Origin of the sequence: Hydrocarboniphaga effusa AP103, assembly GCF_000271305.1 — a bacterium.
Classification (GTDB): Bacteria; Pseudomonadota; Gammaproteobacteria; order Nevskiales; family Nevskiaceae; genus Hydrocarboniphaga; species Hydrocarboniphaga effusa.
The window spans coordinates 627,738-743,080 of sequence record NZ_AKGD01000002.1; the positions used below are offsets into that span (position 1 = coordinate 627,738).

Sequence of the window (115,343 nt, forward strand, 5' to 3'; positions counted from 1 at the left end):
CGCGGCGTGCTGCTGCACGTCGACGCGGCGCAGGCCTCGGGGCGCATCGACATCAATCTAAAGCAGACGCCGGTCGATCTGCTGAGCGTCTCGGCGCACAAGGCCTACGGGCCCAAGGGCATCGGCGCGCTGTTCGTGCGCCGCAAGCCGCGCGCCCGGCTGGCGCCGCAGATGCACGGCGGCGGGCACGAGCAGGGCATGCGCTCGGGCACGCTGGCGACGCACCAGATCGTCGGCATGGGCGCGGCTTTCGAGATCCTGCGCCGCGAGGGCGCGGCCGAAGCCGAGCGCATCGCCGCGCTGCGCGAGCGCTTCTGGCAGGGCTTGCAGGGCCTAGACAGAATTCATCGCAACGGCGCGGGGCCGAGTGCACCGCATGTCCTCAACGTGAGCTTCGAGGGCGTGGAAGGCGAATCGCTGCGCGCGAGCCTGGCCGACCTTGCGGTGTCGAGCGGATCGGCCTGCTCGTCCGCGACCGCCGAGCCGTCCTACGTGCTGCGCGCGCTGGGCCGCGACGACGAACTCGCCAACGCCTCGCTGCGGTTTTCGTTCGGGCGGTTCACGACGGCCGGGGAAGTCGACGCCGCGGCCGAGCGCGTGTGCCTGCAGGTGAAGCGCCTGCGCTCGATCTCCGCGCTTTGGAACTGAAGCCATGAGCATCGAACACGGGATCGACCCGGCCAACCCCTTCGACTATCCGCAGCCGATCTGGAGCCGCTTCGAACGTTGTGTCGGCGAAGCAGCCGAGCGTGCGGGTCGCTTCGCCGACGGAACACCCGGCGTTGCCGAAGGCCGGGCCGGCACGCCGGCCGCCCGGTCGGTGCTCGAACTGCAACTGCGCTTCGACGGCGAGCGCGTCGCCGATGCGCGTTTCCGCGCCTACGGCTGCCCGAGCAGCATCGCGGTCGGCAGCTGGATCGCCGACTGGAGCATCGGCCGCAGTGCGTCCGAACTCGCCGGCCTGAACGCGCGCCAGCTGCGCGAGGTTCTTGAAATTCCCGAGGACCGGGCCCACTGTGCCCTCATGGGCGAGGACGCAATCAAGGCGCTGCTCGCCCGCCGCAGCCAATCGAGTACCCAGACATGAGCATTCAACTGACCGAGTCCGCAGCCCGCCGCATCGACGCCCAGATCGCCAAGCGCGGCAAGGGCCTGGGCCTGCGCGTCGGGGTCAAGAAGTCGGGCTGCTCGGGTTACGCGTACACGATGGACTACGCCGACGAGATCGGTGCCGAAGACCAGGTCTTCGAAGCCCACGGCGCCAGGCTCGTGGTCAAGGCCGAACATCTGCCGGTGCTCGAGGGCCTGACCCTGGACTGGCAGAAGCAGGGCCTCAACGAGTCGTTCAAGTTCCTGAATCCGAATGTGAAAGCCCAGTGCGGTTGCGGCGAGAGCTTCGCCGTTTGAGGCCTTAGACGCTGCCGCAGCCGCCGTCGATCGCCATCGAATGGCCGGTGATGTAGGCCGCCTCGTCCGAGCATAGATAGGCGACCGCGGAGGCCACGTCGTCGACGGTTCCGGGGCGGCCCATCGGCACGCGCCCGACCACGCCGCTGACGAATTCGGGCGCCTGGCTCAGCACCTTGAGCCCGAGCCCGCCGTCGATGAGCCCCGGGCAGACCGCGTTGATGCGGATGTTCTTGCCCGCGTATGAAAGGGCGGCCGACTTGGTGAGACCGACGATGCCGTGCTTGCTCGCCGTGTAGGTCGCCGACGGGCCGCCGTGCAGACCCCACAGCGATGAGTTGTTGACGATCACACCGCCGCCCTGGGCGAGCATGAGCTTGATCTCCTGCTTCATGCAGTAGTACGTGCCGGTCAGGTTGACGCGGATGCAATCGTCCCAGAGCGCGTCGTCGGATTCGTCGAGCGGTGTGCGTCCGCCGCCACGCCCGGCGTTGTTGAAGGCCGCGTCGAGCCGCCCGTAATCGCGCTTGAGCCGTTCGAACAGCTCGGCCACCGAGGCCGAATCGCCGACATCGGCGGCGTAGGCGTCGGCGAGTCCGCCGGCAGCGCGGATCGTCTCGGTGGTCTCGTTGGCGGCCGATTCGCGCACGTCGCAGACCGCGACCCGATACCCCTTGCCGGCGAAGCGCAGGGCGGTGGCGCGTCCGATATCGCCGGCCGCGCCCGTGATCAGAATGCTCGGCCGTGTGGCCATGTGGTGTTCCCTGAGTTCGGTGCGCGTCGCCTTTCTCCTTGGCCCGCACATCTCGTTGCAAACATGATGTCCCGTTCATGGCGGCAATCCCACGGGTAGCTTTGACCCAATCATTGCCGGGGGACGCAAGGCCGGCAGACCCGGCGGACGCTGCGATACCATGGCGCCATGCGCCAATACCTCGATCTCATGCGCCACGTGCTCGACCACGGGGCTACAAAATCCGACCGCACCGGCACCGGCACGCTGTCGGTCTTCGGTCACCAGATGCGCTTCGATCTGGCCGAAGGTTTTCCGGTTCTGACGACCAAAAAGCTGCATCTGCGTTCGATCATCGTCGAGCTGCTGTGGTTTCTGCGTGGCGAGACCAACATCGGCTGGCTCAAGGAAAACAAGGTCTCGATCTGGGACGAATGGGCTGACGAGGCCGGCGAGCTCGGGCCGGTCTACGGCAAGCAGTGGCGCAGCTGGCCGGCACCGGACGGCCGGCAGATCGACCAGATCCAGCTGCTGCTCGACCAGATCAAGGGCAACCCGGATTCGCGCCGGCTGATCGTCTCGGCCTGGAACGTCGGCGAGATCGACAAGATGGCGCTGATGCCCTGCCACGCGCTGTTCCAGTTCTACGTGGCCGACGGCAAGCTGAGCTGCCAGCTGTACCAGCGCTCGGCCGATATCTTTCTGGGCGTGCCGTTCAACATCGCATCCTATGCCCTGCTGACGATGATGATCGCGCAGGTCTGCGGCCTGAAACCTGGCGAATTCATCTGGACCGGCGGCGACTGCCACCTCTACAGCAACCATCTCGAACAGACCCGCCTGCAGCTCTCGCGCGAGCCCAGGAAGCTACCGACGATGACGATCAACCCCGAGGTGCGCGACCTGTTCGCGTTCAGGCTAGAAGACTTCGTGCTGTCGGATTACGACCCGCATCCGCACATCAAGGCGCCGGTCGCGGTCTGATGCCGAAGCTCGAACTGATCGCCGCGCTCGACGAGAACAATCTGATCGGCAAGAACGGCGACCTGCCGTGGCGGCTGCCGGCGGACTTGCAGCACTTCAAGCGGCTCACGCTCGGCAAGATCGTGCTGATGGGCCGCAAGACCTGGCAATCGCTCGGCCGTCCGCTGCCGCAGCGCGAGAACTGGGTCATCACGCGCGATGCGGGTTTCGAAGCGCCCGGCGCGACGGTGTTTTCGAGCCTCGATGCGGCGCTGGCAGCGGGCGACGGGCTCGACACGATCATGGTCATCGGTGGTGCCGAGCTGTATCGGCAGACCCTCGATCGCGCCGACGTGCTGCACCTGACCCGCGTACATGCGCATGTCGAAGGCGGCGATACCTGGTTTCCGCCGATTCCGCCCGGCTTCGTCGAAACCACGCGCGAGCCGCATGCGGCCGACGAGCGCCACGCCCACGCGTACAGCTTCATCACGCTCGAGCGCCGCGGCTGAGCCGACGCCTCGCCGCTGTCCGCACTGCCGTTGTGAGCGCTTCAGCTGCGCTGCTATAAGCTCGGCCATCCCACAACGACGCGCAGCATTCCACCATCCAAGGAGACGACGATGTCCGACCTCAAGGCACAGTTCGAACAGGCGCAGAAGGACGTCCGCAAGCTGACCAAGAAGCCGAGCGACAACGATCTGCTCGCGCTCTACTCGCTGTTCAAGCAGGCTACCGAAGGCGACGTCAGCGGCCCGCGCCCGGGCATGCTCAACGTCGTCGCGCGCGCCAAGTACGACGCCTGGGCCAAGCTCAAGGGAACCAAGAACGATGCGGCGATGAAGCAGTACATCGCCAAGGTGGAAGAGCTGCAGAAGAAGCTCGGCTGATCAGGCCGCGCCAACGAAAAAGCCCGGCGAAAGCCGGGCTTTTTCGTTGCGGCGAGAGTATGTTTCAGAGTTGCTGCAAGCCCTGCTGGCCCGCGTAATCGCGGGCGAACTGCTTGGCCACGCGGCCCGAACGCGAGGCGCGCGACAGGGCCCAGCGCAGCGCGAGTCTTTCGCCCTCGGGGCTCAGCACTTCGACGCCGAGCATGCGCAGGTGCGCACGCACCAGATCGAGATACTGCGCCTGGTTGAACGGCTGGAACGACAGCCACAGGCCGAAGCGTTCGGACAGCGAAATCTTCTCCTCCGCGGATTCGCCCGGATGCAGTTCCTCGCCTTCCCAGCGATATTCCTCGTTCTCTTTGGTGAACTCCGGCATCAGATGGCGGCGGTTCGACGTCGCGTAGATCAGCACGTTCTCGGGGGCTTCCTCGACGTCGCCGTCGAGCGCGGTCTTGAGCGCGGCGAGCGAGCGATCGTTCGAGGCGACCGAGAAATCGTCGACGTAGAGAATGAAGCGCTCGGGCCGCTTGCGCAGCGGGGCGACGATGTCGGGCATCTCGATCAGATCGTGCGGCGGCACTTCGACCAGGCGCAGGCCGCGGTTGCCGAACTCGTTCAGCAGCGCCTTGACGAGCGACGACTTGCCGGTGCCGCGCGAGCCCGTGAGCAGCGCGTGATTGGCCGGCAGGCCTTCTACGAACTGGCGCGTGTTGCGCACGAGCAACTCCTTCTGCCGGTCGATGCCGAGCAGCGAATCGAGCCGCAGGTTCTGCGGAAAGGAAACCGGCTGCAGCGCTCGGGAGCGCCAGCGGTAGGCGAGGGCGTCGTTCATGGCGCGCATCATAGGCCCGAAGCGGCGGACGATGTTGCGCCCACGAGCGCCCCGTCACGCGGCGAGCGTGCCCGTGTGTTTTATGCTTGCGCCATGATCGATTCATCCGCATACGACCGGGCGCTGGCCGAGCTCGGTTACTCCGCGTTTCGCGCCGGCCAGCGCGAGACCGTCGAAACGCTGCTGCAGACTCGCCGCGCCCTGCTTGTCGCTCCGACCGGCGGCGGCAAGAGCCTGTGCTATCAGCTGCCCGCGCTGCTGCTGCCGGGCACCACGCTGGTGATCTCGCCGCTGATCGCGCTCATGCAGGACCAGGTGTCGGCCTTGCAGGCGCGTGGCGTGGCAGCGACGTTCTTCGCGTCGACGCTCGACGCCGCCGAATCGCGCGCCCGGCTCGATGCGCTCTCGCGCGGTGAATACAAGCTCGCCTACATCGCGCCCGAACGGCTTGCGCTGCCGGGCTTTCGCGAGCGGCTCAAGCGTCTCGGCTGCCCGCTCGTCGCGGTCGACGAGGCGCATTGCATCAGCGAATGGGGCCACGATTTTCGTCCGGAATACGGACAGATCGGCGAGCTGCTCGCCGAGCTCGCGCCGCCGCACGTGCTCGCCTGCACCGCAACGGCGACGCCGATCGTGCGCGACGAAATCATCGTGCGGCTTGGCCTGCCCGCGGATACGCCGCAGCTCGTGCGCGGCTTCGCGCGGCCGAATCTCGCACTGCGCGCGGCCGAAGTCGGCGGCTCGCGCGAGCGCGCCGCGCGCGTCGACGCGCTGCTGTCCGAGGCGCTGTTCGCGCCCGGCGCCGGACGCGGTGCGGCGATCATCTATTCGCCGACGCGTCGCATGGCCGAGGAAGAATCCGAGCGCCTCGCCAGCGCGGGCTGGAAGGCCACGGTGTATCACGCCGGCTTGCCGGCCGATGCGCGCGCTCGTGCGCAGGCCGCGTTCACGCGCGGCGAGGCCGAGATCGTCTGCGCGACGAACGCCTTCGGCATGGGCATCGATCGCGGCGACGTGCGCGCGGTCGTGCATCTCGGACCGCCGGGTTCGATCGAGGCCTACTACCAGGAAGTCGGGCGCGCGGGCCGTAACGGCGGCGATGCGCTGGGCTTGCTGTGCTGGCAGCAGAACGATCTGCCGCTGCGCCGTCGCCTGCTCGAAGCGCCGGGCGGCGATGCGCAGAGCGACCCCGAAATCGTCGAGCACCGCTGGAATCTGTTTCTCGAACTGATCCGCTGGGCCGACGGCGCCGCCTGCCGCCACGACGCGATCCTGCGCTACTTCGGCGACGAGGCCGAAACCCTGCATGGCTGCGGCCGTTGCGACGTCTGCGTCGCCATCGACGCGGTCGACGAAGTGTCGGTCGAAGAAGCCACGCAGCTCGCGCGCAAGCTGCTGTCGGGCGTCGCGCGCTTGCAGAATCGCTTCGGCCTCAAGCAGGTCGTGCGCCTGCTGCATGGCGAATCCGAAGACCGGCTCGAACGCATGGGACTCACGCAGGTCGCCACCTTCGGCATCCTGCGTGAGCGCAGTGCGGACTGGATACAGCGTGCGCTTTCGCGCTGCGTGACCGCCGGCTGGATCGGCTTCTCGGGCGACCTGCATCCGGTGGTTCGGCTCACCGACGACGGTGTCGCGATCATGCGCGGACAGCGTGCGGCGCGCTGGTTGCCGCCGAGCGATGCGGCCAGCAAGAAGCCCAAGGAATCGCGCAGTGCGCGCGCGGCCCGCGTGGCGCCGGACGAGGAGCCCTTGGATGCGATCGAGCAGCTGCTGTTCGAATCGCTGCGCGAGGTTCGGCTCGAACTCGCCAAGTCCGAAGGCGTGCCGGCCTACGTGATCGCGCACGATCGAACCTTGCGCGAGATTGCGCGAATGCAGCCGCGCAGTCTCGACGAACTCGGCGCGGTTCCGGGCTTCGGCTCGCGCAAGCTCGAGCGCTACGGCGAGGCGTTTCTCGAAGTGCTCGAGAAATGATGCGGAGCAGCGAGCCATGAAAAATCCCGCCGATATCATCGAAACCGAGCGTCTCGCGCTGCGCCGTTTCACGCGCGACGATCTGCTTTGGCTCACCGAGCTCAACGCCGATCCCGAGGTGATGCGCTACATCGATGGCCCGATGAGTCCCGAGGCGACGAAGGACATGCTCGAAGGCCGCATCCTGCGCTACTACGACGAGCATCCCGGCCTCGGCATGTGGGTAACGGTCGAACGCGGCAGCGGCCGGATCGTCGGCTCGCATCTGCTCAATCACATTCGCGGCGAGGCGCCGATCCAGGTCGGGTATCGGCTGTTCAAATCGGCTTGGGGAAAGGGTTATGCGACCGAGATGTCGGTGGCCTTGCTCGAATACGGCTTCACGCAATTGAAGCTGCCGACGATCGTCGCGATCACCGATCTCGACAACACCCGCTCGCAGCAGGTGCTGCTCAAATCCGGCCTGCATCGCAACGGCGAGCGCCGCTTTGCGGCCTACAGCAACGGCGCGCCGCTGGCCTGGTTCGAGCGCGCTGCCGCCGACTGGCTCGCGGAGCGTCGTCCGTAGCGCGGGTTGATACCTGCCCTTTCATGCTGGTCGCGATCTCGATGGCGGGTTTCCAAGCCGCCCTGCCGAGAGGGCGCCTTTCGTCGAATTGGCAGCCGATGACCAAGGATTAAGATGCGGCGCATGAACAAAGCTCCCGCACTCTCCGTCCTCGATCTCGTCCCGGTGTCCGAAGGCACGGCGCCTTCCGATGCGATCCGCCGCGTCGGCGATCTCGCCCGGCTTGCCGAAAAGCTCGATTACGCGCGCATCTGGTACGCCGAGCATCACGCCTTGCCGTCGGTGGCGTGCTCGGCCCCGGAGCTGCTGATCGGGCACGCGGCCTCGGTGACGCAGCGCATTCGCGTCGGCTCGGGCGGCATCATGCTGCCGAATCATCCATCGCTGCGGGTAGCCGAGAACTTCCACACGCTGCGGGCGCTGTATCCGAACCGCATCGACCTCGGCGTCGGCCGCGCACCGGGCGGCGTGCCGAACGTTCCGCGTGCGCTGCGTGCCGCGCCGGGCGAGATGTTCGGCCAGCAGCTCGCCGAGCTTTACGCGTACTCGGCGCCAGACTGGAGTCAGGTGATGGACCCGTCGACCGAGGTTCACGCGGTTCCGGCCGATGCGGGCCTGCCGCCGATGTGGCTGCTCGGATCGAGCGGCGCTTCGGCGCGCATGGCCGGCGCGGCCGGCCTGGGCTACGCGTTCGCGACGCACTTCAGCCCGACGCCGGCCGCTCCGGCCATGCGCACGTATCGCGAGAGCTTCCAGCCATCCGACGAGCATTTCCCCGCGCCGCACGCGATCCTGTGCGTCGCGGTGATCTGCGCGCCGACCGATGAAGAAGCGCGCTATCTGGCCGGCAGCATGGAGCTGGCCTGGGTGCGTATGCAGTCCAACCAGTTTCCGCCGCTGCCGAGCCCCGAAGCCGCGGCGGCTTATCAGTACGGCTACGAGAGCGAGGCGCTCGAACGCTTTCGCAAGCTCGCGGTGATCGGCTCGCCGACCACGGTGCGCGAGCGCCTGCTCGACCTTGCACGCGACAACCAGGCCGACGAACTCATGCTGATCACCAACGTCTGGGATCACGTGCTGCGGCTGCGCTCCTACGAACTCGTCGCCGAGGCGATGAGGGCCTGATCGACGCGTTGTGCTTACGCCAGTTTCTTGTGCCGGTTGCGGCGGTTCACGCCGGGCTCGGCGCCGTAGCGGCGGCGGAAGTCGTCTTCGTACTCGCGGTAATTGCCTTCGAGGAACACGATCTCGCCGGAGTCTTCGAAAGCGAGGATGTGCGTGGCGACGCGATCGAGGAACCAGCGATCGTGCGAGATCACGAGTGCGCAGCCCGGGAAATCGAGCAGCGCGTCCTCTAGTGCGCGCAGGGTTTCGACGTCGAGATCGTTGGTCGGTTCGTCGAGCAGCAGGGTGTTGCCGCCGGACAGCAGCAGCTTGGCCAGATGCACGCGATTGCGCTCACCGCCCGACAGGTCGCCGATGCGCTTGCCCTGGCTCTCGCCCTTGAAGTTGAAGCGGCCGATGTAGGCGCGGCTCGGCATTTCGAAGCTGCCGGCGCGGATGATGTCGTTGCCGCCCGAGATTTCCTGGAACACGGTCTTGCTGCCGTCGAGCGCGTCGCGGCTCTGGTCGACGTAGGCGAGTTTCACGGTCTCGCCGATCGTGATCGTGCCTTCGTCGGGCTGCTCCTGGTTCAGCAGCATGCGGAACAGCGTGGTCTTGCCGCGGCCGTTGGCGCCGATGATGCCGACGATGGCGCCGCGCGGCACGGTGAAGTTGAGGCCCCTGTAGAGCCAGCGGTCGCCGTACTTCTTGCCGACGTTGTTGACCTGAATGACGTTGTCGCCGAGGCGCGGTCCGGGCGGAATGTAAAGCTCCTTGGTTTCGGAGCGCTTCTGGAACTCCTGGCTTGCCAGTTCCTCGTACGCGGCGACGCGCGCCTTGCTCTTGGACTGGCGGCCCTTGGGGTTCTTGCGCACCCACTCGAGCTCTTCCTTCATCGCCTTGGCGTGAGCGTCTTCCTGCTTCTGCTCGGTGGCCAGGCGCTTTTCCTTGGTCTCGAGCCAGGTCGTGTAGTTGCCCTGGTACGGAATGCCGTGGCCGCGGTCGAGCTCGAGAATCCAGCCGGCGACGTTGTCGAGGAAGTAGCGATCGTGGGTGACCGCGATGATCGTGCCCGGGAAGTCCTTGAGGAACTTCTCGAGCCAGGCCACCGATTCCGCATCGAGATGGTTGGTCGGCTCGTCGAGCAGGATCATGTCCGGCTTGCTCAGCAGCAGCCGGCACAGCGCCACGCGACGGCGTTCGCCACCCGAGAGCTTGGTGACGTCGGCATCCCAGGGCGGCAGGTTCAGCGCCTCGGCGGCCTTGTCGAGGATCACGTCGATGTTCTCGGCGTCGGCGGCCGCAATCCTGGCTTCGAGGTCGGCCTGCTTGGCGGCCAGCTTGTCGAAATCCGCGTTCTCTTCGCCGTAGGCGGCGTAGACCGCGTCGAGATCGCTCTTGAGCTTGAGGATGTCGGCCAGCGCCTCTTCGACGTTCTCGCGGACGTTCTTGGACGGATCGAGCTGCGGCTCCTGCTGCAGGTAGCCGACCTTGAGGCCCGGCATCGGCCGCGCCTCGCCGTGAAACTCCTTGTCGACGCCGGCCATGATGCGCAGCAGGGTCGATTTGCCCGCGCCGTTGTAGCCGAGCACGCCGATCTTGGCGCCCGGGAAGAACGACAGCGAAATATCGCGCAGGATCTCCTTCTTCGGCGGGACGGTCTTGCCCACCTTGTTCATCGTATAAACGTATTGGCTCATGGGATCTTCGAATCGCTGGAATCGCAGAAAAACGTGGGAATGCTGGGAGATGGCGGACCGGAGGTCGCCCGATGCGTCGCTCGGACGTGCATTATCGGTTACCGCGTCGGGAGCCGGCTAGGGGCGGGGCAAGGGCCGCTCTCGGCTTGAAGGTTTGCGCTTCCGTGCGCGGACGAACGCCGGGCCGCGAAATGCTGGATTCGATGTGCTGGGCGAGGCGCTGAAAAGGGCCTCGCCGCCGCATTTTTTTGCGATTCATGAGAAAAGTACTGCCCAAGCGGGGACGGTTCGGACGAAAATTCACGCACCCGGTGTCCGGCTCAGCCGTTGGCTTGAAAAAAAACCGCGCGCCTTTCCTGCGAATCCGACCATGACCGCTACCGCCTCGAACCTGAGCCCGCCGCCCGGCGTGCATGCCTTTGTCATCAGCATGCTGCGCAGTGCGGACCGGCGCCTGGCCATGCAGCAGAAATTGCAGCGCAGTGGCCTGCAGTTCGAATTCTTTGACGCCGTGGAGGGCGCGAAGATCGACCGCACGCAGTTTCCGGCCGGCCGGGCGCTGTCGAACGCCGAACTGGGCTGCTACCTGAGCCACGTCGGCGTCTGGCGCCGGGTCGCCGAGTCGCAGTTCGACGGCGTGCTGGTGCTCGAGGACGACGTCAGCGTCATCGACGATATCGAGGCCCTGTGCGGTGAACTCGGACGCCTGCCGGTGCAGCCCGACATGGTGCGCGTTTCCAGCCTCAAGCCTCCCCGCGGCCCGAAAATCTTCGGCCTGAGCGCAGGGCGGAACCTGCTGCTGGCGCGGATCAACCCGAGCGGCTCCCAGGGCTACTGGCTCACGCGAGCGGGCGCGCGGCGGCTGCTCGATTGCTGGGCGACGCCGACGCGGCCTTTCGACAAGGCGCTGGACCGCTATTGGCAGCACGGCCTCAAGGTCTTGCTGCTCGACCGGCCGGCCGTGTGGGAAACCCCGGGTTTCGCAAGCACCATCGCCCAGCGCAGCAGCAAGCCGCAGGCCTACCTGCCGCGCAAGCTCGAGAACGCCCGGCGGGCCTGGGCGGTGCGCCGCATTCGCCTGAAGCTGGAGCGCGAACTGCGGGCAGCGGCCGTGATTGCCGAGCCGGCCGCCGCTCCGGCGACCGCGCCCACCTAGGCCACCGCGGGCTGCGCGGCCTGCAGGCGCCCGCCACTGAGCCGGATCACCTGGTCGGAAACGCCGAGCCAGGCCGGGTGGTGGGTCACCGAGATCACCGTCAGGCCCTGCTCGCGCACCAGCCGCAGGACGTTGGCGATGATCATCTCCTCGGTCTGCGGATCGAGCGCGCTGGTGGCCTCGTCGAGAATCAGCAGCTTGGGCTGGTGCAGCAGCGCACGCGCCAGGGCGATGCGCTGGCGCTGGCCGCCCGACAGCGCCGAGCCGCGCTCTCCGACGACGGTGTTCGCGCCCTCGGCCAGCTGATCGACGAAATCCGCCCCGGCCGCGCGCAGCGCGCGTTCGATGTCGGCTTCGGTGAAGCGCGGCTCGCCGAGCGTCATATTGGCCGCGATGGTCTCGTGGAACAGGATCAGCTCCTGCGGCACGTAGCCGATCAGCGAGCGCCACTGGATCAGGTCGATCTCGGACAGCGGCTGGCCGTCGACCAGAATCCGCCCCGATTGCGGCTGGTGGAAGCCCAGCAGCACGTCCACCAGCGTGGTCTTGCCGGCGCCCGACGAACCGGTCACCGATACCAGCGTGCCGGTCTCGATCTGCAGGTCGATCGACTGCAGGATCGGCTTGCCGTCGTAGCTGAAGCCCACGCCCTCGAATGCGATCTGGCGGTCGAGCGTCGGCGTCAGGCGGCCGCGCTGCGATTCGGCCTGCTCGCGGGCTTCGGCGATCGCGTCCTCCACCGTGATCAGGCCGTTCTGGTTGGCGTAGAAGTTCTGCAGTTCCTGCTGGCTCTTGCCGATCACCATCACCGTCTTGATCAGCAGCAGGCACATCACGATGACCTCCGCGACGGGCATCTTGAGCACCGTCAGCGAGACGAAGATGCCGGCCGCCAGGCACAGCGCGAGGATCGGCTCCTGCAGCGCCTTGTTGACGTTCTTGGCGAAAGCCTGGCGCCGGTAGGTGCGCTTGATCTCCTTGAGGTCGCGGTCGAACAGCTGCGCGAAGCGGGCCTGGCGCGACATCGCCTTCATCGGCTTGATGCCGATCAGCACGTCGGTGAGCCGGCCGAGGATCACGCGCAGCAGCGCCGACTGGTTGCGCGCCATGGCCTTGGAGATCGTCAGGAAGCGGGCCAGCGTGCTGAGCATGATCGCGCTGACCAGCAGCGTGAACACCGCGAGCTGCCAGGACACCAGCGCCGCCACGCTGAGGTAGACCACCGCCTGCACCGACTGCGAGAGCATCTGCATCGAGGCCATGTAAGCCTCGCCGGCGCCGGTCGCCTCGGCCCCGAGCGCGGCCGAGAAGCGGCCCACCGGCTGGTGCACGTAATAGCTCCAGCGCGCATTGATCAGCGCGTCGACGAGCCAGAGGCGCAGCTTGGCGGAGACCTCGGCCACCGTCGTGCTGACCATGCGCGTGGTCAGCACCATCAGCACGCCCTTGAGGATGGTGCCGCCGACGACCAGGCCGAGCAGCACGACCGGATCGTGCGGAATATGGACCGAATCGAGCGCCCCGAGAATGATCTTGCTCATGCCGCTGGCCTTGGCCGCATCGTCTCCGAGCACCGACATGAGCGGCAGCAGGCTGGCGATGCCGAAGCCGTCGGCCAGGCTCGCGACGATCACGCAGAGCGCCACCAGAGCGGCGCGCCGCGTCGGGATCAGGCCCGAAAAGCGCAGGAACGGGATGCGGCCGAGCAGCGATCGGTCGGCTGCGCGAGCGGGCTGGGAAGCGGGTCGAGGCGAGGTCATGAGCGTACGCGCGAAGGGGCGTCACGATAGCGTAAAAAGACTGCCCGGTTGGGTGCGACCGCCGGGAAGCGGCGAGGCGGCGCGCTGCCGATTTGGCGGAATCAGAACCGACAGGGGTGGCCGAGGTCGTTATGCTAGCGCCCCGTCATCGCCTCCCGACCGCCGATGTTCCCCATCCCGATCCGCGTTTCGCCGCCTGCTCGCCGCGGGCCCCGCTGAGCATGCGCCGCTTCGCCGTCGTCACCACCTGCCATGCGGCGGGCTACGAAACCTACGGGCGCCTGATGGCGCAGACCTTCCTGCAGTACTGGCCGGCCGAGGTGACGCTCGACTTCTATACCGAAGGCTTCGACTGCGAACTGCGCGACGGGCGCCTGCGTACGCATGATCTGCTCGCGAGCAGCCCGGGCCTGGTCGCGTTCAAGCAGCGCCATGCCGACAACCCGGTCGCGCACGGCAAGAAGCCGCCGTTTCGCCGGCTGACGCTGCCGGGCGGCATCGCGATTCCGCTTCCGCTGCGCAGTCGCAAGAAGTCTTACCGCTACAACGCGGTGCGCTTCGCCCACAAGACTTTCGCCATCTTCGACGCCGCCCGCCGCGTCGATGCCGACGTGCTGATCTGGGTCGACGCGGACACGCGCTTCTTCGCCCCGGTGACGCTCGAGATGCTCGACAGCTTCATGCCGCCGGACTGCTTCGTCGGCTGCCTGCGCCGGCCCAAGTTCACCGAGGCGGGTTTCGTCACCTACAACCTGCGGCACCCGCAGACCGCGCAGTTCCTCGACGATTTCGAGCGTCTCTACACGCAAGACCTGCTGTTCGCCGAGCGCGAATACCACGACGCCTTCCTGTTCGACGTGGTCCGCGAGCGCGCCGAAGCGCGCGGGGCCCGCAGCTACGACATCGCCGAGGGCGTCGGCGCCAAGGCCAGCCACGTGCTGATCAATTCCCGGCTCGGCTGCTTCATGGATCACATGAAGGGCAATCGCAAGGAAAGCGGGCAGAGCCGGGCCGGCGATCTGGTGGTAGCGCGCGACGAAACCTACTGGCAAGAGTGCGGCTCGGCGCCCACGAAGCCGGGCAAGCCCTAGTCAGGGCGCCCGCAGCTCGCGCCGGATCGAAATCGGATTCGAGAAGCGCAGGAATGAAATGCGGGTGAAGAAGGGGGCGGTAGCGGATTCGGTCGCGGCGGGAACCGTGCAAGGCAGCGCAGCCTTAGCCGATTGAGGCAGCGATTGAGCCGACGGCCGAGTCGGGCGGTTTTCGCGTACGGCGCGGCCCGGTCGCAGCCAGTAAACTCGCCCGCTTGGCAATCCCGTGGCGGCGAAGCCCTGACGATTCATGCTGATCGACCGAAACCTGAGGCAGTACACCACCCGCGACACCGCTTCGATCCAGGAGGTCGCGCAGCTGATCGCGCAGAAAAAGGGTCGCATCGCGCTGGTGGTGGATCAGAACGGCGTGCTGCTCGGCACCATCTCCAACGGTGACCTGATTCGCTGGCTCGGAGCCGGCAGTCCCCGGGGTTCGCAGACCACCGCCTTGTCCATCGCCAACCGGGTATTCAAATCGGTCGGGCCGGACGATTCGCGCGACCGCATCGCCGCCCTGCTCGAAGATGTGCTGTACGTGCCGATCCTCGATGCGCGCGGTCGCCTGGAGGCCGTCGCCCGGCATCGGGTGGCGGCCGAAGGCGTGGTGCTCGACAACCGCCGGATCGCGCGCGACGCCCCGGTGTTCACGATCGCGGAGATCGGCAACAACCATAACGGCAGCCTCGAACTGGCCCTGCGCCTGATCGACGCCGCGGCCGATGCCGGCGCCGATTGCGCCAAGTTCCAGATGCGCGACATGGAGACACTCTATGGCGGCGCCAGTGATGGTCGCGGCGCGAGCGAGAACCTCGGCACCGAATACGTGCTCGACCTGCTGGCGCGCTACCAGCTGTCGACCGACGACCTGTTCCGCTGCTTCGATCATTCCCGTAAGCGCGGCCTGGTTCCGCTGTGCACGCCCTGGGACGAGTCGAGCATGGAGAAACTCGATCGCTACGGCCTGCCGGCCTTCAAGATCGCCTCGGCGGATTTCACCAATCACGGCTTCCTGAAATCGCTCGGCAGTCTCGGCAAGCCGCTGATCTGCTCCACCGGCATGACCACAGAGCAGGAAATCCGCCAGAGCGCCGATCTGCTGCAGCGCTGCGGGGCGCCGTACGTGCTGCTGCATTGCAATTCCACCTATCCGGCACCGTTCCGCGATGTGAACCTGAGCTACCTGCGGCGGCTCGAGCAGATCGGACAATGCACGGTCGGCTACTCCGGCCACGAGCGCGACATCTTCGTCTCGATCGCGGCGGTTTCGCTGGGCGCCCGGGTGATCGAGAAGCACCTGACCTTCGATCGCGGCATGGAAGGCAACGACCATCGCATCAGCCTGCTGCCGGACGAATTCGCACGCATGGTCGAAGGCATTCGCCAGGTGGAAGACGCCGTCGGCAGCGATGCCCCGCGACGCATTTCGCAAGGCGAGATGATGAACCGCGTCACCCTGGCCAAATCGGTGTTCGCCAACGTCGACATCAAGGCCGGCCAGGTGATCGAGGAAAGCATGCTCGAGGTGCGCAGCCCCGGTCGCGGGCTGCAACCCAACCGCAAGCTGGAGCTGATCGGCAAGCGGCTGACGCGGACCGTGCGCTCGGGCACGCCGTTCTTCGCTTCCGACCTCGATGGCCGCGCGACGCGCCAGGGCGATGGCAAGCGGAGCTATCGTTTCCACCGGCCCTGGGGCCTGCCGGTCCGGCATCACGACTACGCCAAGCTGCTCGACGCCAGCGCGCCGGATTTCGTGGAATTCCATCTGAGCTATCGCGACCTCGAACTCGAAGACGAACACTTCTTCTCGGGTCGACAGCCGCTGAACCTGGTGGTGCATGCGCCGGAGCTGTTCGCGGGCGATCACGTGCTGGACCTGTGCTCGCCGGACGAGGCCTACCGCCAGCATTCGGTGCGCGAAATGCGGCGTGTGATCGCCAAGACGCATTCGCTGCGGCGATATTTCGAGACGTCGGGCCCGACCGGCATCGTCACCAACGTCGGTGGTTTTTCGCTCGACCGGCCGCTGACACCGTCCGAGCGCCAGCAGCGGCGCGAGACGCTCAAGCGCAGCCTCGCCGAGCTGGACACCGCCGACGTCGAGATCTGGCCGCAGACCATGCCGCCCTATCCCTGGCATTTCGGCGGCCAGCGCTTCCACAACCTGTTCGTGGAGGCCGAGGAAATCGATGTGCTGTGCAGCGAGCTCAAGCTCGGCCTGTGCTTCGACATTTCGCACTCCAAGCTCGCCTGCAACCTGCTCAAGCATTCATTCGAGGATTTCACCACGATCGTCGGCCGCCACACGCGGCATCTGCACGTGGCCGATGCGGCGGGCATGGACGGCGAGGGCCTGCAGATCGGCGAGGGCGAGATCGACTTCAAGTCCTTCTATCGCCGCCTGGACCAGATCGCGCCGCAGGCATCGTTCCTGCCCGAAATCTGGCAGGGGCACGAGAACGACGGCGAAGGCTTCTGGATCGCGCTGGATCGCTTGCAGCAGAGCGTGACACCGCCGACTTAGGCGGGCCGGCCAGTACGCGCGAGCGCGTAACCATCGTCACGTTCAGGCCGGGCGCGACTTCTCGATCAAACGCTCGATGGTGGTCCAGTCTTCCGGTTCGTCGATTTCGGCCGCGCTGTCGGCGGCCATTTCGTGCACCACGATCTTGCCGCCCAGCCGGCAGCGCCCACTTTCGAGCACCGCGCGGCTCGAAAAGTAGAACGCCCCGTTTTCCATCAGCGTGCCGGCCCAGTCCTGGCGACGCGGCCGCTTGAGCGGGTCGTAGTTCAGCGCCCGGCCGTCGTCGGTCCAGAAGAAACGATGCGTGCGCACCGCGGTCACCAGCGAATCGGCCCGCTGTTCATCAAAACGCTGCTGCGCGCGCCGGAAATCTTCGACACGGGTCAGCGGCGAAGTCGCCTGGATCGTGCACAGCACGTCGAAGTCCACGGCGGTGGCGAATTCCAGCAACGCGCTTTCGGTGGAGGCGGCGTCGGTGCAGGTCTGCGCGCCGCGACGGAACAGCTTCACCTTCGGCCCGAATTCCTGCTCCACCGAGCGCCGGATGTCGTCGCTGTCGGTGCCGACCCAGATTTCATCGAAACAGCCGCTGTCGATCGCCGCGCCGAGCGACCAGGCGAACAGCGGCCGGCCGGCCAGCGGGCGGATGTTCTTGCCCGGGATCGATTTGGAGCCGCCGCGCAGCGGCATGTAGGCCAGCCAGCGCATTTCAGGCTCCTGCCGTAGCCGGCTCGAGCCGCGCTTCGAGCTTGGCCAGGAAGGCGAGGGCGTCATCGTGCCATTTCTCGTCGACCGCGAGATCGGACAGGGCGCCGGATTGCAGCGCCCGGTCCCAGCGCACCGGGCTCGGCAGCAGGCACAGGGTCGCGGTCAGCCGTGAGCCTCGAGTCGGGCTGATGCCCCGATGCAGTGCCCGCGAGGGCTGGAACAGCACCGCTTCGCCGGCTTCGCGCTCACGCAGTTCGGTGACCAGCGGACGGCCGGCGAGACGCGCGAGCTGCCCGGTATTGCCGGTGCGGGTTCGGGTCTTGTTGAAGACGTAGCCGCGCTCGGCGACCGCCAGGGTGCTGGCGATGTCCATGAACTCGGTATTGCCGCCGTGCTGCGCGGTCGGGTTCAGATAGACGATCAGCTTGAGGTGCCGGCTCGGGCCCTTGTCGCAATGCCAGCGAAACGAGACCGACTCCTGCTCGGGCGCCGCGCGCGTCAGCGAGAACGCGGCCCAGTGAACCAGGTATTCGCTGCTGAAAAAGCCTGCGACGGCCTGATCGACCGGGCCCCGCAGAATCTGGTCGAGCAGGGCTTTCAACCGGGCGTCGCTGAGCTTGAAGCCCTCCAGATGTCGGCTGTTCTTTTTGAGCAGCTGCGGGTGGCCGGCCTCGAGTTCGGCGATGCAGGCGGCAGCCGCGTCGGCGCTCAGGGCCCGCAGATACCGGAAGCCACACTGTTCGAGTTCGGCATCGGCCACCGGGACTGGCGAGCGGCCGAAGGCGGCGCGGCAGCGGGCGAGGTAGGCGTCGTAGTGGCGCTGCTCGTCGAAGGCGCGCCAGGTGTCGGTCGCTCGCCGGGCATCCTGCGCGCGCCTGTAGGACGGGCTCAGCAGCGCCAGCAGGCGGGACGGAAGGCTCGACGGAAAATTCATTGTCCGGCGCGAGATGTGGCGAACACCTCGAACAGATGCTCGCTGCGTGTGCGCACGCCGACCGAGCCGAAGCGGCCCAGTGTGCGGCCGAGCTTTTCGATCCGTCGCGCGACGTCGTCGGTGGACAGTCGCGGGAAGCGGTGATCGTGATAGTTGCCGGGTTTTTCGTGCTTGCGCCGCTTCGCCAGCGAGCGCAAACGCGTGTGCAGCCAGGCGCGCAGGCGCACCGGCAGCGGCGGTAGCGGCAGGCTGCCTTCACGACGATAAATGGCATCGAGCTGATCGAGGATGCGCTCGCAGGCGAGCCGGCCCGAGCGCGCGGTGATGTAGTGTCCGATCAGCTCGTCGCGCTCGGCGCTCGTCCTCGCTGCCTCCTGGTTTTCGATGATGCCCTTGAGGCTCGCGATCAATTCGTCGAGCGTGCGGCATTGCACACTCAGGCGGTTCGGCAGGCCCTGGAAATCGAGGTCGTACTCGGTATTGAAGGTCTTGAGATAGGTCACCGACGGCACGCCCATGGCGTAGCTCTCGATCGCCGTGGTGCAGCCGTTGTGCACCAGGGCGCGGCAGGCCAGCAGCCAGGGCAGCACGTTGCCCTGGTGCGAAACGACGATGCGGCTGCAGCGGCGGGCGAGTTCCTGGTAGACGGCGTGGTTTTCACTCGGATGCGGCCGCAGCACCAGTGTCACGCCCGGCAGCGCCTGCTCCAGCGCCGGCATCATGGCGAGGAAGTCGTCGAGGATGGATTGCTTGTGCGCGAGCAGGCCCTCGGCGAACGCGCGCGGCATGCCCTTGCCGGCCTGGCCCATCGGCGGCGGCTTGGTCGGGTCCGTCGACGGTGCGAACAGACCCAGGCCGGGCTGGAACGGGTTGACGTCCGTGAAGTTTGTGTTGATCAGCAGAAAGTCGCCGTACTGCTGCTTCAGCGCACGGACGTCGTCGTCGAAGTAGGCCCGCAGTTCGGGGCGCAGCATGTCGCCGCGCGGATTGCCGGTCAGGTGCATCGGCATGCCCTTGGGCAGATGCGGATAGCCTGCCAGCAGCTCACGGTTCTCCTCGCCCCACGCGAAAATGTGCGAGACGTAGGGCAGGGTGCCGGGCGACAGACGAAGTGGATAGAACACTTCCGGTGGCGGATGCACCAGCGCCTCTTCCTCCCAGGCGATGATGTCGTGGCCAAGCTCGCGGATCAGCCGGAACATCAGCTTGCTGAGGCCACGCATGCTCTTGGCGGCGTAGACGCCGCGCGGCAGCTCTGCCATCGCGAAATGCACGTAGGCGCGCGAGCCGATGACGACCCGATACCCGCGTTCCACCGCGCAACTGGCGAGCAGCAGCTTGGCGTCCATTTCGCGCACCTGGCTTTCCACCGGAATGATCAACAGCGGAGCGTCAGGCATGTAAGGGCTCGCGAAGCGGGAAGGGGAGGCGCGGTTCCGTGAAACCAGCCTGGACGCCGCGCGGAGCAGCGTCGGGCCAAGACAAGGAGCCGCCGCGCAGGCTCGGTGAACTGCTCTGCGACATGACTACGGCTGGCCCCTTTCAGGAGACGGTTGCCGCAGTGTGGTCCAGTGCCGGTCGAGTGCTTCGAAAACGTCGTCGTCTCGTGTGATGACGGCGAGTTCGTGATTCAGCCAATACGCCTGCGCCGTCCAGTTGAAGCTACCGAACACGGCATGACGTCCCTCTGAGTTCTCCAGCAATACGAACTTCAGATGCATGGGCACATTGGCATCGGCGCCAAGCCGCGTGAAGGCGATGCCCTCGCGGGCGAGCTGCAGTTCCACGGCCCGCGGTACGCGCCGTTCGGTATGTTCGGCGGCGATTTCGATGTTCGCGCCGCGCCGCGCGAGGCGCCTCAGGCAGGCAACCGAAGCCCGATTGCTGATATGCGAGGCCGCGATTCTCACCCGGCTGCCGGCGCCATAGCGCTTCAGCAGTCGCTCGACCGGGTGAGCGCCGAAACGAGGCCAGAAATGCAGCTGCGTATCCCCGATGTCGCAGTCCCGCACCGCCCGAGGCCCAAGGCCCAAGGGAAGCCACGGACCGTTGCGATGCAGCGAGCGCGCATGTTCGAGGAGGCAGTGCACGAGCCGTGGATCGCGGATTTCCACCAGCAGGTTGTGAGCGACGCGGTGGTCGCCGATCTCCGAGACGATGTCCGGAAATTCTTCGGGGCTGTCCGCCGACGGATTGAACGAGCCGACGAAAGCCGTCGGCACCGGATGGGAGAAGCAATAGATTTTCTCGTGCAGCCGCTGCTTGAACATCTGCAAGGGTCGCAGTCCGGCGCCAAGAGCTTCGGGGGGGGAGAGACGGTCGATCACCGCCCGATTGGCTTGTGTCGCGCGCGGGCGGGCTTCCATCGTCACTGCCACCTGCACGCCGCGCGCCCGAGCGCTCGCCAGGTCGCCTGCCAACGGGCGATCACGAAAATAGTAGGTGACCCAGTCGATACTTCCGGAGACAGGTGTGGCGGCCACCCGCGCGGATAGCAGATCACGTAGTGCGCCTGGGCGGTCTGGTCCGCCGAAATGAACTTTGAAGGAAGGCAGAGGCATCGCGTAGGGCTTCGGCCGGATCGTGCTCCGGAGTTGAATATTAACGATAGTCGTTCGGCCGATGGCGAGTGATTGCTGCATCCGGAGGCAGCATCCGCAAGAAGGGTCGCCCGGGACATCCCGGTGATCGGCTATTTTTGCGCCTGCGCACGGCTTCCACACCGGCTAAAATCGCGCCGAACCTACCCTGTCTGCGGCCGTTGGCCGTCATGCCTGACGATCCGAACTTCATGACCACGCCCGCGCAGGCTTTGGGAGCCTCACTACCTGACTACGGCGCCGAAGGCGACAATCTGGTCCATGCGCTGCACCGCGCGGCCACTGCCGCGACGGGTTTTTACTTCTATTCCGGGCGCGGCGAGCTCACCGAAGCGCTGCCGTACTCGCGCCTGCTCGAACAGTCGCGCTGCCTGGCCGGGCGGCTGCTGTCGACCGGATTGAAGCATGGCGACCGCGTCGGCCTGCTGGCCGACACCGATGGCGATTTCGTGCGCGCCTTCTTCGCCTGCCAGATGGCCGGGCTGGTGCCGGCGCCGCTGCCGCTGCCAGTCGCGCTCGGCGGCAAGCAGACCTACCTCGAGCACATCCGCCGCATGCTTGAAAGCATCGGCGCCACTGCGGTCATCACGCCGGATTCCTTCGAAAGCTGGATGAGCGAAGCGTCCACGGACATGGAGCTGGCCTTCCTCGGTGGCGTCAGCAAGCTCATGCGCATCGAGGCCCCGGAGATCGAGCTGCCGGCGCCGTCGGGAGACGATCTGGCCTACCTGCAGTTCTCGTCCGGCAGCACGCGCTTCCCGCATGCGATCGCGGTGACGCACCGGGCGGTGATGGCCAACCTGCGCGCGATCGGTCAGCACGGCCTGAAAGTCACCGAGCGCGATCGTTTCGCCGCCTGGCTGCCGTTCTATCACGACATGGGACTGGTCGGCTTCGTGCTGACGCCGATGGCCTGCGGAGTCTCGGTCGATCTCATGGCGACGCGCGATTTCGCCCGCCGCCCGCTGACCTGGCTGCAGCTGATTTCGAGCCATGGGGCGACGATTTCGTACAGCCCGAGCTTCGGCTACGAGCTCTGCGCGCGCCGGGTCGAAAACGGCGTGCCGAACGGGCTCGACCTGTCGCGCTGGCGCGCGGCCGGCATCGGCGGCGACATGGTGCGTCCGGGGCCGTTGCGCCGCTTTGCCGAGGCCTTCGCGGGCTCGGGCTTCAGGGCGCAGGCCTTCGTACCGAGCTACGGCATGGCCGAGGCCGCGCTGGCGCTGTCGTTCACCCCGCTCGACCGCGGCCTGCGCCTCGATGCGCTCGACTGCGATGCGCTCGAAAGCCGGCATCAGGCGGTCACGGCGTCGGCGCGGACCTCGCGCCAGCGCGAATTCGTGCGCTGCGGGCCGATCCTGCCCGAGCATGCGGTCGAGGTGCGCGACGAGCAGGGCCAGGTGTTGCCCGAAGGCGGCGTCGGCCTGATCTTCGTCAGCGGCCCGAGCCTCATGAAGGCCTATTTCAACGAACCCGAGGCCACCGCGCGCACCATCAGCGACGACGGCTGGCTCGATACCGGCGACATCGGCTATCTGGTCGACGGCGAGATCGTCATCACCGGCCGGGCCAAGGATCTGATCATCGTCAACGGCCGCAACATCCGCCCGCAGGATCTCGAATGGAGCGCCGAGGGCGAGGTCGACGGCCTGCGCAGCGGCGACGTCGCCGCGTTCGCGGTCGACGATGCCGAGGGCGAGAGCGTGGTGGTGCTGGTCGAATCGCGGCTGGCCGATCCGGCTGCCCGCGAGGCGCTCTGCAATGCCGTCGCCGGCGTGCTGCGCACGCGCCACGGCGTCGAGACGCGCGTGGTGATCGTGCCGCCGCGCTCGCTGCCGCAGACCTCCTCGGGCAAGCTCAGCCGGGCCAAGGCCAAGGCCTTGTTCCTTTCCGCCCAGTTCGAAGCGGGCTCCAACGTCGTCGCCGAGTCCGCCAGTGCCGGCTGATCGCGGCGTCGTCGCAATCACCGGCTCCACCGGCTTCATCGGTCGCCACCTGGTTCCGCTGCTCGCGGCCGAGGGCTGGCGTCCGCGCCTGCTGATCCGCCGCGACCCGGCCGACGTGCAATGGGGAGGGCTCACCGTCGAGGTGGTGCAGGGCGATCTGGCCGATGCGCAGGCGCTCGCCCGGCTCACGAGCGGGGCCAGCGCGGTCGTCCATCTCGCTGGGCTCATCAAGGCCACCAGCGAAGCCGAATTCATGCGCGCCAATCGCGAGGGCACGCGCAAGCTGGCCGAAGCGATGCTCGCGCACGCGCCGCGGGCGCATTGCCTGCTGGTCTCGAGCCTCGCGGCGCGGCATCCGCAGCTTTCGCACTACGCCGCGAGCAAGCGAGCCGCCGAAGAAGTGGCACGGGAACTGCTCGGCGATCGCCTGAGCATCGTGCGTCCGCCCGCCGTATTCGGGCCGGGCGACCGTGAGACGCTGGCCTTCTTCAAGATGGTGTCCTCAGGCTTCATCCCGTTGGTCGGCGGGCCGGCAGCGCGCTCCGCGGTGGTTCATGTAGAGGACTTGTGCAAGGCTTTCGTCTTCTTGCTCGCGGGGGAACCGACCCAGGCCGTAGGGGTCATTACCGACGAGCGTCCCCAGGGTTACAGCTGGGAAGAGATTCTGAGTACCGCGGCGCTGGCTCAAGGCATCCGGCCGCGCGCCACGCTGCAACTGCCCAAAATGCTGCTGTGCGCGGTGGCAGGGCTGGGCGATCTGAAAGCCCGCTTCGGCGATGCTTCGATGCTCACTTCCGAGAAGCTGCGGGAGCTGCTGCACGAGGATTGGGCAGTGCCGCCGGAGCAGCGCCTGAGTCCGCCAGGATGGGCGCCGGCCTACGATTTGCAGGCTGGATTCGACAGTGCCGTACGCTTTTACCGGCAAAGCGGATGGTTGCCGTAGAGGTGACGTAAGCGTTCCCCCTTACGTTAGTATTTGTTGCCACCACGTTACAGCGCTAAAGTGCGCTGTCCGGCTGGGATGCCGGATCACCACAACCCGAATCGAATGACTTCATCTTCCATCGACGTACGAGCCCAGGTGTTGGAGGCGCTACGCGTCGCAGTCAACCGCCCGGTCGAGATCGACGGCCACACCCAGATCGTGCAAGACCTCGGTCTGGATTCGCTGGCCGTCATGAACCTCATGCTGGCGATCGAGGACAGCTTCGATATTTCCATTCCGCTCAATCGGGTAGCGGAAATCGTGACGGTGGACGATCTCGTCCATGCGGTCGAGACTTTGGCCTGATCGGCCGTCGTGAAAGCGAGTAAACAGCGGGCATGAGCATTCTCTCCAAGTTTGATGCGTTGGCGCGGACCTTTGAAAAGCTGGGGCCGCCGGACGCCAATCCACTTCGAGTCACCTTCGACAAGATCAATTCTTCGACCGAAGGCGTAATCAACGGCAAGACGACGATCCTGCTGGGCACCAACAACTACCTGGGGCTGACCTTCGATGCCGATTGCATCGAGGAGTCCGTCAGCGCGGTGCGCCGTTTCGGCACCGGCACCACCGGCTCGCGCGTGGCCAACGGCAGCTATGCCGGCCATCGCGATCTCGAGAAGAACCTCGCCGAATATTTCGGCCGCAAGCACGGCATGGTGTTCAGCACCGGCTACCAGGCCAACCTGAGCATGCTGTCGACGCTCGCCGGCCACGGCGACTACCTGATCCTCGACTCCGACAGCCACGCGAGCATCTACGACGGTGCGCGCCTGGGCCACGCCGAAGTCATCCGCTTCCGCCACAACGATCCGGCCGACCTGCGCAAGCGCCTGAGCCGCATCAAGGATGCCCCGGGCAGCAAGCTGGTTGTCGTCGAAGGCATCTACTCGATGCTCGGCGATTCGTCGCCGCTCGCCGACATCGCGGCGGTCAAGCGCGAGATGGGCGCTTATCTGCTGGTCGACGAAGCGCATTCGATGGGCGTGCTCGGTGCCAAGGGCCGCGGCCTGGCCGAACATGCGGGTGTCGAAGCTGACGTTGATTTCATCGTCGGCACCTTCTCGAAGAGCCTCGGCAGCGTCGGCGGCTTCTGCGTTTCCGATATCGACGGCTTCGACGTGCTGCGCCTGGCCTGCCGTCCGTACGTGTTCACCGCAAGCCTGCCGCCGGCGGTGATCGCCTCGACCACGCAGGCCCTGCGTCGCCTCTCCGAAGACCAGACGCTGCGCGTGCGGCTGGGCGAAAACGCGCGCCGCCTCTATGACGGCCTGCGTGGCCTCGGCTTCCATGTCGGCCCCGAAGCGAGCCCGATCGTGTCGGTCGAAGTCGACAATGCCGAGATCGCGGTGAAGGCCTGGAACGCGCTGCTGGCGGGCGGGCTCTACGTGAACCTCGCGCTGCCGCCGGCGACGCCGACGAGCCGTCCGCTGCTGCGCGCGAGCATCAGCGCCGCGCACACGCCGCGCCAGATCGACACGGCCGTCGCGCTGTTCGCGCAGGTCGGCGTCGAGCTCGGCATCATCTCGCCGTCGTCGGTTCCGGTCGCGATGGTCGCCTGATCGGTCGCATCGCACAGCGGCAATGAAAGAAAAAGGGGCAGGTGAAAACCTGCCCCTTTTCATTGCGCTGTCACCCGACGAGTGCTTTTCTTTTTCGCCTCACGCCTCACGCCTCACGCCTCACGCCTCACGCCTCACGCCTCACGCCTCACGCCTCACGCCTCACGCCTCACGCCTCACGCCTCACGCCTCACGCCTCACGCCTCACGCCTCACGCCTCACGCCTCACGCCTCACGCCTCACGCCTCACGCCTCACGCCTCACGCCTCAGAGCACTTTCGCGCGTTTGAGCTTGACGAGCACGAGCGGTGCGGCGAGCAGCGGATGCCGGCGCTGCCAGTCGCTGAGTTCGAGCTTGTAGCCCGAATGTCGCTCCACCTTCCAGGCGATGTAATCGGCGCCGTTGTGAAAGGTGAAACTGGCCTTGAGGATGCGCGCCATGTTGAGCGGCTTGCCAAGCCGCTTGCGCAGGTTCCAGGCGCGCTGGCCTTGCTCGCGCTGCTGCGTGCTCAGGCGCGGGCTTAACTCGTCTGAGTGCACGCCAGCACGAACCCCGGCACGAACCCCGACACGAACCGTGTAGTCGATGCCGACGCTGCGCCAGGCCAACGGCAACAAGGCTTCGTAACGCGCCCGCTCGTGCTCGATGATGCTCTTCGAACGTCCGGCCGCACCTTCGACGCGCAGCTCGGCGGAGTAGGTGTGGCGAAACAGCGCGCTCCAGAATGCCGCGGGCTCGGCTTGCTCGGGGCCGAGCAGCGCAGCCCAGTGCGCGGCAGTGCCGATCGCATCGGCGATGATGGATTCGATGCGCCGCTTCGATGCTTCGTCACGAGTCCACGGCAGCCCGATTGGCTGCGCGAAGCGAGCCCACAGCGTGGTGTCGATCGAAGCCGTCTGCATGCCGCGCTCGAATTGATCGCGGCTCAGCACCGCCACTTTCGCGCGCAGGGTGCGGCCTTCGTGATCGAAGGTCTCGAACGAGACGTTCGGCGGCAGCCAGCCGTTGGCGATCGCAGCGATGCGCTGGCCGTGCCAGGCGGTGAGATCGTCGACGATCACGTAGTAGTCGAGCAGGCTCTCGAGATCGCCGGTACGCAGCGTGGAGCCGTAGAACAGCACCGCGCAGGCAGCGGATTTTCCGGCGACCAGATGCGCGGCGAATGCATCGATCGCGGTCGGCAGCGAGCGCTGCAGCTCCACATGCACGCGCTCGATCAGCGTTTCGCGTGCGGCTTTGCGGGTATCGACGCTCATGGTGAAACGAAGTGCACCATGGGGCCGGCTTCGACGTCCACGCGGCCCTCGCGATCCGGGGCGAAGGCTTCGCCGTCGACGATCAGCGGGCTGTCGAGTTTCAGGCGCATGCGCGTCGCGGCTCCGCTGCGATAACCCGAGCCGGCGCTGCGCATCCACTTGGTCGGCCGGCCGAACAGCAGCGGCAACAGCGAGCGCCCGAGCCTGCGCGGATGCGCATCGATCTCGACATAGCGCAGCGGCCCGGCCGCGTCGTTCCAGAACGGCCAGATGTGCAGCATGATCGTGTGCAGGCTGGTAGCGACGAACAGGAAGCGCCGGCCTTCGAGTGCGGGCCGATCGTCGAAGGCGATGCTCATCTTCGAACCGTCGAGCCAGTCGCTGCCGCCGAAGATGCAGCGATAGAACGTTGCGATCAGCGTGGTGATGACCGACCAGCGGCCGCCGGTTTCGACGTTTTCGCGTGCGTACTGTGTCGCCCGCGTGAGCGCCGCAGCGCCCATGAAGAAGCCGAACACCGGCTCGCGCGATCCGTCGGGCCAGCGCAGCGTGATCGCCGGGCGCCGAATCTCGCGCGACCAGCGGTCGTTCTTCGCGGCGGTGAGCACGCGCTGCAAGGCTTTCGATCCGGGCGAAGTCGAGCCGACGTCGATCGCGACCGAGTTGGAGTTGCCTGCCGCGATCAGCGCGATGCGCGGCCAGTTCGCGCCGAAGGTTTCGGGCAGCAGCCCGAGAATATCGCGCAGCGTGCCGTCGCCACCGCTGACGATCAGCAAGCGGGTTCCGCGTTCGGCGAAACCGGCGAGCGCGGCGCGCAGTTCATCGGTGGTGGCCGGCACCGCCGAAGGCAGCTCGGGCGGAATCGACAGCTGGATGCTGCGATTGCGATGGCTGCGTGGGTTGTGGATCAGCGCTGCGCCCAGCGCTGCGGCTGTCAGCGACTCAGCCACGACGTGATCGGCCCGTGACGGCGCGCGATGAACGCTTGCACGATCTGCAGTGCATGCACGATGAAACCGACGACGGTCCACCACGCGACCCATTCCATGCCGAGATCCGGGCGGCCGACGATCACCGCGAACGTCAGCAGCAGCAGGTTCGGGTTGCGGCGCGCGGTGATCAGGCGGAAGAAGCTGTCGAACGGGCGCCAGATGTGCGGCTGGATGCCGAACAGCTTCTGGAACAGGCCTTCCTCGATGCGCTGCGCGACGTAGCCGCCGATGACGATCCACAGCATCAGCGCGGTGTTCTCGATCGGCAGCCCGACGACACCGAGGCCTACGACCCAGGCCCAGTACCAGAACGGCGGATGGATCAGGTCGATGCCGTGATCGAAGATGTCGCCGAACTTCGACGAGTTGAGCGTCACGCGCGCGAGCTTGCCGTCGACGGTATCGAGAAACGTCATGAACCAGGCCGCGAGCAGGCCCCAGGCGAAATGCCCGTGCCAGAACGCGTAGAACGCGGCGATCACCGCGAGCAGGCTCGTCGTCGTCACCTGGTTCGGCGTGATGCCGGCGATGCTGCAGGCCTTGGTCACGTGGCGCGCGGGCGTCGGCCAGACGTACTTGGTGACGATGTCGGTGACGCCTTTGTACGAGCCCGAGAACATGCGCTTCTCGATGCCGGTGAGCGTCTCGGCCGACAGCGGCAGCAGATACGGAATTTCGCGCTTGCGCAGCTTGTTGTTGTAGTGGTTCGCGAGCGTCGCCGGCGTGCGCGTGGCGAGCGTGGACAGATCACCACCGCCAGCGAGCGCCTCGGCGGTGGACTGCGCGGCGGCGGTCCGCACCTTGGCCGCCACCGGTTTGCCGCTGGCCTCGTCGAGCAGCAGCGTGTCGATCGGGCCGTCGCGCAGCGCGGCGACCAGCGGTTCGTCGAACACCCAGCCCGCATGCAGCACGAGCACTTCCTTGCCGCTGGCGCCTTCGGTGATGCCGAGGCGCTGGAACTGGCGCTGCAGGCGCTGGCGGGACGTGAGACCCCAGAGACGAACCGGAGCGTCGCCGACGATGAGCGCGCTCGGCGTCGAGGAAGGAGAGGACTGCGCTTGTGTCATGATCGGCAGGGCGAAAATAAAGTCCGCCATTATCCGCTATCCGCGACCCCGACTGTGACCGCGATCCGCCTCGCCCATTTTTCCGACCCGCATCTGAGCTTCACGCCGCGGCTGTCGCCGGCGCAGCGCTTCTCCAAGCGCCAGCTCAGCGTCTGGTCCTGGGCCAAGAACCGTGGCAAGGCCCAGCAGGGAGCTTTGCTCTCGGCCCTGGTCGCCGACGTCCAGGCGCATGCGCCGGACGGCGTGCTGATCAGCGGGGACCTCGTCAATTTCTCGCTGCCCGGCGAATTCCCGGCCGCCGCCGGCTGGCTCGCGAGCCTGGGGCCCGAGCACTCCGTCAGCGTAGTGCCCGGCAATCACGATGCGCTCGTCGCGGTGCCGGAGGAGCAGGGCCTGGGCCTGTGGCGGCGCTGGATGTCGAACGATGACGGCCGCATGGGCTGGCCCTACGTGCGCGAGCGCGCCGACATCGCGCTGATCGGCGTGAACTCCGCACTGCCGACGCCGCCGCTGCTCGCGAGCGGACGCATCGGCGAGGCCCAGCTCGCGGCGCTCGAAGCACGCCTGCGCGAGCTCGGCGAGCGCGGGCTCTGCCGCGTGGTGATGCTGCATCACCCGCCGGCCGACGGCGCGATCGGCAGGCGCAAGGCACTCGTCGATGCCGAGGCGTTTCGCGCCGTGATCGAGCGCGCCGGGGCCGAGCTCGTGCTGCACGGCCACTCGCGCGATCCGCGCTTCGACCGGCTGCGCGGGCCCAAGGGCCATCTGCCCTGCCTGGGCCTGCCTTCGGCCTCGGCCGAGCCGAGCGCGCACGACGCCGGAGCACGCTGGCAGCTGCTGAGCCTGCAGCGCGCGGGCGACGGCTGGCGCCTGCACCAGGCCGTGCGCCTGTGGCTGCCGCAACAGGCCGCGTTCGTGAGCGCTGGAACCTATGTCTTCGCGCTCGATCGGCAAGTCGCCTGAGCGGCGACGGGCCAGGGTCGGCAAAGCGACGGTGAGCGCGAAGTTTCCTTAAACTTTCGCCATCGTCCGGACCGAGCTCATGCCCAACGCCACCGCCCGCAAATTCGGCTATCCCGAAACGCTCGTCGCAGAACACGGCCCCTGGCTCGTGCTGCTGCGGCCCAAGCAGCCGACGCTCGGTTCGCTGGTGCTGGTCTGCAGCGAGCCGGTGCAGGCCTTCGGCGAGCTGAGCGCGCAAGCCTTCGCCTCGCTGCAGCCGGTCATCGCCGAGGTCGAGCGCGTGCTCAAGGCCGAGGTGCAGTACGAGCGCATCAACTACCTCATGCTGATGATGGTGGACCCGGACGTGCACTTCCACGTGATTCCGCGCAGCGGCAGTGCGCGCGAATTCGATGGCCTGAGCTTCGTCGACGCCGGCTGGCCCGGCGCGCCCAGGCTCGATGCGGCGGTCGATCTGAGCGCCGCGCAACAGCAGGCGCTGACCGCGCGCCTGCGCGAGCGCTGGTCGCTTTGAGCACGCGGGCTCATTGATGTCGGGCATCGTCGAACGTTATCTGCTCGGCCTGCTCGTGCGTCCGCTCACGGTGTCGCTCGGCACCGTGCTGATCGCGCTGCTGCTCGAGCGCCTGCTGCGCCTGTTCGACATCGTCGCCGCGAGCGGATCGGCCTTCGAGCCGGTGCTGCTGATGGTCGCCAACCTGCTGCCGCATTACCTCGGGCTCGCGTTGCCGGCCGCGTTCTTCGCGAGCATCTTCATGGTCGTCGCCAAGCTCGGCGAGGACAACGAGCTCGACGCGCTGCTCGCATCGGGACGCTCGATCTTCGAGATCACGCTGCCGTTCCTGGTCGTCTCGGTGCTGCTGTCGGTGTTCTGCCTCTACCTGTTCGGCTTTCTGCAGCCGCACAGCCGCTATCGCTATCACGTGGTGCGCTACGACGCCTTGAACGCGGGCTGGAACGCGAAGGTGCAGGAGAACGTGTTCGCCGACGCCGGCCGCGGCTTCGTGCTGACCGCCGATGGCGTCGACGGCACCGGGCGCAAGCTGACGCGCGTCTTCATCCGCCACAGCGCGGATGGACTCGACGAAATCACTACGGCCGAGACCGGCGAACTGGTGCCGAGCGCGGGTGGCAAGGAGCTCGTGCTGCTGCTGCAGAAAGGCCACATCGTGCGTGAAGACGGCAACGGCGTGATCGAGAACATCGCCTTCGAGAACGGCGTCGCGCACGAGAACTTCGCCATCGACACGCCGCCGTTCCGTCCGCGCGGGGACAGCGAGCGCGAGCTCACCTTGCCCGAGCTGTGGGCCGACCTGCATTCGGCGCAGCCGGCGCTGGAACCCTCCGAACTCGCGGGTGAAATGCATGCGCGCCTCGTGCGCTCGCTGTCGCTGCCGCTGCTGCCCCTGCTCGCAGTGCCGCTCGGCATGGCGTCCAAGCGCGGGCGCCGTGCGCCGGGCGTGGTCATCGCCTGCCTGATGCTGCTGCTGTTGCAGCAGGGCGTGCAGATCGGCGAGAGCCTCGCCGAGTCCGGCAAGGTCGCGGCGATTCCGGCGGTATGGGGCCCGCTGGCGCTGTTCTCGGCGTTCTCGATCTGGCTGTTCCGCGCGAGCCTTGGCAGCCCCGGCGAAAATCCGGTGACGCGCGCGGTGGGCACGGTGGAAGGGCTCATCGGCGGCATCAACCTCCGGCGCAAGAAGCCGGCCGCGAAGGCGGCCTCGCGATGAGCTTCGGCGGACCGCTCGCCGGCTATCTGCGGCGCCTGCTGCTCGCGCAGGTGATCGGCATCGCGATCGCGCTGACCGCCCTGCTGCAGATGCTCGAGCTGCTCGACGTCACTACCGACATCCTCAAGCGCAAGCTCGGCGTCGTCGGCGTGCTGCATTACGCGGCCTTGCGACTGCCGACCGAGTTCACGCTCGCGCTGCCGCTGGCGATGCTCGTCGGCAGCCTGTTCACGTATTACACGCTCGCGCGCAATCACGAGCTCGTCGCGATTCGCGCGTCGGGCCTGCGCCTGCGCTGGGTGGTCGGCACGCTGTTGCCGGTCGCGGTCGGGCTCGCGGCGATTCAGTTCGTGGTCTCCGATCGCGTGGTGCCGGTGACGGAAGCCTCGCTCGCCAACTGGTGGGCCGCATCCGAGCTGCCCGACGAGGACGACGAGCGCAAAGAGTCGAATCGCCTGTGGTTTCGCACGCAGGACGGGCTCACCGCGGTCGAGCGCACGAGTTCGAACGGGCGCATGCTGCAAGGCGTCACGATTTACCTGCGCGACGAGCAGGGCCAATACGCGGGCCGCAAGACCGCGCGCGAGGCGCAGTGGAGCGATCGCAGCTGGCGCCTGCGCGATGTCAGCTCGCTGCGGCTGTTCGACGATCACGCGGAGCGCGCGGCGAACGCAGAGGAAAACTGGCAGACCAATCTGCGTCCGTCGGATCTCGGCCAGGACAGCGCGCAGCTGCCGCTGTCGAGCACCGCGCTGCTCGGCGTGCTCGCGGGCAGGCGCGTCGGCGATCGTCCGGCGAGCTATTACCGCACCGTGCTCTACAAGGCTTATCTCGCGCCGTTCACGCTGGCCATCATGCTGCTGCTCGCCTTGCCGGCGACGCGTTCGGTGCAGCGCGGAGGCGAGGGCGGCGGCATGCTGCTGCTCGCGCTCGGCACCGGCCTCGGTTTCACGCTCACCGTCGGTCTGCTCGGCTCGCTCGGCCAGGGCGGACGCCTTCCTCCTTTCTTCGCCGCGATCGTCCCGCTGCTGCTGTTCGGCGGCCTCGGACTGTCTTGGCTCCATCGATACGACAAGCTATGACCACCGCATCCGCTTCATCCGCATTGCAGATCGTGCCGGTGAATTCGCCGGCCGAATTCAAGCGCTTCATTCGCTTGCCCGCGCAGCTGCACAAGCACGATCCGCTCTACGTCGCGCCGCTCGAGATGGAGCGCGCCGAATCGCTTTCGCCGAAGACCAATCCGTACTTCGAGCACGCGGAGGTGCAGTTCTGGCTCGCGGTGCAGGGCGGTCGCGACGTCGGCCGCATCAGCGCGCAGGTCGACAAGCTCGCCGCGCCGGGCACCGGGCATTTCGGCCTGATCGATGCGATCGACGATGCGGAGGTGTTCTCCGCGCTGTTCGAGACCGCCGAGAACTGGCTCAAGGCCCGCGGCTGCACGGTGGCGATCGGCCCGTTCAATCTCTCGATCAACGAGGAGACCGGCCTGCTCGTGCAAGGCTTCGACACGCCGCCCGCGGTGATGATGAGCCACGATTTTCCGTACGTGGGCACGCGTGTCGAAGGTGCCGGCTACGTCAAGGCCAAGGATCTCATCGCCTACAACTACGACGTCACCGCCCCGCTGCCCGCGGTGGCCCAGCGCATGGTCGATCGCAAACCGGCGAACATCAAGGTGCGCACGCTCGATGCGAAGCGCTATCTCGAGGACATCCAGACCGTCACCCACATCTTCAACGACGCCTGGGCCGACAACTGGGGCTTCGTGCCGTACACGCCGGCCGAGATCGATCACCTCGCGCGTGCGCTCAAGCCGCTGATCGATCCCAAGCTCGCCCCGATCGCCGAGATCGATGGCCGTCCGGTGGCCTTCGGCATCCTGCTGCCGAATCTCAACGAGGCGATTCGTGAATTCAACGGCAAGCTGCTGCCGTTCAACTGGGCCAAGCTGCTCTGGCGCCTGAAAGTCAGCGGCGTGAAGTCGGGACGCCTGCCGCTGATGGGCGTTCGTCGCGACATCGGCTCGCCGTATGCGGCCGCGCTCGCGCCGTTTCTCGTCATCGAGGCGATTCGTTCGCGCACTGCGGCGCTCGGCTACAAGACCGCCGAACTGTCGTGGATTCTCGAAAACAACCTGCCGATGCGGCGCATGATCGAAGCCGTCGGTGGCAAGCCGTACAAGACCTATCGCGTCTATCAGAAATCGCTCGTGCAGGCGCCCGCTTGAGCGCTGCGCCAGCATCGACTGCGGGGCTCACCGCGCTGATCCTCGCGGGTTCGCGCGGCCCCGGCGATCCGCTCGCGGTCTACGCGGGCGTCGAGCACAAGGCGCTCATCGAGATCGGCGGACGCAGCATGCTCGAGCGCGTGATCGCGGCGCTTGCGGCGGTCGAGGAGATCGGGCGCATCGTCGTGCAGATCGAGCGGCCCGATCTGCTCGATGCGCATCCGGCGCTGCGCGCGGCGGCCGGCGACAAGACGCTCGAGGTGATCGCAGCCGCGCACAGCCCGAGTTCGAGCGTGCTCGCCGCGCTCGAACGGTTGGGTACTCCGCTGCTCGTGACCACGGCCGATCACGCGCTGCTGTTGCCGGAGTGGGTGCGTTACTTCGTCGAGCATCGCGAGCGCGGCGCCGATGTCTGCGCCGCGCTCGCACCGAGCGAAGCGGTGCTCGGCGAACTGCCGCAGACGCGCCGCACCTGGCTGCGCTTCCGTGGCCGGCGCTACTCGGGCTGCAACCTGTTCTATTTCGCCACGCCCGCATCGGCCGGTGTCGCGCGCATCTGGCTCGAGATCGAAAACCAGCGCAAGCGGCCGGTCAAGATGATTCGCCGGCTCGGCTGGATGACCGCGCTGCTGTACCTGCTCGACAAGCTCAGCCTCGATGGCGCGCTGAGGCGGCTCGGCAGGCTCGCGGGCGCGCAGCTCGCAGTCGTCGAGATGCCGTTCGGGCTCGCGGCGGTGGATGTCGACAAGCCGGCGGATCTGGATCTGGTGCGTCAGATCGTCGCACGCTGACTAATGCGGTCCCCTCTCCCGCGTGCGGGAGAGGGTGGCGCGTCAGCGCCGGGTGAGGGAACACGCTGCGACGGAACACCTATTCCAAACGGCGCCTATTCCAATCATCCCGCGCGCGGGAGAGAGGAGCAACGAGCTCAGCCCTTGAGCCAGCGCTGCACCCAGCCCGCCGTGAGCGCGCGCGCGCGATCGACGTCCGGGTGGAAGTCCACTTCACCCCATTCGAGCCCTTCGATCGAGACGACGCGCACTTCGCAGCCGGATTGGGTCAGGCCGTTGATGGCCGACAGATACCAGAGCTTCACGCCTTCGGGCAGGCGCATGACGCGCTCGATCTCGGCGACGAAGCGGGCCGCGCCCTCGGCCGAGAAGCGCAGAAAGCCGATCGACTCGCCGTTGGTCACGTCGGCGGTCAGCGTCTTGCCGATCGCCTGCAGCTGGCTGCCTTCGGTGTGCACCTTCATGTCGTCGCTGTCGTAGGACGGCTTGCGGTCGATCGTCACCGTGATCGGCGCATCCGGCGCGGCCAGCAGGCGGCGCGCGATCTCGGGCTCGATCAGCGTGTCGCCGTTGAGGATCAGGCAGGGCCCCTGCATCTCGGCGCGCACCAGCCAGCAGGTCGCGAGGTTGTCGGCGAGCTTGTAGAACGGGTTGTAGAGCGTGCGCACGCGCAGCCCGGCCGGGGCGCGCTTGGCGACTTCGGCTTCGACCTGGTCCATCGAAAAGCCGGTGACGACGACGACTTCGGTGACGCCGGCCGCCGCCAGGGCCTGCAGCTGCCACTCCAGCAGGCTCAGGCCCGAGAGTTCGATGAGACATTTGGGACGGCTGACGGTGAGCGGCAGCAGGCGGCTGCCCTGCCCGGCGCTGAGAATGAGGGCCTTCATGTACGCGTACGGAAATCCAGCTCGAAAGTGAGAGCTATTTTACGGTGCGACGGCACCATCCCGCACAGACTTCTTCGGTCGGTGACCAATCGGGGAGAGCGCGCATGCGTGGCGAGACGAAGCGGTGGCTGGGGTTTGCGATGATGGCCGGTGTCTTGAGCCTGCGGGCAGAGGCGGCGGTCTACCGCTGCGAGCAGGCTGGCCGTACGGTCTACACCGATACGCCTTGCGCGGCCGGCAGCGAGCCAATGGCCGAGCGCCGCCCGCCGACGATCGCCGCAGGCGGCGAAGCCGATCTGGCCGCCGCCCACGACGAACGCCGAGAACGCGAGCTCGATTCGCGCGGCGATGCCGACGCGCAGTGGCTGCGACTCCACGAGGAGCGCAAGGCGGAGGCGGCAAGGGTGCGCCAGGGGCTCGTCGAAGGGCGCGTGGTGGCCGGCATGAGCGCAGCCGACGTACGCCACGTTCGCGGGGCGCCGGATTCGATCGAGCCCGGCGCGGGTGCGGGCGGCGAGCGCTGGGTTTATCGTCGGGACCGCAAGCGCGAGGTGGTGCAGTTCGAGAACGGCCGCGTGAAGGGGGCCGCGGCCCGCCCCGCCCCCAAGCCCCGGAAATCTCCTCAAGCGCCCGACAGGCCCAGAGACCGACAATAGAGCGATGAACGCATCCGCCACTCCCGCAGTCAGCTTCAACGACGTCAAGCGCGCCGCCGAGGTGCTCAAAGGCCAGGTCATCGAGACCCCGTGCCGGCGCTCGCGCGTGCTGTCGCGCATCACCGGGGCCGAGGTCTGGCTCAAGTTCGAGAACTTCCAGTTCACCGCCTCGTTCAAGGAGCGCGGCGCGCTCAACAAGCTCGAAAGCCTGACCGAGGCCGAGCGCGCCGCCGGCGTCGCCGCGATGTCGGCCGGCAATCACGCCCAGGGCGTGGCGTATCACGCGACCCGGCTCGGCATCAAAAGCGTCATCGTGATGCCCACCAACACGCCGTTCACCAAGGTCCGCAACACGCGCGAGCTCGGTGGCGAGGTGATCCTGCACGGCGAATCGCTGGCCGAGTCGCAGGCCTTCCTCGAGGAAGAGCTCATCGGCCGTCGCGGCATGACGCTCGTGCATCCCTACGATGACCCGAAGGTCGTCGCCGGGCAGGGCACCATCGCGCTCGAAATGCTCGCCGCGGCTCCCGAACTCGACACGCTGGTGATTCCGATCGGCGGCGGCGGGCTCATCGGCGGCATGGCGATCGCGGCGCACGGCATCAAGCCGGAGCTGCGCGTGGTCGGTGTCGAATCGGCCGGCTATCCGTCGGCCTATGCGGCGCTGCAGGGCGATCTGAATCTGGTCAAGGGCGGCCAGACGATCGCCGAGGGCATCGCCGTCCGCAACATCGGCAAGCTCACGATCGAGATCATCCGCAACGAGGTCGCCGAACTCATGCGCGTCGAGGAGGCCGCCATCGAACGCGCGGTCGGCCTGCTCGCGAATATCGAGAAGGTGATCGCCGAAGGCGCCGGCGCGGTCGGCCTGGCCGCATTGCTGAGCGATCCGGCCCGTTTCGCGGGACGCAAGGTCGGCCTGGTGATCTGCGGAGGCAACATCGATTCACGCCTGCTCGCCTCGGTGCTGCTGCGCCAGCTCGTGCACGAATCGCGGCTCGTGAGCCTGACCATCGACATCGAAGATCGTCCGGGCTTTCTGGCCCGCGTCGCCGGCCGCGTCGGCGAGAGCGGAGGCAACATCGTGCAGGTGCATCACGAGCGCCTGCACGCCGGCACGCACGCCAAGAACGCGAGCCTGGAGCTGCTGATCGAAGCGCAGGACGAGGCGCATGCCGAGCAGATCATCGGCGATCTGCAGGCGGCCGGGTTCACGGTCAGGCGGGGGGTGGGTGGCATGGAGTTCGACTAGGGGCGTCTCTCCGTAGCGCGCTGCATGCCTTTCCCCTCTCCCGCGTGCGGGAGAGGGTGGCGCGTCGGCGCCGGGTGAGGGAGCACCCCCGCATCGAGCGCCTTGTCCAAGCGAGGCTTCCTCACTTCCCTCGCTGGCGCGGGACTCTCTCGCGCACGCGGGAGAGAGGACGGAATGCAGCGCGCAAAGCGCCTTGCCACCGTTACAAACCCGCTTGTCACAAAAGCCCAGCCGCCCCGCAGCCTTAAACGAAACTGCAACACAGTTGCCATATTTTTGCGCGGCTCATGGCGGCCCATCCTCGCCGCGGATTCTTCTGTGTACAACGAACGCCCCCAGTTTTCCCGGCCGCAGCCATCGGGATTCGGATCGCCATCGGATGGCGACCAGATCAGCCTGCGCGAAATCTTCGACTTGCTGCGCGCGGGGCGATGGACGATCGCGATCGTGGCCTCGGTGGTGCTGCTGCTCGGGTTGTGCATCGCGTTCCTGGTGCCGCCGTCGTTCGTCGCCACCGGTGTCGTGCAGATCGACGATCCGGGCAAGACGGCCACTGCCGCCGCCAGTGCGGAGTTCCAGGCCCTGCCCACGTTTCTGTCCGGCGCGCTGCTGCAGACCGAGGGCGAGCTGCAGATTCTCATGACGCGCCTGGTGCTCGATCCGGTGATCGAGCGCATGAACCTCGAGGTGGTGGCGTATCCGCGCCACTTTCCGATCATCGGCTCGGCCTATTCGCGCATGATCAACGGCGGCAGCGCCGAGCCCGTGAAGGTCTGGAGCCCGTTCCGGCGCTGGGCCTGGGGCGGCGAAGACATCGGCATCGAATCGATGGAGGTGCCGCGCGGTCTGCTCAACGACGAGTTCGAGCTGCGCGCCACCGAAGACGGTTACTCGCTGTCGATCCCGTGGGGCGAAGAAGTGCTGCGCGGCAAGGTCGGCGTGCCGGCCGCGAGCGCCGACGGCAGCATCAGGCTGCTCGTGAGCCAGCTCAGGGCGCAGCCCGGAACGCTGTTTTCGGTCACCAAGTTCTCGCACGACGACACCGTCAAGAATCTGCTCGGGCGCATGACGATCGCCGAGCTCGGAACCGCATCGGGTGTCATCGCGATCAGTTTCTCGGGCCCCAAGCGGGCGATGGTGAAGGACTTCGTCAACGCGCTCGAAGCCTCTTACCTGCAGCAGAACATCGATCGCCGCTCGCTCGATGCGCAGCGCTCGCTCGAGTTCCTCGAAAGCCAGCTGCCGAAGCTGCGCTCGCAGATGCTGGCAGCGCAGGAGCAGCTCGCGCAGTACCAGCAAAAGCACGGCTCCACCGATCTCGGTGCCGAAACCCAGGTGCTGCTCGAAAGCTCGGCCAACCTCGAAACGCGTCGCCTGGGCCTCATCCAGCAGCTCGACCAGATCAAGCAGCAATTCACCGCGCAGCATCCGGCGGTGCAATCGATCGTCCAGCAGCTGCGGTCGGTCGAGCAGGACCAGAACCGGCTCAAGGGCCGCCTCGGCGCATTGCCGCCGACGCAGCAGGAGATCCTCAACCTGAGCCGCGACGTGCAGGCCTACACGCAGCTCTACAACACCATGCTGGCCTCGATCCAGAACTACCAGGTGGCCAAGGCCGGCACCGTCGGCAACGTGCGCATCGTCGATACCGCCAACGAGCCGTTCAAGCCGAGCTTTCCCAAGCTCATGACGATCGCGCCGATCTCGCTGGCGCTGGGACTGCTGCTCGGCGTGGTCTGGGTGTTCGTGCAGCGCGGCATGATCGGTGGCGTCGAAGACCCGTCCGAGCTCGAGCGCCGCACGCGCCTGCAGACGCTCGCGATGCTGCCTTACTCGCGCAAGCAGCGGCGCATCGCGCGCGCGATTAAGAGCGGTGACAGCGGCGGCGCGCGCGTGCTCGCGCAGCTCGAAGCCGAAGAGCCCGCCATCGAAGCACTGCGCAGCCTGCGCACCACGCTCGAGCTCACGCTGCGCCAGGCCAGCAACAACGTGGTGATGATGTGCGGCCCGGCGCCCGAGCTCGGCAAGACCTTCATCACCGTCAACTTCGCCGCCGTGCTCGCGCAGTCCGGGCGCCGCGTGCTGGTGATCGACGCCGATCTGCGTCGCGGCCGCCTGCACACGTATTTCAGCAACGAAGTGGGCCAGGGCGTGACCGACGTGGTGCGCCGCGAAACGCCTTACGACAGCGTGGTGCGCAGCACCGACATCGTCGGGCTCGATTACGTTTCACGCGGCGCGCATGCGCCCAATTCGGCCGAAACGCTGCTGCATTCGCGCTTCACCGAACTGGTGGAACAGTTGTCCAAGCGCTACGACTGCGTGCTCATCGATACGCCGCCGATCCTCGCGGTGACCGATGCGGCCATCGTCGGGCGTCATGCGGGCACCTCGCTGTTCGTCATCAAGAGCGCGACGCATCGCATGAGCGAGATCGAAGATGCGGTGCGCCGCATGGCCGCGGCCGATATCGAATTGCACGGCGTGCTGTTCAATCAGGTCGGCGCGCGCGCCGGCAGCTATGGCTACGGCGACTACGGATATCGCTACTACGAATACCAGGCCTGAGCGCCCGGCTTTTGGCTTATTCGCGTCGCTTCCCTCGACGAGTTCATTCGTGACCAGACCCAACACCTTCATCATCGGCGCGCCGAAGTCCGGCACGACCTCGCTCGTGCATTACCTGGGCCGGCATCCGGGCGCGTTCTTCTGCAATCCGAAGGAGCCGGGCTTCTTCGCCACCGATTTTCCGTGGCTCGCGCGGCGCAACGCGCTGCCGACGCAGGACAGCTACTTGCACCTGTTCCGCAACGCGGGCGAGGCGAGCGTGGTGGGCGAGGCCTCCACCATGTATCTGAGTTCGGAGGCCGCGGCCTCGAACATCCTCGGCTTCAACTCCGATGCGCGCTTCATCGTCATGCTGCGCAATCCGGTCGAAGTGGCGCGCGCGTATCACATGCAGAAGTTGCTGGTGTTCCAAGAGGACGTGCCGGATTTCGAAACCGCCTGGAAGCTGCAGGCCGCGCGTCGTCGCGGCGAGCACATTCCGGCCAATTGCCCCGATCCGTTCATGCTGCAATACGGCAGCATTCCGCGCTTCGGGCCGCAGGTGGAGCGCCTGCTGCGAACGGTGCCGCGCGAGGCCATCCTGTTCGTGCGCTACGACGACTTCAAGCGCGACCCGGGCGAAATCTATCGCCAGGCCCTGCAATTTCTGCGGATGCCCGACGATGGTCGCGCCGAGTTTCCGGTGATGGGGCCGTCGCGCATGCATCGCTTTCCGCTGCTCGCCAAGCTCTTCCACAGCCCGCCCGCGCCGATTCGCATTCCGGTCACGCAACTGCGCCGCCACCTCGTGCGCAAGCGCTATCCGGTGATCGAAAAGCTCAAGCGCCGCATGTACCGACAGCAGCAGCGGCAGATGCCGAGCCCGGAATTGCAGCAGGAGATGCTCGAACATTTCCGCCCCGACGTGCTCGCGCTGGAGCGCCTGCTCGGCTGGAACCTGCAGGACTGGCTCACGCCGCCCGTCGCGGGCCGCTGAGCGCCGCATGCACAGGCCCAACACCTTCATCGTCGGCGCGCCCAAGTGCGGCACCACCGCGCTCGCGCAATACCTTGCGGAGCATCCGCAGGTTTTCTTCAGCGACCCGAAGGAGCCTTTTTTCTGGTCCGCCGATTACAAAGGGCTTGCGGACCAGCACGCGCTCGGCACTCTCGACGACTATCTCGCGCTGTTCCAAAAAGCCGGCGAGCAGCATCGCGTGGTCGCCGAAGGCTCCACCAACACGCTGCGCTCCGATTGCGCGGTCGAGCGCATCGTCGCTTTCGACCCTCGGGCCCGCTTCGTCGCCATGCTGCGCGACCCGGTCGACGTCGCGCATGCGTTTCATATGGAGCAGGTCTACGTTCTCAACGAAGACGAGCCCGATTTCGAAACCGCCTGGCGCATGCAGGATCGCCGTGCGCAAGGCCATGCTATTCCACGTGCCTGCCGGGCACCGCAGTTTTTGCAGTACGGCGCCATCGGCCGTTATGGCGAGCAAGTCGAGAACCTATTGCGTCACGTGAGCCGCGACGCGGTGCTGTTCATCCGCTTCGAAGATTTTCGCGACGACCCGGCGCGCATCTATCGTCAGACGCTGGCGTTCCTCGGGCTGGACGACGATAGACGGAGCGAATTCCCGGTGGTCAATGCCTCGCATCGGCATCGCTCCAGGCTCGTCGCGAGCATGGTGCTCGATCCGCCGGCGTTGCTGAAAGTGCCGGTCTGGAGACTGCGCACGCATCTGCGCCGCGCGCGGTATCCGCTGATCGAAAAAATCAAATCGCATCTGCGCCAGCCGTCGCGGCGCGCCGCGCTCACGCCTGAGCTGCGCGCCGAGATGCGCGCCTACTTTCACGACGATCTGCTCAAGCTCGAACGCCTGCTCGGCTGGGATTTGCGTAGCTGGCGCGAGGGCGACGAAGCCACTGACTCGCTCGCACCATCAGCGAGGCGCTTCGCATGAGAGGCCAGGCAAACGAGTCGCCGCAGGTGTGGCTTGCGCCCGAGACCTTGTGGCCGAGCGCGGCGGGACTGCTGCGCTTCGATCACGTGACCCAGCGCTCCTTGATCTACCTGTGCCTGCTCGCCATCCCGGTGTTCGTGATCTCGCTGCCGATGCAGAACAGCGGCGCGCACGGCGTCACCGGCGACTCGCATGCGGGCTTTGTCGACCTGATCGGCTTTCCGCTCATGCTGCTGCTGATGCTGCGATTGCCGCGTTCGGCGATCTTCTTCGCGCTGTTCGTGTTCCTGGGGACGGCGCTGATCTCGGTGCTCAGCGCGCAGACCTCCAAGATCAAGACGCTGGCTTCGGTCTATCGGCTCATCGCCATCTACACGCCGTTCGCGATTGCGCTGAGCTTGAGCTGGACACCGCAGGCTGCGGAGCGCGCCGTGCGCTGGTTCTGGTGGAGCGGACTGGCCGGCGTGCTGCTCGGCATGTTCGTGTACTGGATATTCGGAGCGGTGCGCGAGCATCAGCAGGCGCTGCATCTGGGTGAATCGGGAGGCGTGGTGTATCGCGCTGGCGGCATGCTTGGAAACTCGGGCGGCTTCTCGCACCTCATCACCGGCTGGGCGATGTCAGCGCTATGCCTGCGCTGGCTGGGCTTCGGTCGTCTGCCGCGCTGGCAGTTGCTCGTCACGCTGGGGCTGTTGATCTACGGGATCATCGTCACCGCCTCGCGCGCCGCGGTGCTGCAGGTGGCCGCCGGCATGTTCTTCGCCCTGCTGTTCATGCTGCGTGCCGGCCGATCGAATGCGGGCCGCATCGTGCCGGTGGTGGGTGTATTCGCGATCGCCCTGCTGCTGTTGTTGCCGCTGGCCGCGATGCTGGTGGACGACAACTTCCTGCGCGGCGTGATGATGCGCTTCGGCCTCACCGACAGCCGCTCGCTCATGCAGACCTCGCGCTGGGACAACTGGGCGCAGCTCGTCAACTTGTTGGGCTGGACGCCGATCGGCATCGGCTACAAGACCACCACGGCGCTGACTTCGATCAACGTCGACAATTCGTATCTGCGCATCTTTTTCGAGATGGGTGTATTGGGCCTGCTCTCGTTCATCGCATTTTGGGGGCTGGTGCTGTTCAACCTGCTGGTCGGCGATTCGGACCCGAACGTTCGCCGCGTCAAAGCGGTGGCGGCCGGCATGCTGATGGGCGAACTCGCACGCATGTTTTTCTCGGATACGTTCACGATGTATCTGAGCATGCCGACGATGGCGCTGCTGATGGGCATCATGCTCAGGTTGCGCGAGCCCGACGACAAGGTCGGTGCTGCGGATGACACGATGGGCGATGCCCCGCTGCCAGCGCCTCGATCGAGGCCGGGTCCCCGGCTGTAACTCAATTGCCAATCTCTCGAAACCTGGCAGCGCTAATGTCAGTGTCAAGGGGATTTTCAAGGGGGATTGATCATGCCGCATATGGTCTGGGGGCGCGTCTCGAAGACGCCACTACTGCATAAATCGCTTCTCACGCTTTTCATCGGAGCTTTGCTTCCGCTGAGCGCGCAATCTGCCGAAGCTCAGCTCAGCATCGAAAAAGCTTCAGTTACTGAGGCCAACGTTGGCGCGTCGAGCCTCGACTTCTCCGTCGTTCGCAGTGGCGACACGGCAAGCAGTATCGTCGTTCCGTATTCGATCTCGCCCGACACGGCAACGCCCGATGTCGATTACGACTCAAAGCCCGGATTCGTGCGGATTCCTGCAGGTTTGATCCAGGGCGTCATCCGCGTTCCGGTGCTCGGAGATACGACCGAGGAGCCCGATGAAAGACTCAAGGTCAAGCTAGGAAAGCCGGCAGCGTTCAACCCGGCCATCGAGTTCAACTCCGCACCTGCGTATGCGGCCGGCGGCAGGCCGACTGCTGTGACCAGTGGCGATTTCAACGGTGACGGCCGAGAGGACATTGCCGTCTCGATATCTATCGACGGCAACATCGCGGTTTTGTTGGCCGATAGTGACGGCGGCTTCGCTGCGCCTGCTCTCTATCCGGCCGGCATCGATCTTCGAGGTATCACGCGAGCCGATTTCAACGGCGACGGAAAAGTCGATCTCGCGGTGGCAAATCAGATTCAGGACACCGTGTCGGTACTGATCAACGATGGGAGCGGTCACTTCGGTGCGCCGGTGGCATATCCAGTGGGATCTCGGCCGAGTTGGGTCAGTTCCTCCGACCTCAATGGAGATGGAAAGTCGGACCTTGTCGTCGCAAACATACTTTCAAATTCCATCTCCGTTCTTTGGGGAAATGGCGTCGGTGGGTTCTCGGCACCGCTCAATCTTTCCGGAGGATTCGCGCCGTACTTTGTCACCGCTGCGGATCTGAACGGTGACGGCAAGCTTGATCTGTTGGCTTCGGGTAGTGGAATCACAGCCTTACTCGGAGACGGAGTCGGCGGATTTTCCCCTGCCGTGTCGTCGATCGGTGATGCAAGGCGCGCTGCCCTGGCTGATTTCAACGGCGACGGTATTCCCGATATAGCGACCAGCGCGCCTGATGGGGATCGCATCACTATTCGTTTGGGCTCCGGGAGCGGCAGCTTCGTCGAATCGTCACAACTCCTGTTCGTGAATTCGGTGAGCTCCATTCAAGCAGCCGACTTCGATGGCGACGGTGATATCGATTTGGCCGCGAGCGTCGGAGGCGTTATCGCGCTATTCATCGGCGACAACACAGGCGGATTTTCCGTCGGCGACCGTTACCTGGCGGGTGCTGCCGTCTCTGGCATGACGCTCGCCAACTTCGATAGTGACGGCAACTTGGACATCGTTGCTTCAGACACGAAGAGCAGAGCTGTATCGGTGCTTCGTGGCAATGATGAAGGTCGCTTCAGCGCGGCTCTGGATTTTCGCGTAGGTCGCGGTGTCGCCGCAGGTGATTTCGACCGGGACGGCAAGCAGGATATTGCAGTGATCAGGGGCGGCAACGTCGAAATTCGAATGGGCGAGGGCCAAGGCCGGTTCGGAAATCCGACTTCGTTCCTGGGCGGCCGGCCGGAAAACCCATCACCGAACTCCATACGTTCGGTCGATCTCGACGCGGACGGCAAGCTCGACTTGGTGCTCACGAACAATGTCGGAAACTACGTTTCCATTTTGTTCGGAAAAGCCAACGGGACTTTCCAGAAAGCGATCACCTATTCCGTAGGCGAAACACCTATCGATAGTGCTACTGCGGATTTCAATGATGACGGATTTCAAGACTTGATCGTTGCCAATGTGGACAGCAACTTCGTTTCGATTCTGTACGGTAATGGCAATCGTGGTTTCGATGCCGCAGTGGATCAGCGCGTTGGTAGCAGCCCTCTATCTGTCGTCACAGCTGATTTCAATCGCGATGGCAAGATGGATTTTGCGGTTGCCAATACCAATGTAGATCGAGTTTCGGTGTTTCTCGGCGATGGTAATGGCGGATTTGGCACTGCCAAACGCTATGCGATGACGTTCCCCGGATCGATCGCGGTTTCGGATATCGAAAACGACGGCAATCTCGATCTCGTCGTGGGCGGTGTCGATAATCTGGCTGTTCTTTTCGGCGATGGTGTTGGCAACTTCAGTGCCCCCGTCAGTGTTCCCGTTGGGCTGGCTGCTGAAGCTGGGCGCTATTCCATCGGCAATATTGCCGTCTCTGATTTCAATGGGGATGGCAACGATGATATTGCGGCGACACTGGTGCTTGTCAGCGACGATAGTGCTGTCGTCGTCGCGATGATGAGCGGCGACGGAAAAGGTGGCTTTTCTCCCGAGGCCAACATTGCTGCGGGCACTGGATTTGGCCTGATAGCTGTTGCTGATTTCGACGGCAACGGCTCGCCCGACATCACCGTCAGCGGCGGAGCCTTGCTGCTCAACTCTCCACAATTTACCGCTTCGCTGCTCAAGACCACTGCAGTCGGAACGATCGTTGATAACGACGAAGCACCGGACTCGAGTCCTGATGATTTCAGCTTCGAGTCCAAGACGGGCGTTGCTCTCAAGAAGTGGATCGTCGCGCGCAATCAAACCCTGACCGGCTTCAATTCACCGGCCGCGATTAGTGTCAGCGGCGGTGAATATCGTCTCTCGACCAACGGCGTCTGGAGCGAATGGACCAGCGCGTCCGGTGTCATGCAGCCCGTGCAGAAAGTTCAGGTGCGCGTGCGCGCTGCGACCACGCCGGAAACGACGACTCAAACCACGCTCACCGTCGGCGGGGTTTCAGGCAACTTCAGCGTTACGACAGCGCCTTGAGCGGCATCCACTCCTTTTCATGCTGGGAGATAACGATGAGCAATATCGAGCGTAGACATTTGTTGCGTACAGGCGCGATCGGCGCGGTGGGAGTGGCGGCATTGGGATTGACCTCGACGCCGGCACTTGCGCAGACGACTTCAACTTTCGGTTACTTGATCACCAACGACGGAACAACGACGGACTATTCCTTGATCTTCGCTACTGCGATTGCAGCGGTGAAGCCGACCGGCGGCTACATTCTCGTAGCTCGCGGAACTTATCGCTTTCTGTCGCCTATCGTTCTTCCGAGCGGCGTCAGCCTGATCGGCGAGGCTTCACGCACCGAATCCGGTAAAGGCACCGTGCTCGCTAAGCGCGCTGGCTTTGTCGGTGATGCGCTCGTCAAGATCGTGCCGACGCAAGATCCGCTAACTCTGGCTTGGGATTTGCCGCGCGGCATTACGATCGATGGCATCGCGATCCAGGACCCGGGCGCTTCGTCCAACAAGCAACAGGGTGGCGGTCTTCTGATTCAGAAAGCCAGCCATGTTGTGCTGAACAACGTTCTGGTCAGCGGGCATGCGGGGTGGGGCGTTGTCGTGGAGGGGGGTTGCCTGTGCTCAATGTCAGGGCTAGTGTGCATTTCGAACGGAACGATCGATCCGAACACCGGCGGCCTCAAAATGGATGGCAGCAGCAATCTTGTCGAGCCGACCGGCCCCACCGGCGTGGGCGATTGCCGCATTTACGACAGCCTGATTAGCAAAAACATGGGCTCGCAGATCGTTTTGACTGGATCGGGTGGAAACTACCGTGTTTTCGGTTTGACCGTGGTCGGCACTCAGATTGAAACTGGTGGGTTGACGGGGCTTTCGAGTCCCTTGCTCAAGGCCGATTGCGCCGATCGCGTCGCGTTCATCAGCTGCAACTTCGCAGCCGCGCAGCAAAGCATTCGCTGCGTCAGTCTCGGAGGCGGTAATTCGACTCAAATCGTCGAAGACGTGACCTTCAGCTCTTGCCACTTCGGGTTCAATAGCAGCGCCAATCCGGCGGTTCTGTTGCTCTCTTACACCAACTCCGCCAACTTCATCGACATGCGCCACGGCGGTACCGGCACCAAGCTGATCGATGCGAGTGCGCTGTCGCTTGGAAGCCCGGCGCAATACAAAGTGCTCGCGAGCGCCATGCCGCCGATCAAGGCGGCCGATGTCACTGACCCTCAAGGTGTGATTCGAGTGCCGACCTTGCAGGCTCCGGTTTGATGATTTGAGGATGCTGCAGAGATAGCAAAGGGGCCGGCGATGCCGGCCCCTTTGCATTGCTTGGACTCCAGCGTTGTCGCAAAAAAGTCACGTGATTTTCACGCTCCGCCTTTAGCCTCCCATGTCATTTGTCGGTCGCCCGCAATGGGCGCGACATCGGGTTTCATCGGGATATGGGCTAAGGGGAGATACACATGTCGTACTGGCGAGTGGGTCGTCGCGCGATTGCGTGCGTGTCGGGTTTGAGCGTGATGTCGTTGGCGATTGCGGCCAGCTTCGACATCAGTGGCAACAACAACACGGCGCAGGCCTTGAATCCGGCTGCGGGCACGACGCAGACCGGCAATGTGACGGCAGCGGGCGATCTCAATGTGTCGTCCGCCGTTGCGGTGAACATCACCGGGACCGGTACGTCCAACCTCGTCAATAGCGGCAAGATTCGCCAGACCGGCACTGCACGCACGATCGACAACAGTGGCGGCAGCAACATCGCGACGATCAACATTGTCAACAACGAAGGCGCGGTGATCAGCTCGGCGGATGGCGACACCATTCGCGTCAACGTCGCGGGTAGCAAGATCGCACTCGACAACTCGGGTAGCGTGCTGTCGGCCAATCCATCCAAGGGCGGTAGCCAGGCGCTTGATTGGAACGCGATCACGGCCGTGGGCTCGAACCTGCTCAACAACTACGCCACGGGCTTGATTCAAGCGAATGCGGCGGACGCGGTGCGTCCAGGCATCAACGGCGTGATCTACAACGCCGGTCGCATCGAAGCGATTCCGACTGCGGAAACTTCCAGCGCTGTGACCAGCGCGAGCAGCAGCGACGGCATCGATGCGCAGAACAACACGGGCGTGCAGATCACCAATGAAGAAGGCGGCAGCGTTTCAGGCCGTCATGGCATCACGGGTGGAGCGAGTAACAGCACGTTCACCATCAACGTCGTCAATGAAGAAGGCGCGACGATCACCGGCCTGAATGGCTCGGGCATCAACATCGACAGCAACGGCAGCGTGATGGGCAATGCGACCGTCACCAATCACGGCACCATCATCGGCCAGTTCGATTCGGAGCGTTACAACACCGGCGACGGTGATGGCGTTGATGTGGACGGTATCGTCACGCTCGACAATTACGGTGTGATTCGTGGCGTCGGTGCTAGCGGTAACGGGTCCGATGGCTTGGGCAACAATCCCGAGGGCGTGTCGATTGGCGGCGGCGGCATCAACAACTACGAAGGCGCGGAAATTACCGGACAGAACACCAGCGCCAGCGGCACCAAGGGCCACGGCATTCTGGTCGATAACTCCAGTGGTGGTAATGCGTTTGCGGCGACCACGATCTATAACGAAGGCCTGATTCGCGGCTACGACAGCTATGCGATCCGCCTCACCGGCGATCGCGCGGATAGCATCGTCAATACTGCGGCCGGCCGTATCCACGGTGCGGGTAATGCGGCTGAAGGTGCCGTGATCCAGATGGGCGCTGGCAAAGACACGCTCACGAACTCCGGCGAGATCGCCGCTTTTGACAACGATCTCGCGATCGATATGGGCGACGGCGACGATACCGTCACTCTGCTGGGCGGCAGTATCGGCGGCGCAATCACCGGTGGTGCAGGTAGCAACAGCTTGGTGTTCGATGGCGATGTCGATTGTCGCTGCGCGCTTTCCGGTTTCGAAAGCGTGGAAGTGCGTAGCGGTCGAGTGCGTCTTGAGCGTGCAGGTAGCTACTCGGGTACGACCGTGGTCAGCGCTGGTGCGCAGCTGTATGCCAACGCAGCGCATGGAAGGACGAACGGCACGGGGGCACTGAGCATCGCCGATGGTGCGACCTTGGGAGGCAACGGCTTCGTCGGCAGCGCTACCGTTGCTTCCGGCGGCACGATTTCGCCGGGTGATTCCGCTGTCGAGGGTGGCATCGGTACGCTGAGCATCGAAAACACGCTGACGCTCAGCGGTGGTGCGCATCTGCGACTGGATGTCAGCAACCATCTGCCTTCAGATCGCCTGGTGGCGGATTCGCTGCAGATCGTCGGCAGTGGACCGGTGGTGGTTGACCTGCACAGCGCCGGAATCGAGCTCGCTGCGAAAAAGGACAGCGTTGTGCTGGCCAGTTTCGGCAGCGCTTCCGCTGTAGGAACGGCCAACTTCGTTCTCGGTGGCGCACCGACCGCATACAAGTTCAGGCTCGAATTCATCGGCACCGAACTTCTTGCTCATATCACCAATGCTCCACCGAGCAAGCTGCGTTTGACCTCTGACACTGTGCAGGCCAAGGAAAAGAAGGGCAGTGCGGTGTTCAAGGTTAATCGCAGCGGTGGCGTTGCGGGTACCGTGAGCGTGCGCTATCAGACCTCGGACGGCACCGCGATCGCAGGGCAGGATTACGAGGCCACTAGCGGCACGCTCGAATGGGCTGACGGTGACAATAGCCAGAAGCAGATCATGGTGCCGATTATCGACGACGCGCTCGTTGAAGATGTGGAGACGTTCACGATGACGCTGAGCGATGTGACTGGTGATGCCACCATCGAACGTGCTCAGAGCGTCGCGTCGATCACCAGCGACGATGTCGCCGGCGGCAGCTTGCAGTTTGCGGTCGTCAGGGCGCCTGTCGATGAAAATGCAGGTACCGTCAGCGTCATCGTGAGCCGCGGCAAGAGCAGCATCGGTGCGATCGGCGTGCACTACAGCACGGCGAACGATACGGCGATTGCGGGTGAAGACTACACGGCCGCGTCGGGTGATTTGAACTGGGCTGATGGCGACAGCGCCGACAAGATCATCACGGTTCCGATCACTTGGGACAGCGTCAAGGAAAAGAACGAGCAGTTCACGATCTCCTTGTCGAGCCCGAGCGGCGGCTCCGAAATCGGCAGGAAGCCCCTGCACACGGTGGTGATCCGCAACGTCAACCGCTGAGCGTGATGACTTGTCCCCCTCCCGCATGCGGGAGGGGGACATCAACTGCAAAAGCGATCGGCTCGTTTCGAGCCGTTTTCCAAAGTCCCAATAAAAAAGGACCGGCAATGCCGGCCCTTTCCGTTACGGCCTTGCGCTGGTTACTGGAACGTCACGTTCACCGTGCGCTCCACCGAGCCCGCATCGTTGCTGCAGGTCAGCGTGTAGGCGTAGACACCGGCCTTGGCGCGCTTGATCGAGGTGCTGTTGCCCTTGGCGTTCTTCTCGCCGCTCCAGGTGCCCGACGCCACACAGCTCTTGGCGTTGGTCGGCGCCCAGGTCAGCGTGGAGCTTGAGCCGGCGGGCAGCGTCATCGGATCGGCAGTGAGCGTCAACGTCGGTGCCGGTGCGACCACGTGCAAGGTGGTCGAGGCGGATACCTCGCCGTCCGGGCCCGTGCAAGTCATCGAATACATGGTATCGCCACCGCTGGTGTTCTTGTCGGTGATCAGGCGCGAGCCGCTGGTGGCGAAGCTGCCCTTGGTGAAGCTGGTCGGCTCGGTGCCGGCGCAGCGGGTGGCTTGAGTCGAAGTCCAGCTCAGCGTGGTGCTGCCACCGGCGTTGATGGTGTCCGACGAGAAGCTCAGTGTCAGGCTCGGCGGCTGGCCGTTCGACACGCCGTTGATGCGGAAGATTTCGAACGCGGTGGCGCCGTAGAGCATGTTGTCCGGAGCCGAGACCAGCCCGGTCACCGGATGCTTGAAGGTGCTGGTGATGTCGAGAATCTTCGTGAACACGCCGGCCGGCGTGATACGGAACACCGAGCCCAGGTTGGCGCTGCCGCCATCCTTGGCGGTGCCGTAGAAATTGCGGTCTGCGCCCACGGTGAGCTTGCTCGGCACTTCGCCTTCGGCCGAAGTCATGCTGTGCACCAAGGTGAACTGTCCCGTGGAGGTGAGCTTGAAGATGGTGCCGACACCATTGGCACCACCGAGCGCGGTGGTGCCCCAGAGCGTGTTGTCCGGGGCCAGCATCAGTGCCGATTGCGGGGCTGCGCCATTGCTGCCGTTGAAATCGTGCAGTTTGAGAAAGTCGCTGCCATCGCTGGCAACCGAGAACAGCGTGCCCTTGCCGAACTGGCCGCCGCTGTGCGTGCTGCCATACAGGCGACCGTCCGGGCCTTCGATCAGATCGGCCAGCGGGTTGGCTCCGCCTTCGCCGTCGGCGAAGCGATGCGTGAGCGTGACGAGCTGGCCGGTCGGAGCGGTGCTGTCGGCGGCGACGCGGAAGATGCTGCCGTTGTCGCGCGCGTTGGGCGAGTAGCCCGAGGTGGTGCCGATGAAGGCGCCATCGGGACGTACCACCAAGCCGCTGTAAGGGGCGCAACCGTATGCGGCGCGGCCGTCGAACAGAGCGTGGAGCGTGACGGCTCCGTTCTGCGTCACCGTGAACACCGAGCCGCAGGTATTCTGGAAGCGATTGCCGGTAGCGGTGGTGCCCGACAGCGAGCCATTGCCGTTGAGTACCAGCGAACCCAAAGGCCTGTAGCCATCGTTATCGCTGCCCGGAAAATCGTAGATGGTTTCGGGGTCGCCACCTGCAACGGGCAGGCGAAACAGCTTGCCGTAGCCGGTTTCACCGACCGTAGCGGTGCCGTAGAGCTTGCCATCGCTGCCGAGGATCAACGACTGGAATTCCCAGGATTCCGCAGGAGGAATGCGCGCGACACGCTCGATGGCGTAGGGCTCGGCATGTGCCGTGGCGACGGCACACAAGCCGATAGACGCCATCGACAGGTAGATGGCGTTGAGTGAGTTGCACGACATTTGAGACCCCCCGAGGGACAACGAATTGATCAACTCGTGGAGGGTGTGCGAAGAATGTGACCGCAGCGTGTAAACAGGGCGGCGTGGGGCTATTGGCCCACAGATATCGACCACTCCCACAAACAGTTCACGGCTGTCGCTCTCGAAGCTCAACGCTGAACCGCGCCGACATCGATGCCGATGCTGGTTTCACTTCATCCGGATCAGATCACACGCAAAGCCCATCTGCTTCTCGCAGGCGCGCGACACGATCACCGCACACAGGATCATGCCGAGCGAGTAGGCGCAGGCCGCGCCCCAGCCGCCGATCAGCGGAATGGTGGTGGCGCCGATCAGCGCTGCGGCGAGTACGCCCCATACATGAGCGCGCAGGTTGTCGTGCTCGTGTCCGGCTGCGCCGAGGATGGGCCCGCCATTGCCGAACAGCAGTCGCACCACCTGGCCCACGCCAAGCGCGACGAAGATCCAGCGGCTGTCGTCCGCATGCGCGCCTGCCACGGCCTGTAGCCAGCTGGCAGGCACCAGCGCGGCCCCGAGCACCAGTGCCACCACGCCGAGCCAGGAGCGCAGCGCAGCGCGCCGGAATGCGCGTTCGAGTTCGCGGCTGACGCGGCCGTGGCTCAGGTATTCGTCCACCGCGCGCTTTTTGGCTGACAGCGCCACCAAGCCGGTCGGTGCGACGAGCCACAGTGCGAAGCGCTTGCCCAGACCGTAGACACCGAGCATCGCGGGGCTGCCGAGCGCACCGAGCAACCACAGATCGATGTTGGCTTGAGCGATCTGCAAGCCTTGCGTGAGCGAGATCAGCGGGCCGCGATGCCAGAACTCGCGAAGCGTCTGCATCATGCTTGGCTCGCTTTGGCTGATCGCAGCGAGTCTCGGCAGCAGCAAGCCCAGCGCGAGCAGCACGCCGATCCATTGGCCCGCGGCCATCAGCATGAGCAAATCGGCCGGCGTCGCCGGCGGATGTCCGCCGATGAAGCTCGCACCGAGCAGCAGCGAGAACGCGGCGCTCGAAGCAAAACCATTGCCGCGACCGCTGAAATAATTCGCAAGGCCGACGCCCACTTCGATGCGCAGCAACTCGCTCAGAAAGCGATAGAAGCTCATGCCGAGCACGGAGGCGAGAGCGGGCAGAACCCAGGGGCGCAGCGCCTGCATCGATTCGGGTGCGAAATGCGACAGCGGCTTCAGCGAAATCGCCAGCAGTATCAGCATGCTCAGCGTCAGTGCGGCGATCAGCACTGCGCCGGCTTTGAGCCCCGTTCTCACGCTGGCCCCGCGACGCTCGCCGAGCAGGCCGAAAGCGGAGACATGCGTGCCCGACAAGGCCACGATGCTCAGTGCGAGCACGATGGACTCCGCCAGCACGAATTCGCCGTAATGCCTGGCGCCGAACAAGCGAATGGCGAGCAGGTGAGCGCTGGCTCCGCTCAGTGCCGAGCCCGCACGCGCGACGGTGGCGTGTGCGACCGCCCGATGCAGGTCACGCGCCACTGGCGGGTCCGGCGAGCGCGGGGTAGCTCATCGCTTTGGCGCCGCTGCCGCGCATGTCCTCGGGCTGCCGGTCGAAGTAGATCGAGCCGCGCGCCAGCGAGTTGTCGAAATCGAAAAGCCTGCCCTTGCCGTAGTTGCGCAGGCCTTGAAACGAAGCGCTCTGCACGCCCGGCAAGGCCTTGATCGCCGCGAGCTTGCCGTTGTACTGCACGCAGCAGGAGACGAAGGCCACGTCGCGCACGCTGCTCTTGCCTTGCGAGCCGCCCAGTTGCAGACAGGGGCCGTGTTTTTCCTTGGGCTGCACGAAATTGCAGCCGAAGAACGTGGTGCGATCGGTGGCTTCGATGCCGACCACCGGAACACGCTCGTCGTTGTGATCGGCCCGCTCGATCTGGCAGGCCCAGACGGTCAGGCCGACGACGCGATCCTTGCGCTCGTCGCCCGCGGCCAGGCGCAATTGCCAGCCGCGATTCTTGTTGGCGTAGCTGTCGAAGATGCGGCAGTCCGCGCATTCGCGCGTCTCGGCCGACAGTTGAATGCCGCCGCCGCTCGCGGTCTTGCCGTCGAAGCGGCCGTTGCGGATCGCCACCACGCCACGCAGCGAACACAGAAAACCACCATCGATCGCGATGCCCCAATCGCTGTTGCCGTCGACGATCACGGTGTCGAGCACCGCGTTGCCGACGCGCCGCAGGCTGATGCCCGAACCCGCGCGACCGCGTCCATCGACGGTGATGCCGGTGATCGACAGGCCGCTGAGCCGATCGCCTTGCGCGCCGCTGGCCTCGATCAGCGCGGAGCCGGAGAAGCCCTCGTCCTTGAACAGGATGCTGCCGGTTCCGGTTTCGCCGCGGCTGCTTTCGCCGACGATGACCAGGCCGGAGTCTTGAATCGTGATCGGCCGGCTCACGCGGTAGCGGCCCTTGGGAATCAGCAGCACGCCGCCGATGGCGCGCTCACAAGCGGCCTGCAAGGCTTGGGTCGAATCACGCGAGCCGCTCGGGTCCGCGCCGAAGTCGAGCGCCGAGAGGCCGAAGCCATCGCCACGAACGGCTGGCGGACGTCGCTGTTGTGCCTGGTCTTCTGCATAAGCCTGCGCAGCGAGTGCGCCGGTAGCGGCGAACGCGCCCGATTGCAGCAGAAAGCGGCGCCGATCGAAGCTCATGCGATGGCGCTCGCTGCAGGCACATCGGACCTGCGCTCGATGAGACGCGTATAGCAGGCGTCGACGGAATCGAGCATGGAACGCTGTCCGTAGTGCTGATGTACGAGTTGCCGGGCCTGCGTCCCGATGCGCTCGCGCAATGGCGCGTCGTCGATCAGCCGGGCAAGCCGCTGCGCGGCCTGCTTCGCATCGCCGATGTCGAAACCCATATCGGAGTCCTGGGTATCGAAGCCCTGGCGCAGCAGCTCCTGGTGTCCCGGCACGCGGCTCAACACGGCGGGCAGGCCGCTGCCCATGGCTTCGAGCACCGCGATCGGCAGGCCTTCCCAGTGCGAGCAGGACAGCAGCAGGTCGTAGTCGGGCATGCGTTCGAACAGCTTCGGCACGATGCCGCAGGCTTTCACGCAGTGAGCAAGATCGAGCTCGGCGATGCGCTGCTCGAAGCGTGCACGGTCCGGGCCGTCGCCGTAGACATCGAGCTGCGGCATGCGCTGTGCTGCTTCGGCTCCGTAGTGAGCGCGCAGGGCATCGAAGATGTCGAGCAGGCCGAATGCGTTCTTGCATTCGTTGAACTGGTTCGCGTTGACGATGCGCAGGCGCCGTGGCGCAGCGGGTGATTCGTGCGATCGCATCTTGAGCCGGCCCAGGTCGATGCCGTTCGGAATCACCAGCGCGCCGTGCGGCGAAAGCCCCGCCGCGCGGACCGCCTGCAGCTCGTCGTTGGAAACGAAAATGGTGGCGCTGGCCCGGCGTGCGAGCCCTCTTTCGACGAGCCGCTTGACGGCCGAAACCGCGTTGCGCTGCCAGAGGAAATGCACGCCGTGATGCGTGTGCACCGTGGGCACGTCGCGCAAGCCGCACAGCAGCCGGGCCAGCAGGCCGGCGCCGTAGCCGTGCGAGTGCACGATCTGGATGTTGCGCTCCTTGATGTAGCGGTGCAGTCCGAACAGCGTCACCGGATCGATCGATCGGCTCGGAATGCACAGCATGCGCTCACGCCCGACCGCGATGCGAAAGCGGCTCCAGTACGGCTCCTGCTGTGGGCAGGCGACATGGAATTCGTAGCGCTCGCCGAGCGACTTGAGCAGCTGGTGCATGTGCTCCGGCGCGCCGCCCATGTCGGCGCGCGAAGTGAGCATGAGCAGCCTGGGTTTTGCGGATGCCCAGCCGAGGCGTTTGTTTGCAGTCATGCGATTCGAAAAACTCAGCGCGCGTCGTCAGGCCGATTCAAGCTCAACAGGCCGCGCACCACGCCGCCCGAGAACTCCGCATACGGATCGTATTCGGGCTCGTCGACGCTGGCTTGCGGAATGTCGAGGCCGGGGTTGGCGTTGGTCGGAACGAGGTTGACGACGACGTCGACCGCCGTGCCGGGCATCGGATTGGTGCCGCTGCTCTGGGCGAGCGCGCCGGTGCTGGCGGCGAGCAGTGCGAAAGCGAAGGACAGGCGAATCATCTCGAGAACTCCTCGCGGACTCAGTAGCTCAGTGGCTCAGTAGCCGAAGCCCAGGCCCACGCTGAGCGCGAACTCGGTATCCAGGCCGAGGCGCTGGCCGAGGTTGGTCACGCCCATGGTGATCGTGGCCGGCCAGTGCGATACCGGCGCCACCGACAGGCCGGCATTGGTGAAGCGGCCGGTGTGCTCGACGAGCAGCGAAAATCGCGTGGTGTAGTAGAACGCGAGCGAGCCGATGGCCTGCACGCCGTTCTTGCCCGGATCGGCGTAGGCCTCGTTGCCGGCACCGAGATTGACGACCACGCCGTAAGGTCCGCCGAGGTTCAGGAAGCGGCTGAGCACGGCGTAATAGCTCTCGTCACTGTTGTCCTTGAGCTTGCCCCAGCGGCCGAAACCGTTCGCGCCGATCGCCACGCTCGTATACCAGGGCAGGTTGCGATGCAGCTTGATGCCGAACGAGCCGGAATCGCCGAAGCCGTCGCTGCCGCCTTCGCTGCGTGACAGCGAAGCCGAGCTCACCGCGAGATCGGCTCCGACGAGTTGATCCGGATCACCGAGCCCGAGCGCGAAGCCGAGCCCGCCGTCGACGTCGCTGTTGCCGGCCGGCGATTGCGCGGTCTGCCCATAGAAGCCGAAGCCGGCGGTGCGCCAGCGCGCGCGGTAGGCAACCGGCGTCTGGATCGACGAAGCGGCGATGCCGCGTACCGCGGCCGACACACTGCCTTGCTCGCTCTGCGCCTGCGCCAGCTGCGCGCATCCGCACAGCAGGCAGGCGCACAACGCTTTCATCAACCGACTCGAATCCGCTTGCATTCCGATCCCCCGTTGGAGCGGTGATGATGCTCAGGCCGCATGACAATGAATCGGCGCACTCGGGATCGGCGTATTCGATGCGCCGTACCAGCGTTGCCAGAGTTCGGTGCCGAGCGCGGCGTCGAGCGCCCGCGCTTCGGGCTCGGCGACACTGCGGATGCGCGCCGCGAGGTCGGCCGGCATGTCGGGCTTGTCGCGATCGGCCAGCGTCGAATAAAGCAGACGCTGCACGATCGGCATGCGCTTGACGAGCGCCACCGGCGAAGGCTGGCCGTTGCGCTTGAGCATCTTCGATGTGCGATTCACCCAGCGCGCGAGCCAGCTCATGCGCGGTCGCGCGGCCGCGTTGATCTTGGCTTGCAGATCATCCGGCAGCTTCTGCTCGCTGACTTGCAGGAAGCGGCACAGCCGCGCGTAGAAGCCTTGCGGATCGGACTGCAGGTCATCGAAGCAGGCCACCAGGATGCGCTCGCGATCGAAGCGCTGCAGATACGGTTGCAGCATCGTGTGATAGCTCACCGAGCGCGGATCGAAGCGGCGCTCCACCCAATCACGAATGCTGCCCGCGAAGCGGCCGTTGCGGCGGGCGAACAGGTAGTTGGACATCACGAACTGTTCGGGCCGGCGATAGAACACGATCAGGCGAACCTCGGGCCCCAGCGTGTCGAGGATGCGCTGTGCGCAATTGGGGTTGCGCAGGTAGCGATGGGCGATTTCGCCGATGCGTTGCTGCGGTCCGGCGCGCTCGAAGAAACGCTCGTACCAGGCCAGGCCGCGATGGAAATTCAGATCGAAGAAAGTCGTCTCCTTGACCGGCGAGACGTGGATCTGCGGATGCCGTTCGAGTGCCTGGAACAGCCAGGTGGAGCCGGCTTTTCCGGTGCCGATGTAGAGAAAGTCTGGAATCATGCGACGGAGCGTCGAAGGGCACCGATAGCGCGGGCCGGATGCCCGAAAACGCCGAAGGATAGAGGCGAATTGTGATGATCTCGTGATGCCCCTGCCGGCAGCGGAAAGCGAGCCCACGGCTGTCTCCAAGCTGCCATGTTCTAACCATAGAGTGCTTCGCTATCGAGTGTTGCAGCCATGGATTGGCGAGCACGCCAGGAAGCATCGACTAAAGCCGCCAATCCAGCAGCCGCGATCGGTGCTTCTCCATCCATGACCAATGGGGCGGGGAATGCGGGTAGCCATCATCCATTACTGGTTCACGACCTGGCGCGGCGGTGAGCGCGTCTTCGAAGAGCTGCTGCGCCTGTTCCCGGATGCGGACGTGTATGCGCACGTCGCCGACCAGAAGCTGATCGACAGCCGCGTGCCGGGCCTGCAGGTCCGCGAGACCTGGATCGCGAAGCTGCCGCTGGGCCGCAAGCTGTTTCGCCTGTACCTGCCGCTGATGCCGATGGCGCTCGAGAGCCTCGACCTGCAAGCCTACGATCTCATCATCAGCAGCGAATCCGGCCCGACCAAGGGCGTCATCAAGCGCCCGGACGCCTTGCACATCTGCTACTGCCATTCGCCCATGCGCTATATCTGGGACATGTCGGCGCAGTACCGTCGCAACGCCGGCCTGCTCAAGGGCCTGTTCCTGTCGCTGATCTCGACCTGGATGCGCGTCTGGGATGTGACCACCTCGATGCGGGTGGATGCCTTCATCGCCAACTCGCTGTTCGTCTCGCGCCGCATCTCCTCTTATTACGGACGCGGCAGCACGGTGATTCATCCGCCGGTGCGCATGCAGAGCGTGCGCGGGCTTTGCCAGCGTGATCGCAGCGCCCGCAATGGCCCAGGCGAAGAGCCGTATTACGTCGTGGCCAGCGAGCTCGTCGCCTACAAGCGCGTGGAGCTGGCGATCGAGGCGGCTCAGCAGCTCGGCCGCAAGCTCGTGGTCGTCGGCGAGGGCGAGCAGTTCAAGGCGCTCAAGGCGATGGCCGGTCCGAACGTGCACTTCGCCGGCCGCGTCAACGACGACGAGTTCGCCGGCTGGCTCGCCAATGCGCGCGCCCTGCTGTTCCCGGGGCTCGAAGACTTCGGCATCGTGCCCGTCGAGGCCATGGCCAATGGCACGCCGGTGATCGCCTATGCCCGCGGCGGCGCGCTCGAGTACCTGATGGACGGCGTCAATGGCGTGGGCTTCTCGACGCAGAGCGTCGATGCGCTGGCGGCTGCGATAAAGCGCTTCGAAAGCATCGAATCGAAACTGCGTCCGGAAGCGGTGCGGGCGAGCGTGCTGCGCTTTGGTCCGGAGCGCTTCCAGCAACAGTTCCTGCAGGTGCTCGACAGCCTGCTCGACCAGCGCGCCGACCTGCCACGCCCGAGCGCGGCGCCCTCGCATCCGCGCGTGTTTCCGATCAGCGCCGCGCTGCGCGATGCCGATATCGAACGGCTTCCGCGTCCGGTGCTGAGCTCGGTTCCCTGAGCCGGCCGGGCGGCTCGCGGGTTCACCGACACGTTCATGAAGTCTTCACGTGATTGCAACTTGCGGCCACCAGACTATCGAGAAGGCTGCCGTCGATCGCGCTGACGAACGACCGGGCAGCAACACACACGGGGATTCTTCTTTCGACACGGATATCAGGCGCTCCGAGCGAGTCTCGGGGCCGATGATGCGCGTGTCGCTTGCACGACTCGTCTATCCGAGAGGGGCACGCGCTTTGGGCTTGCAGGTCGTTACGCATCGCATCGCAGTGGCACTGCTGTGCACGGCTGTCCTGAGCGTCGAGGCAGCGGACCCTGCGCCGGCTCAGGCCCAGGAGAAAGCGGCGCCGGGCGCGCTCGATATCTGGGAGTTCGCGGTCGACGGCAACACGGTGCTCGACGAAGACACGATCGCCGCCGTCCTGCAGCCGTTCATGGGCGAAGGCCGCACACCGGAAGACGTCGACGCCGCGCGCGCCGATCTCGAAAAGGCCTACCGCGAACGCGGCTACAAGACCGTGTCGGTCTCCATTCCGCGGCAGACCGTCGCCGAAGGCGTGGTCACGCTGCAAGTCACCGAAGGCCGCATCGGCCATTTGAACGTCATCGGCAGCCGCTACCACTCGATCGACCGCATTCGCGAGCAGGCGCCTGCGCTGGCCGAAGGCACGGTGCCCAACTTCAACGATCTGCGCGACGACATCGTGCGCCTCAACAGCCAGGCCGATCGCCGCGTGACACCCGCGCTGAAGGCCGGCGCGCGTCCGGGCACCATCGATGTCGATCTGGCCGTCAGCGACGATCTGCCGCTGCATGGCTCGCTGGAACTCAACAACCGCCAGAGCCAGGACACCAGCGAGCTGCGCTCGCTTGCCACGCTTTCGTACGGCAACCTCTGGCAGCGTGGGCACAGCCTGTCGCTGTCGTACCAGACCGCGCCGCGCAATACCGACGACGCGAAGGTGTTCTTCGGCTCCTACCTCGCACCGTTCAGCGATGACTTCAGCCTGCTGTTCAATGGCCTGAAGTCCGACAGCAACGTCGCCACCGTCGGCGGCGTCGGCGTGGTCGGTGCGGGCAAGAGCTTCGGCGTGCGCGGCGTGTGGACGCTGCCGAGCCCGGATGACCTGTATCAGTCGTTCACCGCGGGCATCGACTACAAGCGCTTCCGCAACACCGTGAGCCTGTCGACCGCGAGCTTCGATACGCCCGCCACGTACTACCCGATATCGGGCGCGTATACGGCGGTGCTGCGCCAGGGCATCAGCACCACGCAGGTGGACTTGTCGCTCAACTTCGCATCGCAGGCCTTCGGCAGCGATACGCAGGAGCTGCAGCTCAACCGTGCATACGCACGCGGCCAGATGTTCTACGTGCGCGGCAGCCTCGAGCACAACGCGCCGCTGCCGGCTTCGTTCGAAGTCTCGATGCGGCTCGCCGGGCAGTGGACCGACCAGCCGCTGATCACCAACGAGCAGCTCAACGGCGGTGGCCTGGATACCGGGCGCGGCTATCTCGAGGCCGAATCGCTCGGCGATTACGGCTTCATGGAAAAGCTCGAAGTGCTGACGCCCGAGCTCGCCGACACCTTTCGCGTGGTCGACAGCCTGCGCTTCTTCGCGTTCTTCGACGGTTCGCTGCTGAGGCTGCGCCGCAACCTGCCCGAGACGCCGCCCGAAAGCGCGCTGCTGAGCACGGGTGTCGGCTTGAACCTGCAGTTGCTGAAGGTCTTGAACGGTTCGGTGGTCTGGGCGATGCCGCTCGACGACGGGCCCGCTACGCAATCCGGCGACAGCCGCTGGCTGTTCCGTGTCTGGGGAAGTTTCTAAGAGACGTTTATGATCATTCGCACGCTCCATCACTTCACTGCTTCGACGCGGCGCTTCGGCGCGCTCGCGCTTTCCGTGGTCCTTTGCGCCCTGGCGCTGGCGCCGTCCAGCGCGCAGGCCTGGTGGAACGGCGACTGGGCGTACCGCAAGGCGATCACCCTCGATCCGGTCGCCGCTGGCGTCACGGGCGAAGTCGGCACCGTGCCGGTGCTCGTGCGCCTGCACGAAGGCGTGTTCCGCTTCGCCGACGCGGCGCCCGAAGGCGCCGACCTGCGGTTTGTCGCAGGCGACGACAAGACCCCGCTCAAGTTCCACATCGAGCGCTACGACGAGGTGTTCAACCTCGCCTTCGTCTGGGTGCAGGTGCCGGTGACGGCCGGCAAGCCGACGCCGATCTGGCTCTACTACGGCAACCCGAAAACCACCGGCGAATCCGATTCGCGCGCCACTTACGACGCCGACCAGATGCTGGTCTATCACTTCTCGGAGCGTGGACAGCCGGCGATCGATGCGAGCGGCAACGGCAACTCGGCAACGGTTCCGTTCGCATCGGTGGACAGCGGCCTGATCGGCGGCGCGGCGCGCATCGGCCAGACCGCGCTCGCACTGCCGCTCGAACTCTCCGCTGCGCTGGCGCAGCGTCCGGCGACCACCTGGTCGATGTGGGTGAAGCCGGCGACGGCCGAGAGCGACGGCGTGGTCTATTCGCAGCGCGAAGGCGAGGCGAGCCTGCGCATCGCGCTGGCGCGTGGCGTTCCTTACGTGGCCATCACCGGCAATGCCGGCGAGGCCTGGCGCATCGACGGCGTCGCGGCGACCACGCCGGATCGCTGGACGCACCTGGCCGTGGTGTCGGGCCCCAACAACAAGGTCACGCTCTACGTCGATGGCAAGCCCGTCGGCAGCGCCGACGCGCGCGTGGTGCAGATGAAGACCGCTGCGGTGCTCGGCGGTGAAGACGCCGCGACGCTGGCCGCGACGTTCTCGGGCGAGATCGACGAGCTGCAGGTCTCGCGCACCGAACGCAGCGCCGCCTGGCTGCAGCTGGCGGCGTCGAACCAGGGCACCGAAGACAAGCTCGTCGGCTTCGCCGGCGACGAAGCGAAATCGACCTTCAGCACCGGCTACGTCGGCATCATCATGCACTCGGTCACGCTCGACGGCTGGGTGATCATCGGCGTGCTGATCGTGATGATGTTCATCAGCTTCGCGGTGATGGCGGCCAAGGGCTCGCAGATCAGCGCGGTGGCCAAGGCCAATGCCGCCTTCCTCGAGCTGTTCCGGCTTTCGCGCGGCGATTTCCTCGCCCTGCATCACAAGCTCGATGGCGACAGCCAGGAGATTCCGCGCGAGCAGCGACTGCTTTCGCGCAAGGCGCCGCTGATGCAGATGTTCCGCACCGGCGTCGAAGAGCTGCGCGACCGCCTGCACGGCGAAGCGCGCGGCGGCATGCGCAACGGCGTGATCTCGTCGCAGTCGATCGAAGCGATTCGCGCGGCGATCGACAGCAAGATGATTCGCGAGGTGCAGTCGCTCAACAAGCGCATGGTGTTGCTGACGATCGCGATCTCGGGCGGCCCGTTCATCGGCCTGCTCGGCACCGTGGTGGGCGTGATGATCACCTTCGCCGCGGTGGCGCAGGCCGGCGACGTCAACGTCAACGCGATCGCGCCGGGTATCGCCGCTGCGCTCGCGGCGACGGTGGCGGGTCTGTTCGTCGCGATCCCGGCGCTGTTCGGCTACAACTACCTGCTGATCCGCATCAAGGAAATCAACGCCGAGATGCAGGTGTTCGTCGATGCCTTCATCACCCGCATGGCCGAGAACTACAACTCGCCCGACGGTCTGCACGCGCTCGCGAACGACCGATAGGAGCCCGCCATGCAGCTCCAGGAAGACAAGCCCTACGACGACATCAACATCACGCCGATGCTGGATCTGGCGTACGTGCTGCTCGTCATCTTCATCATCATGACCACGGCGGCGGTGCAGGGCGTCAAGGTCAACCTGCCCAAGGCCAGCAACCAGCCGAGCCTCGCCAAGCCCAAGACCGTGGCGATCACCATCGCCGGCGACGGCAAGGTGTTCATGGATGCGGTGCCGGTAACGATGGCCGAGCTGTCCGAACGCCTGCGCCAGAAGAAGGCGCAGATTCCGGATCTGCCGGTGGTGGTGCGCGGTGACACCACCGCGCAATACGGCAACGTCGTGCAGGTGCTCGCGCTGTTGTCCGAGCTGGGCATCACCCAGCTCGGACTGGTCACTCAGCGCCTGGTGCAATAAGCGCAGATGAGCCGTCCATGAGCGACTTCGATCGCGATTCCGACCAGGCCAAGCCGAGCGCCTGGCGCAAGCCGCTGCTGGGCCTGGCCGCGCTCGCGCTGCTGGCCCTGGTCTTTTATGGAATCTATCGCTTCGTCACGAGCGATCCGGGCCCGCAGCGCAAGCCGGTTCCCGAAGTGGTGAAGCTGCAGCTGATTCCACCGCCTCCGCCCCCACCGCCGCCTCCGCCGCCGCAGCCCAAGCAGGAAGTCGAGCCGCCGAAGGAAGCGTTCAAGGCGGTGGTGCCGCAGAACGAGCCGCCGTCGCCGACGCCGAAATCCGATGCGCCTCCGGGCCCGCCGGCGCTCGATGCGCAGGGCGAAGGCCCCGGCGACGGCTTCGGCCTGGCCGGGCGCCCGGGTGGCGGCGACTGGCTCGGCGGTGGTGGCGGAGGCGGTGGCGGCAGCGCCATCGGCTGGTACGCCACGCTGCTGCAGCAGAAGGCGCAGGAAGCGGTGCAGAAGCAGCCTCGCCTGATCGGGCGCCGCTATCGCGTCGGCGTGCGCATCTGGTTCGAGTATCCGCAGGGCGTGACGCGAGTGGAGCTGCGCGAGAGCACTGGCGATCCGAAGCTCGACGAGCTGCTGCGCAGCACCTTGCGGTCGATGTCGCTGCCATCCGAAGCGCCGCCGCAAGGCGTGGTCCAGCCGATGGTGCTGCAGGTGACGGCGACGTGATTCCCTTTTTCTCCTTTCGATCTGCCGCGCCGTGCAAGGCCGCGGAAACCGTATCTGGCGTGGAGCTTGTTCCCATGATGGCATCCGAACGCAGTGGCGCTGGCCGCATGCGCGCACACAAGATGTTTTCGCTGACGCTGCTCGCGAGCGCGGCGTCCCTGTTCGGAGTGCAGGCGCAGGCGCAGGACGCCGCGCCGCAGCCGCCGGCCGAAGCGGCGGCGGCCCCGAGCGTGACCGAAGAGCTGATCCGCATGCTCGCCGAGCACAACGCGATCAAGAAGGAAGACGCCGAGAAGCTCATCGAGCGCCTGCGCGTGGAGCAGGGCGGTGCGCCTGCGGCTGCGGCCACCGCGGCGACGCCCGAGCCCAAGGGCCGCGTGCGCGTGTATTACCTGCCCGAATCGCAGAAGCAGAAAATGCGCGAGGAGCTCAAGCAGGAAGTGATGGAGACCGCCAAGGCCGAGAACTGGGCCGCGCCGAACCGCTTCCCCGAATGGGTCGATCGCATCAAGTTTGAAGGCGACGTGCGCGTGCGCGAAGAATTCGACCTGATGGATTCGAGCAACGATCCGTTCGTCATCAACTATCAGGATCTCAACAGCGGCGCGCCGTACAACGTCGGCCTGGCGGATACCAACCAGCCGCTGCCGCCGCTCATGAACACCACCGAGGACCGCAACCTGATGCGCCTGCGCGCGCGCTTGGGGCTGGCCGCGCAGATCAACGACGACATGACGGTGAACCTGCGCCTGGCCACCGGCAACACGGTGAACCCGGTCTCGACCAACCAGACGCTCGGCAACAACTTCAACCGCCTCACCTTCCAGCTCGAACGCGCTTACATCGCCTACAAGCCGATCGACGGCCTGTCGCTCTACGCCGGCCGCATGCCGAGCATCTTCCGCACCAGCGAGCTGGTGTGGGACGAAGATCTCAACTTCGACGGCTTCGGCGCGACGTACCAGGAGAAGTCCGGCGTGGTGCGCCCGTTCGTGAGCGTCGGCGCGTACTCGGTGCAGAACACCGCCTTCGATTTCCCGTCGACGCGCTCGGTCAAGAGCAGCAGCCGCGATCGCTGGTTGCTCGCGCTGCAGGTCGGTGAGGACGCCAAGATCACCGACGACGTATCGCTGAGCGCGGCCGCGGCCTACTACCACTTCACCAACATGCGCGGCGAGCCGTCTGCGCCCTGCTTCGCCCCGACCGCCGATTTCGCCTGCGACACCGACGATTCGCGTCCCGCGTTCATGCAATACGGCAATACGCTGTTCGGCCTGCGCAATCTCGAGCTCGAGAACGCCGACGATCCGCAGTTCCAGTATTTCGGGCTGGCCTCGCGCTTCCGTATCGCCAGCGTGAACTCGCGCCTCGACTGGGCCATGCCGAACGCGATGCACCTGCTGTGGGACTTCGAGTACGCCTACAACTTCGGCTTCGACAAGAACGACGTGCGTCGCCTCGGGCCGGTCAACAACTACGGCTACACCAGCGACCCGGGCGCCGCATCGCCTTACCAGGGCGGCAACAAGGCCTGGCTCACGCAGCTGCAGGTCGGCCATCTCGATGTCGCCGAATACGGCAAGTGGCATCTGCGCGGCGGCTACCGCCGCCTCGAATCCGATGCGCTCGTCGACGCCTACACCGATTCGGACTTCCATCTCGGCGGCACCAACGCCAAGGGCTTCTTCCTTGCCGGTGCGCTCGGCTTCACGCACAACGCCTGGCTCAGCGCGCAGTACTTCGGCGCCACCGAAGTGTCCGGACAATCGTTCGCGGTCGACGTGCTGCAGTTCGATCTGCATGCGCGCTTCTAGTTTCGGAGCCGAACATGAAACGCGAACTCAGGCCCTGCGTAGTTGAATTTTTCACCGGTCCCTCTTCGGAGTTCCCTCTCCCGCCTGCGGGAGAGGGTGGTCCGAAGGACCGGGAGAGGGGCGGCCCAGAAAGCGAGCCCGCTGTGCCGAGCGGGGGCTCTTAGCTCAGTTGGTAGAGCAGCGGACTCTTAATCCGTTGGTCGAGTGTTCGAATCACTCAGGGCCCACCAGGGGCGGCCCAGAAAGCGAGCCCGCTGTGCCGAGCGGCCCTCTCTCCCCCGCTACGCGGGGACTCTCTCCCGCAAGCGGGAGAGAGGAACGGCCAGGCGGGCTGGATCAGGGGATGCGAAGCGCATTTCTGATCGGTGCCGTGATGCTCTGCGCATCCGGCTCCGCCCACGCGCAGACGCCCGAAGCCAGGCTGCGCGACCAGTTGCGCCAGTCGGTGACCGAGCTGCGCCAGGTGCAGGACGAAAACGCCGCGCTCAAGTCCGAGCTCGACAACCTGCGCCGCAACGGCCCGGCTCCGGTTGCGGCGCCGACACCGGCGCCGAAGGCCGAGGCTCCGGCCGTCGATGCGGCCGAGCTGCGCCAGGCCCGTGCGCGCGCATCGAACGAAGCCGCACGCGCCAGGCAGCTCGAAGAACAGCTCGCCGCAACCCAGAAAGTGCTCGTGCAGTGGCAGGACTCGCAGAAGCAGGCGGCGCAGCTCGCCCGCACGCGCGATACGGCGGCACGCGAGTTCGAAACGCAGCTCGCGCAGACGCGTGAAACCGTCACCGCCTGCGAGGCCAAGAACGCCACGCTGGTATCGATCGCCGACGAACTCGTCGGCCGCTATCGCAACAAGGGCGCGCTCGCGAGCGTGAGCGATCGCGAGCCGCTGCTGGGCCTGTCGCGCAAGTACGAACTGATCGCACAGGAATATCGGGGCCGGATCATCGACGCCAGCGTGCAGCTGCCGTCGGTCGAAGAAACCCAACAGAAACCGCAATGAGTACCGCTGCCATGACCGCTACCGAACTATTGAATTCGCTGTCCCCCGACGACGTCGCCGAAGCGCTGCGCAAGGCGGGCTATCGCGCCAGCCTCGGCGACACGCCTTCGGGCCCGCAGATCCAGAGCGCGGCGCAGGGCCTGGGCTTCTTCGTCGCGTTCGGCAACGAGCTGCCGAGCGAGGTGGGGCGCTATGCCGATTTTTCGTTCCACTGCTGGATCGCGATCGAAGGCAGCTTGCCGGCCGGGCTCATCGAAGGCTGGAACGAAGGCAAGCGCTTCGCGCGCCTGTTCCGCCGCAACCAGCTGCTGGTGCTGACGATGGACGTGCTCGTCGCAGGCGGCGTGGCGCCCGGCAACCTGCAGGCGCAGATCGAAATCTGGGACCGCGTGATCCAGGACTTCTTGCATCACCTGAAGCGTCCGGTCTCGAACAGCGCATCGAGCAATGCATCGCATGGCGCGCCGGAAGCCGCACCGGCGTCGGCTGCTTCGGCCTGAGATGTCGCTGCGCCCGGCGCTTCGCGGCTTGGCGATCGTGGCCGCGCTGTTGCAGGCGCAGGCCGCGAACGCCGCCGACGTGTGCGTGAATCTGCCGGGCGACGTGTCGATCGCATGCCTGAACGCCGAACTCGCGACGCTCGCCGAGCGCAGTGCGGACCAACGGCAATGGGCGCCGCCGCTGGCCGGCGCGTCCGCACCGGAGTCGCCGACCGCGGCCGGGCTCTACAACCAGACTGCCACGCGGATCCGCATGGGCAGTTCCTTTGGCGTGTCGGTGATTCCGCACCGGCCTTCGCAGTACTACCGGCCGCCGCTGTTGCAGCCGTCTCGTTGACCGTCCGCGACGGAGTGACCCGAACATGAAATCCAAGCCGCGCGGACCCGTGTCCACCGAACTCGCCTCTCCGATGCGGCTGCATTTGTCCGTGCAGGGCAAATGGAAGCGCAGCGCCCTGCTGAGCGGCATGGGTCTTTCGGTGATGGCCGCCACCACCTGGAGCGGCGCGGCGCCAGCGGCCAACCCGCAGTTCGGCAGCGCGGCGTATTTCGCCCAGCGCACCGGCGCACCGGCGCCGACGGCCAAGGCCGACGCGGCCGCGGGCAACCTCGGCCAGAACGTCGGCAGCGGTGTCGTCACCACGCCCGAACAGGCGCGCATCCGCGCCGAGCGTTCGATCACCAACCTGAGCCGGGCGGTGCAGGCGATCAATTCGGCGCAGGTCGCGCAGTCGGCCGCGCGCCAGCTTGCGCTGCAGACGCCGGCCAACGTGCCCGATGGCCTCGGCGCCGGTGGTTTGCAGGTATCGGCTTCGGCCGCGCTCGATGTCGCCAATCCCAATGCCTGCGCGAGCACCAACACCTGCAGCTGGCAGAACGCCGAACTGCCGACGCAGACCACCTCGGGCAACGCGACCACCGTCACCGTCAGGCAGAACGCCGACAAGGCGATCCTGACCTGGGATTCGTTCAGCATCGGCCAGCACACCACGCTGCATTTCGACCAGAGTGCGGGCACGCAGCGCGACGGCACCAACAACTGGATCGCGCTGAACCGCGTGAGCGGCTCGGCCGCGCCGAGCCAGATCTACGGCAGGATCCTCGCCGAAGGCACCGTCTACCTGATCAACCAGAACGGCATCCTGTTCGCCGGTTCGAGCCAGGTGAACGTGCACTCGCTGGTGGCCAGCACGCTGCCGCTGTACCTGCCCACGGGCGCCACGAGCCTGAAGCCCGGCGACGACGCGGGCTACCTGGCCTACAGCAACAAGTTGTTCCTCGAAACCGGGATCACCTCGGTCGGATCCAACACCGCCTCGGGCCGCATCCTCGGCCTCGACAACGCCACCACGCTGTCCGCCGCGCAGGCGCTGAACCTGCCGGGCGACATCAAGATCGCAGCGGGGGCTTCGATCAAGACCGACACGCTCGGCTACTCGCTGATCGCGGCTCCGAACGTCGACAACGCGGGCGCGATCGCGGCGACCGAAGGGCAGGTGATCCTGGCGGCCGGCCTCGGCGTGACGCTCAACAATTCGGCGAGCGGCTCGAACCGGCTCGATCCGGTCCTCACGGGCCGCATCTTCGACGGCTCCACCGACGTCACCCCGCATTCCACGCTCACGCATTCGGGCCTCATCGAATCGCCGCGCGGCAACATCACCCTGCTCGGCAACCGGATCGAGCAGAACGGCGTGCTCGCTGCGACCAGCAGCGTGACGCGGCCGGGCAGCATCCACATCGTCGCGATCGACGAAGAAGGTCAGCGCACCGGCACCGTGCGCATGAGCGGCCGGTCGATGACCGCGCTGCTGCCGGACGCCAACGACGAAACCACCATCAGCACCGACACCGCGACGCAGACCTTCCAGCGCGGCGGCATCAGCCTGCGCGGCGGTGCGGTGACGATCGACAACGGCGCGCTGATCGAAGCGCCCGGACAGAACGTGACGATCTCCGCGGTGGCGCAAACCACCGGCGCGGTCCGCTTCGGCGGCGGCCAGGGCTGGGTCGCCGGACGCATCTACATCGACGACGGCGCGATCGTCGACGTCGCCGGCCTGGCCGACGTGCAGATGAGCATGGCCGACAATCTCGTCACCATCGCGCGCCTGGGCCTCAACGAATTCGCCGACATGCCGCTGCAGCGCGACGGCGTGCTGTTCGGCAGCGGCGTGACGGTGGATTCGCGTCAATCGGGCACGCGCGCGGACGGCTCGACCTGGGTCGGTACGCCGCTCGCCAACGTCGGCGGCTACGTCGACCAGGTTCCGCGCGGCATCAAGGAGCTGCTGCTCGACGGCGGCAACATCGCGCTCGCGGGCGGCGAAGTGATCACGCGCGGCGGTTCGACGCTGAACCTCGACGGTGGCTATCTGCACTACCTCGGCGGCGTCATCACGACGACGCGCCTGATCGCCGCCAACGGCGCGATCATCGATATCGCCGACGCCGATCCGAACCTTGCGTACATCGGCCTGGCGGGTGTGCACGTTTCGCAGCAGTCGCGCTGGAACCTCACCTCGTACTACGTCAATCCGCTGCTGACCGCGATGGGCGGGCACTACGAATCGTCGTACATCGAAGGCGGCAACGCGGGCACGCTGCAGGTCTACGGCAACAGCGCCACCGTGCTCAACGGCACCATCTCGGCGCAGGCGATGTCGGGTCGCCACCAGGTGGCCGATGCCGATCTCGCGGTCGGCGGCTCGTTCTACGCCGGGCAGGGCAACAACAATTCGCTCGGCTCGCTGGTCTATTCGGACGCGGCGTTCACGCCGGCCGGGCCGAGCTACGTGGTTCGCGACGAGGTCACGCGACTCGGCGCCGGCTTCGATGCGGGCAGCGCGCTCGACGACGTCGATGCGAGCCTGAGCGCCTGGACGCAGATTTCGGGCAAGGACCTGGGTGCGGGCGGTTTCTCGTCGGTCACGCTGGTCGCCGACAGCCCCGCGCAGACCGGCTCGGCCACGCGCACGCCCGAAGGCGGCGAGATTCGCGTCGAAGGCAGCGGGCTCGCGGTGCAGCCGCTCGGCCGTATCGAGCTGGTCGCGGCGCGCGTGACCATCGAAGGCGATCTGGTGGCGCGTGCGGGCGACATCAGCGTGATCGCCACCGGCCAAACCGGCGTCGAAGGCTCGACGCTGCCGACGCAGGCGGACGGCGCGCCGGTGGCCGGCGACATCAGCGTCGGCGCGGGCGTGAAGCTCGATACCAGCGGTGTCTGGGTCAACGATACCGGGCTCAGCGAAGACCAGATCAGCGGCGCTGCGACGATCGACGGTGGCAGCATTTCGCTGGTGACGCTGCAGAACGCGGCGCTGCAAGGCGATCGCGCGGTCGACACCACCGGTTCGATCAGGCTCGGCGAAGGCAGCCTGCTCGATGTTTCGAGCGGCGGCCGCGTGCGGCCCGACGGCAGCCTGTCGCAATCGGCAAAGGGCGTGCTCGACGGACGCGGCGGCGACATCGCGCTGCAGGTTTATGCGATCAACAACGGCTTCGTGTTCGGCGGTGAAGCCCTTCCGCTGCCGAGCTCGCGTCCAACGCAGGGCCAGCTCGATCTCGGTGGCGAACTGCGCGGCTACGGCTTTGCCGGTGGCGGCCGGCTGTCGCTGCGCGCGCTCGGCATCCAGATCGGCGGCAGCGACGACAGCGTCGGCGCAGGCACGCTGCATCTGGCCGGGGATTTCTTCAGCCAGAACGGTTTCGGTGCGTATACGCTGAGCTCGATCTACGACGCCACCATCGTCGACGGCGCTCAGGTGCAGATCACGCAGTCGAACTACGTCGCCGATCGCGAGGCGCTGCTCGGTGCGGCGGTTCCGACCGGAAGCGCGCAGTTCCTCGAACACGTGAGCATCGGCAGGCTCGACGACTATCGTCGCGAAGCCACCGACTTTTCGCTCTACGCGGGCGATCATCTGAACTGGCGCAGCGGCGGCCGTCCGGCCGACTACAGCGCCCAAGGCATTGCCGGCACGCTCACGCTCGGCGAAGGCGCGAGCCTGCTCGGCGATGCGCGCGCTTCGATCCTGCTGGGCTCGGTCAACCGGCTCACCGTTCGCGGCAGCATCGTCGCGCACGGCGGCCGCATCACGCTCACCGGCGATACCGCCAACAGCGGCTATTCGCAGATTCCGGGCACCGTCAACAACGCGGCCTACAGCAGCGGCAGCGATTCGATCTGGATCGGCCGCAACGTGGTGCTCGACGTTTCCGGCGTCAGCGTGCTCGATCCGCTCGCGGGCAGCGCCCACGTCGATGGAAAGGACGCGAGCGTGCGCAACGGCGACGTGCTCGACGGCGGCACGGTCACGCTGACCAACGACACCGGCACCATCATCACCGAGCGCGGTGCGGACGGCAGCAAGCCGAGCATCAACGCTTCGGGCACGCAGACCACGCTCGATCTGCCGAACACCGGCGACGGCACTCTGCATTCGCAGACGGTCTGGAGCGATGGCGGCAGCATTCGCATCGGTGCGGCGGCCGGGCTGTACTTCGACGCGCAACTCCATGCGGCAGGCGGGCATCCGTCGGCCGCCGGAGGCACGCTGGCGGTGACGCCGCTGGCCGGGCTGCGCTACACGACCTCGAACGGTTTCACCGGCGCCACGCGGCTCGAAGTGGGCAAGACGCCGGTGGCCCTGCCGGACGGCACCGGGGCGCCGGGGCAGCAGGTCGAAGATCAGGCCTCGGGCGTCATCAACTTTTCGACGAGCCTGCTCGACGGTTCGGGCATCGCCACCTTGCAACTCGGTGTCGATCCGACGCTCAGCGACAGCGGCGCGCTGCCGGTGGTGTTCGCGGACGGGGTGTCGATCCGGGTCGCCCGAGCGCTGACCATCAATGCCTCTGCGATCGTCTACGGCGGCGACCGCGACGACACCACGATCACGCTCGAAGCGGGCTATGTGAACCTGCACGGTTATGCGCCGGGTGCGATCTACGAAGAGATCGTCGCCCAGCCATCCAATAGCGAGGACGTCGATCTGGTCGTCAATGCGCAGTCCATCGACATGGGCGGCCAGTTCTCGCTGCAGGGCTTCGGCAGCGCGGTGTTCAACAGCGAAGGCGACATTCGCTTCATCACGCCGGCGCAGTACATGTATCGGCTCGATAGCACCGGATCGGCTACCGCGATTCCAGGTGTGCTCTACACCTCGGGCAATCTCACCTTCAAGGCCGACCAGATCTATCCGGCCACCGGCAATACCTTCATCATCGATGCCGTCGCCGACGACGGTTACGGCACCACCGTGAGCTTCGAGCGCAACGAAGGTGCTCCGCGCCACAAGGTTCCGCTTTCGGCCGGCGGTGCGCTGCTCGTCGATGCGACGCATATCGAGCAGTCCGGCATTCTGCGTGCGCCGTCGGGCCACATCGTCCTGGGCATCACCAATGCCGGCGACCAGAGCGCGCGCGAACTCTTCAGCTTCTTCGGCGTATCGGCGGACGGCCGCGACGGTACCCTGCTGTTGCCGCGTACGCGCACCGCGACGGTGAAGCTCAACGGCGGCAGCATCACCTCGGTTTCGCTCGGCGATTCGGTGATTCCGTACGGCGCCACCGTCGACGGACAGAACTGGCAGTACGACGGCACCGCCAACAGTCCGACACCGGCGACCTCGATCAGCAATCTCACGGCTCCGCCGGACAAGCAGATCGCGATCAGCGGAAGCAATGTCACGATCACCGCCAACGCGGTCGTCGATCTGTCCGGCGGCGGCGATCTGCAGGCCCAGGAATGGGTGCCCGGCGTCGGTGGTACGCGCAACGTGTTGTCGAGCACCAACACGGTCTACGCCGGCGGTAGCGAGCGACAGCAGCCGCTCTACAGCGATGGTCGCGCGGTCTATGCGGTGATTCCGGGCTATGCGAGCTCGGTTGCCGCCTACGATGCCGCGCTGGTGTCGGGCGATCCGCTGATCGGCAAGAGCGTGTATCTGTCCGGCGGCGGCGGGCTGCCGGCCGGCATCTACACCTTGTTGCCGGGTGAATACGCCACGCTGCCGGGCGCCTTTCGCGTGGTGCAGGACACTTCGGCGATCGATACGTCCGCCTCGCTCAATCAGCGCCTGGCCGACGGTACGCGCCTGCAATCGGGCTACTACGTGGATCACTACACGGGCGCTCGCGATGCGCGCAGCACGGCGTTCTACGTGCAGTCCGGTGTGGTCTGGAAGCAGTATTCGCAGTACTCGCTGACGAGCGCGAACACCTACTTCGCCGAACTCGCCGAAACCCAGGGCCGCGTGACACCCCGTCTGCCGGTCGATGCCGGCCAGCTGGTGCTCGCGGCGACGCGCTCGCTCGATGTCCGCGCCACGCTGCAGGCTGCGGCGGGCGAGGGCGGCGCCGGCGCGCTGGTCGATATCGCGGCCAACCAGATCATGCTGGTTCCCGAGGTCGTCGCCGTCGCCAGGGACGAGGACAACAAGGAAGATCCCAAGGATCCGCGCTACGGCTACGTGCAGCTCGATGTCGACCAGCTCAACGGACTCGGAGCGAGCAGCCTGCTGATCGGCGGCATTCGCTCGCGCACCGACCAGGGCGACTACATCGACGTGCGCGCCAGCGACGTGGTCGTCGACACCGGTGCCGGCGCCGCGCTGTCGGCACCCGAAATCGTCCTGGTCGCCAATGCGAATGGCAACGGTGTCGATGTGCGTTCGGGCAGCCGTATCGAGGCGGTCGGCACCGTGGCCGAAGGCCACAGCGTGAACCTGATCGTCGGTCGCACCGGGAATGCACGTACCGAGCAAAGCGGCGACGGCGCCTTGCTGCGCGTCTCCAACGGTGATTCGGTCAGCGTCATTCGCAACAACCTGCCGACTTTCGACGACACCTACGGTCGCCTGAACCTCGGCGAGAACGTGCGCGTGAGTGCCGAAGGCGCGATCACGCTTGAGTCGGCCGGAGACACGTTCGTCGATGCGACGGCTCGCTTCTCGGCAAAGAACATCGATGCGATCAGCCGTCTCATCAGCTTCGTTTCGAGCGCCCGCCAGGGCGAAGACATCGGCGGCCTCGTCATCGGCCCCGGTACGCTGAATCAGTTCGCCGATGCCGAGCGCATCAACCTGATCAGTCGGGGCAGCATCGATTTCGTCGGCAACCTCGACATCGATCTCGATGCGTCGCTGACGCTCAGCGCGGCGGTCCTGCAAGGCAGCGGCACGGTGAACTTGCAGGCCGGCGAGATCACGCTGGCCAACATGCTCGATGCGACGGTCGAAGAACTCGTCGCCGGCAACGGCTCGCTCAATCTGAGCGCCAACCGCGTGAACTTCGGCGATGGCGCGATCGCCACCGCGGGCTTCGGCGCGGTGAGCATCACCGGCACGCAGGGCTTGGTCGCGGTCGGTGACGGCAGCTTCGATAGCGGCAGTGCAACGCTGGCCCTGCACGCGCCGATTCTCGTCGCCACGGCGGGCAGCGACAGCCTGCTGCGCAGCGCCGCTGCATTGAGCTTCGACACTGTCGGTGCAGGCAGCTCGAAGGTCGGCGGCAGCGCCGGAGGCGCGGTCAAGCTGGAAGGCGCTTCGGTTTCCATCGACAGCCGAATCGAAGCCAGCGCCGGCCGTATCGATCTGGACGCGACCACAGGCGATGTCTCGCTCGGCAGCACCAGCGCGCTGTCTGTCGCGGGTGCCGCGGTGACCGTGCACGACGTCAAGCAGTACGCAGCGGGCGGCCGCATCGGCCTGAGCGCTGCGCAAGGCGACATCGCGCTCGCGCAAGGCTCGGTACTCGATTTCTCGGGCGCGCAGGGTGGCGGCAACGCCGGCGCGCTCGACATCGATGCGGCCCATGGCGACGTGAGCCTCGGCGCCAGCCTGCGCGGCGGCGCGGCCAGCGGTCGCAGCGGTGGTTCGTTCACACTCGACAGCGCAGGCGCGGTCGATCTGGATGCGCTGGCTTCGCTGCTGGGCAGCGGCGGCGTCAACGGCAAGCTCGCAATCCAGACCGGCAGCGGCAATTTGAGCCTGTCGGCCGGCCGCAGCCTGAGCGCCGATTCGATCAGCCTGTCCGCGACCGGCGGTGCCGGCGGCTACGCCGATGCGCAGGGCCACGTGGTGATTCTCGGCACGCTGAACGTCTCGGGCGAGAAGGGCGGCGACATCGCCTTGTTCGGCCGCAGCGGCGTCGATGTACAGGGCGCGCTGATCGCAACGGGTTCCTCGACGAGCGAACGCGGCGGCAACATCACGCTCGCCACGACCGGCAGCGGCAACGGCACGCTCAACGCGCAGTACGGTTATCAGAACGTCGATGCGGAAGATTCCGGCCGCATCACCATCGGCAACAATGCACGCCTCGATGTGAGCGGCGGCAGCTCGGGCGGTTTGTCGGGTGGACGCCTGAGCTTGCGCGCGCCGCTGCTGGCCGACGGCGATGTCGGTGTCGACGTCGCACCCAGCGGCGCGATCATCGGTGCACGCGAAGTCACGCTCGAGTCCTACGCCACCTGGAGTTCGGCCGACACCGGTGGCGGCGCGACGCACTTCGACGGCATCGTCGATCCGGCGGGCGGCTATACCGCGGCCGGCAAAGCGGCCGAGTCGACCAACGCCGATCACGCCGCGTTCTACCAGACCACGCTGCGCGACTTCGTGCAGCAGCCGGGCTTCGCGTTCGAAGAACGCCTGGGCTTCATCGATCATCTGGTCGTGCGTCCGGGCATCGACCTGGTCAATCCGAATGGCGATATCTCGGTGCTGTCGAACTGGAACCTCGCGGCCGGTACGCGCAACGCCGACGGCACGCTGAGCCTGCAGTACCGCTATCGCAACAGCATCGCGCCGGTGCTGAGCCTGCGTGCGGCGGGCGACCTGAACCTCGACGCGAGCATCAGCGACGGCTTCTTCCTGCTCGGCAATCCGATCGGTGGGCCGACCGACAACACGGCTTCACCGACCGCCAGCGCGCTGATCGCGGCGACGCTGGCGGGCGCCACGCGCGATGCGAGCGGCGCGATCACGACGGTCGATTCGACTTCGTATCGCTTCGTCGCCGGAGCGGATGTCGATGCGGTCGATCCGCTCGCCGTCATCGAGAATGCGGATGGCGACGTGTTGATCGACGGCCACACCGTCGTGGCGACCCTCGGTCGTCCGCTCTACGTGCCGACGATGATCCGCACCGGCACCGGCTCGATCGACATCGCCGCCGCCGGAAGCGTGCAGCTGCTCGACACCGAAGCGCCTGCGGTGATCATCGCCGCGGGCCGTCTCGCGAGCGGGCAGTCGCAGGCGACCAGCACGGTGGTGTACACCGTGCGCGGTGCGCCGACGCTCATCGATACCGGCTCGGTCAACGCCGAAGCGGCGGGCTCGATCCGCATCAGCGCGGGCGTCGACATCATCGGCGTGCAGGATGTCTACGACACCAACGGCACGCGCACCGACGTGCGCGGCGCGAACATTTCGCAGGCCTGGTGGCCCTGGCTCGAACGCAGCTGCCTGATCGCGCAGCGCGGCGGCTGTGGCGAGTATTCGACGGCGGCGATCAACTTCGGCGCGTTCAACCAGGGCGTGCTGAGCGTCGGCGGCGACGTGTCGGTGAGCGCAGGCAACGAGGTTCGCGATCTGTCGGTTTCGCTGCCGACCAACTGGAGTCGCAGCGGTGCGACGGTGTACGGTGGCGGCGATCTGAGCGTGAGCACGGGCCGCGATCTGGTCGGCGGCAGCTACTTCGTCGCCAGTGGTGCGGGCAGCTTCGACATCGGCGGCTCGGTGCTGTCCGCACGCAATGACGCGGCCGGCAGCGCGACGGGTGTGCTGCTCGCCCTGCAGCAATCGCAGCTGAACCTGCAGGCCATCGGCGACGTGGTCATCGGCGGTGTCTATAACCCGTCGTATCTGTTCGCGGGCTTCGATTCGCAGGCTTACGGCAGCGATTCGAGCCTCGAAGTGACTTCGGTCGCCGGCGATCTGCGCTTCGGCACCGCCTCTTCGCGCGTACTCGGCTACGGCCGCACCGCGCTGACTTCCGCTTATCCGTATGTGCTGCCGGCGAATCTTTCGCTGAATGCGCTCGCGGGCGGCATCAGCATCGAGAGCCGCGGCGAGTTGTATCCGTCGGCGACGGGCCAGCTCAGCATCATCGCGCGCGACGATGTGCGCTTCTTCCATCAGGGTGGCACTGGAACCTATTTCGGCCTGATCGACGCGAGCCCGTCGCTGCTGCCGTCGACTGCCAATCTGCTCGCCGCGACTTCGCTGCGCAACAGCTTCATCTACGACGGCGCCGCTTCGCAGTTCGAACTGCATGTCGCCGGTGGTTTGCATGCCAGGGATGCGGAACCGGTGCGGATCTACAGCGCACTCGGCGACATCGTCGACGGCGACGCCGACTTCCGTAACGCGGTGACGATCGCGACCAACAAGGAGACGCTGATTCGCGCAGGCCGCGACATCGTCGACCTGAGTTTCCGCGGCCAGAACCTCTACGAATCCGACGTCACGCTGATCGCGGCCGGCCGTGATCTGTACGACCGTCCGCTGGTGGTGCAACAGACCCTGCCGGTGATCGAACTCGGCGGCTACGGTACGCTGGTGGTGCAGGCCGGGCGCAACGTCGGTCCGATCACTTCGGCCAACGAAGCGCTGCAGCTGAACTATCTGGTCGGCCTCGATCCGGCGTATCCGGGCATCTACTCGGTCGGCAATCTCTACAACGCTTCCCTCGAACGTCGCGGCGCGGACATCTCGGTGGTGTTCGGCATCGGTCCGGGCATCGCGACGAGCGAGTTCGCCAATGCCTACGCCAATCCGTTTGCTCCGGCCGAAGGCTTGCCGGGCTACGGCGAATCGCTGATCGAGTTCATGACGGCCTACCTGTCCGACCAGCAACGTCGCGCAGGTGGTGCGGGCACGGTATCGCTCGATGAGCAGCAGGCTTGGGACGCCTTCCGGTTGCTACCGGACTATCAGCAGCAGCGCCATCTGTACTCGGTGTTCTTCGACATCCTCGATCGCACCGGTGTCGACTTCAACAATCCGGATGCGGCCGGCTACCAGCAGTTCTCGCGCGGTTACCGTGCGATCGAAACCCTGTTCCCGGCGGCGCTCGGCTACACCAGCAACTCGCTCAACGGCGGCGAGAATGGTGCCGAGGAGCTGATCGCCACGGGCCAGTTCGACATGCGCGGGTCGACGGTGCAGACACAGCAGGGCGGCAGCATTTCGATCGTCGGCCCGGGCGGCGACGTGCTCGTCGGCAGCGTGGCGGCACCGCCGTTCGTCGCATCGAATCCGCCGTTCTCCGCAGGCATCAGCCCCAACGTGCAGGGCATCCTGGTTCTGGAACAAGGTGCCATCAGCCTTTTCGCCGATCGCAACGTGCTGCTCGCCCAGAGTCGCATTTTCACCGAGCAGGGCGGCAACGTGCTGATCTGGAGTTCCAACGGCGACATCAACGCAGGCCAGGGCGTGAAGACCAGCACCGAACTGCCTCCGGTGACCTACATCTGCGACCTCGATCAGTTCTGCGTCGTCGACGCGCGTTCGCAGGTCAGCGGTGCCGGTATCGCGGTTCTGCAGACCCTTCCGGATGCGCCTTCGGGCAGCGCCAACCTGATCGCCCCGCGCGGCACGGTGGATGCCGGCGACGCCGGTATTCGCGTGGCGGGCAACCTCAACGTGGCAGCTTTGCGCGTCGCCAACGCCGACAACATCCAGGTGCAGGGCAACGAAGTCGGCGTGCCGACGGGCCTGGTCGACGTGAGTTCGGTCGCGGCCGCGAGCTCGGTGGCGGCGGCCGTGCAGCAGAGTGCCGATTCGGTGGCGGGCGCCAATCGCCAGAACGAAACGGCGGCCAATCTGATCACCGTCGAAGTGATCGGCTTCGGCTCCGAGGGTGCGCCGTAAAAAAAATCAAAAAAAACCTGAAAAAAGGCGGTTCGAACCGCCTTTGTCTTCAAAGTTTCAATTTGTTGCAAATATCGATCTCTACGATTCACCGCGTTGCATAGAGCCGACGGCTCGACACTTCCCTGCAAAAAAACCTCTCTGGAGAGTACCGATGCGCTTGAAGATGAAATCAATCGTGGTGGCCGCGTGCGCGGCGATCGCGGCTCCCGCGTTTGCGGCCCCGAGCACCACGCTGTACGGCGGCGGCGCCACGCTGCCGGCGATCGGCTACGTCGGCAACACCTGGCTCGCCCCGACTCCGGACAATCGCCTGAGCAGCCAGGGCGACGCCGGTTCTCTGTTCGGTCTCTACAGCGCGCTCGATCCGACCAATCCGACGGTTTCGTATTGCCAGACCGGCAGCGGCACCGGCCGCGGCGTGATCACCGGCGCCAACCAGGGCACCGGCACCTGCCCGACCTACGCGTCGTCGCCGACCGGCTTCGCCGCTCCGACGGCCGATGCGCACTTCGGCGCTTCGGATGCCCCGATCAGCGCTTCGGAGTTCAACCTCGGCGTGACCAACAAGGGCGCTACGCGCGGCCAGCCCGTGCAGTTCCCGGCCGCCGCCGGCGCCATCGCGATCATCTACAACAACAACCAGGTCGTGAAGAAGAACGGTGCGCCCGAACAGCTGAACCTGACCGAATCGCAGATCTGCCAGATCTGGGCCGGCCAGATCACCAACTGGAGCGACCTGGGCCGCCCGGCCAAGCCGATCAAGCTGGTCTACCGCAGCGACAGCAGCGGCACCTCGTTCGGCTTCAGCAACCACCTTTCGTATGTCTGCCCGAACCCGGCCTACGCGACTCCGACCACGGTTTCCGGCTTCAGCACGCAGTCGACCTTCGCCAACGCTTTCGTCGGCGGCTCGTCCGCGGTTCCGGCCGGCGCCATCGCTGCCAGCGGCAACGGCGGCGTGACCGCCGCGGTCAACGCCAATGACGGCGCCATCGGCTACGCCGAAGTCGCCAACGCCGTGCAGGTCGCCAAGCTCGATCCGACCGCCGCGGTCAAGTTCGCCTCGGTTTCGCTGAAGGCCGGCGGCAAGAAGAAGAGCCCGGACAAGAACCCGAAGGCCTTCAAGATCGCGGCTTCGGCCGTGAACACCGACAAGGTGCTGGGCTCGAACGACGCCAATGGCCGTCCGACGCTTGTCGCGCTGACCGCTCCGAACCCGGGCTGCGTGTTCGTGGTCGACCCGGCCGCCTACGCCACCTCGATCGTCGAAGCCGGCGACTACAAGCAGTACCCGATCGTCGCCGTGAGCTACCTGCTCGGCTACTACAAGGGCTACGGTGAAGACGTCACCAACGTCCGCAACTTCTTCGCGGCTCCGTACAACCCGGCCATCAAGGGCGCCTCGGCTCCGGAAGGTGGCGAGCTGTTCATCGGCGCCAAGACCGGCCTGTCGTTCCTCGGCGGCGTGAACCTGAAGAACAACATCACCGGCACCAAGAAGGCCCCGGCGGCCTGCATCAACCAGTAAGACGGGCTTCCCAACGATTGTTGCAGTTCGCGTCCGTCTAGGGCGCACTCCTGGAACCCGCCTCTCCGGAGGCGGGTTTTTTTGTTGCCGGCCCCGGGAGCTGGATCGGATTCGTGCTGGACCTGGGCCGCCAGGCCCTTGAAAATACGTCGCTGTTCCCCAAGCTGGGAGCATCCCGACTTTCCAAGAATCCTCCGGCGAACGCGATGCCTATTTACGAGTATTTCTGCACCGAGTGCGGTAAGCAGTCCGAGATTTCCCACCGTATGTCCGACCCGCCGGCCCGGGATTGCCCGGTCTGCGGCAAGCCGGCGCTGACCAAGCAGATGTCGGCGGCCGGTTTCCGGCTCAAGGGCGGCGGCTGGTACGAGACCGATTTCAAGTCCGGCGGCAAGCGCAACCTCGCCGAGGGCGGCGGTACGTCCTCGTCGGGCGACGCCGCGAGCCCCGCCGCGACCAGCTCCGGCGCGTCGCCCGCCCCGGCCGCGAGCAGCACGCCGGCGGCCTCGAGCTCGAGCTGAACCCGCAGCCGAAACGCCTGCGAGCTTCACCCTGTGCAGCGCCCCCTTTGCCGGGGGCGTTGTCGTTGATGAGGGCCGAAAAAGCCCGGCCTTCGGGCTTCGACCGCAAACGTCTCAGGCGCGTACAATGCGCGCCTCGCGCAAGCCCTCGCCGGGCCCGCTCCGTTCTCCCAATCCGATTCCAACCATGATGCGTTCCCACTACTGCGGCCAGGTCACCGAAGCGCTGACCGGCGAAACCGTCTCCGTCTGCGGCTGGGTTCATCGCCGCCGGGATCATGGTGGCGTGATCTTCATCGATCTGCGCGACCGTGAAGGCGTGCTGCAGTGCGTGTTCGATCCGGATACCGCCGAAGCCTTCGCCGCGGCCGATCGCCTGCGTTCGGAATACGTGGTCAAGATCACCGGCCGCGTGCGTCCGCGCCCGGCCGGCACCGAGAACGCCAGCCTGGCCAGCGGCAAGGTCGAGCTGCTCGGCAAGCAGCTCGAAGTGCTGAACCGCTCCGAGACGCCGCCGTTCCAGATCGACGACGACTCGGTGGGCGAGGACACGCGCCTGGCCTTCCGCTACATCGACCTGCGTCGCCCGCAGATGCAGAAGAACCTGCGCCTGCGCCACGACGTGATCCGCCGCATCCGCAACTACATGGATGCCAACGGCTTCGTCGACGTGGAAACGCCGATCCTCACGCGTGCGACGCCCGAAGGCGCGCGCGACTATCTGGTGCCTTCGCGTACCCACCAGGGCAGCTTCTTCGCACTGCCGCAGTCGCCGCAGCTGTTCAAGCAGCTGCTGATGGTGTCGGGCCTGGATCGCTACTACCAGATCGCCCGCTGCTTCCGCGACGAAGATCTGCGCGCCGATCGCCAGCCCGAATTCACCCAGCTCGACGTCGAAACCAGCTTCATGAGCATGACCGAGATCATGGCGATGATCGAAGGCATGTTCGTCGACCTGTTCCGCGAGGTCATGGACGTCGATCTCGGCACGCTGCCGCACATGAGCTACGCCGACGCCATGGGCCGTTTCGGCTCGGACAAGCCCGACCTGCGCAACCCGCTCGAACTCGTCGAGATCAAGGACCTGGTCGCCGATTCCGACTTCAAGGTCTTCGCCAACCCGGCCAAGGATCCCAAGTGCCGCGTCGCGGTGCTGCGCGTCCCTGGCGGCGGCGAAAAGCTGTCACGCGGGCAGATCGACGGCTATACGCAGTTCGTGACGCAGTACGGTGCACGCGGCCTGGCCTGGATCAAGGTCAACGAGAAGGCCAAGGGCCGCGACGGCCTGCAGTCGCCGATCGTCAAGAACCTGTCCGACGAAGCGCTCGCGGGCATCCTCGGACGCACACGGGCGCAGGACGGCGACATCCTGTTTTTCGGTGCGGACAAGTTCAAGGTCGTCTGCGACGCGCTCGGCGCGCTGCGTCTGAAGGTCGGCAACGATCTCGGCATCACGCGTGGCGGCTGGGCCGCGCTGTGGGTGGTCGACTGGCCGATGTTCGAGGAGGACGATGGGCGCTGGGTTTCGCTGCACCATCCGTTCACCGCACCCAAGCAGTTCGACGCGCAGGAAGTGCGCAACAACCCGGGCACGATCATCAGCCAGGGCTACGACATCGTGCTCAACGGCATCGAGATCGGCGGCGGCAGCGTGCGTATCCATCGTGCCGACGTGCAGCAGGCGGTGTTCGACCTGCTCGGCATCTCGCCCGAGGAGCAGCAGGAGAAGTTCGGCTTTCTGCTCGAAGCGCTGTCCTACGGCGCTCCGCCGCACGGCGGCATCGCGCTCGGCATCGACCGCCTGATCATGCTCATGGCGGGCGCCAGTTCGATCCGCGAAGTCATCGCCTTCCCGAAGACGCAGACCGCCCACGACCCGATGACCAAGGCCCCGGGCCAGGTCGATGCGCGTCAGTTGCGTGAACTGTCGATCCGTTCGACTGTCCAGCCCAAGGGCACCGCACAAACCGCTACAACTCCAGGTACGCCGGGCAACACCGGCGGCGCGGCGCCCGCCGGATCGGCCTGAGCCGATCCGCCGCACGCCATTCATCAGGTCACGAAGGAAGTCCGCCGCATGTCGAAGTCGATCCGCCGCCCCCTGTCCTCGCTCATGGCGGTATTCGCCGCATCGGCTGGAGCGCTCGCGCTCGGCGCTTGCAACGGCGTCGGCGACGGCAACTCGCTCGACCGGATCCACATCGTGCCGGCGGAGTTCTCGACCACGCTCGAAGGAATCCAGGAGCAGTACACCGATGTGGACGCCTACCAGTGCGCGCCGCGGTCGCTGAGCCTGTTCGGCACCTTCACGCGCGGCGATGACGACATCGGCGATTTCACGACGCGGGCGGACTGGAGCTCCGACAATCCGGCCGTCGCCCGCGTCAGCAACGGCGACATCGCCAGCCCGATCGATTCCACGCTCATGCTCGGCAAGGGCGTCATCGTGCCCGGCAGCGTCGGCGAGACGACCATCCGCGCGAACTATCTGGACCTGCAGGCCACGATCACGGTCAAGGTCGGCACTCCGACCGATTTCACGATCACGCCCGCCAACCCCTACCTCACCCTGCATTCGCGGCAGGGCCTGCAGCTCATGGCCAAGCTCGGTGGCGTCGAAACCAACCTGACGGCCGTGGGCGGCACGCAGCTCGTGAAGGCGGCGTTCAACCCGGTCAACGACACGCTGGCCAAGGTCGTCGTTTCGAGCTCCGTCCCGGTCGTCACCGCCCTGGGCGTCACGGGCAGCCCGCTGACGCTCGAACTCACGCTGCCGTATTGCAACCAGGTGGTCAGCACCACCGTGAACGTGGCGGTGCCGGAGTCGCTGACGCTGACGCACGAAGAGGGCTTCAATGGCGAGCTGATCGTCAACACCAACGAGCTGCTGACGCTCAAGGCCAACTTCGGCGAGGGCATCGAGCCGCAGGATCTGACTTCCCAGGCCGCGTTTTCCCGCACCAACGACTCGACCGACTCCGATGCCGCGTCGCGCTTGTCGGTCGGCACGGGCATCGTCACCGCCCTCAAGGCCGGCGCCGCGGTGCCGGTCCGGGCCGCCTGCTGTGCCATCGACCTCAACGGCGACGGCGATCAGGCCGACGAGGGCGAAACCGCCGCTTATACGAGTAACGCGCTGTCGATCACGCCGGTGGCGGGCGACCTGACCAGCTTCACGATCGCTCCGATGACGCCGACCGTGGTGTCGGGCGAGACCCAGCAGTTCACTGCGCAGGGGACGTTCGACAATGGAGCCCGGACGCAGCCGATCACGCGCCAGGTCACCTGGAGTTCGGACGACAGGACGGTTGCGGCGTTCCCCTCGGGCAGTCCGATCGGTCTGATGCAGTCCGCAGCGAATCTCACCGAAACCGATACCGCCGAGATCACCGCCACGCCGAATACGTCGATCGACGGCACCACGGTCACGGCGCCGATCAAGACCACGGTCACGATCACGCCGGCTCCGGCCGCCGAGTAAGTCCGGCGTCGACCCAGGCCCGGCTCGCGCTCAGCGCAGCCGGGTCAGCTGCACGCTTCCTTCGGCGAGCTGCAGTTCGACTTCGTCGTTCAACTTCACTCCGTCCGGGCTGCGCAGGATTTCGCCGTTGCGATCCCGGGCGATCGCATAGCCTCGGCCCAGCACGGCCTGCGGATTCAGGCTGGACAGCAGCGCATCGAGGCTGGCCAGGCGTTCCGACGGGGCTTGCAGCGCTCCGCGTATCGACTGGTGCAGGCGCAGCTCCAGTCCGTGGCGGCGGTCTTCGAGCCGCAGCAGATGCGCATCGAGACGCAGCGCGGCGAGCCGGGCCCGGTGTCCGCGCAGGCGTTCGTGCAGCGAGGCCACGAGCTGGCGCTGACGCTGGCTCAGACGCAGTTCGAGCTCGTCGAGCCGTTGTGCACGCTCCTGCAGCCGGCGGCCCGGATGCAGCTGGCGCAAGCGATGCTCCAGCTGTCGTAACCGGTCGCGGCGAGCGTTCTGCTGCTGGCCGAGGCTCAGCTCGATGCGGCGCTCGGCGACATCGAGTCGCTGCTCCCAGTCGGCCACGTTGGGGCTCGCGAGCTCGGCCGCGGCGGTCGGCGTCGGTGCGCGCAGGTCGGCGGCGAAATCGGCGATCGTGAAATCGACTTCGTGGCCGACGCCGCAGATCACCGGCTTGGCACAGGCCCGGATCGCACGGGCGACGGCTTCTTCGTTGAAGGCCCAGAGGTCTTCGAGCGAGCCGCCGCCGCGTACCAGCAGGACGACGTCGACCGGCGCGAGCGCGGGCAGTTTCTGCAAAGCCTTGACGATGGCCGGAGCCGCCTCGGCGCCCTGGACCGGCACCGGGTGCAGGTAAACCGTGGTCAGCGGAAAGCGGCGGGCGAGGGCGGTCAGCACGTCCTGCACGGCCGCGCCGGTAGCCGAGGTGATCAGCCCGATCGCGCGCGGAACCGGTGGGATCGGCCGCTTGATCCCGGCGTCGAACAGGCCTTCGGCCTGCAGCCTGGCCTTGAGCTTTTCGTAGGCCAGCAGCAGGGCGCCCTGGCCGGCGGGTTCCATCGCCTCGCAGATCAGCTGCAGGTCGCCGCGCGCGGTGTAGACGCTCGGCTGGGCGCGAACGCGCACCTGGTCGCCGTCGCGCGGCAGCGGACGCACGAGGAAGTTGCGGTTGCGGAACATCACGCAACGCATTTGCGCGCGCCCGTCCTTGAGCGTGAAGTACCAATGCCCCGAACTCGGCTTGGACAGGTTCGAAATCTCGCCCTCGACCCAGACCGAGGGCAGCGCGTCCTCGACGAGGGCGCGCAGGATCTCGGTGAGCTCGGAAACGGCGTAGACCGTGGTGGCGGTAGGCATCCGCGATTATGGGAGGGGTTCGCCGGATTATTAAAGCCGGTCTGCGGATGCCTTCTGCGGAGGCCCCATGCGGAAACCGCATCTGTATAATGTCGCTTTGCCGGAGCCGTTCATGTCGCGTCTTTCCCAAGACTCCCGCATCGATCTCGAAGCCCTCACTTTCGACGACGTGCTGCTACAGCCCGCGTACTCGGAAGTGCTGCCCAGGCAGGTCGATCTTCGTACCCCGCTGACTTCGCGCATCACCCTCAACATTCCGCTGCTGTCCGCGGCCATGGATACGGTCACCGAATCCAAGCTCGCGATCGCGCTCGCGCAGGAAGGCGGCATCGGCATCGTTCACAAGAACATGACGGCCGAGCGCCAGGCCGCCGAAGTCCGCGCGGTCAAGAAGTTCGAAGCCGGCGTGATCGTCGACCCGGTGACCGTGCATCCGGGCATGACCATCGGCGAAGTGCTCGCGCTCACGCGCGCGCATCGCTTCTCGGGCGTGCCGGTGGTCGAGGGCAACCAGCTCGTCGGCATCGTCACCTCGCGCGACCTGCGCTTCGAGACGCGCTACGACCAGCCGGTGTCGAGCATCATGACGCCGAAACAGCGCCTGGTGACGGTCAAGGAAGGCGCGAGCAAGGAAGAGGTGATCGCCAAGCTGCACCAGCACCGCATCGAGAAGGTGCTCGTGGTCAACGACGCCTTCCAGCTGCGCGGCATGATCACGGTGAAGGACATCCAGAAGTCCACCGACTTCCCGAATGCCTCGAAGGACGAGCACGGCCGCCTGCGCGTCGGTGCCGCGGTCGGCACCGGCGGCGACACCGACGAGCGCGTCGCCGCGCTCGTCGAAGCGGGGGTCGACGTCGTCATCGTCGATACCGCACACGGACACAGCAAGGGCGTGCTCGATCGCGTTCGTGCGATCAAGAAGCGCTACGGCGATCTACAGGTGATCGGCGGCAACATCGCCACTGGCGAGGCCGCGCTCGCGCTCGTCGATGCGGGCGCCGACGCAGTCAAGGTCGGCATCGGCCCGGGCTCCATCTGCACCACGCGGGTCGTTGCGGGCGTGGGCGTTCCGCAGATCAGCGCGGTGATGTCGGTAGCCGATGCGCTGCGTGGCCGCAACATTCCGCTGATCTCCGATGGCGGCGTACGCTACTCGGGCGATTTCGCCAAGGCCATCGCGGCCGGCGCGTACTGCGTGATGGTGGGCTCGATGCTCGCGGGCACCGAAGAAGCGCCCGGCGAAGTCGAGCTCTATCAGGGTCGCTCGTACAAGGCGTATCGCGGCATGGGCAGCATGGGCGCAATGTCGCAGGCCCAGGGCTCCAAGGATCGCTACTTCCAGGACACCACCAGCGAAGTCGAGAAGCTGGTTCCGGAAGGCATCGAAGGCCGTGTTCCGTACAAGGGCCCGATGGGCGCGATCGTGCATCAGATGATCGGCGGCCTGCGTGCGAGCATGGGCTACACGGGTTGCCTGAGCATCGGCGAAATGCGCACCAAGACGCGCTTCGTGAAGATCACGTCCGCCGGCATCAAGGAAAGCCACGTCCACGACGTGACGATCACCAAAGAAGCGCCGAACTATCGCGTCGGCTGAAGCTGAGAACCCGTTGATGTCCGCACCCGCTGCAAACATTCACGCCGACCGGATCCTGATCCTCGACTTCGGCAGCCAGCTCACCCAGCTCATCGCTCGCCGTGTGCGCGAGCTCGGCGTCTACTGCGAGCTGCACCCGTACGACATGGCCGACGCGGCCATTCGCGAGTTCGCGCCCAAGGGCGTGATCCTGTCGGGAAGCCCGGAATCGGTCGCCGCGGCAGGCTCGCCGCGCCCGCCGGCCGCGGTCTGGGAACTCGGCGTGCCGGTGCTCGGCATCTGCTACGGCATGCAGGTGATGGCGCATCACTTCGGTGGCGTGGTCGAGCCGCACGACCAGAAGGAATTCGGCTACGCGGAGGTTCGCGCGCGCGGACATTCGCAGCTGCTCAAGGGCATCGAAGATCGCGTCAACGCCGAAGGCCACGGCCTGCTCGACGTCTGGATGAGTCACGGCGATCGCGTGGTGCAGCTGCCCGAAGGCTTCAAGTGCATCGCCTCGACGCCAGACTTGCCGCTCGCCGGCATGGCCGATGAAATGCGCCACTACTACGGCCTGCAGTTTCACGCCGAAGTCACGCACACCAAGCAGGGCGAACGCATCTACTCGCGTTTCGTGCACGAGATCTGCGGTTGCGGCAATGCCTGGAAGCCCGACAGCATCATCGACGACGCGATCGCGCGCGTTCGTGCGCAGGTCGGCGATGGCCACGTGTTGCTGGGCCTTTCGGGCGGCGTCGATTCGTCGGTGGTCGCCGCGCTGCTGCACAAGGCGATCGGCAAGCAGCTGACCTGCGTGTTCGTCGATCACGGCCTGCTGCGGCATCAGGAAGGCGATCAGGTCATGCAGATCTTCGCCAAGAATCTCGGTGTGAAGGTCATTCGCGTGAACGCCGAGCAGCGCTTCCTCGAAGCGCTCGCGGGCGTGGCCGATCCGGAAGCCAAGCGCAAGATCATCGGCAAGCTGTTCGTCGATGTGTTCGATGAAGAGTCGAGCAAGATCGACAACGTGCAGTTCCTGGCTCAGGGCACGATCTATCCGGACGTGATCGAGTCGGCCGGTGCCAAAACCGGCAAGGCGCACGTGATCAAGAGCCATCACAACGTCGGTGGCCTGCCCGAGCACATGAAGCTCAAGCTCGTCGAGCCGCTGCGCGAGCTGTTCAAGGACGAAGTGCGCCGCATCGGCGTCGAACTGGGCTTGCCGCACGAAATGGTCTATCGCCATCCGTTCCCGGGCCCGGGCCTGGGCGTGCGCATCCTCGGCGAAGTCACCAAGGCCGCGGCCGATACGCTGCGCCTGGCCGATCACATCTTCATCGAAGAGCTGCGCAAGAGCGGCTGGTACGACAAGACCAGCCAGGCTTTCGCGGTCTTTTTGCCGGTGAAGTCGGTCGGCGTGACCGGCGACGGCCGTCGCTACGAGCCCGTCATCGCGCTGCGCGCGGTGCAGACCATCGATTTCATGACCGCGCACTGGGCGCATCTGCCGTACGAGCTGCTCGACGTCTGCTCGCGCCGCATCGTCAACGAGATCGCCGGTGTCTCGCGCGTGGTCTACGACGTCTCCGGCAAGCCGCCCGCGACGATCGAGTGGGAATAGAGCGAGCGGCTGTCTCCGAAACAACGAAAACCGCCGAAGTCCGGCGGTTTTTTCATGTCCGCACCACGGTAAATCGCTGATGGCCCTCAAGAAGTCCGAACTCTATTCCTCGCTCTGGCAGAGCTGCGACGCGCTGCGCGGCGGCATGGACGCCAGCCAGTACAAGGACTACGTACTGGTGCTGTTGTTCATCAAGTACGTCAGCGACAAGTACGCCGGCAAGCCCTACCAGCCGCTCACGATTCCGCCCGGCGCCAGCTTCGCCGACATGATGGCGCTGAAGGGCAAGAGCGACATCGGCGACAGATCAACAAGAAGATCATTGCGCCGCTGGTGGCGGCCAACGCGCAGCTCTCGCTGTCCGACTTCCCGGACTTCAACGACGCCGCCAAGCTTGGCACCGGCAAGGAGATGGTGGAGCGGCTGACCGACCTGGTGGCCATCTTCGAGAACAAGGCGCTCGACGCCGGCGCGTTCAATGCCGCTCGAACGGTCGCTCGCCAGCGACGCGCTTCGGCGGCAGATCCGGCGGGTTTGATAGGATGCGGTGTCGGAAAAGGCAGGGTTGGTTTGGTAAGCCCAACCCCTTTCGGTAACGAAAGCTCTGGTCTTTGGCCCCGTGCACGAGATCCCCGCGACGAACAGTGGACGTCACGCGCGTCCCGTCGTTCGTCGGTGCGGGCTTCGGCTTCGGGGAACGCTCCGGTGGAACGATCAATCGCCCACTTCAGGAGTATTTCCGTGCACGACACTCATCGCGTTTCGTCCGTCTACGACGTCATCATTGCCGGCGCCGGCCCCGTCGGATTGTTTCTGGCTTGCGAACTGCGGCTCGCGGGCGTTTCCGTGCTGGTACTGGAGCGCGACGAAAATCCGCATTCGCCACTGAAGCGACTTCCATTCGGCATGCGCGGTCTTTGGGGGGCGAGCATCGAAGCGTTTCATCGGCGCGGGCTGCTGGAGCGAATCGCAGCGCAACCTCGCAGCGACAGCCAGCCGCAGCCGGCATCGATGGCTTCGGCTTCGCCAGGCCGTGGCCCGGCCGGCCACTTCGCCGGTATCCAGTTCGACTATGCCAACATCGAGGCGTCGCGCTGGGCGTACCGGTTGCCGGGTCCGGCCGACGCGCAATTCGGCGTCGAAATGGCGCATCTCGAAGGCGTGCTCGCCGCGCATGCGCTTTCGCTCGGCGTCGAAATCCGGCGCGGTCAGGGCGTCGAAGGCCTTGAGTTTACGGACGATGAAGTCGTCGTCCGTGCCGGCCACGAAGTTTTCCGCGCGCCTTGGCTGGTGGGTTGCGATGGCGGGCGCAGCAGCGTGCGCAAGCTCGGCGGTTTCGAGTTCGTCGGCACCGAGCCGGAATTCACCGGTTATTCGGTGCAGGTCGATCTGACCGATCCCGCGATGCTTCCGCTCGGCCGCCATTCGACGCCGAGCGGCCATTACACACAGTGGCAGCCGGGCACGTTCGGCGTCGCCGATTTCGATGGTGGCGCGGCACATCGCGCGGCGCTGACGCGCGAGCAGGTGCAGGAGGTGTTGCGGCGCGTGTCCGGCGTGGACGTGAAGGTCAATACCTTGCATGTCGCCTCGACCTGGACCGACCGCAGCAAACAGGCCACGACGTATCGCAAGGGGCGCGTGCTGTTGGCCGGCGACGCCGCGCACATCCATTCGCCGCTGGGCGGGCAGGGCTTGAACCTCGGTCTGGGCGATGCGATGAATCTGGGCTGGAAACTCGCCGCGACGATTCGCGGCGAAGCGGCGGACGGCTTGCTCGACAGTTACAGCGCCGAGCGGCATCCGGTCGGCGCGCGCATTCTCGAGTGGACGCGCGCGCAGGTCGCGCTGATGCGGCCGGCATCGCGCGCGCTTCGGGCCGTCATGCGCGATCTGATCGATACCCGCGATGGCGCGACCTACTTCGCCGAACGCGTATGGGGTGTTTCCTTGCGTTACGACCTCGGCGGCCATCATCCGCTCGTTGGCCGCAGCGCACCGGATTTCGAGTTCGCCGACGGGCCCCGGCTCGGCGCCGTGTTGCGCGATGGCAGCGGCGTCCTGCTCGATTTCGACGGCCGTGCGGCGCTGCAATCGCTCGGCCATCGCCTGCAAGGGAAGATCAAGTACCAGACAGGCGAGGTGAAAGATCGTCTGGGATTGAGCGCGCTGCTGGTCCGTCCCGATGGTTTCGTCGCTTGGGCCAGCGATGGCGAGCCCAGTGCTGGTGAAGTCATTCAAGCGCTATCTTGCTGGCTTTCTCCCAAAGCAGTCGTAGCTTTGTGTTGAAACGGAAGAACCGGAACTCAATCAGCTTCCCCACCGACGACTCCAAGTCCAAGCTGTCGCTCCCGGTTTCAACGTCCACCACAAAATCCCTCGCCGCCGCCTTCGGCCAGGCGGCGACGAGGTGGGCGCGCAACGGCTTGCGCGCGGCACGGCGATCGGTGCCGCTGGCGCGGCGAGGTTTCGATGGCGCCCCGCCGCAATGGGCGGGGCTTGTGGGGCTACGCGCTATGCCCCGGCTTGCTGCGGCAGGTTGTACCAAAGCGTGCCGTCCTTGACGCTGGCGGTTCGCCGCCTGTAGGTCACGAAGGATGGTTCACGGACACGCCGCCAGACCTCGCTTATGGAGCTTCCACGTCACGCGTCAAGCCCGTCGCCCTTCGCGCTGCCATTGCCGAAGCCGATCGCACTACGGGCGGTCTTACTGCAGCCACTCAATGCCGGTTCGTGCGCAACCAGGACCTGTTTCCTAAAGATGTCCCGCCAGAGCCGCTGCCTTGGTCAAAGCCTGCTCCCGGGCGCTCGACGCCACATGGCCGTCATCGCGCTTGGCCATCACCGCGGCCCGGTGTGGCCAAGTCCGACACGGTCACCTTGTGCTCGAAGGCCGGTTCGAGCATGTCCAGGAAGGCGCGGACCGCTGGATTGCTGCGTCGGCTCTCGGGCCATAGCGCGGTGATATTCCGCCGTTCGATCGCGAAGTCGACGAGCACCGGCGACAGCTCTCCGCGCGCGATATGGGGCGCGGCGGCGAACGACGCGCCGATGCCGATCCCGCCGCCCGCGACGAGCGCGGCCATCACCCCCTCGCTTGTGTCCACGACGATGTCGGACCGTGGCAGCATCTCGATTTCCTGGCCGCCGATCCTGAAGGGCCAGCGGAACATCTGTCCCGTGCTCTGGTAGCGCAGGTTGACCGTGTCGTGGCCTTCGAGGTCGTGCGGATGCGCGGGCGCGCCGCGCTCGGCGAGGTAGGCTGGTGATGCAAGGCAGCACAGCCGGTACGGTGCCAGCTTGCGCGATAGCAGGCGGCTGTCCGGGAGGTCACCGATACGGACGGCGACGTCGATCCCTTCGTCGATCAGATCGGTCATCTGGTCGCCGAGCCGAAGATCGATCGTCACGTCAGGGAAGCGCCGCCGGAAGCCGGGCAGGGCCGGTGCGATCACGTGCAGACCGATTGGGAGGGAGGTGGCCACCCGCAGCGTGCCGCGAGGCGCCGAGCGCGCTGTCAGCGCCATCTGCTCGATTTCCTCGGCCTGGCGGATCAGACCCAAGGCTCGCTCGTGGAGGTCGCGGCCTTCTGGCGTGAACGCCAGCGAGCGCGTCGTCCTCGTGAACAGGGAGACCCCCAGGCGCTGCTCGAGTCGCTGGATGCTCTTGCTGACCGCCGAGGGGGATATCGACAGCGACCGCGCCGCCGCCGCATAGCTGCCCAGGGCGCCGACGCGCGCAAACGCGATCAAACCGGTGAGACGGTCAAGGCTTATTCGTTCCATGGCGGAACTATAAAACTGATTTCGGGCCTCATTATCAACCTAATTGCTCGCCGCTATATTGCCTCGCAAGGAGAAAGATCATGAGCGAGACGATGAAAGCAACTCGACTGCACGCCTTTGGCGGACCTGATGTGCTGACTTACGAAGATGCGCCCAAGCCCGACGTCCGCCCGGGCGAAGTCTTGGTCCGTGTCCGGGCCATAGGCCTCAATCCGCCGGACTGGTATCTACGCGACGGCTATCGCGCCCTGCCGCCCGAATGGCGGCCGAACGCCGACTTCCCGCTGATCCTGGGGACCGACATCGCCGGCGTGGTCGAAGCGACCGCTGCCGATGTCGACGGTTTCAAGGTCGGCGACGAGGTCTACGGCATGGTGCGTTTTCCCGAGGGTGTGATGACCGGCGGCGGTGCCTATGCCGAGTATGTCTGCGGGCCGGCCTCGCACCTGGCCCACAAGCCTGCCAGGCTGGATCATATCCACGCGGCCGCCGCGCCGATGTCCCTGCTCACGGCGTGGCAGTTCCTGGTCGAGCTTGGCCACGACGTGCCCAATCCCTTCCAGGACTTCCCGCATGAGCCGGTCGAGCTTGAGGGCCGGACGGTGCTGATCAACGGCGCGGGCGGGGGCGTCGGCCATCTGGCGGCGCAGTTGGCCAAGACGCGGGGCGCGCGGGTGATCGCCGTGGCCTCAGCCAAGAACGCCGCGATGCTCGGCGAGTTCGGAGTCGAGCAGTTCATCGATTACGGAAAAACCGCTGTCGAAACGGTCGTTCGGGATGTTGACCTGGTGCTCGATGCGGTGGGCGGTCCACGGATGGAGCGCTTCCTGAGCGTGATCAAGCCGGGTGGCGCCCTGTTCCTGGTCAATCCCCTGGGCTTCGAGGGCCGCGATGCGGCGGCAAAGCGCGGGATCAGGGTCTCGTCGACCCAGGTCCGCTCGAACGGCGCGCAGCTGGCGACGGCCGCCGCATTGCTCGACCAGGGGGCCGTTCGCGTGGTGATCGATAGCGTCTTTCCGCTGTCGGAAGCCTCGAGCGCGCACCACCGTGTCGCCGAGGGCGGCATTCAGGGCAAGATCGTCCTGACCGTCTCCTGACCCCGACGCGCCTGCTCGTCGCCGTGGGCTCCGTTTCCTTGTTCGAGCTTCTGGAGTCGCTCGCCATGATCATCGTCACTGGTTACGTGCAGGTTCCGCCCTCGGACCTGAAGGCCTTCACCCGCGACCTCGCCGATCTCGCCGAAGCCGCCCGCGAGCGAGACGGCGTCATGTCCTATGACGCCGCCGTGGTTGACCCGTCTCGCGGGCGGCTGCTCGTGATGGAGCGCTGGCGAGACCAGCAGGCCCTGAGCGCCCACTTGGCGGCCGCCGACACCATCGCCTTTGTGACGCGATGGGGACAGCGGCTCTCGGCGGATATCAGAAAGTACGACGCGACGCGCGAGCGAGCCTTGGCGGACGCCTGAACCTTCCAGGCGACCCGCACCGCGTTTGTGTTCGCGAGAAAGCGGCGCTCCACTATCGAGCCGATGTCTTGGAAAGCCGAGACAGGGCCGCCGTCGAAATCATGCAGCTTGTAGTTGATCGCCTTGAGACTGTTGATCACTTTCGGTCCCTGCCCAACATTTTCTCCGTGACATCAAGCATGGCTCTCAACCGGTCCATGTGCCTGAGGTCCTGGTGATATCCGACCCAGATGTCCCTTGTGGGCGGGGTGCCCAGTGCCTCGATGCGCTGGAGTCCCGCTGTTCCATCGCCTAGCGGCCGCGGCAGAACCGCGATCCCACGTCCACGCAGGCACATCTGGGCTTGCACGCTACGGCTCGTACTGGTGAATACACGCGACGAATCGGGAAACCGCTCGATAAGCCAGGCCACGTCCGGAAAATGGCTTTGTGCGGAGTTCATCAGGATGAGCCCCACAGACGCTGGATCGCCTCTCGCCGCCGCGACCGTATCCGCCGTTCCGTACAAGCCATAGGGCATCGTCATCAGGCGTCGCTGGACGATGTCGGGTTCGCTGAACGGGACGATGCGAAAGGCAAGGTCGGCCTCACGACGGCTCAGATCCAGGAGGCGGTAGCTCGCGATGACTTCCGGAACCACGGCAGGGTGAAGCCGCCCCATCTCCACGAAGACTGGAGCGAGAACGAAGGCTGCGAACCAGTCTGCCGACGACACCCGAAGGATGCCTTCGAGTCTTTCGTGGTTGCCCGTCAGGCGACGCTCCATGGAGAGCGCTGAGTTCTCCATGGACTCCGCGAGCGACAGCACGCGATCCCCCGCATCCGTGAGCACCAGGCCGTCCTTGGTCCGGCGGAAGAGTGGCTGCTCGGCCTCCTCTTCGAGCGCCTTTATCCGCCGGCCGACCGTAGGGTGGCTCACGTCGAGGCGCCGGGCCGCCTCACCCAGGGAACCTGCGCGTGCGACGGCGAGAAAGATCCTGACATCGCTCCATTCCATCGCCATTCAAGCCGTTCAAATATGTACGCGGAATATGCAGAAATGGCAGTGCACAAACAACACTGTCAGTCGCACTATGCGCGTCCTTGCATTGGCCGCTCCTTACACGGAAGCCAGGTCGGCCGACTCGGCATGGCTCTTCTTCTTCCTGATCCGCCATGCAAAGGGCCTTCGGCCGCCCTCGGCCGGCACCGCCAATCCCGGCGTTCCATCCGGAGTCAAAGAGCATGAGCAGGTTGAACGATAAAGTCGCCTTGGTGACGGGCGCATCAAAGGGCATCGGGGCGGGAATCGCCCGCCGACTGGCGAATGACGGAGCGCAGGTAGTCGTCAACTACGCAACCGACAAGAGTGCGGCGGAGAAGGTCGTCGCCGAAATCGAAGCTGCAGGTGGGCGAGTGGTGGCGGTACAGGCCGATGTCCGCAAGCGATCCGATGTCGAGGCGCTCGTCCAGGCGACCATCGACAGTTTCGGTCGGCTGGATGTGTTGGTGAATAACTCAGGCGTCTATCAGTTCGCCAAGATCGAGGCGAGCACGGAAGAGCTGTACCGCCAGCAATTCGACATCAACGTGCTCGGACCCATCCTCGTCACGGGCGTCGCATCGCCGTTCCTGCGCGAGGGCGCAAGCATCATCAATATCAGTTCGTTCGTCACACGCGTTCTTCCGGTGGAAAGCGCGATCTACAGTGGAACGAAGGGCGCAATCGATGCGATCACGGGCGTCCTGTCGCGCGAGCTCGGTCCGCGAGGTATCCGCGTCAACGCAGTCAGTCCCGGATTGATCGAGACGGACGGTACTCACGCCGCGGGTGTCATGGGTTCCGAGTTCCAGAAATGGAACGAGGAGCAGACGCCGCTTGGTCGCATTGGCCAAGTCAAGGATGTCGCGTCGATCGTCTCGTTCCTTGCGTCCGACGACGCGGGGTGGGTGACCGGCGAACGCATCATGGCATCCGGCGGCATGCGCTAAGGCGATCCTTCGCTACGGCCCGCAAGACAAGGTGCCACCCGATGAACACATCAATCGCAGGCTCGGAAGCGGAGCGTCCGGACTCACGTCGCTGGATCGCACTGGTGGTACTGCTCACCGGTACGCTGCTGCCGCCACTGGACTTCTTCATCGTCAATGTCGCGCTGCCGGCAATTCGGGAAGACTTGCGTGCCTCGCCGGACGTGTCCCAGCTGGTGGTTTCGGTGTACGCCACGGCCTATGCGGTCACCCTCGTTCTGGGTGGCCGCATAGGCGACATACTGGGTCGAAAGCGCGCGTTCCTGGCGGGCATGGTTGGCTTCGGGGTCACTTCTGCCCTGTGTGGGCTGGCACCCTCGGCCGAGGTGCTCGTAACAGGGAGGCTGCTGCAGGGAATATCGGCTGCGGTGATGGCGCCGCAGTCGCTCGCCTTCATTCATGCGCTCTTCCACACGAGCGAAAAGAATCGCGCGCTCAGTTGGTATGGTGCGACGTTCGGACTGGCATCGGTAACAGGCCAGCTCCTGGGCGGCCTGCTGGTTGCTGCAAGCCCATGGAACCTCGGCTGGAGGAGCGTCTTCCTGGTCAACCTGCCTGTCATCGCTGTCGCGATTCCCGCGGCACTCATCCTGCTTCCCGAGCGCAAAGCTTCGGCCCCTGACCGCTTGGATGTGCCGGGCGCGGCGTTGCTGGCGTTGGGCTTGCTTGCCCTCGTGGTGCCACTCATCGAGGGGCGGGAGCACGATTGGCCGCTGTGGAGCCTGGGCATTCTTGCTCTTGCGCCGCTGCTGTTGATTGCCTTCTGGCGCCACCAGAAGGCCCGGGAGCGGTCAGGAGCCTCACCACTGGTATCCCCCACGGCGCTTTCATCTCCGGCATTACAACGCACTCTCTTGGCGACCCTGTTTTTCTATGCCCTCGCGGCCTTCTTTCTGACCTTTTCGGTCTACCAGCAAGCAGGGCTGGACCACGGCCCCCTGGCTGCCGGCTTTGCGATTCTGCCTGTTGGTGTCGGACTTCTTTGGGGCGCGCTGAGTGGCCCTCGGGTAGCGCGGTGGCTTCATGCACGCGCAGCAGCTTTTGGCATGAGTTTGGAGGCGATAGGGTTGGCGATCACGGCCGTTCTGGTGGCCTGTGCAGAGCCATCGTGGCTGCCCATTCCCCTCGTCTTGATAGGCGTTGGACAAGGTATCGCGCACCCGGCACTTGTGCGGCTCAACGTGGACCAAGTGGAAGAGAAATGGGCTGGGCTCGCGGCCGGTGTGGTCAGCGCCGTGTTGCAGATCAGCGCCGCACTGTCGGTCGCCCTGGTGGGCGGCGTGTTCTTCTCGATGGTGCCTGACGGTGCGAGCACGAAAGAAGTCGCCAACGGGTTCTCGCTAGCGTCGATCATCATGGCGTTTTCGTTGGCTATCGCGGCAGTCCTTAGCTGGCGGCCGGATAGCCCGGACGCCAGGCGCGCTGCCATCGCACGGAGAAGCTCATGAACACGTACTCCGGCCGTGCAACCGCCGGTTGAACGGGTGATGGGCTGCTCCCTGCGGTTTTTTGAATGGCGCCCCTCCAAGGGCAGGCGGACGCCTGTATGCAGCGTCTCGGGCGATTCAACCGTCCGAACAACCGCCCCATTCGCCTGGCTGAGCGTTGGCATGGCGCCGCGTGACATAATGTCCCCCGCTCTCCCAGCGCGGCTCGCCGTCGAAAGCGCCGGTAGCCGCCCTGGATCTACACGCCGAGGGCTCGAAGAATTTCTGACAGACCCAGCGGTCGAACGGAAGCACGTGACCGGCCAGATCCGGTCATGCAGCCCTTCCACGCCGCGGGCTGGAACCCATTGAAGAATTCCAGGAGATCAGACGCATGAGCACGCAGCAGCCGACCATCATCTACACTCTGACCGATGAGGCGCCGCTGCTCGCGACCGCGGCCTTCCTGCCGATCATTCGCACGTTCGCGGAGCCGGCCGGCATCAAGATCGACACCAGCGACATCTCCGTCGCCGCGCGCATCCTGGCCCAGTTCCCGGAATACCTGACCGAGGAGCAGCGCGTCCCCGACAACCTCGCCGAACTCGGCAAGCTCACGCTGACGCCCGAGGCCAACATCATCAAGCTGCCGAACATCAGTGCATCGGTGAACCAGCTGATCAACGCGGTCAAGGAACTGCAGTCCAAGGGCTACAAGATTCCGAACTTCCCGGAAAACCCGAAGACCGACGAAGAGAAGGAGATCCGCGCCCGCTATTCGAAGGTGCTCGGCAGCGCGGTGAACCCGGTGCTGCGCGAGGGCAACTCCGATCGCCGCGCGCCCAAGGCCGTGAAGGACTACGCACGCAAGCATCCGCACTCGATGGCCGAATGGAGCCAGGCGTCGCGCAGCCACGTGTCGCACATGCACGGCGGCGACTTCTATCACGGCGAAAAATCGATGACGCTCGACAAGGCGCGCGACGTGAAGATGGAACTCGTCGGCAAGAGTGGCAAGACCTACGTGCTCAAGCCCAAGGTTTCGCTGCAGGACAAGGAAGTCATCGACAGCATGTTCATGAGCAAGAAAGCCTTGCTCGCGTTCTATGAGAAGGAGATCGACGACGCGCGCAAGACCGGCGTGATGTTCTCGCTGCACGTGAAGGCGACGATGATGAAAGTCAGCCATCCGATCGTGTTCGGCCACTGCGTGAAGATCTTCTACAAGGACGCCTTCGCCAAGCACGGCAAGCTGTTCGACGAGCTCGGCATCAACGTCAACAACGGCATGGCGCAGCTCTACGAGAAGATCAAGACGCTGCCGCAGAGCCAGTACGAAGAAGTGATGCGCGATCTGCACGCCTGCCACGAAAACCGTCCGGAACTCGCGATGGTGGATTCGGCCAAGGGCATCACCAATTTCCACTCGCCGAACGACGTCATCGTCGATGCTTCGATGCCCGCGATGATCCGCAACGGCGGCAAGATGTGGGGCGCCGATGGCCGTTTGAAGGACGTCAAGGCGGTGATGCCCGAGTCGACCTTCGCGCGCATCTACCAGGAGATGATCAACTTCTGCAAGACGCATGGCGCCTTCGATCCCAGGACCATGGGCACGGTGCCCAACGTCGGCCTGATGGCGCAGCAGGCCGAAGAGTACGGCTCGCACGACAAGACTTTCGAAGTGCCCGAAGACGGCGTCGCCAACATCGTCGACCTCGCCACCGGCGAAGTGCTGCTCTCGCAGAACGTCGAAGAGGGCGACATCTGGCGCATGTGCCAGGTCAAGGACGCGGCGATTCGCGATTGGGTCAGGCTCGCGGTGACGCGTGCGCGCCAGTCCGGCATGCCGGCCGTGTTCTGGCTCGACCCGTATCGCCCGCACGAGCACGAGCTGATCCAGAAGGTTGTGAAGTACGTGCAGGAGTACGACACCAGCGGCTTGAAGATCGAGATCATGTCGCAGGTGCGCGCCATGCGTTACACGCTGGAGCGCGTGATTCGCGGGCTCGACACCATTTCGGTGACCGGCAACATTTTGCGCGATTACCTGACCGATCTGTTCCCGATCATGGAGCTCGGCACGTCCGCGAAGATGCTGTCGATCGTTCCACTCATGAACGGTGGCGGCCTCTACGAAACCGGCGCGGGCGGTTCGGCGCCCAAGCACGTGCAGCAGCTCGTCGAAGAGAATCATCTGCGCTGGGATTCGCTCGGTGAATTCCTCGCGCTCGCGGTTTCGCTCGAAGAGCTCGGCATCAAGTTCAACAACGACAAGGCCAAGGTGCTCGCCAAGACGCTCGACGCCGCCACCGGCAAGCTGCTCGACAACAACAAAAGCCCGTCGCCGAAGACCGGCCAGCTCGACAACCGCGGCAGCCAGTTCTATCTCGCCATGTACTGGGCGCAGGAACTCGCCCAGCAGACCGAGGACAAGGAGCTCGCTTCCAAGTTCGCAACCCTGGCCGAAACGCTGGCCGCCAATGAGAAGAAGATCGTCGACGAACTCGCCGAAGTGCAGGGCAAGCCGGCCGACATCGGCGGCTACTACCTCGCCGACGCCCAGAAGCGCGATGCGGTGATGCGTCCGAGCAAGACCTTCAACGAGGCGCTCGCAACGGTGGCGTGATCGCTGCGTTTCACGCGGATGAGTCGGGAGATCGGCGCTTCGGCGCCGATCTTTTTTTGTGCGCTACGAAGGCCGGCGCAAGCGCTCGACGATCGCCTCGCTCAGCGCGAGTACCGAGCGCGGAGCCGAGCCTTCGGCCTTGTTGCCGATGGTGATGATCGCGGGATGGCCGGCGCTCGCCGTCGCGGCCGCGACGCGCGCGAGGGCCTGCCGCGTCTCGATGTCCGCATCGACGATGCGATCGAAGTTTCCGTAGAGCTGCTTGGCTTTTTCGTAACCATAGGCGCCGTGCTTGTGGTGCAGGTTCCAGCGGCAGACCAGCGGCCCGGGCCAGAGCGCGCGCAGGATCGGCAGCTGCGCTTCGATCGGCGGCATCTTGCCGTGCAGGCCGAGGCAATACGTGGCGCGACTCGCACGCAGCATGTCGACGAGTTGTCCCGACCATTCTGGCGCGACGAAGATCGGGTCGCGGAATTCCACCGCGATCACCGCTTCGGGCAAGCGCGCACGCACATCGGGCAATGCTTGCAGCATGCGGCCGATGCGCTCGATGACCTCGCCCGGGCGTTCGAGCAGAAACGGCGGCAACGGACTGATCTGGAACACCAGCGCGCCGAGCCGATCGCCGAGACCGGTGACCGCAGGCTCGACGAATTGCGTGATCGCGAGATCGGGATCGAGAAACACGCTGTTCTCGGCGAGCCCGCGGCCTTCTTCGCGGATCAGCGCGTCGGCGATCAGGCTTGGCGCCTTGACGGTGAAGCGAAAGTGCTCGGGCATCTGCGCTGCGTAGGCCGCGTACTGCGCGCGCTCCAGCGGTTTGTAGAAGGCCCGGTCGAGGCTCACGCTGCGCAGCAGCGGGTGCTGCGCATAGGCGGCGAGGCCGTGGCGCGAGAGCCTGGTTTCCTCGTAATCGCCATCTCAGACGAAGCCGGCCCAGCCCGGATAATTCCACGACGAGGTGCCGATCTTGAGTGAGGGCGGCAGCGCGGCGGCGAGCGCTTCGTGCTCCGGCACCGCGGCGACCGCAAGCACCGTGCGTTTGGAAGGCTTGCGCTCCTTCGGCTGCGGCTTGGCCTTGGGCGCAGGCTCCGGCGGATCGTCGTCGAAAAGGCCATTGGGGAAGTGGTCGTCCTGCATGCGCCCGATTCTAAGTCCGAGCACTACTCGCTTCGTGCGCAGGGTGGGTTGGGCCGCGGGCCGTAACCACCGCCTGCGAGCGAGAGCTCAGCGGCGCAGCTTGACTCCTCCCGACAGCGCCCAGACCAGCAAGCCGCAGAGCGCCAGTCCCACGCCGACCCAGCCCGTCGACGTCCAGCCGTAGCCGGCCGTGATCGCGAGGCCGCCGAGCCAGGGGCCGAGCGCATTGGCGGTGTTGAACGCCGAATGGTTCAGCGCCGCCGCGAGCCGCTGGCCCTCGCCGGCCACGTCCATGAGCCGCGTCTGCAGCACCGTCGCGAGCGCGGCGCTCGTGCCGATCAGGAACATCACCAGCGTGATGCTCCAGAGCGCGTGCGCCGCGAACGGAAACGCGGCCAGGCAAAGGGCGGCGTACAGCAGCAGAAAACCGGCGGTGGGCATCAAGGCGCGGTCCGCGAAACGTGGCACCACGAGATTGCCGATCGTCATGCCGACACCGAACACGGCGAGCACGAACGGCAGCGCGTGCGACGAGGCGCCGGTGACTTCGGTCAGCGTCGACGCCAGGTACGTATAGACCGAAAACAGGCCGCCGAAGCCGACGGCGCCCGTGAGCAAGGTCAGCCAGACCGCGCGGTTCTTGAGTGCTCCGAGCTCGCGCAAGGGGCTTGCATTGCTGTCGGCCTTGTCACGCGGCGCATACGAGGCAATGAGCGCCGCAGTGAGCAGTGCGAGCCCGCTCACGACGACGAAAGCCCAGCGCCAGCCGACGGCCTGTCCGAGTCCGTTCGCCAGCGGCACGCCGACGATGGTGGCCACCGTGAGCCCGAGAATCACGCGCCCGACGGCCACCGAGCGCTGGTTGACGGGCACCAGCGAGGCGGCGAGCAGCATCGCGATGCCGAAGTAGGCGCCGTGCGGCAATCCGCTGCAGAAGCGGAACAGCATCATCGCGTGATAGTTCGGCGCGATCGCGGACAAGCCATTGGCGAGCGCGAACAGCGTCATCAGCAGAATCAGCACGCTGCGCTGGGCCATGCGCGCGGACAGCACCGCAAACAGCGGTGCGCCGACGACCACGCCGAGCGCATACGCGCTGATGACATGGCCGGCGGCGGGCTCGCTGATCTGCAAATCGCGCGCCATGTCCGGGACCAGGCTCATGGTGGCGAATTCGGTGGTGCCGATGGCGAAGCCGCCGACTGCGAGTGCCAGTTGCACGAGCGCCGGATGAGCGCTGCGCAGCGTCGGCGTCGCCGACGCGAGAGGGATACCGCCTTCCATTACGTCCAGAACTCCGAAGCGCCCGCCCGTCCGCAACAGGCGGGGCGGGGGATCACCGCCAAAGATCGCGCCGCTGCGCGTGGTGCGGCGCACTATAAGCAAGTCGCCCGGCATCGCGGTGAACGGGCGCGATCACATTTGCCGGCGCCGGTGATCGATACGGTGAATCTCGATGTTCCCGATCTGCGTGCCGGAAACTTAGAGCAGGGCGAGCACCGCTTCGGGCGGGCGCCCGACTGCCGCCTTGCCATTGCGCACCACGATCGGCCGCTCCAGCAGTTTGGGATGCTCGGCGAGCACCGCGATCCACTGCGCATCGCTGTAGCCGTTGTCCGCGGACAGCCCAAGTTCCGAGAACAAAGCCTCCTTGGTGCGTACGATCTCGAGCGGCTTCTTGCCGAGCAGCTTGCAGATGTCGCGCAGCTCCGCGGCTTTGAGCGGATGCTGCAGATATTCGATCACCGGCAGGTCCACGCCGCGATCCTGCAGCAGCTTGAGCGCCTCGCGGCTCTTGCTGCAGCGGGGGTTGTGAAGAATGCAATCGCGCATGACCGGCTCCGGTTGTTGGCGGCGAAGTATAGGGGGCGGCCGGCGGATAGAATTCGCGCGTGATCGACCCACCGTCCCTCGTCCCGAATCCCCCGAGCGCCTCCGACGAAGCCTGGATGCGCCATGCCCTGCTGCTCGCGGCGCGCGCGGCCGAAGCCGGCGAAGTCCCGGTCGGCGCGGTGATGGTGAAGGACGGCGAGATCGTCGCGGAAGGCTGGAACCGGCCGATCGGCTCGCACGACCCGAGCGCCCACGCGGAGATGATCGCCCTGCGCGCCGCCGGCCAGAAGCTCGGCAACTACCGGCTGCCCGGCACCACGCTCTACGTCACGCTGGAGCCTTGTGCTATGTGCGCCGGCGCGATCATCCACGCCCGTGTCGAGCGGCTGGTCTACGCCGCCCAGGACCCCAAGGCCGGAGCCGTGCATTCGGTCTACGACCTGATCTCCAACCCTCGCCTCAACCACCGCCTCGACTGGATCGGCGGCGTGCTCGAAGCCGAAGCCGCCGAACTGCTGCGAGGATTCTTCCGAGCCCGCCGCCAGCGTTGACGCTCCCGACCCACGGCACTATGATTCGCGCCCCCGGATGGTTAGCTCAGCGGTAGAGCATCGCCTTCACACGGCGGGGGCCACAGGTTCGATCCCTGTACCATCCACCAAAAAATCGTTCGCGACTGTTCGCGACTGTACATAAGCCCCGGAAATACCGGGGTTTTTTGTTGGTTTGCCGTCCGCGACTGAGCGGGGCCGGCCCTTGACAGCCGGGGGCAACCGGGGGCAGCTTTGGGGGCAGTTGCCTGCTCTCACAGGGAGTTGCCCCCATGTCGTTAACCGAAATCGCCGTGCGCAATGCGAAGCCCGCTGAGAAGGCGCAGAGGCTTTTTGATGGCGGCGGCATGTATTTGGAAGTCGCCCCTGCTGGGGGCAAGTGGTGGCGGCTCAAGTATCGGATTGGGGGCAAGGAGAAGCGCATCTCCCTGGGCGTCTACCCCGACATCAGCCTAAAAGCCGCGCGCGAACGGCGCGAGCAAGCCCGCAAGCTCATCGCCCAAGGTGTTGACCCCAGCACGAACCGGCAAGCCGGCAAGGCGGCGCAGGCCGATCGCTCGGCCAACAGCTTCGAGCTCATCGCCCGAGAGTGGTTCGCCAAACATAAGCCCAACTGGGTCGGCAGCCACTCGGACAAGATTCTTGCGCGGTTGGAGCGAGACCTGTTCCCGTGGCTCGGAAAGCGGCCCATTGCGGAAATCAATGCCCCCGAACTACTAGCCGTGCTGCGCCGAATCGAATCTCGTGGAGCGCTTGATACCGCTCACCGAGCAAAGCAGGACTGCGGCGCAATCTTCCGGTACGCGGTCGCGACCGGGCGCGCAATGCGAGATCCGTCGGGCGACCTAAAAGGCGCGCTACCGCCTGCAAAAGGAGGTCACTTCGCCACGATCACCGACCCCAAGGCGATCGGTGAGCTTCTTCGAGCGCTCAAGGGCTATACGGGCTCTTTTGTGACGTCCTGCGCGCTGCAGTTGGCGCCACTGGTTTTTGTCCGGCCGGGCGAACTGCGGCACGCAGAATGGAGCGAGATCGATCTTGCCGCTGCGGAGTGGCGCATCCCGGCCAGCAAAATGAAGATGGGTGCGCCGCACATCGTTCCCCTTTCAAAGCAGGCTGTAGCGATTCTCCAAGAACTCAAGCCGCAAACTGAGAGAGGGCCGTATCTGTTCCCCAGTGAACGTACGCGAGCGCGGCCGATGTCGGAGAACACGGTGAACGCTGCCTTGCGGCGGCTAGGCTATTCAACCGACCAGATGACGGGCCACGGTTTCCGCGCGATGGCTTCTACGCTCTTGAACGAGCAAGGTTGGAATAAAGATGCGATTGAGCGTCAATTGGCCCACGCGGAGCGTAATCGGGTGCGTGCCTCTTATAACTACGCGGAGCACCTGCCTGAGCGGCGAAAGATGATGCAGGCTTGGGCGGACCATCTAGATTCCCTCGCAGCAAAAACTCTCTAGGCGTTATTGTTAGTTCGGGCATTATCCCTCCTGGGACCTATACAGGGGGAGGTGGGGCGTGGCATCAGAGAAGATTTACACCAGATGCAAAGAAGCTCTTGAGCGCATTCAAGCGTTCGACCCAACGTCATTGGGGCGAGTAGATGACCTCGGCAAAAGCCTCAATTTTGCCGCCGCCGTGCAGCCGGCCGAGGCTGTCATTGCGATCTATCGGCGAATCCCAATCAGCACACTGGAAGACTTCGCTGACAGCCAGTTAGAGGCGATCCTTGAAAACGCCAACGCCGATTTCAATCTCTTCCAGCAGATATTGGACTTTGATGCCTCGTCGGGAAATCCGGCAAGCACAAGAAGTAGCATCATTCAAAGCATTACCGGCAGACGTGACCATGTGTTCACTCAGCTTTGGCACTACGTTGCCTACGGCGTGGCTCGAATCACTGACACCAGCCTCCTAGAGACTCAGGCACGAGCAACTATTCAAGGCATCAAAGATGAAGCGAATAAGCTTACAACTCAGTTGAACGAGGCAAAGGCGGATGCCGACTCAGCGCTTGCCGCGATACGAGCTGTCGCATCTGAGCAGGGAGTTTCCCAGCAGGCCATATACTTCAAAGATGAAGCTCAGAATCAGGAGGCTCTTGCCGATAAGTGGTTGACGTTTACCTATCGGTTCGCCCTCGCACTTGGGGCGTTCGCTATCTTTAGCTTATTCCTCCATAAGTTCGCCTGGATCAAGCCGGAGAACTATGCGGAGACGCTCCAACTAGTCACTAGCAAGGTGCTGATTTTTGGTGTTCTGGGCTACATGCTCATCATGGCTGCAAAAAACTACACCACGCACAAGCATAACGCGGTGGTCAATCGACACCGCCAAAACGCGTTGCTGACTTATCGCGCGATCGTGACTGCAGCGGAAAACAGTGGAACCCAGGACATTGTTCTCGCGCACGCGGCTTCTTGCATCTTCTCTCCGCAAGAAACAGGATTTTCGAACGGGAAGGGTGATTCTACCGGCGGCTCTAAGTCGATTTTGGAGCTTCTAACAAAAGGTGCGTCGAAGTCAGGCGAGTAACTCTTGCACGCGATCGGCAAGCGCGTTCCCTGTACCTCGGGAACGTGCAAGCCAAGCGGCCTCATCCACGTAGGTCTGTTTGCCGATGACTTCGCCGGCTACGTGTCGCCTTTGAACCCAGGCGCGAACGGTTCGAAGGTCAGGTTCGCTGCCCGGTGCGAAGTATTTGGCCGCCCACTGGGATGCGAGCATGAGGCGCCCGCTCACCGCCGGTATGTTGGGTTGAACGGGGCGGCTGGTGGGGCTTTCAGCTTTGTGGAGCGAACCAATGCTTCGAACGCATCCACATCAACATACACGAGGCCCTTCGTTGCTGTGCCGGGCCAGATGCCCTGCACGACGTTCGTGCGAATGGATGCAAGGTCGGGTTCGCTGCCTGGTGCGAAGTATCCCGACGTACGGAATTGAGCGGCCTTCATGAGCTTCATCTGCGCCCCCCGCTCACGCTGCTGCGGCAAGATGGACAGCTTCCTGAAGTCCTTGGCACAAGCCCGAATCATCAAGTTCCGCATATACGGCTAGGCAAACGTCGCTTTCCTGCGGCGTGAGGCCCATCTCTGCGTGATCGCCGTCGGACGTTGCCGCTACGAGCTTGAACAGGCAGCTAACTTCGCGGGCGGTGAACAGCACGGCTCCATCGGGGTTGATTTGCATTGGTGGCTCCGAGTCGGGACGTCCATGTTCCCAGTGCAGAGAGCCATCCTGTGCCCATCAACCGGCCGGCTGATGAGACAACCGTATTTCCGCGTTTTGCCGGCAGCAAGTGTTTTCTCTAGGAAAACACGCAAGCTTCTGATGTTTTTGGATTTGGCAATAAAATTGCCAATTTGCGGTTTTCATGTTGTCAACAGCGCGCGCAAAAAACGAGAAAAGAGGGCGAGCCGAAGCACGCCCCGAGTGAGTTTCTCTATGCGAATCTCCGACGAGAAGGCCGCGTACGTGTGCCCTCGCGCGATTGCCGATACCGCGTCTCCGGCCCGACCGCTTCAAGATCGCGCATGCGATCCGACCGAGCGCCTACGCGAGCTTGATCGACGATAGCGGGCACTGCTTCAAGGGTAAGGACGTTGCCCATTAAGCTCTTCATGCGGACGTTCAGCGGTTCGCCGTGGTTCTCGATTCGAACCACGGGCGCGGGCGCTACAGCTGCAGCCGGCATCGACGAAGCAGGCGTCACACGGCCGTTGTTGCCGGGGATCATGTAGAGCTTGCCGTCTTGCTCGTAGAGCTCCGGCCGGCCCTTCTCGCCGACTTCGTAGAACGATCGCTCGTTCACACCGCCGCCAAGCTCGCGACCACCGCCGTATGAGAGCGATCGAATCTGCGCAATCTGCGCAATACCCGACGCCACCACAGCGCCCGCCGCAATGCCGCCCATGACCTGCCCGAACGGCGGCGGATACGTCTTGCTCGCCTGCGCGAACGCACCCACAGCGCCGCTAATCATTGAGGCGGTAGCCTCTGCGATAGCGAACGCCTTGTAGGCTTTGAACCCGTCCTCTCCGAAAGCCTGGGCGGTGTTGGCGAGGTTGCCGAAGATGCCGCCAATGATGTCGGCGCGGGCTCGCGTCAGCGCAACGCGGGCGTCTTCGCCGGCCATTGCGATCTCGGTGAGCTTCCGCTGATGGTCTTCATAGAGCTGCCGCTCAGCTTCTTGGCTGTTCTCGCCCGACAGCTCAAGCGATATCCGCTTCGTCAGATAGTCGCCGTTCTCTTGATCGATTAGCGCTCGCGTTTCGGCTTCGATCTCCTTATGTGAGCGAGACTGTCCCAGGTTTATGCCTGAGCTTCGTGAGGCGTCTAGCAGGGCTTCCTCGGCGATTTGCCGCGCCTCTCGCCGTAGATCAGCCTGCTTTTGGAGCTCTTCTGTGATGTCTGCTTCGGACTCTCGGCTGCGCCCGGTCACGTCAGCGATCGAATACAGCGCCTCAAGCTCGCGGCGGCGCACGTTTGTGATGCGCGCACCGGTGTTCAGCTCTTCCTGCAGGGCCGCGTTGCGGGCCATTTGGCCGCGAATGCCGTCTTTTATCTGCTCGTTGTGGGCGGCATCTGACGTTAGGAGTTCGGCCGCGTACCCGGCTTGAGCTTGGCTCAGCGCTTTAAGCTTCTCCTTTGACACTGTTGCTCTGTCGGCAGCTCTTGCCCCATCGGTTGCAATAGCTAGGCGGCGTTGCGCGTCGATGAGTGCCCGCTGTTGCCCCTCAAACTCGCCATTGGCAAGGCGTGCCTGGAAGCGCTGCTCTTCAGTGAGAGCCTTGTTAACGGTGAGTATTTGACGCTCGACTGTGAGAAGCGCTTTGCGATCTTTGTCGCTGAGTGGAGTTACCCCGCTGCTTAGTAAGTCAGCGCCCGACAGGCGCGCTTTTTCGCTGGCAGAGGGCCGTGGAATAAGCCCGGCAGTGAAGTCGAAGCCGCCTTCGCCCGTAGGCCCGTAGACTGTCGCAGTTTGCTGATAGAACGCCTCAATGCGTTTGCGGAAGGCGGCGTCGTTGGCGTTGAAGTACCGCGGGTCATTGCGCCCAACAGCCGCCGGATTGAATCCCTTGTCTAGGAACCCGTACTCCTGCTGGAAGCGAGCGCTTTCGCGAGCGTCCCGCATAAATCCTGCGATGCCGCCTGCTGCAGGGCTCGCCGCTGTATTCACCAGCTCACCAAAGGCACTGGCGGCAATTTTGATCTCGTTGGCGAGACGCGTGAAGTTGGATGCGGCGGTATCGATACGCGTGAGCGCGTCGGTATCGAACGTCCTGCGCAATTCCGCTGCGAACTTCGGGAGCGCGTCCTCCGCGAGCACCTCGCCTTGCTGCAGCATCTTGTCGAGCTGCGCCGTGCTGACACCCAAGGCGCGAGCCATGATGTTGAACGCGCCGGGCAGTCGGTCACCCAACTGGCCGCGCAGTTCTTCTGCCTGCACCTTGCCCTTCGACATCATCTGACCGAGGGCGCGCAAGGCGCCTTCGGTTTCCTCGCTGCGAAGGTTCAGCTTCTGCGCGGCTTCCGATACCGCGAGGAAAATGTCGCGAGTCCTGCCACCTTCAAGCGTTGTGCCCTTGCTCGCTGCCTGAAACTGCGACCAGGTTTTTGCTGTAGAGGTGACGCTGAGGCCCAATCGGTCTGCCTGCTCCTCAACCTTTTGCATCTCGGCTCGCGCAATTGCGAGGCTGCCGGTTGCGGCGGCGATGGATTGCTCAGCGCGTTCGAAGTCGACCGACTGCCGCGACGACGCCGCTGCGCCGGTCGTCAATGCGTATGCTATGGCGGCAACTGGACCGCCCAGGAGCCTTGAGCCGACCCCAACGGCGCTGAGCGCTCCACGCGCCTCCGCAGCCTTGGCCGCAGTTGCTTGCTCGCGGGCGCGGACAACGGCGTTTGTACGCGCCCGCTCGCGTGCAATGTCCTCCGCGATTGCAGCAGCATGGAGTCGATCAAGCCTCGCCTGCGCTGTGATTTCAGCATCGATCGCTTCGCCGATGGACTTGACTTTGAATGCACGTAGCGCGGCGGCGTTCTCGCGTTCCCAGGCTGCGCGCCGATCTAGCTGCGCTTTCGCGCTTGCGTTCGCAGCTTCCTCGGCAGCGATGTTCTCCCCAATAGTCTTGATCTTGAACTGCTGCAGCGCCGTTGCATTCGCCTGCCACTGACGCCGCTCGGCGGCTTGCTCAGCAGCGAGCTTCGCTTCGGATTTGCGTGCCGCTTCTGCTCGCACGATCTCTTGCTGCGCGATCTTGGCGCGCTCTTCTGCGGCGCGCACGGCCTCGCGGCCCCGGCTGCGTTGAAGTTCTAGGGAGTGCGCAATCTCGTCCGCTTCATTTGCCAACGCCGCCGCTGCGAACGTGTACTGGTTGTTGAGCGTCTTCTGCGCGTCTGCCATCTGTGTAGCGAGGCGCAGCTCGGTCTCTTTGAGCTTGAGTGCGCGCTGTAGATCCCGCTCGAGTGAGCGATTCTGCGTCTGAACGTCCTTGACTGCAGCAGATAGCCGCGCAGCCTCCTGCGTGTTGACGCGCAGGACGATGCCGATTTCATTCATCGTTGGTCGCCCATGAAAGCGGCTCGTGTGGCGTCTCCTCGTATTCCTGAAGGCCCGCGCGCAAAGCCTCGCGGGTTTCGTGCGCTTGCTGCCTCAACATCGCGATAACAGAGTCGTCCACCTTGCCGGTAAGCGCCAATCTCTCGATGTCAGATTCCCATTCGGTGATTTTCTGCTCTGCTGCAAAGCAAGCATCGCGCACTTGCGCGTCCAATAGGAGCTGTAATCCGGCTCGTTCTCTCATCGTCATACGCCCTCCGGTTCATTGTCGTCGGCGGATAGTTCGTCCGCCAGGTTCTGCCGCAGCTTGTCCAACTCGCGCTCGATGATCTCGACAGCGCGCCCGCTCAATCCGCAGTCGCGTTCGAGGATGTCCGGTATCTGGTCAAGCTTTTGCGCAACCAGCTTCAGGACTCGCGATATTTCGTCTTGCACTTCATCGGCGGGAATTACTTCGCCACGCTCGGCTGCGAGTTTCAGTTCCTCCCGCTGGCTTTGAACCAGCGCTTTCCGCCGGAATGCGTCCATAGACCCGATGTCGCTTTGCTCCTGTTCACCTCTGTAGATGCGAAGCAAGTCGCCGAGGGCATATCGGGGGTTTCCCTTCAACGTGTCGGCCGGCTCTATGCGAAGGCGGCTGATTTTGGTTGTCAGCGTGTGCCTATCCATGCGGGCGGCGGCGGCAAATGCGCTGATTGACAGAGGCGCCGGCCCTCGTGCTTTTGCGCGCGGTGCCCCTTTAGCCACTGCTCGCGCCTCTCAACTGGTGATGGGGGTTAGGAGCCCCGAAAAATGTCGAAAAATGCGGGCTCAACGCCCCCGCGGTGCTCAACGGGGGTAGGAAGGACCCGCTCGAATTCGATGCGCGAGAGTCGCGTAGTGGCGTTGCCTTGCTCATGCTTTGCCCCCGAACTCGACTATCACTGAAGCCCACGGGTCTACGGCTCTTGGGGCGTGCGCTAACAGGTCAATTGCTTGCTCGATACTGAAGGCGGTCTCGCGGGCCAGGAAGGACGCGAGTTCTTCGCGGCCCTCAGCTTCGGCGTGCAGTGTGATTGCGTTGAATCGTTCCATGGTCAGGCGGCCTTAGCCTTCTTGCCGGATAGCAGGGCGTCGATAACGGCGGCATCGTCTCGGCGCTTAGCCGCATAGATGTCCGCGTTCCAAAGGTCGGACTCATCGATTGCGAATCGGGGCAGCGAAACGAGAGATCCAAGTGGATCAAGGCGCCGTGAATCTCTGTCCGTCACCCGAACAGTGCGGGTTTTGAGCTGCGGCTCGTCGGTTCGAATTTCTGCATCGCGACCAAATCCGTAGATCACCTGTCGCGCCTTGGGTTTGTCCGGGGCGCGACCTTCGCTGCTCTGCAGCTCTTTGCTAGCGGGATTGCCGTCCGGCCAATACCAGCGGGCTACCGTCTCTTCGTGGTGGTCGCCCGCGTCATAACGAAAGCTTTGTCCCGGAGCGGCCACGCGGGCTTCATGCTTCTTATTGACTCTTTGGATGTATGCCTCAGCTGCCGCGACCTCTGAGAGGATTTGAGCGATTTCCTGCGCTAGCTGCGGGTACTTCTTCATGTGCGCTTCCGCAGCCTGCCGAACCAACTCGGCCTGCGCGATCTCGGCCTGTTTCGCTATCTCCGCTTCGTCCACAGCTGCCTGCTCGCGTGCAGCTTCCAAGATCGGCTCACGCTCTCGCATACGCGCGATCGTGTTCTGTGCGACGGTGATCTTTGCTTCCAGCTCGTTCAGCGTTTTGTCGTCGCCATCCAGAAGGGCGGCTTTTCGCTCGGCTTCAAGTGGGGCGAGACGTTCGGTTTCAGCGGCGATGTCGGCGCGCAACTTCTGCAGCTCTGCAGCGCGGTCGGCAGCGGATTTTTTAAATAGAGCCATGTTGGTGAATCTCCTTGGTTTAACAGCGATGGGTGCAGCGGGTGAAACTCAGGACGCGCACCACCGGACAAGACAGACAGCCCTATAGGCTGCTGTCGTGTCTGTCGGGAGTGGCGGGTGTGTCTGTCGGTACTTGTCCGACTTGTCGGGCTACTCTTTAAGCCCGCATCCCAATTGGGTTTCGAACGTGTAGCCGTCGGACAAAAGCGATGTCCGAAGGCGCTGGAATGCTCGGTCTGCCGACTCGTGTCCGACATCGCTTTTTGTCCGACCGATGGTGCTCTCTGTTCGCCAGGCATCGCGCCACACTGCAGGCGGGACGACCTTTCGCCCACCGTCTTCGATCGCCTCCTGTTCGCCCAGAAGGCGTTGCAACAGCAGAAGTCCGCGAGACGCGGCAGAGCCGACTTTTAATGGGCGCTGCGGAGAAGTAGGGGCCGCCGCGGGCAGCACGATGCATGAAGTGATGGCGTCGCCGTCTTCGTCGATTCCGATCGCTACCGGCTGTAACCGAAAGGCCATAGCCTCGTCGCGCGCTCCGTCGCGCTGCTTCACCACTCGGGCACTGTAGTCGGCGATTTCGATCTCGGTATCGATCGCGGCGCGCAGACTGCTGTGCCCTCGCGCGCCCTTCGCTCTGTCTTTGCCGGAATGGTGAACGACCAGAAGATGCGAGCCGGTTGCCGCTCGGATAGCGTCGAGATTCCCGATGAAGGTGCCCATGTCCTGTGCGCTATTCTCATCGCCGCCGGCCATCGCTCGTGCCAATGTGTCGACGACGGTAAGAGAAACCGGTCCGGTGTCTTGCGCGATGGCCTGCAACATTTCGATCAACGGCGAGCAGTCGGCGCCCACGCTGAAAAGGTCGACGCTCGATGCCAGGAGATAGAACGGTACGTCTGCGCTATCGAGCGCGTGATACTGCCGGAACGCCAGGAGTCTTCGACGGATGCCGCTACCACCTTCCGCGGCGACGTAGACCACCGGCCCGCCGTTCACACGCTTGTTCCGCCACGCCCGATTGAGTGCAACGTGCATCGCCATGTCAACGGCGAAGAACGTTTTGCCGCTATTGGATTCGCCGTACAGCACCGATAATGCGGAGGCTTCCAGTAATCCTTTGATGAGCGGGCGGGTGCTTCCTTCTTCTAGCTTGATGTCGCGCAGCGGGATCGGCGTCAGCTTGCGCCGGCCGTTCCCTGAGAGTGTCGCAGCTATCTGATCCGGCGGCACAGCCACGGGCGTGAATAGCCGCTCTGCGGCTTCCGCGCCATGCTCACCTGTTGCCGAGCGAAACGCGCGGTCTACCGCCTCGCTGAGGGCGTCTTCATCCCATGGCGGAATGCAGCGAGCATTCCAACCAGAGGCGACCATGAGTTCTGAAACGTCAGCCGATCCAAGACCGATGTCGCGCCCGCGACGAGCGAGGGCAAGCGTTGCCGCGCTGCCGTATTCGCCTTCAACCGCTGGCGACGCGGCTTCGCACATCGCTCGATAGCGATTGCGCGCCATGACGACATCGATACCGGGTGCCGCCTCTGTTTCGCAGTTCTGCGTTCGGTCGCGCTGCTCCTTCTTCGTGAGCAGTTCGACCCATGCGGCCGGCAACTCTTCGATTTCGGTAAGCCCCACATCGTCGGGGGCGGCAGTGTGCGGGACTGCGCGATACATCCCCGAGGCAACAACGGAGCCGGGTGCGACAACGTAGCCCCCGAGCCCGCGCACGTCGATACCGGGCGCGAGCTTGCCCGCGCTGTTCGCGACAGGTGAGGGCGTTGAGAAATACAGGTGAAGCCCACCACCGGCTGAGCGCACGCTATGAGTCGCGGGTAGCTTGCCGTGTGCTCTTTCGAGTTGACGTAGTGACTCATAGCCGTCGGGAGCGCCAGCGCGCTTTGGCTTGTCGATGTCGATGACCGTGAGGAACCCGCCGTAGCGAAGTTGCTTGCCCGTTGCAATGCCGAAGTTGCAAGCGGGGTTCTCTTCGATCCAGTCAGAGAGTTCGATGAGACTGCGTGACGCACGCTCGGGCCATGCTTTCAAGAGCGGTAGCTTTTCTCCGGCCCGCAGAGGGAAGACGTGCAATCCATAGTCGAGCACTGACATGGCCGCGCCCGTGGCAGCGGGGTGTTTTAGTGCGGCCTCGTGATTCGCTGCGGGCAACAGGCCCGCTTCTCTGTGGGCGGCGCGAGTGGCGAACATCGCTTCAAGGCCGTCAAGCATTGCGGTATCCATCATGCGCGCGCTGTTCTCTGCTTGAACGCACCGCACCAATCCAGCGGACCGACTTGGGGGAATGCGTACGAGTGCTTATCCGCGGGATTCGGTGCGCGGGCTCTACAGTCCCCGGCTTGATCCAGGAGCTTTGACGATGCCTTAAACCATTTGCAGTTTCCGCAGCGCTCCGGGCGTGCAATGCGAGCCAAGCGCGTTGAGCTGATCGCCATCAGGCGGCTTCCTTCGTGCGGTAGGCAGATGGATCAGCAAGCCAGCGGCGTAGTTCTCCGACTTGAACTCCGCTAGTTCTCGTGCGACCTAGTTTTTTGATCGGAGGGAAGGCTCCTGCT

88 protein-coding genes, 2 tRNA genes and 2 pseudogenes (1 of these 92 only partly in view) are annotated in these 115,343 nt (G+C 65.4%); 59 read left to right on the forward strand and 33 right to left on the reverse strand.

Annotated elements, in window-relative coordinates; translation table 11 throughout:
- The 3 genes in view from WQQ_RS14160 to WQQ_RS14170 are tightly spaced (at most 4 nt apart) and all read left to right on the forward strand, a layout consistent with a single transcriptional unit that may run on beyond the window.
- Positions 1–648, forward strand: the 3' portion of a protein-coding gene (locus WQQ_RS14160; protein WP_007185898.1) for an aminotransferase class V-fold PLP-dependent enzyme. Its footprint begins 504 nt before the window's first position; the window shows 648 of its 1,152 coding nt (coding positions 505–1,152); the start codon falls outside the window, past its left edge; the stop codon is at positions 646–648.
- Positions 649–652: 4 nt separating this feature from the next.
- Entirely contained in the window at positions 653–1,087 is a 435-nt protein-coding gene (locus WQQ_RS14165; RefSeq protein ID WP_007185899.1) for an iron-sulfur cluster assembly scaffold protein, read from the forward strand.
- Positions 1,084–1,407 (forward strand): HesB/IscA family protein, encoded by a 324-nt coding sequence (locus WQQ_RS14170; protein WP_007185900.1) that lies wholly within the window; start codon positions 1,084–1,086, stop codon positions 1,405–1,407. Before WQQ_RS14165 ends, WQQ_RS14170 begins: the two co-directional genes overlap by 4 nt.
- A 4-nt stretch (positions 1,408–1,411) precedes the next feature.
- Here WQQ_RS14170 and WQQ_RS14175 read toward each other — a convergent pair whose 3' ends face one another.
- The gene (locus tag WQQ_RS14175; protein ID WP_007185901.1) at positions 1,412–2,161 is read right to left on the reverse strand and encodes an SDR family NAD(P)-dependent oxidoreductase; all 750 of its coding nucleotides are present in this window, start codon (positions 2,159–2,161) and stop codon (positions 1,412–1,414) included.
- Positions 2,162–2,329: 168 nt separating this feature from the next.
- Here WQQ_RS14175 and WQQ_RS14180 point away from each other — a divergent pair, with 168 nt between their 5' ends.
- From WQQ_RS14180 to WQQ_RS14190, 3 genes are all read left to right on the forward strand, one after another.
- Complete coding sequence (locus tag WQQ_RS14180) at positions 2,330–3,124, forward strand: thymidylate synthase (RefSeq protein WP_007185902.1); 795 nt, start codon at positions 2,330–2,332, stop codon at positions 3,122–3,124.
- Entirely contained in the window at positions 3,124–3,615 is a 492-nt protein-coding gene (locus WQQ_RS14185; RefSeq protein WP_007185903.1) for a dihydrofolate reductase, read from the forward strand. The genes WQQ_RS14180 and WQQ_RS14185 overlap by 1 nt, the downstream gene beginning before the upstream one ends.
- A 111-nt stretch (positions 3,616–3,726) precedes the next feature.
- Positions 3,727–3,993 (forward strand): acyl-CoA-binding protein, encoded by a 267-nt coding sequence (locus tag WQQ_RS14190; RefSeq protein ID WP_007185904.1) that lies wholly within the window; start codon positions 3,727–3,729, stop codon positions 3,991–3,993.
- 64 nt (positions 3,994–4,057) lie between these two features.
- Here WQQ_RS14190 and WQQ_RS14195 read toward each other — a convergent pair whose 3' ends face one another.
- Positions 4,058–4,825, reverse strand: a complete 768-nt coding sequence (locus tag WQQ_RS14195) for an ATP-binding protein (protein WP_007185905.1) — start codon at positions 4,823–4,825, stop codon at positions 4,058–4,060.
- Positions 4,826–4,918: 93 nt separating this feature from the next.
- Between WQQ_RS14195 and WQQ_RS14200 the strand changes: the two genes are divergently transcribed.
- From WQQ_RS14200 to WQQ_RS14210, 3 genes are all read left to right on the forward strand, one after another.
- Positions 4,919–6,802 (forward strand): RecQ family ATP-dependent DNA helicase, encoded by a 1,884-nt coding sequence (locus WQQ_RS14200; RefSeq protein WP_007185906.1) that lies wholly within the window; start codon positions 4,919–4,921, stop codon positions 6,800–6,802.
- A 16-nt stretch (positions 6,803–6,818) separates the two neighbouring features.
- Entirely contained in the window at positions 6,819–7,370 is a 552-nt protein-coding gene (locus WQQ_RS14205) for a GNAT family N-acetyltransferase (RefSeq protein WP_007185907.1), read from the forward strand.
- 123 nt (positions 7,371–7,493) lie between these two features.
- Entirely contained in the window at positions 7,494–8,495 is a 1,002-nt protein-coding gene (locus WQQ_RS14210; RefSeq protein WP_237715064.1) for an LLM class flavin-dependent oxidoreductase, read from the forward strand.
- Between the two features lie 14 nt (positions 8,496–8,509).
- Here WQQ_RS14210 and ettA read toward each other — a convergent pair whose 3' ends face one another.
- The gene (ettA, locus tag WQQ_RS14215; RefSeq protein WP_007185909.1) at positions 8,510–10,174 is read right to left on the reverse strand and encodes an energy-dependent translational throttle protein EttA; all 1,665 of its coding nucleotides are present in this window, start codon (positions 10,172–10,174) and stop codon (positions 8,510–8,512) included.
- Between the two features lie 205 nt (positions 10,175–10,379).
- Here ettA and WQQ_RS14220 point away from each other — a divergent pair, with 205 nt between their 5' ends.
- Positions 10,380–11,330 (forward strand): glycosyltransferase family 25 protein, encoded by a 951-nt coding sequence (locus WQQ_RS14220; RefSeq protein ID WP_157534692.1) that lies wholly within the window; start codon positions 10,380–10,382, stop codon positions 11,328–11,330.
- Here WQQ_RS14220 and WQQ_RS14225 read toward each other — a convergent pair.
- On the reverse strand, positions 11,327–13,090 hold the full coding sequence (locus WQQ_RS14225) for an ABC transporter ATP-binding protein (RefSeq protein WP_007185912.1): 1,764 nt from the start codon (positions 13,088–13,090) through the stop codon (positions 11,327–11,329). The genes WQQ_RS14220 and WQQ_RS14225 overlap by 4 nt on opposite strands.
- A gap of 221 nt (positions 13,091–13,311) precedes the next feature.
- Here WQQ_RS14225 and WQQ_RS14230 point away from each other — a divergent pair, with 221 nt between their 5' ends.
- Positions 13,312–14,181: a hypothetical protein gene (locus WQQ_RS14230; protein WP_007185913.1), complete on the forward strand. Its 870-nt coding sequence runs from the start codon at positions 13,312–13,314 to the stop codon at positions 14,179–14,181.
- Positions 14,182–14,431: 250 nt separating this feature from the next.
- Entirely contained in the window at positions 14,432–16,705 is a 2,274-nt protein-coding gene (locus WQQ_RS14235; protein ID WP_007185914.1) for an N-acetylneuraminate synthase family protein, read from the forward strand.
- Positions 16,706–16,747: 42 nt separating this feature from the next.
- Here the strand turns inward: WQQ_RS14235 and WQQ_RS14240 are convergent, their stop codons facing one another.
- From WQQ_RS14240 to WQQ_RS14255, 4 genes are all read right to left on the reverse strand, one after another.
- Positions 16,748–17,413 carry an acylneuraminate cytidylyltransferase family protein gene (locus WQQ_RS14240; protein ID WP_007185916.1) on the reverse strand — a complete coding sequence of 222 codons (666 nt, stop codon included), beginning with the start codon at positions 17,411–17,413 and terminating at the stop codon, positions 16,748–16,750.
- 1 nt (position 17,414) lies between these two features.
- Positions 17,415–18,347 (reverse strand): 2OG-Fe(II) oxygenase, encoded by a 933-nt coding sequence (locus WQQ_RS14245; RefSeq protein WP_007185917.1) that lies wholly within the window; start codon positions 18,345–18,347, stop codon positions 17,415–17,417.
- Positions 18,344–19,747 (reverse strand): surface carbohydrate biosynthesis protein, encoded by a 1,404-nt coding sequence (locus tag WQQ_RS14250; protein WP_007185918.1) that lies wholly within the window; start codon positions 19,745–19,747, stop codon positions 18,344–18,346. Before WQQ_RS14250 ends, WQQ_RS14245 begins: the two co-directional genes overlap by 4 nt.
- Before the next feature lie 126 nt (positions 19,748–19,873).
- Complete coding sequence (locus tag WQQ_RS14255; protein WP_083844568.1) at positions 19,874–20,989, reverse strand: phospholipase D-like domain-containing protein; 1,116 nt, start codon at positions 20,987–20,989, stop codon at positions 19,874–19,876.
- 128 nt (positions 20,990–21,117) lie between these two features.
- On the opposite strand from WQQ_RS14255, the gene WQQ_RS14260 reads away from it, so the two are divergent.
- The 4 genes from WQQ_RS14260 (at position 21,118) to spt (ending at position 25,440) form a co-directional block, all read left to right on the forward strand.
- Positions 21,118–22,893 carry a fatty acyl-AMP ligase gene (locus WQQ_RS14260; protein WP_202800665.1) on the forward strand — a complete coding sequence of 592 codons (1,776 nt, stop codon included), beginning with the start codon at positions 21,118–21,120 and terminating at the stop codon, positions 22,891–22,893.
- Complete coding sequence (locus tag WQQ_RS14265; RefSeq protein ID WP_007185921.1) at positions 22,883–23,836, forward strand: NAD-dependent epimerase/dehydratase family protein; 954 nt, start codon at positions 22,883–22,885, stop codon at positions 23,834–23,836. The genes WQQ_RS14260 and WQQ_RS14265 overlap by 11 nt, the downstream gene beginning before the upstream one ends.
- Positions 23,837–23,941: 105 nt before the next feature.
- Positions 23,942–24,184 carry an acyl carrier protein gene (locus WQQ_RS14270; protein ID WP_040454171.1) on the forward strand — a complete coding sequence of 81 codons (243 nt, stop codon included), beginning with the start codon at positions 23,942–23,944 and terminating at the stop codon, positions 24,182–24,184.
- 32 nt (positions 24,185–24,216) lie between these two features.
- Positions 24,217–25,440, forward strand: coding sequence for a serine palmitoyltransferase (gene spt, locus WQQ_RS14275; protein ID WP_007185923.1), 1,224 nt, complete (start codon positions 24,217–24,219; stop codon positions 25,438–25,440).
- A gap of 267 nt (positions 25,441–25,707) precedes the next feature.
- Here the strand turns inward: spt and WQQ_RS14280 are convergent, their stop codons facing one another.
- From WQQ_RS14280 to WQQ_RS14290, 3 genes are read right to left on the reverse strand one after another with little or no spacing between them, the layout of a single operon-like run.
- Positions 25,708–26,697, reverse strand: coding sequence for a hypothetical protein (locus tag WQQ_RS14280; RefSeq protein WP_007185924.1), 990 nt, complete (start codon positions 26,695–26,697; stop codon positions 25,708–25,710).
- Positions 26,694–27,647, reverse strand: coding sequence for a diacylglycerol kinase family protein (locus WQQ_RS14285; RefSeq protein ID WP_007185925.1), 954 nt, complete (start codon positions 27,645–27,647; stop codon positions 26,694–26,696). The genes WQQ_RS14280 and WQQ_RS14285 overlap by 4 nt, the downstream gene beginning before the upstream one ends.
- Positions 27,632–28,786: a CDP-alcohol phosphatidyltransferase family protein gene (locus tag WQQ_RS14290; RefSeq protein ID WP_007185926.1), complete on the reverse strand. Its 1,155-nt coding sequence runs from the start codon at positions 28,784–28,786 to the stop codon at positions 27,632–27,634. Before WQQ_RS14290 ends, WQQ_RS14285 begins: the two co-directional genes overlap by 16 nt.
- Positions 28,787–28,810: 24 nt before the next feature.
- On the opposite strand from WQQ_RS14290, the gene WQQ_RS14295 reads away from it, so the two are divergent.
- The 6 genes from WQQ_RS14295 (at position 28,811) to WQQ_RS14320 (ending at position 34,467) form a co-directional block, all read left to right on the forward strand.
- The gene (locus WQQ_RS14295) at positions 28,811–29,719 is read left to right on the forward strand and encodes a metallophosphoesterase family protein (protein WP_007185927.1); all 909 of its coding nucleotides are present in this window, start codon (positions 28,811–28,813) and stop codon (positions 29,717–29,719) included.
- A 79-nt stretch (positions 29,720–29,798) separates the two neighbouring features.
- Positions 29,799–30,233 (forward strand): HIT family protein, encoded by a 435-nt coding sequence (locus WQQ_RS14300; RefSeq protein ID WP_007185928.1) that lies wholly within the window; start codon positions 29,799–29,801, stop codon positions 30,231–30,233.
- Positions 30,234–30,249: 16 nt separating this feature from the next.
- Positions 30,250–31,446: an LptF/LptG family permease gene (locus WQQ_RS14305; protein WP_007185929.1), complete on the forward strand. Its 1,197-nt coding sequence runs from the start codon at positions 30,250–30,252 to the stop codon at positions 31,444–31,446.
- Complete coding sequence (locus WQQ_RS14310) at positions 31,443–32,528, forward strand: LptF/LptG family permease (RefSeq protein WP_007185930.1); 1,086 nt, start codon at positions 31,443–31,445, stop codon at positions 32,526–32,528. Before WQQ_RS14305 ends, WQQ_RS14310 begins: the two co-directional genes overlap by 4 nt.
- On the forward strand, positions 32,525–33,676 hold the full coding sequence (locus tag WQQ_RS14315; RefSeq protein ID WP_007185931.1) for a hypothetical protein: 1,152 nt from the start codon (positions 32,525–32,527) through the stop codon (positions 33,674–33,676). Before WQQ_RS14310 ends, WQQ_RS14315 begins: the two co-directional genes overlap by 4 nt.
- Positions 33,673–34,467: a nucleotidyltransferase family protein gene (locus tag WQQ_RS14320; protein ID WP_007185932.1), complete on the forward strand. Its 795-nt coding sequence runs from the start codon at positions 33,673–33,675 to the stop codon at positions 34,465–34,467. Before WQQ_RS14315 ends, WQQ_RS14320 begins: the two co-directional genes overlap by 4 nt.
- A gap of 137 nt (positions 34,468–34,604) precedes the next feature.
- Here WQQ_RS14320 and WQQ_RS14325 read toward each other — a convergent pair whose 3' ends face one another.
- Entirely contained in the window at positions 34,605–35,354 is a 750-nt protein-coding gene (locus WQQ_RS14325; RefSeq protein WP_007185933.1) for a phosphocholine cytidylyltransferase family protein, read from the reverse strand.
- A gap of 104 nt (positions 35,355–35,458) precedes the next feature.
- Here WQQ_RS14325 and WQQ_RS14330 point away from each other — a divergent pair, with 104 nt between their 5' ends.
- The 9 genes from WQQ_RS14330 (at position 35,459) to WQQ_RS23125 (ending at position 50,215) form a co-directional block, all read left to right on the forward strand.
- On the forward strand, positions 35,459–36,010 hold the full coding sequence (locus tag WQQ_RS14330; protein ID WP_040454172.1) for a DUF4124 domain-containing protein: 552 nt from the start codon (positions 35,459–35,461) through the stop codon (positions 36,008–36,010).
- A gap of 4 nt (positions 36,011–36,014) precedes the next feature.
- A complete protein-coding gene (locus tag WQQ_RS14335; protein ID WP_007185935.1) occupies positions 36,015–37,262 on the forward strand; it encodes a threonine ammonia-lyase in 1,248 nt (415 codons plus the stop codon).
- Between the two features lie 318 nt (positions 37,263–37,580).
- Positions 37,581–39,830 (forward strand): polysaccharide biosynthesis tyrosine autokinase, encoded by a 2,250-nt coding sequence (locus WQQ_RS14340; RefSeq protein WP_007185936.1) that lies wholly within the window; start codon positions 37,581–37,583, stop codon positions 39,828–39,830.
- Positions 39,831–39,879: 49 nt separating this feature from the next.
- A complete protein-coding gene (locus tag WQQ_RS14345; protein WP_007185937.1) occupies positions 39,880–40,806 on the forward strand; it encodes a sulfotransferase domain-containing protein in 927 nt (308 codons plus the stop codon).
- Positions 40,807–40,813: 7 nt separating this feature from the next.
- Entirely contained in the window at positions 40,814–41,773 is a 960-nt protein-coding gene (locus WQQ_RS14350) for a sulfotransferase family protein (RefSeq protein ID WP_007185938.1), read from the forward strand.
- The gene (locus WQQ_RS14355; protein ID WP_040454173.1) at positions 41,770–43,155 is read left to right on the forward strand and encodes an O-antigen ligase family protein; all 1,386 of its coding nucleotides are present in this window, start codon (positions 41,770–41,772) and stop codon (positions 43,153–43,155) included. The genes WQQ_RS14350 and WQQ_RS14355 overlap by 4 nt, the downstream gene beginning before the upstream one ends.
- Before the next feature lie 72 nt (positions 43,156–43,227).
- Positions 43,228–46,044, forward strand: coding sequence for an FG-GAP-like repeat-containing protein (locus WQQ_RS23120; RefSeq protein ID WP_157534693.1), 2,817 nt, complete (start codon positions 43,228–43,230; stop codon positions 46,042–46,044).
- A 35-nt stretch (positions 46,045–46,079) separates the two neighbouring features.
- Positions 46,080–47,288 carry a DUF1565 domain-containing protein gene (locus tag WQQ_RS14365; protein WP_157534694.1) on the forward strand — a complete coding sequence of 403 codons (1,209 nt, stop codon included), beginning with the start codon at positions 46,080–46,082 and terminating at the stop codon, positions 47,286–47,288.
- 194 nt (positions 47,289–47,482) lie between these two features.
- Positions 47,483–50,215, forward strand: coding sequence for a Calx-beta domain-containing protein (locus WQQ_RS23125; RefSeq protein WP_050997696.1), 2,733 nt, complete (start codon positions 47,483–47,485; stop codon positions 50,213–50,215).
- 140 nt (positions 50,216–50,355) lie between these two features.
- Here WQQ_RS23125 and WQQ_RS14375 read toward each other — a convergent pair whose 3' ends face one another.
- From WQQ_RS14375 to WQQ_RS14405, 7 genes are all read right to left on the reverse strand, one after another.
- Positions 50,356–52,020 carry a choice-of-anchor tandem repeat GloVer-containing protein gene (locus WQQ_RS14375; RefSeq protein ID WP_007185943.1) on the reverse strand — a complete coding sequence of 555 codons (1,665 nt, stop codon included), beginning with the start codon at positions 52,018–52,020 and terminating at the stop codon, positions 50,356–50,358.
- A 189-nt stretch (positions 52,021–52,209) separates the two neighbouring features.
- Positions 52,210–53,517, reverse strand: coding sequence for a lipopolysaccharide biosynthesis protein (locus WQQ_RS14380; RefSeq protein WP_007185944.1), 1,308 nt, complete (start codon positions 53,515–53,517; stop codon positions 52,210–52,212).
- Complete coding sequence (locus WQQ_RS14385; protein WP_007185945.1) at positions 53,507–54,682, reverse strand: glycosyl hydrolase family 28-related protein; 1,176 nt, start codon at positions 54,680–54,682, stop codon at positions 53,507–53,509. The genes WQQ_RS14380 and WQQ_RS14385 overlap by 11 nt, the downstream gene beginning before the upstream one ends.
- Complete coding sequence (locus tag WQQ_RS14390) at positions 54,679–55,872, reverse strand: glycosyltransferase family 4 protein (protein WP_083844575.1); 1,194 nt, start codon at positions 55,870–55,872, stop codon at positions 54,679–54,681. Before WQQ_RS14390 ends, WQQ_RS14385 begins: the two co-directional genes overlap by 4 nt.
- Before the next feature lie 14 nt (positions 55,873–55,886).
- Positions 55,887–56,138 (reverse strand): hypothetical protein, encoded by a 252-nt coding sequence (locus WQQ_RS14395; protein ID WP_007185947.1) that lies wholly within the window; start codon positions 56,136–56,138, stop codon positions 55,887–55,889.
- A gap of 36 nt (positions 56,139–56,174) precedes the next feature.
- Positions 56,175–56,927 (reverse strand): hypothetical protein, encoded by a 753-nt coding sequence (locus WQQ_RS14400; protein WP_050997697.1) that lies wholly within the window; start codon positions 56,925–56,927, stop codon positions 56,175–56,177.
- A gap of 54 nt (positions 56,928–56,981) precedes the next feature.
- Complete coding sequence (locus WQQ_RS14405; protein ID WP_007185949.1) at positions 56,982–57,860, reverse strand: sulfotransferase domain-containing protein; 879 nt, start codon at positions 57,858–57,860, stop codon at positions 56,982–56,984.
- 271 nt (positions 57,861–58,131) lie between these two features.
- Between WQQ_RS14405 and WQQ_RS14410 the strand changes: the two genes are divergently transcribed.
- The 15 genes from WQQ_RS14410 to WQQ_RS14480 all read left to right on the forward strand — a co-directional run bounded on the left by WQQ_RS14410 (position 58,132) and on the right by WQQ_RS14480 (position 84,917).
- On the forward strand, positions 58,132–59,370 hold the full coding sequence (locus WQQ_RS14410; RefSeq protein WP_007185950.1) for a glycosyltransferase: 1,239 nt from the start codon (positions 58,132–58,134) through the stop codon (positions 59,368–59,370).
- A gap of 193 nt (positions 59,371–59,563) precedes the next feature.
- Positions 59,564–61,198, forward strand: a complete 1,635-nt coding sequence (locus WQQ_RS14415; protein WP_157534695.1) for a ShlB/FhaC/HecB family hemolysin secretion/activation protein — start codon at positions 59,564–59,566, stop codon at positions 61,196–61,198.
- A 9-nt stretch (positions 61,199–61,207) separates the two neighbouring features.
- Positions 61,208–63,070: a DUF2341 domain-containing protein gene (locus tag WQQ_RS14420; protein ID WP_007185953.1), complete on the forward strand. Its 1,863-nt coding sequence runs from the start codon at positions 61,208–61,210 to the stop codon at positions 63,068–63,070.
- A gap of 9 nt (positions 63,071–63,079) precedes the next feature.
- Positions 63,080–63,481 carry an ExbD/TolR family protein gene (locus WQQ_RS14425; protein ID WP_007185954.1) on the forward strand — a complete coding sequence of 134 codons (402 nt, stop codon included), beginning with the start codon at positions 63,080–63,082 and terminating at the stop codon, positions 63,479–63,481.
- A gap of 17 nt (positions 63,482–63,498) precedes the next feature.
- Positions 63,499–64,197, forward strand: a complete 699-nt coding sequence (locus WQQ_RS14430; RefSeq protein ID WP_007185955.1) for a hypothetical protein — start codon at positions 63,499–63,501, stop codon at positions 64,195–64,197.
- A gap of 74 nt (positions 64,198–64,271) precedes the next feature.
- Positions 64,272–66,011 carry a putative porin gene (locus WQQ_RS14435; RefSeq protein ID WP_007185956.1) on the forward strand — a complete coding sequence of 580 codons (1,740 nt, stop codon included), beginning with the start codon at positions 64,272–64,274 and terminating at the stop codon, positions 66,009–66,011.
- A 154-nt stretch (positions 66,012–66,165) separates the two neighbouring features.
- Positions 66,166–66,241, forward strand: a tRNA-Lys gene (locus WQQ_RS14440).
- A gap of 113 nt (positions 66,242–66,354) precedes the next feature.
- A complete protein-coding gene (locus tag WQQ_RS14445) occupies positions 66,355–67,008 on the forward strand; it encodes a hypothetical protein (protein WP_007185957.1) in 654 nt (217 codons plus the stop codon).
- Positions 67,005–67,508: a YbjN domain-containing protein gene (locus tag WQQ_RS14450; protein WP_083844577.1), complete on the forward strand. Its 504-nt coding sequence runs from the start codon at positions 67,005–67,007 to the stop codon at positions 67,506–67,508. The genes WQQ_RS14445 and WQQ_RS14450 overlap by 4 nt, the downstream gene beginning before the upstream one ends.
- A 28-nt stretch (positions 67,509–67,536) precedes the next feature.
- Positions 67,537–67,845, forward strand: a complete 309-nt coding sequence (locus tag WQQ_RS14455) for a hypothetical protein (RefSeq protein ID WP_157534696.1) — start codon at positions 67,537–67,539, stop codon at positions 67,843–67,845.
- Between the two features lie 25 nt (positions 67,846–67,870).
- Positions 67,871–79,384: a filamentous hemagglutinin family protein gene (locus tag WQQ_RS14460; RefSeq protein ID WP_007185960.1), complete on the forward strand. Its 11,514-nt coding sequence runs from the start codon at positions 67,871–67,873 to the stop codon at positions 79,382–79,384.
- A gap of 166 nt (positions 79,385–79,550) precedes the next feature.
- On the forward strand, positions 79,551–80,915 hold the full coding sequence (locus WQQ_RS14465) for a PstS family phosphate ABC transporter substrate-binding protein (protein ID WP_192812977.1): 1,365 nt from the start codon (positions 79,551–79,553) through the stop codon (positions 80,913–80,915).
- A gap of 206 nt (positions 80,916–81,121) precedes the next feature.
- A complete protein-coding gene (locus WQQ_RS14470) occupies positions 81,122–81,436 on the forward strand; it encodes an FmdB family zinc ribbon protein (protein WP_040454176.1) in 315 nt (104 codons plus the stop codon).
- 187 nt (positions 81,437–81,623) lie between these two features.
- Entirely contained in the window at positions 81,624–83,465 is a 1,842-nt protein-coding gene (aspS, locus tag WQQ_RS14475; protein ID WP_083844608.1) for an aspartate--tRNA ligase, read from the forward strand.
- Between the two features lie 48 nt (positions 83,466–83,513).
- Positions 83,514–84,917 (forward strand): Ig-like domain-containing protein, encoded by a 1,404-nt coding sequence (locus WQQ_RS14480; RefSeq protein WP_007185964.1) that lies wholly within the window; start codon positions 83,514–83,516, stop codon positions 84,915–84,917.
- 30 nt (positions 84,918–84,947) lie between these two features.
- Here WQQ_RS14480 and xseA read toward each other — a convergent pair whose 3' ends face one another.
- A complete protein-coding gene (gene xseA, locus WQQ_RS14485) occupies positions 84,948–86,276 on the reverse strand; it encodes an exodeoxyribonuclease VII large subunit (RefSeq protein WP_007185965.1) in 1,329 nt (442 codons plus the stop codon).
- Positions 86,277–86,388: 112 nt separating this feature from the next.
- Between xseA and guaB the strand changes: the two genes are divergently transcribed.
- The 4 genes and pseudogenes from guaB to WQQ_RS14505 all read left to right on the forward strand — a co-directional run bounded on the left by guaB (position 86,389) and on the right by WQQ_RS14505 (position 91,768).
- Entirely contained in the window at positions 86,389–87,876 is a 1,488-nt protein-coding gene (gene guaB / locus WQQ_RS14490) for an IMP dehydrogenase (protein WP_007185966.1), read from the forward strand.
- A gap of 16 nt (positions 87,877–87,892) precedes the next feature.
- Positions 87,893–89,479, forward strand: coding sequence for a glutamine-hydrolyzing GMP synthase (guaA, locus tag WQQ_RS14495; RefSeq protein WP_007185967.1), 1,587 nt, complete (start codon positions 87,893–87,895; stop codon positions 89,477–89,479).
- A gap of 79 nt (positions 89,480–89,558) precedes the next feature.
- Positions 89,559–89,944: pseudogene (locus WQQ_RS24660) on the forward strand (type I restriction-modification system subunit M N-terminal domain-containing protein); the annotation flags it as partial.
- A 276-nt stretch (positions 89,945–90,220) separates the two neighbouring features.
- Positions 90,221–91,768, forward strand: a complete 1,548-nt coding sequence (locus WQQ_RS14505; RefSeq protein WP_007185969.1) for an FAD-dependent monooxygenase — start codon at positions 90,221–90,223, stop codon at positions 91,766–91,768.
- A 536-nt stretch (positions 91,769–92,304) separates the two neighbouring features.
- On the opposite strand, the gene WQQ_RS14510 is transcribed toward WQQ_RS14505, so the two are convergent.
- Complete coding sequence (locus tag WQQ_RS14510) at positions 92,305–93,264, reverse strand: LysR family transcriptional regulator (RefSeq protein WP_192812978.1); 960 nt, start codon at positions 93,262–93,264, stop codon at positions 92,305–92,307.
- Between the two features lie 80 nt (positions 93,265–93,344).
- Here WQQ_RS14510 and WQQ_RS14515 point away from each other — a divergent pair, with 80 nt between their 5' ends.
- Entirely contained in the window at positions 93,345–94,361 is a 1,017-nt protein-coding gene (locus WQQ_RS14515; protein WP_007185971.1) for an NADP-dependent oxidoreductase, read from the forward strand.
- 65 nt (positions 94,362–94,426) lie between these two features.
- The gene (locus WQQ_RS14520; protein ID WP_007185972.1) at positions 94,427–94,729 is read left to right on the forward strand and encodes a putative quinol monooxygenase; all 303 of its coding nucleotides are present in this window, start codon (positions 94,427–94,429) and stop codon (positions 94,727–94,729) included.
- Positions 94,730–94,865: 136 nt separating this feature from the next.
- Here WQQ_RS14520 and WQQ_RS14525 read toward each other — a convergent pair whose 3' ends face one another.
- Positions 94,866–95,726: a LysR family transcriptional regulator gene (locus WQQ_RS14525; RefSeq protein ID WP_040454555.1), complete on the reverse strand. Its 861-nt coding sequence runs from the start codon at positions 95,724–95,726 to the stop codon at positions 94,866–94,868.
- A gap of 227 nt (positions 95,727–95,953) precedes the next feature.
- Between WQQ_RS14525 and WQQ_RS14530 the strand changes: the two genes are divergently transcribed.
- The 3 genes from WQQ_RS14530 (at position 95,954) to WQQ_RS14540 (ending at position 100,795) form a co-directional block, all read left to right on the forward strand.
- Positions 95,954–96,700, forward strand: coding sequence for a glucose 1-dehydrogenase (locus WQQ_RS14530; protein WP_040454177.1), 747 nt, complete (start codon positions 95,954–95,956; stop codon positions 96,698–96,700).
- 41 nt (positions 96,701–96,741) lie between these two features.
- A complete protein-coding gene (locus WQQ_RS14535) occupies positions 96,742–98,187 on the forward strand; it encodes an MFS transporter (protein WP_007185975.1) in 1,446 nt (481 codons plus the stop codon).
- Positions 98,188–98,560: 373 nt separating this feature from the next.
- Positions 98,561–100,795, forward strand: coding sequence for an NADP-dependent isocitrate dehydrogenase (locus WQQ_RS14540; protein WP_007185976.1), 2,235 nt, complete (start codon positions 98,561–98,563; stop codon positions 100,793–100,795).
- 63 nt (positions 100,796–100,858) lie between these two features.
- On the opposite strand, the pseudogene WQQ_RS14545 reads toward WQQ_RS14540, so the two are convergent.
- The 4 genes and pseudogenes from WQQ_RS14545 to arsC all read right to left on the reverse strand — a co-directional run.
- A pseudogene (locus WQQ_RS14545) lies at positions 100,859–101,695 on the reverse strand (DUF72 domain-containing protein); the annotation flags it as partial.
- 21 nt (positions 101,696–101,716) lie between these two features.
- Positions 101,717–101,959, reverse strand: coding sequence for a hypothetical protein (locus tag WQQ_RS24740; protein ID WP_007185978.1), 243 nt, complete (start codon positions 101,957–101,959; stop codon positions 101,717–101,719).
- A 63-nt stretch (positions 101,960–102,022) separates the two neighbouring features.
- On the reverse strand, positions 102,023–103,219 hold the full coding sequence (locus WQQ_RS14550) for an MFS transporter (protein ID WP_050997698.1): 1,197 nt from the start codon (positions 103,217–103,219) through the stop codon (positions 102,023–102,025).
- Positions 103,220–103,417: 198 nt separating this feature from the next.
- Positions 103,418–103,768 carry an arsenate reductase (glutaredoxin) gene (arsC, locus tag WQQ_RS14555; protein WP_007185979.1) on the reverse strand — a complete coding sequence of 117 codons (351 nt, stop codon included), beginning with the start codon at positions 103,766–103,768 and terminating at the stop codon, positions 103,418–103,420.
- Positions 103,769–103,830: 62 nt separating this feature from the next.
- On the opposite strand from arsC, the gene tadA reads away from it, so the two are divergent.
- The 4 genes from tadA to WQQ_RS14575 all read left to right on the forward strand — a co-directional run bounded on the left by tadA (position 103,831) and on the right by WQQ_RS14575 (position 106,857).
- Positions 103,831–104,319 (forward strand): tRNA adenosine(34) deaminase TadA, encoded by a 489-nt coding sequence (gene tadA, locus WQQ_RS14560; RefSeq protein ID WP_040454559.1) that lies wholly within the window; start codon positions 103,831–103,833, stop codon positions 104,317–104,319.
- 35 nt (positions 104,320–104,354) lie between these two features.
- Positions 104,355–104,429 (forward strand) — tRNA-Val (locus tag WQQ_RS14565).
- Between the two features lie 162 nt (positions 104,430–104,591).
- Positions 104,592–105,782: a tyrosine-type recombinase/integrase gene (locus tag WQQ_RS14570; protein WP_007185981.1), complete on the forward strand. Its 1,191-nt coding sequence runs from the start codon at positions 104,592–104,594 to the stop codon at positions 105,780–105,782.
- A gap of 58 nt (positions 105,783–105,840) precedes the next feature.
- Positions 105,841–106,857 carry a hypothetical protein gene (locus tag WQQ_RS14575; RefSeq protein WP_007185982.1) on the forward strand — a complete coding sequence of 339 codons (1,017 nt, stop codon included), beginning with the start codon at positions 105,841–105,843 and terminating at the stop codon, positions 106,855–106,857.
- A gap of 203 nt (positions 106,858–107,060) precedes the next feature.
- On the opposite strand, the gene WQQ_RS14580 is transcribed toward WQQ_RS14575, so the two are convergent.
- From WQQ_RS14580 to WQQ_RS23130, 7 genes are all read right to left on the reverse strand, one after another.
- Positions 107,061–107,315, reverse strand: coding sequence for a hypothetical protein (locus WQQ_RS14580; RefSeq protein ID WP_192812979.1), 255 nt, complete (start codon positions 107,313–107,315; stop codon positions 107,061–107,063).
- The gene (locus WQQ_RS24375) at positions 107,299–107,511 is read right to left on the reverse strand and encodes a hypothetical protein (RefSeq protein WP_007185983.1); all 213 of its coding nucleotides are present in this window, start codon (positions 107,509–107,511) and stop codon (positions 107,299–107,301) included. Before WQQ_RS24375 ends, WQQ_RS14580 begins: the two co-directional genes overlap by 17 nt.
- A 253-nt stretch (positions 107,512–107,764) precedes the next feature.
- Entirely contained in the window at positions 107,765–110,884 is a 3,120-nt protein-coding gene (locus WQQ_RS14585) for a tape measure protein (protein WP_007185984.1), read from the reverse strand.
- Positions 110,877–111,134, reverse strand: a complete 258-nt coding sequence (locus WQQ_RS14590; protein WP_040454180.1) for a hypothetical protein — start codon at positions 111,132–111,134, stop codon at positions 110,877–110,879. The genes WQQ_RS14585 and WQQ_RS14590 overlap by 8 nt, the downstream gene beginning before the upstream one ends.
- A complete protein-coding gene (locus WQQ_RS14595; RefSeq protein WP_272942419.1) occupies positions 111,131–111,631 on the reverse strand; it encodes a DUF1441 family protein in 501 nt (166 codons plus the stop codon). The genes WQQ_RS14590 and WQQ_RS14595 overlap by 4 nt, the downstream gene beginning before the upstream one ends.
- 329 nt (positions 111,632–111,960) lie before the next feature.
- Positions 111,961–112,776 carry a hypothetical protein gene (locus WQQ_RS24380; RefSeq protein ID WP_157534699.1) on the reverse strand — a complete coding sequence of 272 codons (816 nt, stop codon included), beginning with the start codon at positions 112,774–112,776 and terminating at the stop codon, positions 111,961–111,963.
- 150 nt (positions 112,777–112,926) lie between these two features.
- Positions 112,927–115,014 (reverse strand): AAA family ATPase, encoded by a 2,088-nt coding sequence (locus WQQ_RS23130; RefSeq protein ID WP_050997700.1) that lies wholly within the window; start codon positions 115,012–115,014, stop codon positions 112,927–112,929.
- Between the last annotated feature and the right edge of the window lie 329 nt (positions 115,015–115,343).

Coding starts and splice junctions, on each gene's coding strand:
- WQQ_RS14165 (WP_007185899.1), top strand. CDS start 653: ATGAGCATCGAACACGGGATCGACCCGGCCAACCCCTTCGACTATCCG.
- WQQ_RS14170 (WP_007185900.1), top strand. CDS start 1,084: ATGAGCATTCAACTGACCGAGTCCGCAGCCCGCCGCATCGACGCCCAG.
- WQQ_RS14175 (WP_007185901.1), bottom strand. CDS start 2,161: ATGGCCACACGGCCGAGCATTCTGATCACGGGCGCGGCCGGCGATATC.
- WQQ_RS14180 (WP_007185902.1), top strand. CDS start 2,330: ATGCGCCAATACCTCGATCTCATGCGCCACGTGCTCGACCACGGGGCT.
- WQQ_RS14185 (WP_007185903.1), top strand. CDS start 3,124: ATGCCGAAGCTCGAACTGATCGCCGCGCTCGACGAGAACAATCTGATC.
- WQQ_RS14190 (WP_007185904.1), top strand. CDS start 3,727: ATGTCCGACCTCAAGGCACAGTTCGAACAGGCGCAGAAGGACGTCCGC.
- WQQ_RS14195 (WP_007185905.1), bottom strand. CDS start 4,825: ATGAACGACGCCCTCGCCTACCGCTGGCGCTCCCGAGCGCTGCAGCCG.
- WQQ_RS14200 (WP_007185906.1), top strand. CDS start 4,919: ATGATCGATTCATCCGCATACGACCGGGCGCTGGCCGAGCTCGGTTAC.
- WQQ_RS14205 (WP_007185907.1), top strand. CDS start 6,819: ATGAAAAATCCCGCCGATATCATCGAAACCGAGCGTCTCGCGCTGCGC.
- WQQ_RS14210 (WP_237715064.1), top strand. CDS start 7,494: ATGAACAAAGCTCCCGCACTCTCCGTCCTCGATCTCGTCCCGGTGTCC.
- ettA (WP_007185909.1), bottom strand. CDS start 10,174: ATGAGCCAATACGTTTATACGATGAACAAGGTGGGCAAGACCGTCCCG.
- WQQ_RS14225 (WP_007185912.1), bottom strand. CDS start 13,090: ATGACCTCGCCTCGACCCGCTTCCCAGCCCGCTCGCGCAGCCGACCGA.
- WQQ_RS14230 (WP_007185913.1), top strand. CDS start 13,312: ATGCGCCGCTTCGCCGTCGTCACCACCTGCCATGCGGCGGGCTACGAA.
- WQQ_RS14235 (WP_007185914.1), top strand. CDS start 14,432: ATGCTGATCGACCGAAACCTGAGGCAGTACACCACCCGCGACACCGCT.
- WQQ_RS14240 (WP_007185916.1), bottom strand. CDS start 17,413: ATGCGCTGGCTGGCCTACATGCCGCTGCGCGGCGGCTCCAAATCGATC.
- WQQ_RS14245 (WP_007185917.1), bottom strand. CDS start 18,347: ATGAATTTTCCGTCGAGCCTTCCGTCCCGCCTGCTGGCGCTGCTGAGC.
- WQQ_RS14250 (WP_007185918.1), bottom strand. CDS start 19,747: ATGCCTGACGCTCCGCTGTTGATCATTCCGGTGGAAAGCCAGGTGCGC.
- WQQ_RS14255 (WP_083844568.1), bottom strand. CDS start 20,989: ATGCAGCAATCACTCGCCATCGGCCGAACGACTATCGTTAATATTCAA.
- WQQ_RS14260 (WP_202800665.1), top strand. CDS start 21,118: ATGCCTGACGATCCGAACTTCATGACCACGCCCGCGCAGGCTTTGGGA.
- WQQ_RS14270 (WP_040454171.1), top strand. CDS start 23,942: ATGACTTCATCTTCCATCGACGTACGAGCCCAGGTGTTGGAGGCGCTA.
- spt (WP_007185923.1), top strand. CDS start 24,217: ATGAGCATTCTCTCCAAGTTTGATGCGTTGGCGCGGACCTTTGAAAAG.
- WQQ_RS14280 (WP_007185924.1), bottom strand. CDS start 26,697: ATGAGCGTCGATACCCGCAAAGCCGCACGCGAAACGCTGATCGAGCGC.
- WQQ_RS14290 (WP_007185926.1), bottom strand. CDS start 28,786: ATGGCGGACTTTATTTTCGCCCTGCCGATCATGACACAAGCGCAGTCC.
- WQQ_RS14300 (WP_007185928.1), top strand. CDS start 29,799: ATGCCCAACGCCACCGCCCGCAAATTCGGCTATCCCGAAACGCTCGTC.
- WQQ_RS14305 (WP_007185929.1), top strand. CDS start 30,250: ATGTCGGGCATCGTCGAACGTTATCTGCTCGGCCTGCTCGTGCGTCCG.
- WQQ_RS14310 (WP_007185930.1), top strand. CDS start 31,443: ATGAGCTTCGGCGGACCGCTCGCCGGCTATCTGCGGCGCCTGCTGCTC.
- WQQ_RS14315 (WP_007185931.1), top strand. CDS start 32,525: ATGACCACCGCATCCGCTTCATCCGCATTGCAGATCGTGCCGGTGAAT.
- WQQ_RS14325 (WP_007185933.1), bottom strand. CDS start 35,354: ATGAAGGCCCTCATTCTCAGCGCCGGGCAGGGCAGCCGCCTGCTGCCG.
- WQQ_RS14330 (WP_040454172.1), top strand. CDS start 35,459: ATGCGTGGCGAGACGAAGCGGTGGCTGGGGTTTGCGATGATGGCCGGT.
- WQQ_RS14335 (WP_007185935.1), top strand. CDS start 36,015: ATGAACGCATCCGCCACTCCCGCAGTCAGCTTCAACGACGTCAAGCGC.
- WQQ_RS14350 (WP_007185938.1), top strand. CDS start 40,814: ATGCACAGGCCCAACACCTTCATCGTCGGCGCGCCCAAGTGCGGCACC.
- WQQ_RS14355 (WP_040454173.1), top strand. CDS start 41,770: ATGAGAGGCCAGGCAAACGAGTCGCCGCAGGTGTGGCTTGCGCCCGAG.
- WQQ_RS23120 (WP_157534693.1), top strand. CDS start 43,228: ATGCCGCATATGGTCTGGGGGCGCGTCTCGAAGACGCCACTACTGCAT.
- WQQ_RS14365 (WP_157534694.1), top strand. CDS start 46,080: ATGAGCAATATCGAGCGTAGACATTTGTTGCGTACAGGCGCGATCGGC.
- WQQ_RS23125 (WP_050997696.1), top strand. CDS start 47,483: ATGTCGTACTGGCGAGTGGGTCGTCGCGCGATTGCGTGCGTGTCGGGT.
- WQQ_RS14375 (WP_007185943.1), bottom strand. CDS start 52,020: ATGTCGTGCAACTCACTCAACGCCATCTACCTGTCGATGGCGTCTATC.
- WQQ_RS14385 (WP_007185945.1), bottom strand. CDS start 54,682: ATGAGCTTCGATCGGCGCCGCTTTCTGCTGCAATCGGGCGCGTTCGCC.
- WQQ_RS14390 (WP_083844575.1), bottom strand. CDS start 55,872: ATGACTGCAAACAAACGCCTCGGCTGGGCATCCGCAAAACCCAGGCTG.
- WQQ_RS14395 (WP_007185947.1), bottom strand. CDS start 56,138: ATGATTCGCCTGTCCTTCGCTTTCGCACTGCTCGCCGCCAGCACCGGC.
- WQQ_RS14400 (WP_050997697.1), bottom strand. CDS start 56,927: ATGAAAGCGTTGTGCGCCTGCCTGCTGTGCGGATGCGCGCAGCTGGCG.
- WQQ_RS14405 (WP_007185949.1), bottom strand. CDS start 57,860: ATGATTCCAGACTTTCTCTACATCGGCACCGGAAAAGCCGGCTCCACC.
- WQQ_RS14410 (WP_007185950.1), top strand. CDS start 58,132: ATGCGGGTAGCCATCATCCATTACTGGTTCACGACCTGGCGCGGCGGT.
- WQQ_RS14420 (WP_007185953.1), top strand. CDS start 61,208: ATGATCATTCGCACGCTCCATCACTTCACTGCTTCGACGCGGCGCTTC.
- WQQ_RS14425 (WP_007185954.1), top strand. CDS start 63,080: ATGCAGCTCCAGGAAGACAAGCCCTACGACGACATCAACATCACGCCG.
- WQQ_RS14430 (WP_007185955.1), top strand. CDS start 63,499: ATGAGCGACTTCGATCGCGATTCCGACCAGGCCAAGCCGAGCGCCTGG.
- WQQ_RS14435 (WP_007185956.1), top strand. CDS start 64,272: ATGATGGCATCCGAACGCAGTGGCGCTGGCCGCATGCGCGCACACAAG.
- WQQ_RS14445 (WP_007185957.1), top strand. CDS start 66,355: ATGCGAAGCGCATTTCTGATCGGTGCCGTGATGCTCTGCGCATCCGGC.
- WQQ_RS14450 (WP_083844577.1), top strand. CDS start 67,005: ATGAGTACCGCTGCCATGACCGCTACCGAACTATTGAATTCGCTGTCC.
- WQQ_RS14460 (WP_007185960.1), top strand. CDS start 67,871: ATGAAATCCAAGCCGCGCGGACCCGTGTCCACCGAACTCGCCTCTCCG.
- WQQ_RS14465 (WP_192812977.1), top strand. CDS start 79,551: ATGAAATCAATCGTGGTGGCCGCGTGCGCGGCGATCGCGGCTCCCGCG.
- WQQ_RS14470 (WP_040454176.1), top strand. CDS start 81,122: ATGCCTATTTACGAGTATTTCTGCACCGAGTGCGGTAAGCAGTCCGAG.
- aspS (WP_083844608.1), top strand. CDS start 81,624: ATGATGCGTTCCCACTACTGCGGCCAGGTCACCGAAGCGCTGACCGGC.
- WQQ_RS14480 (WP_007185964.1), top strand. CDS start 83,514: ATGTCGAAGTCGATCCGCCGCCCCCTGTCCTCGCTCATGGCGGTATTC.
- xseA (WP_007185965.1), bottom strand. CDS start 86,276: ATGCCTACCGCCACCACGGTCTACGCCGTTTCCGAGCTCACCGAGATC.
- guaB (WP_007185966.1), top strand. CDS start 86,389: ATGTCGCGTCTTTCCCAAGACTCCCGCATCGATCTCGAAGCCCTCACT.
- guaA (WP_007185967.1), top strand. CDS start 87,893: ATGTCCGCACCCGCTGCAAACATTCACGCCGACCGGATCCTGATCCTC.
- WQQ_RS14510 (WP_192812978.1), bottom strand. CDS start 93,264: ATGGAACGAATAAGCCTTGACCGTCTCACCGGTTTGATCGCGTTTGCG.
- WQQ_RS14515 (WP_007185971.1), top strand. CDS start 93,345: ATGAGCGAGACGATGAAAGCAACTCGACTGCACGCCTTTGGCGGACCT.
- WQQ_RS14520 (WP_007185972.1), top strand. CDS start 94,427: ATGATCATCGTCACTGGTTACGTGCAGGTTCCGCCCTCGGACCTGAAG.
- WQQ_RS14525 (WP_040454555.1), bottom strand. CDS start 95,726: ATGGAATGGAGCGATGTCAGGATCTTTCTCGCCGTCGCACGCGCAGGT.
- WQQ_RS14530 (WP_040454177.1), top strand. CDS start 95,954: ATGAGCAGGTTGAACGATAAAGTCGCCTTGGTGACGGGCGCATCAAAG.
- WQQ_RS14535 (WP_007185975.1), top strand. CDS start 96,742: ATGAACACATCAATCGCAGGCTCGGAAGCGGAGCGTCCGGACTCACGT.
- WQQ_RS14540 (WP_007185976.1), top strand. CDS start 98,561: ATGAGCACGCAGCAGCCGACCATCATCTACACTCTGACCGATGAGGCG.
- WQQ_RS14550 (WP_050997698.1), bottom strand. CDS start 103,219: ATGGAAGGCGGTATCCCTCTCGCGTCGGCGACGCCGACGCTGCGCAGC.
- arsC (WP_007185979.1), bottom strand. CDS start 103,768: ATGCGCGATTGCATTCTTCACAACCCCCGCTGCAGCAAGAGCCGCGAG.
- WQQ_RS14570 (WP_007185981.1), top strand. CDS start 104,592: ATGTCGTTAACCGAAATCGCCGTGCGCAATGCGAAGCCCGCTGAGAAG.
- WQQ_RS24375 (WP_007185983.1), bottom strand. CDS start 107,511: ATGCAAATCAACCCCGATGGAGCCGTGCTGTTCACCGCCCGCGAAGTT.
- WQQ_RS14585 (WP_007185984.1), bottom strand. CDS start 110,884: ATGAATGAAATCGGCATCGTCCTGCGCGTCAACACGCAGGAGGCTGCG.
- WQQ_RS14590 (WP_040454180.1), bottom strand. CDS start 111,134: ATGACGATGAGAGAACGAGCCGGATTACAGCTCCTATTGGACGCGCAA.
- WQQ_RS24380 (WP_157534699.1), bottom strand. CDS start 112,776: ATGGCTCTATTTAAAAAATCCGCTGCCGACCGCGCTGCAGAGCTGCAG.
- WQQ_RS23130 (WP_050997700.1), bottom strand. CDS start 115,014: ATGATGGATACCGCAATGCTTGACGGCCTTGAAGCGATGTTCGCCACT.